This window comes from Brevundimonas sp. FV1ye29L (genome assembly GCF_058681095.1).
In genome coordinates this window covers 1,117,087-1,232,429 of sequence record NZ_CM178730.1, presented here as the reverse complement: position 1 = coordinate 1,232,429, position 115,343 = coordinate 1,117,087, and the positions used below count along the sequence as shown (strand labels likewise).

The following is a 115,343-nucleotide window of genomic DNA, read 5'->3' as shown; positions in this document are numbered from 1 at the left end:
CCAGACGTCATAGGTTCCGCTCTGCGGGCGGCGGAACACCACCTGGGCGTCGCCGTCGCCATAGCTGTCGTCGTCGCACGACCAGCTGCCGTCCGGGCCATTGATGATCAGTGTCGTGTCGGCGGATGACACGGTACGGAACACCAGCGGCAGCGAACCGGCCGTATAGGTGACCTCGAAATCAGGCGCACGGCTGATCATGCCTGTGCAGGCGCCCGGCAAGGCGCCGCCGTTGACGCTTCCGCCGGCGGTGATCGACACGGTGTAGGGGTCCGGCGTGAAACCGGCCCGCAATGAAATCTCGCCGTAGGTGGCGGTCAGGCTGGCGTCCTGGGCGGCGGCAGCGCCGGCGCCGGCCATCATCAGGGCGGCAAGGGAAACGGCGGCTAGGATCTTCATGGTCATTTTCCTCCCGGACGAGGGGCGAGAGGTCGCCGGTGTCCGTCTGCAGATCACCCTGCCCACGGCGACGCTTGCCAACCAGCACCATAGGTATGGTCCTCTCGCCTCCGCGTCGCGCCGTCTAGCCTGGCCCGACAGAAGCTTTGCAAGCTTGGCCATGTCCGCACATTCTGTGGCCAGGGTCCGCAGTGACTCGCGGGGGAGACACGACCAGCATGACGCAGCAAATCGCGATGGAGGGCGAGGCCGGGAGGCCGCGCGACCGGCTCGACGCCGCGCTGCAGTCGATCGCCCCCTTGCTGTCCGCCCGCTGGCGGCGCCTGCTGGCCTTCGTTCTGGTCATCATGGCGGTTCAGGCGGCCTACTGGGGCGTGATCCACCCCCTGTTCCTGTCCTCGCCCCCGACCGGCGAGATTGATCGGATCGCCTTCGTCAGCACGGATCTGGCCGAGCTGACATCCCCCACTCCCAAGGCCGCCGCCGGCGCCCGCTACCGCCCGGTGGAACTGCCCCACACCGAATGTTGCAAGCCCGTCTATCTGGCCCTGAAGCTCCGGTTTGATCTGCCGGCCATTCCCCCGGATGGCCTGGGACTGGTCACCTATCAGCAGGTCGACAACTTCACCCTGATGGTCAACGGCTCGACGGTGCTGTCGGACGGGGTGATGGAGTTCGGCCGCCAGACCTTCCATGGCCAGCAGCCGCGTCTTCTGCGCCTGCCGTCGGGTCTGCTGCGCGCCGGCCACAATGAGATCACCTTCATCACAGTGCGGCACGGCTTCCCCTATACGGACCTCGTCCCGCCGGTTCTGGGGCCATGGGAGCAGGTCGCCCCCTGGGCCGCCCGGCGGATGTGGCAGTTCACGGACCAGGCCCTGATCGCCGGCTGGACGACCTTCCTGCTCGGACTGGTCGCGGCCCTGATGCTATGGCGGGCGCAGGACCGTCGCTTCGCTTTCTGGCTGATGGCGCTGTGCTGGAGCTGGTCGGCGCTCGCAGCCTATGGACTGGTCTTCGCTCCACCCTTCGGCGGCATGGGACGGATGATCGCCTTCTTCGCGATCAACAGCCTGGTGTCGGCCACCCTCCTCGGCTTCATCGACGCCTGGACCGGCCGTCCTGTCAGGGGCCTTCAGGCCGCCACAGCAATCGGGTGGGTTGTCTTCTCGGGCGGAGCCGCCCTCTGGCTACGGACCCGCCCGATGCCGGAGGCGTTTGACATCCCGGCAACAGTCTGGACCTGGTTCACCCTCGCCCTCGGCGTCGCCGTCGTCGTCCGGCTGGTCTGGCATTTCATCCGGGTTGAGGAACCTCGCCGTCTGGAGGCCGCCCTCCTGTCGGTCTGCGCCGTCTGTGTAATCGTCGACGCCGCCGGTGAACAGTTCGGGCTGAACAGCGGCGGCTTCCTGCGAGAGGCCGCGCCGCTCCTGCTGGTCGCGCTCGTGGCGGCCTTCATCCAGCGCAACTTCACCCTGTTCCAGTCCGCTGTCGGGCTGAACGCCCATCTTTCGGAACGTCTGGCCATCCGCGAGGCCGAGCTGGCCGAGGCGCATGCCCGCGAGCGGGACCGAGTGCGGGACCAGGCCCACGATGACGAGCGCCGCCGCATCATGCGCGACATGCACGACGGCCTGGGCAGCCAGCTGATGGGGATGCTGCTCTCGGCGCGCCGGGGCGTGGCCGAGCCTGACAAGGTGGCCGAGGGCCTCCAGTCGGTCATCGACGAGATGCGGTTGATGATCGATTCCATGGACTCGGTCGGCGAGTCGCTCGGCTCGGCCCTCACCACCTTCCACGACCGTATCCGGCCCCGTGTCGAGGCCGCCGGCTTCACGCTCGACTGGTCCAATGCCGTCGACAACCCCCTGCCTGACTATCCACCCCGGGCGGTCCTCCAGATCTTCCGTGTCCTGCAGGAGGCCGTCACCAATGCGTTGAAACACTCGGGCGGCGACCGCATCACTGTCGACGTCGCGCCCGGCGAGGACGGCGCATTGATCCTCAGCGTGTCCGACAACGGCGGCGGCATCCAGCCCACAGGACAGGCGGGACGAGGTCTGAGCAACATGCGGACCCGGGCGGCCATGATCGGCGCAGTGCTGACGACCGACGCTGACGCCGCCGGGACGCGTGTCCGCCTGACCCTTCCGCCGAGCCTGACCACGCCATGACAGACCTCGCCCCGCGCCGGATCGCCATTCTTGAGGACGATCCCTTCATCCGCGAGCATTTCGTCGAGATTGTCGGCTCAACCCCGGATCTGCAGGTCTGCGCCGTCGCCTCGGCCATCGGCGAGATCCGGACCCTGATCGACGCCGGGCCCGATCTGCTTCTGGCCGATATCGGCCTGCCCGACGGCAGCGGCCTCGACATCCTGCCGATGATCAAGGCCGAAACCGGCTGCAAGGCCCTGATCATCACGGCCTTCGGGGACCGCGACACGGTCGTGTCCGCCCTGGGGGCCGGCGCCGACGGCTATCTGCTCAAGGACAGCGCCCCTGCCGTCATACTGGACGGCATCCGCGTGACCCTGGATGGCGGAGCCCCGATCAGCGCCTCTGCGGCTGTCTATCTGCTGGAGCGATTGCGTGGCGACCCCGTTCCTGCACGGGATGAGGCGACGGCCACGGAGCGCCTGACACAGCGCGAGACCGAGCTGCTCGCCGCCTTCGCCCGGGGCCTGAGCTACAAGGAGGCCGCCCGCCTTCTGGGCATCTCGCCCCTGACCGTCGGCAACCATGTGAAATCGATCTATCGCAAGCTGGCGGTGAACTCGCGCGGCGAGGCCGTCTATGAGGCTGTGCGGCAGGGCCGACTGGACCTCGGTCGCAGCTGACGTCGCGGCTTCGCCGGGCAGGGAGAATGTTCTCACATTGTTCTTGCTTAAATCCCGCGATTCATCCCCATATAACGCAGTCGCTCCGGACCCAGCCGGGGTCTCCCCGCGTTCCCGGATACGATGACCGAAAAGCACAACTTCATCCGCGTGCGCGGCGCGCGCGAGCACAATCTCAAGGGCGTGGACGTTGACATTCCCCGCGAGAAACTGGTGGTGCTGACAGGCCTGTCGGGCTCGGGCAAGTCCTCGCTGGCCTTTGACACCATCTATGCCGAAGGCCAGCGCCGCTATGTCGAAAGCCTCAGCGCCTATGCCCGCCAGTTCCTGGAGCTGATGGGCAAGCCGGACGTGGACCTGATCGAGGGCCTGTCACCTGCCATCTCGATCGAACAGAAGACCACGTCGAAGAACCCGCGCTCGACCGTCGGCACGGTGACGGAGATCCACGACTATATGCGCCTGCTCTGGGCCCGGGTCGGGGTGCCCTATTCGCCGGCTACCGGCCTGCCGATCGAGAGCCAGACCATCTCCATGATGGTCGACAAACTGACCGCCCTGCCCGACGGCGAGCGCATCCTGCTGCTGGCTCCCGTCGTTCGCGGCCGCAAGGGCGAATACAAAAAGGAGATGGCCGAGTGGCAGCGCTCGGGCTTCCAGAGGCTCAAGATCGACGGCGAATTCTACGCCATCGAGGACGCCCCGACGCTCGACAAGAAGTTCAAGCACGACATCGACATCGTCGTCGACCGGATCGTCACCAAGGACGGGCTGGAGGGTCGCTACGCCGACAGTCTCCAGACGGCGCTGGGCCTCGCCGACGGCATCGCCGTGGCGGAATGGGCCTCTGCGCCGGAAGGCGAAGACCCGCGCCGCATCACCTTTTCCGAGAAATTCGCCTGCCCCGTCTCGGGCTTCACCATCAGCGAGATCGAGCCCCGGCTGTTCTCATTCAACAACCCGTTCGGCGCCTGTCCGGTCTGCGACGGCCTGGGCGTCAAGCTGGCCTTCGACGCCGATCTGGTGATCCCCGACCGCGACAAGGCCCTGCACAAGGGTGCCGTGGCTCCCTGGTCGCGGGGGCCTTCGCCCCTCTACACCCAGACGCTCCAGGCCCTCTCGACCCACTACGGCTTCTCGATGGACAAACCATGGCGCGAACTGCCGCAGAAGGCCCAGGACGTGATCCTGCGCGGCTCGGGTTCGGACAAGATCAAGTTCGTCTATGACGACAACGCCCGCAAATACGAAACGACCAAGACCTTCGAAGGCGTCCTGCCCAATCTCGAACGCCGCTGGCGCGAGACCGACAGCGCCTGGGTGCGCGAGGAGCTGGGTCGCTACCAGTCCGAAACCCCCTGCGACGCCTGCGGCGGCAAACGCCTCAAGCCCGAGGCCCTGGCGGTCAAGGTCGACGGGTCCGACATCTCCGAGATCAACTTCCTGTCGATCTCAAAGGCCTATCTGTGGATCTCGACCCTCGAGGAGCGGTTGACCGCCAAACAGCTGGAGATCGGCCGCCGCATCCTCAAGGAGATCGGCGACCGGCTCCGGTTCCTGAATAATGTCGGCCTCGACTACCTCAGCCTGTCGCGCGCCTCGGGCACCCTGTCCGGCGGCGAGAGCCAGCGCATCCGGCTGGCGTCCCAGATCGGCTCGGGCCTGACCGGCGTCCTCTATGTGCTGGACGAGCCCTCCATCGGCCTGCACCAGCGCGACAACACCCGGCTGCTCGAAAGCCTGATGGGGCTGCGCGACCTCGGCAACTCCGTGCTGGTCGTCGAGCATGACGAGGAGGCGATCATGACGGCCGACTATGTCATCGACATGGGCCCGGCCGCCGGGGTCCACGGCGGGACCATCTGCGCCGAGGGCACGCCCGCCGAGGTCATGGCCAATCCGAACTCCCTGACCGGCAAATACCTGACCGGCGAGCGCGAGATCGAACTGCCGCCCGAGGGCCGTCGTCCGGTCAACCGCAAGAAGATGCTCAAGGTCTCGGGCGCCACCGGCAACAATCTGAAAAACGTCACCGGCGAGATTCCCGTCGGCCTGTTCACCTGCGTCACCGGCGTCTCCGGCGGCGGCAAGTCGACCTTCACCATCGAGACCCTGTACAAGGCCGCCGCCCGCCGGCTGAACAATGCCTCGGACGCCCCCGCCCCCTTCGACCGGATCGAGGGGCTGGAGCATTTCGACAAGGTCATCGACATCGACCAGTCGCCGATCGGCCGTACGCCGCGCTCGAACCCCGCCACCTACACCGGCGCCTTTGGCCCCATCCGCGACTGGTACGCCGGCCTGCCCGAGTCCAAGGCGCGCGGCTACGGCCCCGGCCGGTTCAGCTTCAACGTCAAGGGCGGCCGCTGCGAAGCCTGCCAGGGCGACGGCCTGATCAAGATCGAGATGCATTTCCTGCCCGACGTCTATGTCACCTGCGACGTCTGCAAGGGGAAACGCTACAACCGCGAAACTCTGGAAATCGTCTTCAAGGGCAAGAGCATATCCGACGTTCTGGATATGACGGTTGAAGAGGCGGCCCGCTTCTTCACCGCCGTCCCCCCGATCCGCGACAAGATGCTGACGCTGGAGCGGGTGGGCCTGGGCTACATCCAGGTCGGCCAGTCGGCGACCACCCTGTCGGGCGGCGAGGCCCAGCGGGTCAAGCTCAGCAAGGAACTGTCGAAACGGGCCACAGGCAAGACCCTCTACATCCTCGACGAGCCGACCACCGGCCTGCATTTCGAGGACACGAGGAAGCTGCTGGAGGTGCTTCAGGAACTGGTCGAGACCGGCAACACCATCGTGGTGATCGAGCACAACCTCGACGTCATCAAGGTCGCCGACTGGCTGCTGGACTTCGGCCCCGAGGGCGGCGATGGCGGCGGCGAGATCGTCGCGGTCGGCACCCCCGAACAGGTCGCGGCCAACACCGCCAGCTGGACCGGCAAATACCTCAAGGACGTGCTCGACCGGCACGAGACGCGCCGCAAGGCCCGGATCGCGGCCCTGACGTCGGACACCGGGGCCAAGCCGCGCAAGACCCGGTCGAAAGCCTCCGCCTGAGCCCGGCCTGACGCGGCCCCTGATCGCCTACGCCTCGATCCTCTGTCCCTTGATTGCCATATAGGCGGCGGTGAACGGCGCATAGGTGACCGCCAGCTGCAGGGCGGTCGTCACCGCATTGACCACCGCCAGACCCAGCAGCATCGGCCAGGCCAGGGTCAGGATGGTCATCGTATCCTGGCCCTCATAGGCCGCCAGCTTCTCCATGCCCCCAAGCGGGAGGGTCACCGGCAGGGCGACGATCGAGGCCAGAAGGCTGACCAGTACGCTCATGACGCCCGCCAGCAGGGCCATGCCCAGCAAGGGCCAGAACCGGCCCCTTGTCAGGGCGAACGAGGCGAAGGGCGCGATGCGCTTTTCGGCCATGGCGATCGGCGTCGCCAGCGACAGACGCACCGCCAGCCAGATGACCAGACAGACAGCGCCCAGTCCGCCCAACACCACGACCAGCCAGAGCCAGGACTGGCCTGTCGAAAAGGCCGCAAACCCCACCCCGCCCAGCACCATATAGAGCGCCATGGTCAGGGAGAACATCAACAGACCGACAATCAGGGTCGTGGCCAGAACCCGGAGCTCGTCGGCGCCGAGCCTCAGATAGCCCCAGGCCTTGTCAGCCGGTTGCAAGACGGCCCGGGCCACCGCCGCGTTCAGCACCGCCCCCATCACCAGCATGATCGGCATGGCGACACCGATCAGCCAGGCGAAGGAACGCCCCAGGGCCTCAAGCTCGGCAAAGCTCGGCTCGGCCGTTCCCATCGCCTCGCTGGACGCCATCAGGCTGGCCAGCGTGGACCCCACCACGGCGAAGGTCGCGCCGAAGGCGACAATATAGACCAGGCTCCAGAACAGAATGGTCAAGGGCGCCCGCCGGACGACCCGGAAACCCTCAAACGCCAGATCCGTGGCGGAAAAGTTCATGATGACCTCCCGGCGACTCGTGCGCCTGTCGATGTTGTCGCCTGATTAGCCTGAAGCGTTCAAGGCGTCTCGCCCTGTTCCGGAACGGTCAGGAACAGGATGGCGCGCCAGGATCACGCCGCCACCGGCGCCGATGTAGGCGCGCCGTCCGCCAACTGCCGCGCCGCGCTGGTCAGGGATCCCGCCACGAAGCTGATCGCCCATCCGGCGAACAGATGCAGGGGAACGAAGGCCAGCACGATCCAGGCGGTCATGGGTTTCAAGGCCGCCGCAATCTCTCCGGGAGTCCGGGGATCTTCCGGCCAGACGCAGCCGGAGGCGAAAAATCCACCGACCAGAATCCCCGCGGTGATCACGCCGACAACCACATAGGCCAACAGATGGATGAGCCAGATCGCCAGATTCAGGGCGACCAGACGCAGCGTCTGCCCACGGCCCGCCTTCCACGCCGCAACGAAGGCGAAGTCCCCCAGAATCACCGACATGGGCGCCAGCAGGGACAACCGCGACCAGACGATCAGGACGGCGATCAGCACCGCCAGCACGAAGACAAACACGCCGGCGACGACGACCATCTCCCCTGCCGCGTAAAGGGCGAAGCCCAGGGCAAGGCCGAACAGCGCGACAATGATGACGCCGAAATAGAGACCGAGAAGAATGGCGATCATCACGACCGCCACCCGCAGTTCATCCATGCCCAGCCGCATGAAAAACCATCGGTCGGCCCGACCGATCCTCAAGGCGGCGCGCGTGGCGGCGGTCCAGATCACCAGACTCAGCCCCATCTGCAGGAGGTTCAGTCCGTTCACCGCCATCTGGAACTGGAGGGAGGCATTCATGAAGGCGTCCGACGCGGCGCCCTCGTCGGCCCCGACGGGCAGGGTTTCAAAAATCGCCAGCACCACAGGCAGAACGACGGCCATGGCCACGGCGGTCAACAGCATCAATGCGCCGCTCCAGATGATCACCGCCATCGGATGCCGCATCGAAAGCCGCAGCCCGGCGGTCAGCGCCGCCCCGATCGAAAACCCCGCCCCCGTCATCGCCCTACCCCTCTTCCCGCCCCAGTCTGCGCCAGGCCGCCCCCAGAAATCCAGCCGTCACCGGCGTCTGCAGCAGAATCAGCAGGACGGCTGCCCCTGCCAACGCCCCTGTCCATCCCGCCGCCAGCGAGGTCACGGTCCACAAGGCGGTGGGGGCGACGCACAGCACCAGACCGGCCAGCAGGGGCGCCATCGCCCCATTGGTCACGCCCGTGGAGCCGAGCGACGCCATCCGCCCCCCGACCGCCGTCGCCTGGGCATAGAGGCAGAGCCGCACCATCAGGACCACCGGCGTGGTCAGAACGACCACACCCACCCCTGTCAGCAGGATGAGTTTCCAGATCGGTCCCACGCGGGCCCAGTCCCTCGCCTCGATCGCCTGTGCATCAAGACCCGAGGCTCCGAACAGGGCCAGAGCCGTCAGCCCCAGCAGCGACAGGATGATGCTCATGAAGAGGGTGATCAGCAGGGTCGCGCCCAGAAGCCGCAGCTCCAGCGGCCTCAGCTGGAACCCGCCGGCCCCCAGTCCCTTGGCCCGCGCCGCGTCCAGCCCCCACAGTCCGATCCGGGTGACCGCGCCGAAACCCGCCAGGGCTCCGAAGGCCGCGCCCGTTCCCGCCGCGAGGGCCAAGCCTCCCGTCAACAGGCTGGAACAGAGTGCCGACACGGCCGTCAGCGCCAGAACGGGCCCGGCGCCGCGCACCATGTCCGGCATGGCTCGAACGGCGTCGGAGAAGGTGTCTGCCAGCGGCAGCTGGCCCGACTTCCCGCCACCCTGTTGCGCCTGCATCGTCGCCTGCCTCATACATTCTCCGGTCATGGCTGCGGCTATAGCGCGCGATGGCTCAGCGTGTCGCCTGTCGGCGCGTAACGATGGCTGACGCCCGGCCTTCCACCCGCTAGAAGCCGCCCATGAACGATACGTCCAACGCCCCTACCCCCGTCCACATCATCGGCGGCGGCCTCGCCGGCTCCGAAGCGGCCTGGCAGGTCGCCCGCGCCGGCGTCCCCGTCATCCTGCACGAAATGCGCGGCGTGCCCGGCGTCCGGACCGACGCCCACCACACCGATGGGCTGGCCGAGCTGGTCTGCTCCAACTCCTTCCGGTCGGACGATTGGGAATACAACGCCGTCGGCCTGCTGCACGCCGAGATGCGGGCGCTGGACTCGATCATCATGGCCTGCGGCGACGTCAACCAGGTGCCGGCGGGCGGCGCCCTGGCGGTGGACCGCGACGCCTTCTCCGCCGCGGTGACGGCGAAACTGGCGGCCCACCCGCTGATCACCATCGTGCGCGAAGAGATCGCCGGCCTGCCGCCTGAGGACTGGGACAATGTCATCGTCGCCACCGGCCCCCTGACCTCGCCCGCCCTGGCCGAGGCCATCCTGAAGGCGACGGGCGAGGAAAGCCTCAGCTTCTTCGACGCCATCGCCCCCATCGTCCACGCCGACAGCATCGACTTCGACATCGCCTGGCGGCAGTCGCGCTATGACAAGGAAGGCCCGGGCGGAGACGCCGCCGCCTACGTCAACTGCCCGATGGACAAGCCCCAGTACGAGGCCTTCATCGACGCCCTGCTGAACGGCCCCAAGGCCGAGTTCAAGGACTGGGAGCACGTCCCCTATTTCGACGGCTGCCTGCCGATCGAGGTCATGGCCGAACGCGGCCGCGAGACCCTGCGCCACGGCCCGATGAAGCCGGTCGGCCTGACCAATCCGCGCGATCCCCTGGTCAAGGCCTACGCCATCGTCCAGCTGCGTCAGGACAACGCCCTGGGCACCCTGTTCAACATGGTCGGTTTCCAGACCAAGCTGAAGCACGGCGTTCAGGCCGAGGTCTTCCGCATGATCCCCGGCCTCCAGAACGCCCAGTTCGCGCGCCTGGGCGGCCTGCACCGCAACACCTATCTGAACAGTCCCCAGTTGCTGGACAAGCAGTTGCGGCTCAAGGCCATGCCCCGCCTGCGCTTCGCCGGCCAGGTGACCGGGGTCGAAGGCTATGTCGAAAGCGCGGCCATGGGCCTGCTGACCGGCCGCCTCGCCGCCGCGCAAGCTCTGGGCCGCGACCTGGCCCCGCCCCCGCCCGAGACCGCCATGGGCGCACTGGTCGAACACATCACCGGCGGTCACCTCGAGGGCTCGAAGTTCCAGCCGATGAACATCAACTACGGCCTGCTGCCGCCCCTGGAAGCGCCCAAGGTCGACGAGGACGGCAGGAAGATCCCCAACAAGGACCGCGGCCGCGCCAAGAAGCGGCTCATGAGCCTCCGGGGTCTGGCGGCGCTGAAGGCCTGGCGGGACGCGGCCTGACCGATGTCTGGACACCCGGTCAAACGCGCCATCCGGCAACGGATCAACGAGATCTTCAACGACTACGAGCGTGGCGAGCGCCCGGCGCTCCGTCGCGCCGACGCCCTGTTCCCGACCGACTCCGTCGCCTGGCGGGTCAATGGCGACATCGTCACCATGATGATCGGCGGCGTCTCGGGCCTGTTGCTGCAGATGCTCCATCCCGCGGTGCTGGCGGGCGTATGGGACCATTCCGACTTCCGCGCCGACATGCATGGCCGCCTGCGCCGCACGGCCAAGTTCATCGCCGTCACGACCTACGACCATGCTTCAGCCGGCGAGGCCGCCATCGCCCGCGTGCGGTCCATCCACGACAAGCTGGGCGGCACCCTGCCGGATGGAACTGCCTATCGTGTGAGCGACCCGGCCCTGCTGGCGTGGGTGCATGTGACCGAGATCACCAGCTTCCTCGACGCCTGGGTCCGCTATGGCGATCCGGCGATGAGCGCGGCGGATCAGGACGCCTATGTCGACGAGATGGCGCGTATCGGCCTGGCCCTCGGCGCCGATCCCGTGCCACGCGACCGGGCTTCGGCCGAGGCCCTGATCCAGTCGATGCGCCCGCAGCTCAGGGCAGACGCCCGCACCACCGAGGTCGCCGCCCTGGTCATGCGTCAGAAGGTCGGCGGCCTGGCCGAGGACTTCGCTGCCGGACTGGTCATGCAGGCGGGAGCCGATCTGTTGCCCGGATGGGCGCGCGAGATGCACGGCCTGGCGCCGGCCCCGTCCGTCGCCCGCACCGCCGCGCGCACAATGCAGCGGACGCTGGACTGGGTCTATCGGGGCTCGCCCAACCGCCGGGTCTGGCCCGACGAGATCACGGCCTGGCCGCAGACCTGATCGACGTCAGGCCTCCATGACGTCGGCGACCTTTTTCTTGCGCGCCGGGGTCTTGCGCACGGCCTTGGGCGGTTCCAGAGCCGCGCGCCGCGCCAGCTCGTCGGTGATCACCGGCAGGATGTCGCCGGCGGCGGTCTTCTGGGTCGGGGAGCCATGGTCTCTCAGCCGCTCCGCATTCAGGCGCAGGGCCCCCAGGTCGGCGGCGGTCATCGTCGGGATCATTTCGGCCAGCGGCTTCATGAGGCGCTCCTGTGCGTAGCGGTAAGAAAAAAGGCCGGCGCCTGTTCAGCGCCGGCCCCTGTGCAGGTCGTGCGGAGACGGACTATTCAGCCGCCTTCAGACGTCCGGCAGATTCCTTGCCCGAACGGGCGTCGCGTTCGACCTCGAACGAGATCTTCTGACCTTCGTTCAGCGAGCCCAGGTCCGAGGTTTCAACGGCCGAGGCGTGCACAAACACGTCCTTGCCGCCGTCATCGGGGGCGATGAAGCCATAGCCCTTGGTGGAGTTGTACCATTTCACAGTTCCGGTCGTCATGTTCGAGACCTCCATTGAGTAGGCGACGGGAGAATGCCCGGCCGCCGCGTCTGGTCTGAATGAGATCGGCTGTGGACCCCGGTGCAAAAGCGCGCAGCAAAGAACGTGGCGTTACGCAAAGAGATCGACAGAGGGGATATGGGCCCCCGTGGCCGTCTCCGCAATGGCGGACGTCAAACCCGCCCGGTCAGACTGGCCTGAAGAAATCGGATTGCGGGCTGCCATGTTGAGCGTATTCTTGTGACATTCGAAGGTGGGATCCCATGAACGATACGTCGGCGCCTACGCTCAAATCGACCCGTGAAGCCCTCAAACTGTTCGAGAAGAAGGTGACGGGCAATCCTGCGGCCGCCCGCGCGGCGCTGGTTAAGCTGGGGACCCACACCCGAACCGGTGCTGTAGCGCCTCGCTATAAGTCCTGACCCTTGCACAGGCTCAGCACCAATTTTGTGCTGGGTTTTCATGGCTGCCGCCGTTCCGTTGCCGATCAACTCATCGCCGGAGCAAATTTCTCACTCAGTCAGAACCCGTATGACTGGCTGGGAGAGGGCATCTATTTCTGGCTTAGCGATCCCGAACGGGCTGTCACGTTCGTTCGCGAGAAGTTCGAACGTGAAGGCACTACCGAGGAGGTCGCTGTCGTCGGCGCTGTGATCGACATGGGCCTGTGTCTGGACCTCACGACTGCATCCGGCGTTCAGATCGTCGCGGACGCGTATCGCAGCTATGTGCGAATGGTCAAAATCGCGGGCGATCGTCTCCCCGAGAATTCAGGCGGACGCGATCTCCTACGCAGAAATCTCGATTGCGCCGTCATCAACTATCTTCATCTTGCCCGGGCGGCGGCCACCGTCCCCGCCATCGATACGGTGCGCGGGATCTTTCAGGAAGGTCGATCAATCTATCCGAACGCTGGCATTCTGGAGAAGACCCACACCCAGATCGCTGTGCGAAATCCGGACTGCATCAAGGGAGTGTTCGCGCCCCGCTAAACCCGCCCGGTCAGACTGGCCCGCACCAGTCTGAGCCGCTTGCCGCCCTCGCCCCGCGACGGGTCCAGCAGGGCCGCATGCGCCACGGCCGGAAAGGCTGCGGTCGGCAGGCCCTTCAGCGCCCGGTTGGCCTCTCCCCTCAACGCCCGGGCCTCCTCGACCCGGCCGACCTGAGCCAGTCCGCGCATCCGACCGGCGGCTGTGATCCGCGCCTCATGTCCCGGACCGGTCAGCAGCCGGACAGCGGCCTGCATCGGCCCGACATAGAAGCCGTCCAGATCGTGGGGTTCGCCATGCACCCGGCCGATATGGGCCTCGATCAGCCCGTTGAGCGGCGCCCGGTCCAGACCATGACGCGAGACGACATCCGTCAGGGCCTCCAGCACCGGATGACCCTTGCGGGCAATGCCGGCGAAGACGCCGTCCAGCTGTTCGGACCACCAGACATAGCGCATCTCGGCCAGCATGGGCTGGGTGACCCGCGTCGGTATGGCCATCAACTCGGCCTCGAAGGCATAGAGGGCGATCAGGTCCGCGCGTGCCCGCTCATCGGCCACGAACCGGCTGGACAGCCAGCGATCAAGGTCGGCGGCGCGGACCTGGGCGTCGAGGTCGGGGCCGCTCATGCCCGGACGGCCGCCGCAGACAGCCTCCCTGTCGCCAGCGCCCAACCAAACGCCAGAAGGAAGACGGCCAGCGCCCCCTCCAGCCCCCGCTGCAACAGGCCGCCGAACTCGACGTCAGCGATAATCGCCCCGAAGCCGACGCTACAGACCACAACACAGACGGCGCTCAGGGGCGCCAGCCAGGGCGTCGCGCGAGATCGCGCCCAGAGGCCCATCAGGCCAAGACCGATGATTCCGGCCAGATATCCTGTCCCGCCATACAGATCGTGCATCATGGAGTTGGGGGTGACCACGTCGCGCGCGCACTCGAACTCACACGGATAGACGCCGGCCGCCGACAGGGTGATCGCGTACCAGCCCAGCAGCAGGCAGGCGATGATCGCCAGCACGCTCCGGCGCAGCAGCCAGGCCGCGATCAGGCAGAAGCCGGTCATCAGCAGGCCGCCCGGCACGAAGCCCCACCAGCTGACCGCCTGTCCCGTGACCGCGCCCGTCGCGCCGAGTTCGCTGATGTGCTGTCTCAGGGGATCATATCCCGGATAGACGGCGCCGCCCCACAGGATGGCGACCAGCTGGATCAGCTCGCCGAGGACCAGAAGTCCGAACGCGACCCAACCGAGGGCCTGGCCTCGCACGCGTCCGGACATCGTCGAGACCTACGGCCGGCTGGCCATGCCCAGCTTGATCGGCTTTGCATCGTCGTCGAGAGCCGCGCCGCGCTTGACGCCCCAAAGCAGGATGATCGGCGCCCCGACATAGATCGAGGAATAGGTGCCGATGATGATGCCGAACATCAGGGCGATAGAGAAGCCGAACAGGGCTTCGCCGCCGAACAGGGCGAGAGCGGCCAGCACCATGACGGCGGTGACGCCCGTGATGATTGTCCGCGACAGGGTCTCGTTCAGCGACAGGTCGATCACGTCGCGCAGCGGCATGGTCTTGTACTTTCGCAGGTTCTCACGAAGCCGGTCGAACACCACCACCGTGTCGTTCATCGAATAGCCGATGACGGTCAGGATGGCGGCCACCATGTTGAGGCTGAACTCCAGCCGGAACAGCACGATCAGGCCGAAGGTCAGGATGACGTCGTGCAGCAGGCCGATCACGGCCCCGAAGCCGAACTGGGGCTCGAACCGGAACCAGATGTAGAGGAACATCAGGGCCACGGCCACGCCCAGCGCCGTCAGACCCGAGCTGAACAGCTCGCCGGACACCTTTGACCCCACGACGCTGACGCCGGAATAGGTCACCTGACCCGTAGCGCGATCAATGGCGCTCTCGACCTGCCGGACGACCTGGGTCTGGTCCTGCCCCTCCGGAACCTGGAAGCGGACGATCAGGGTCGATCCGTCCTGCACATTGTTGTCGCGGCGGGCGATGCCCTGGACCCCGACATCGCCGAGGCCCAGACCGTTCACCGCGCCGCGCACGGCCTCCTGATCGATCCTTTGTCCGGCCGCCTTGGACACCTCCATCGAGGCGCCGCCCCGGAAGTCGATGCCCATGTTCAGGCCGGGGATGAAACAGCCGATAATCGAGGCCAGGCACAGCACCACCGACAGGGCGGCAGCGACGCGGGCGTATTTGACGAAGTGAAAATTCGTCTTCTGCGGCAGCAGTTTGATCAGGGGCCAACCATGCATCGTCATTACCCCTTGGCCGGTTGTCTGGCGGCCGATTTTCCGGCGGCGGGCGTATCCGCAATCGGCAGCACCCTGGGTTTGGCGACCTTCAGCCACCAGCCGAGCAGAACCTGGGCGACCAGCACCGAGGACAGCACCGAGGTGAACACCCCGATGGTCAGGGTCCAGGCAAAGCCGCGCACCGGTCCGGCGCCGAAGGCGAACATGATGCCCGCCGCCACCAGGGTGGTCAGGTTGGCGTCGATGATCGTGCCCATGGCCTTGTTGAAGCCGGCGTCCATCGAGGCGATCACGGATCGCCCGGCCCGCGCCTCGTCGCGCATCCGTTCATAGATCAGCACATTGGCGTCCACCGCCACAGCGAAGGTCAGCACCAGTCCGGCGATGCCGGGCAGGGTCAGGGCGGCGCCGGTCATTGACATGGCGGCGATGATCAGCAGGCCATTCAGCAACAGCCCGATCACCGACACCCCGCCGAACAGGAAGCCATAGGCCAGGATCATGAAGACCACGATGATCGCGAAGCCGATGGCCGTCGACAGGGCGCCTGCGGCCACAGCGTCGGCGCCCAGTTCGGCCGTCACCACCCGGCGTTCCTCGACCTTCAGCGGAGCCGGCAGGGCGCCGCCGTTCAGCAGATTGACCATCTCGGAGGCGCTCTGGATCGAGAAGCCGCCGGTGATCTGGCCCTGCCCGCTGGGAATGGTGCCGATGATGTTCGGCGCCGAGATCACCTTGCCGTCCAGGATAATGGCGAATCGTTTGCCGATGTTTTCGGCGGAGGTCGCCTCGGCGAAGCGGCGGGCGCCCAGGCCGTCGAAGCGGAAGCCGATGGCCGGACGGCCGTTCTCGTCGGAGTCGACCGTGGCGCGGGTCAGTTGTTCACCCGACACCAGCACCCGCTTCTTGATCAGCAGGGGTGTTGCGCCGTCGGCGTCCAGCATCAGTTCGGAATCGGGGGGGACGCTGCCCTGCAACGCCAGTTGCAGCAGCTGCGGATCGGACTCGACCATCTGGAAGGTCAGTTGGGCGGTCTGGCCGATCACCCGCTCCAGCTGGGCCGGATCGCTCTCGCCCGGCGCCTGGACCACGATCCGGTCGGCGCCCTGGCGGGTGATCGACGGTTCGCGCGTCCCCAGACTGTCGATACGGCGTCGAACAACCTCGATCGACTGATCCACCGCCGTCACGCCCATACTGTCCAGCGACGCCTGGGTGAAGCCAAAGCGCACCCGGTCATTGCCGACCCGCGAGGCCTGACGTTCCTGTACGCCCTGCTGGTTCGGACCCCCGGCCAGAAGCCTCAGCGCCTCGAACGCCGCGTCCTGACGCCCCGGTTCGGCCAGGGTGACGAGCACGCCGGTGGGTTCACGCTGCAAGCCGCTGGTGTTGATCCGGGCCTCGCGCAGGGTCACCCGCACGTCCTCGGTCAGATTGTCCAGCCGCTTGGCCCGCATGGCCGCCACATCGACTTCCAGCAGCAGATACGATCCGCCTTGCAGGTCGAGGCCCAGATTCAGCCCCGTGCTGGGCACCCAGCCGGGCAGCCGCGCGCGCGTCTCCTGCGAGAGCAGGTTCGGATAGGCGAACAGCAGCCCGAACACGAGCGACAGGGCCAGAACGACGATCTTCCAGCGCGACAGCTGAATCATGATGCAGGGTCCGTGACGACCGATCCCGTGAGGGGATCAGCCCTTGGAGTCGTTGGCGGCGATGGCGGTGCGGTTGCGCACCTCGGCGATGGTAGACTTGACGACCCGCACGTTCACGCTCGGGGCGATCTCGACGTTCACTTCCGCATCCTCGACCCGCGTCACCTTGCCGATCATGCCCGACGACAGGACGATGGTGTCGCCGCGCTTGACGCCGTCGATCAGGGCCCGGTGCGCCTTGGCGGCCTTCTGCTGGGGCCGGATCATCAGGAAGTAGAACAGGACGAAAATGGCGATGAAGGGCAGGAAGGTCGTGACCAGTCCCATGACGCCGCCGTCAGCAGATGCAGGCATAGTTCAGTATTCCAGGATGCGGGCGAGCCCCGTCAGGCGCCCTTTGAAAACAAGGCGCGGAACCTAGGGCCGGTCGTCCCGATTTGCAACGCGGCGAAAGCGCTATCGCGGCAACAGCGTCAGGGGATCGATCGCCGTCGGGGTGTCGCCCTGCATGCGGCGGGTCTCGAAATGGATCGACGGACGACCATCCCCGGCCGTCAGACCGACCGTGCCGATCTGCTGACCCGCCCGGACGTCATCGCCGTCATCCACCGTGGCCGAGCCCAGATGACCATAGACGGTCCGCCATCCGTCGCGGTGCATGATCAGGACCGTCAGCCCCTGTCCCGGCAGGGCATCTCCGACATAGGCGACCCGCCCGGTGGCCGAAGCCATGACGGGAGCGCCGCCTGCGGCGCCGATATTGATTCCGTTATTGCGTTCGCCCAGGCCGACCGGGCCGAAACGCCTCACCACCTCGCCCCGGACGGGCCACTGGAACCCGGGCGATCCGGCGATAGGCGCGGCAGGTGCGGGCGCAGGCGCAGGGGGCGTTGCGGGCCTTGGAGCCGGAGCCTGCGGCGCCGGAGCCGGCGGCAGGGTGCGAGGCTGCGGCGTCGGGGCGGGAACCGGCACAGGCGCCGTCGGTCGCGGCGGGGCCGGAGGCGGCGGCGGCGTCCCCGCCCCGCCGACCGTCACCCCGACCGGCGCCGGTCCTGTGGCATAGGGATCGGGCCCGACGTCGACGGCGGCGGCGGGCAGCAGGATCGACTGTCCCGCACGGATCGTCCCCTGGGGCCCCAGGGCGTTGAGGTCGATCAGGGTCTGCACGGACGTCCGGAACCGGCGTCCGACGCCCGAGATCGTATCTCCGGGCTGGATCACATAGGCGGCGCCGGCTGCGACCGGGGGTGTCGTCGGCCGGGGGACGGGCGCCGGTGCGGGGCCGGGCGCCGGGGCCGCCGGTCCGGGTGTGACGGGCGAGGTCAGGGCCCCGCCCTCGATGCTGCCGATCGGCGCGGTCAGGGGCGGCGGCGCCTCCACAGGCGGCGGAGGCGTGATCGGGGCCGGCGGCGGCGCCCAGGGCTGGGGCGATACCCCGTCGGCGCGGGTCGAATAGCGCGGCTCGGTCGGATAGGACGAACAGGCCGCCGCCATCAGGGCCGCGCCCGCAATCAGAAGGCCTCGAACTGCATATCCCGCCACGCGCATTCTCCTCTGCCCCGTTCGCCCCCCACGGGTCCGGTTTGCCCGCTCCGCCCGGCCAAGCCAACCCGAAATCCGGTTAACGACGGAGATGTCAGGGGGCGAGGCCGGCTCACGCCTCCCGGGCCGTGCCCTCGACCAGCGGCACGAAGCGGACCTCGCACAGGCTTTCACGGCGGAAACTGCCGTCCGGCTGGCCGGTGTAGCGGTGCAGCATCTGCACCGAGGTGCGGCCCACCGGGCAGACCAGAACCCCGCCCGGCTTCAGCTGCTTCAGCAGTTCGGTCGGTTCTCCGGGAGACGCGGCTGTGACCATGATCCGGTCGAACGGCGCCTGTTTCGGCCAGCCCAGCCCCCCATCGGAATGCTGGGTGATGACATTGTCGATCTCCAGCAGCCGCAGCCGGGCCTCGGCCTCGACCAGCAGGCTGCGATAGCGTTCGACCGAATAGACATAGCGGGCCAGCCGCGACAGCACCGCGCACTGGTATCCGCTGCCCGTGCCGATCTCCAGCACCCGGTGGCGCGGCTGGACGTCCAGGGCCTGGGTCATCAGGCCGACGATATAGGGCTGGCTGATGGTCTGGGCGCATTCGATCGGCAGGGCCTGATCCTCCCACGCCTGATCGAGGAACCGCTCGTGCACGAAGACCGCCCGGTCGATCGATTCCATCGCCGCCAGCACGCGCGGGTCCGTGACCCCCTGCTGTCGCAGCGACAGGATCAGCCGCCCGGCCCGGTCGTCGTGCAGGTTCACGTCAGAAATCCTCCCCCGTCGGAGGAGGGGACCACCAAGTGGTGCAGGGGGCCAACCGCAGACACGGTGCGCGAACAGCCCCCTCCACCGTCGTTCCGACGGTCCCCCTCCCCCCGCGCTTCGCTTGGGGGAGGAATGAAAGCATCGACCTCACGCCAACACCGCCTTCGGCGGCGCCCCGCCCAGCACCTTCTTCAGGTCATGGACGCTGGGCCGGTGGGTCAGGTCGATATGCAGGGGGGTGACCGAGATCTTGCCCTCGTCCATGGCGCGAAGGTCGGTTCCGGGCGCGTGGTCCTGTTTCTCGCCGCGGAACGACATCCAGTAATAGTCGCGCCCGCGCAGATCAGTGCGTTTCACCGCATGCATCTCGCCGATCTGGCGGAACCCCTGGACCGTCACCTCGACCTCGGTGACCGCTTCCGGCGGCCGGGCGGGGAAGTTCAGGTTCATCACCACCCCCGGCTCCCAGTCCTGGGTCAGAAGCCGGCTGATGATCGGCGGGGCATAGGTCTCGGCGGTCTCCCAGTGGACGGTCACATCATCGTGGAACCGCTCCAGCGACTGGCTCAGGGCGATCGATCGCACCCCGAAGGCCATCCCCTGCAATGCCCCCGCCACCGTCCCGGAATAGGAGCAGTCCTCGCCCACATTGTGCCCGCGATTGACCCCCGACAGCACCAGATCGGGCCGCCCGGGCATCAGGTCGCCGAACGCCAGCACCACACAGTCGGTCGGGGTCCCCGTCACCGCGAACCGCCGCTCGCCCAGACGGTTGACCCGCAGCGGCTCGGTCAGGGTGATCCCCCTGCCCTTGCCCGACTGCTCCACCGCCGGCGCCACGGTCCAGACGTCGTCCGACAGGGTCCGCGCGATCTTTTCCAGCGCGACCAGCCCCTCGGCGTCGATACCGTCGTCGTTCGTCAGGAGGATTCGCATGGACGGTCTTGTCCCCCAGCAGCGCCCACGGCTCAAGCGGTCAATGTGGATTCGCAACGCTTGTCCTCCCCGTTCGCTCTTCGCGAATGGGGAGGTGGCCCGTAGCGCAGCGGAGGGACGGAGGGGGCGAGGCGATATCAGACGCCTCCACGGTTTTGCCGACGGAGTCGCCCCCTCCGTCACGCCGCCAGGAGGCGTCGCGCCACCTCCCCATCGCGAAGCGACGGGGAGGACAAGGAGGTCAGCGCAACACCCGCACGGCCGACGCCGCGATTACATAGTCCGAGCGGCAGGCGTTGGTGATCAGACTGCCCTCGTGGTTGATCGTCGTGCGATCGCCCTTGTCGGCCCAGGCCAGGGCCCGGCCGGTGAACTGGACCTGGGATCCGTTCAGATCACGCGCGGCGTCCTGGGCGTTCTGCGGCAGGGCGCCGGAGACGCAGGGCCGGGCGAAGGCGTCGCGCAGCTGGCGCTGGTCGGCGAACAGCTGGAACTCCCCGCCCGTGACCCGCACCCAGCCGGTGAAGGTCGTGGCGGCCGGGTCGAAGCCGGGAACCGCCCGGGTGTCTGCGACGGTGGCGCAGCCGGCCATCAGGGCGGCGACAGCGGCGATAGTGGCGAAAGATCTCATCGTTCTGCTCCTTTGCGGGAGAGGACGAAGCCTCAGCCCACCCGTTCAACGCCGCCCATATAGGGCTTCAACGCCTCCGGCACCGCGATCGTGCCGTCGTCCTGCTGATAGTTCTCCATGATCGCGACAAGCGTGCGACCGACGGCCAGGCCCGAGCCGTTCAGGGTGTGGACGAACTGGGTCTTCTTCTCGCCCGCGCGCTTGAACCGGGCGTCCATGCGCCGGGCCTGGAAGTCGCCGCAGTTGGAGCAGGAGCTGATCTCGCGATACGTCCCCTGCGACGGCAGCCAGACCTCCAGGTCGTACGTCTTCGTCGCCGAGAACCCCATGTCGCCCTTGCACAGCAGCACCTTGCGATAGGGCAGCTCCAGCGCCTGCAGCACCGCCTCGGCGCAGCCGGTCATCCGCTCGTGCTCGGCGTCGCTGTCCTCCGGTCGGGTGATCGAGACCATCTCCACCTTGTGGAACTGGTGCTGACGGATCAGCCCGCGCGTATCCCGCCCCGCCGACCCCGCCTCGGCCCGGAAACAGGGCGTCAGGGCGGTATAGCGGATCGGCGTCGCCAGCTCGTCCTCGGGCAGGATCTGCTCGCGGACGAGGTTGGTAAGCGAGACCTCGGCGGTGGGGATGAGGTAGCGCAGGTCGCTCGACGCGTTGAGATGACTATGCCACTCAAAATACTTGTCGCTGAAGCTACCGCCGCCCTGCCCCGGCGCGCGCTCGAAGAAGGACATCATCGATTCACGGCCCACGGAACTGATGAAGTCGTGCAGTTCGTTCTCACTAGGAACGATACGGGTTGAGAACAGATCTTCCTCGAACTTCGGAAGCTGGCCCGTTCCAAACATTGTGTGATCGCGAACCAGCAGCGGCGGGTTCACCTCCAGATAGCCGTGCTTCTCGCTCGTCTGCATGTCCAGCATGAACTGGCCGACGGCGCGCTCCAGCCGGGCCAGCTGGCCCTTCAGCACCGCGAACCGCGCGCCCGACATCCGCGCCGCCGCCTCGAAGTCCAGCAGGCCCAGGGCCTCGCCGAGGTCGGCGTGATCCTTGGCCGGCCCCGTCGTGCGCGGCGTGCCCCACTTCAGGACCTCGACGTTTTCGGCCTCATCTGCGCCGTCCGGCACGTCGGCGGCGGCCAGGTTCTGCTGCTTGGCCAGCAAGCCCTGCGGTCCGAGCAGCTTGTCGTGCAGTTCGCGCTCTCGCTCTGCCTGCCGGGTAATCTCGACTTTGAAAGTTTCGACCTCCGCCTTTAGCCGTTCGGCCTCGGCCAAATCCTTGCGGCCCATGGCTGCGCCGATGAGCTTGGACGCAGCGTTGCGTTTGGCCAGTGCGTCTTGCCCAAGAGTTTGAGCGAGCCGCAGCGCAAGATCGAGTTCCCGGATTTCATTGACCAGTTCTGCCGCCCCCTCCACCCCGCGCGACGACCAGCCCGCCGCATAGACGTCGGGGTTCTCGCGAATGGCTTTGATGTCGTGCATGGCAGCGGTCTTCGTCAGGCGTGTCGGAAAGGCCGGAGCCTTAGCGTCCCGGACGGCATGGGGCAACGGACACCGCATCGTCCTCCCCATGCGGAGCATGGGGAGGTGGCGCGGCGCGTTCTTCAGCGCCGTGACGGAGGGGGCGACCCGGTCTCCGCCGATCGCACCTCCGCCGCGATCGCGTTCAGAACCTCCGGCAGGTGATCCCGCACCGAACGCGACTGAAACCGCAAGACACGTACGCCCCGCGTCTCCAGCCACGCGGTCCGCCGTCGGTCATGGGCGATGCGGTCAGGATCGTCGTGAACCTCGCCGTCCACTTCCACCGCCAGCTTCGCCTTCGCGCAGTAGAAGTCGAGGATATAGGGACCGACCGGATGCTGGCGTCTGAACCGGACGCCCAGCCCCTGACCTTTCAGGGCGACCCACAGCTTCAGCTCCGGCGGCGTCAACGCCGACCGCATGACGCGGGCGCGTTCATAGCTTCGGGCGTCGGCCATATCGTCACCGTGCCTCAGGTCTTCGCCGGAGTCTCCCCCTCCGTCTGCTCGCAAGCGCTCGCATCCACCTCCCCATCGCTGCGCGACAGGGAGGACGCGATCCCTGTCCTCCCCGTTCGCCCTTGCGAATGGGGAGGTGGCTCGGAGCGCAGCGGAGAGACGGAGGGGGCGAGGCGACGCCGGACGCATAGTCGCCGTTTCGCTGACAGAGTCTCCCCCTCCGTCTGCTCGCAAGCGCTCGCATCCACCTCCCCATCGCTACGCGACGGGGAGGACGAAGGTCACCCCCCGATCAGTCCGAAGTCCGCCACCCGACCCATCACGCTGCGCACCTGACCCAGTAGTTTCAGCCGGTTCTCCCGCTCGGCGGCCACATCGGAGTTGACCATCACCCCGGTGAAGAAGGCGTCGACCGGCGCCCGCAGTCCGGCCAGGGCCGTCATGGCGGCGGCGAAGTCCTCGGTCTCCAGCGCGGCGTCCACGGCGGTGGCGGCGGCGGCGGCGGCGAAGGCCAGTCCGGTCTCCTCGGCCGGCTGGTTCGGCAGGCCGGTCTCGACCATGCCGGTCGGCAGAGGCCCCTTCTTCTCCTCGGCCTTGAGGATGTTCGACGCCCGCTTGTAGCCCGCCAGCAGATTGGCCCCGTCGTCGGTAGCCAGAAACGCATCCAGCGCCTCTACCCGCCGCACGATCCGCACGAGGTCGTCATCGCCGAGCGCGAACACGGCGTCCACGAGGTCATGCCGCTTGCCCTGATCGCGGAGGAGAACCTTCAGGCGGTCGGCGAAGAAGGACACAAGCGAACTTGCGACGTCCATGGCAGACAGCAGCTCATGCTCGGTCGCATAAATCTGCTTCCGGGTTTCCACCTCTGCCCGTGCTTCGCCGAGCCTCTCCGGCTCAACGCCTAGTGCTTGAAGCTCGTCGAGCATATGGGACTGATTGGTAAGAAGCTCGGACTGCCGATCATCAAACACGTCAGTAGCTGCGGGTATGACTAGGTCGGCCAGCGAAAAGCGAACCTCATTCTCCAGCACCAACCGGATCACCCCCAGCGCCGCCCGCCGCAGGGCGAACGGGTCCTTCGACCCCGTGGGTTTCTCGTCGATGGCGAAGAAGCCGACCAAGGTGTCCAGCTTGTCGGCCAGGGCCACGGCCACCGTCAGGGGCGCGGTCGGCACGGTGTCGCCCGGTCCCTGCGGCTTGTAGTGGTCGCGCACGGCGTCGGCGATGCGATCCCGATAGCCCTCCCCTTGGAGGGGGGAGGGTTGGGTGGGGGTGGAGCCCGGGAGCTGGCCGGGGGTCGCGGTCACCCGGTCGTCTGTCGAAGCGCCGGAGTCTTGGGGGGACACGGGAGAGGCCGTGCCTCCACCCCATCCCAACCCTTCCCCCTCGAGGGGAAGGGCTCTTGCATAATACCCGCCCATCACCCCCTGCAGCTCCGGGAACTCCCCGACCATGCCCGACGCAAGGTCGGCCTTGGCCAGTTTGGCGGCGGCCTCGGCCTGATCCGGATCCGCCCCGACCAGAGGCGCGATCTCTCGCGCCAGGGCCGCGATCCGCTCGACCCGCTCGGCCAGGGTGCCCAGTTTGGCGTGGAAGGTGACGCCCTCCAGCTTCTTCGCCCAGACCTCGAACCCGGTCTTCAGGTCCTCGTCCCAGAAGAAGCGGGCGTCGTTCAGCCGGGCCGAGAGGACGCGGCTGTTGCCAGCGGCGAGCGCCACGCCGGCGTCCGACGCCTCGACATTGGCCACCACGATAAAGTTCGGCGCCAGGGTCCCCGTCGCCGGATCGCGCACCGCGAAATACTTCTGGTGCACCTTCATCGACAGTTTGATGACCTCGGGCGGCAGCGATAGGAACTGCGGGTCCATGTCGCCTAGGATCGGCGTCGGCCATTCGGCCAGGCCCGCCACCTCGTCCAGAAGGCCGTCGTCATCGACCAGCTCCAGCCCGCGCGCATGACAGGCCGCCCGCGCCGCCTCCAGAATCCGCAACTTGCGATCCGCCACGTCCAGCAGGACGAAATCCGCCTCCAGCTGGCGGCGATAATCGGCGAAGTCGCGGATCTTCAGCGGGCGTTTCGTGCCCATGAAGCGGTGACCCTCGGTCGTGTCGCCGCTCTCGATGCCCTGCACCCGGCCGCCAAGGTCCGGCGAACCGTCGGCGATCAGGAACGGCACGACCTGACCGTCGAACAGGCACAGGATCCGCTTGATCGGCCGCACCCAGCGCAGGGTCGCATCGGCCCAGCGCATCGACTTGGGCCAGGGGAAGGCGCGGATCACCGCGTCCACGGTTTCGGCGATCACCTCGGTCGTCGCCCGGCCCTGGCTGGACAGAACGGCGATCCAGACGCCGTCGCGTTCGGTCAGCTGGTCCTTCGTCAGGCCGGTCTTCCTCAGGAAGCCCTCGAGCGCCTGTTCCGGCGCCGAGGTCCGGGGTCCCTTGACCTCCTCATTGCGGTCCGGCGTCGAGACCGGCAGGCCCTCGATGACCAGCGTCAGCCGGCGCGGCCCGGCAAAGGTCGTCAGCGCCTCCCACGTCAGCCCGGCCGCCTTCAGCCGCTCGGACGCCATGCGTTCGAGGTCGCGCGCCGCGCCCTGCTGCATCCGCGCGGGGATTTCTTCGGAGAAAATTTCGAGGAGAAGTTGGGGCATCAGGGTTCGCTCGAAAAGCCCTCCCCCTGGAGGGGGGAGGGTTGGGAGGGGGTGGAGGCACTGCGGTCAGAGTGACGCGCGTTCACCCGGTTGTTGTTCTGGTCTGCGTAGGGGTCTCTCGGGGTCAGGGGCGCGGCCTTGCCTCCACCCCATCCCCCAACCCCTTCTCCCTCGAGGGGAAGGGGGGCGCGGACATGGCCGGTAGCCTGCCCGATTTCAGCGACCACCGCGTCGATGTCGTTCTCGACCCGCTTCGTCGAGAACCGAAGCACACGGTAGCCTTGGGCTTGCAGCCATTCGTCTCGCTGGAAATCGCGGACAGCGACATCGGTTCGTTCATGAACGCCGCCGTCCACCTCGACCACCAGCCGGGCGCGATGACAGGCGAAATCGACCACATACGGCCCGATCGGCGCCTGCCTGCGAAAACGGATATCAAATGTCCGCAAGTGTTTCCAAAGCGCCGCCTCGGTGCGGGTCGGCTCGGCCCTCAGCTTGCGCGCGCGTGTAATGCCGCCATCCCTGATCTTCGCCGTCCTGGCGAAACGGTCGATCAACGGAAAGCCCTCTCCCTGGAGGGGGGAGGGTTGGGAGGGGGTGGAGGCAATGGTCTCGGCGGGGGCCACGTTCACCCGGACGTCTTTCAACCGATTGTAGTCTCCGGGGGTCATCGGAGACGGGGTGCCTCCACCCCATCCCCCAACCCCTTCCCCCTCGAGGGGAAGGGGGGCTTTCACGCCTCTTCCCTTTCACGCTCGACGTAAGCCAGGGCGCACGCCTTGCACAGCTCCCGGATCCTGCCGATGTAGCTCTGGCGTTCGGCGACGGCGATGGCGCCCCGGGCGTCCATCAGGTTGAACAGGTGGGACGCCTTCAGCACCTGATCATAGGCGGGCAGGACCAGTTGCTGGCCCTGGGGTCCGGTCATGGCCAGCAGGCGCGACACCTCGGCCACCATGTCCTCGAACCGGCGCTTCAGCCCCTCGACGTCATAGCCGTGGAAATTGGCCTCGGACTGCTGGCGTTCGTTCTCGAGGAAGACCTCGCCATACGTAAGACCGGCTCGATTGAACTTCAGGTCATAGACGTTGTCGACGCCCTGCACGTACATGGCCAGACGCTCCAGCCCGTAGGTCAGCTCGCCCGAGACCACGTCGACCTCGATGCCGCCGACGCCCTGGAAATAGGTGAACTGGGTCACCTCCATGCCGTCGCACCAGACCTCCCAGCCCAGACCCCAGGCGCCGACGGTCGGGTTTTCCCAGTCGTCCTCGACGAAGCGGATGTCGTGCAGGCTGGGGTCGATGCCGATGGCGCGCAGCGAGCCGAGATACAGCTCCTGCAGATCGTCGGGGTTCGGCTTCAGGATGACCTGGAACTGGTAATAGTGCTGGAGACGATTGGGGTTTTCCCCGTAACGGCCGTCACCCGGGCGGCGGCTGGGCTGCACATAGGCGGCCTTCCACGGTTTCGGCCCCAGCGCCCGCAGCACCGTCGCCGGGTGCAGGGTCCCCGCCCCCACCTCGATGTCATAGGGCTGCAACAGGGCGCAGCCCTGATCGCCCCAGTATTTCTGGAGCGTCAGGATCAGGTCCTGGAAGGCGAGAGGTTCGGTCGGGACGTGGGGCACGGTCAGGGAGGCTCGGTGCAAACGAAAGGCGGCGGACCCTAGAGTCCGCCGCCTCCAAACTCAACCAGGCCTGTCGCAGACTACTGCGGCGTCGGCGTGGTCACCGGGGTTTCCGGCATGTCGGCGGTCGGCTCGACAGCCGGATCGGTCGGGGCGACCGGCGGCGTCGGAGTGGGCGCCGAGGCGTTCGGAGCCGGAGTGGCGACCGGATCGGGGCTCGCGGTCGGGGCCGGTGTCGCCGGATCGGGCGTCGTCATCGGCGCGGCGTCCATCCCCTCCTCGGCGTCCCCGGACGCCACCTCGGACGCGGCCGGGTCCAGCACCTTGTCGATGATGAAGACGGCCCCGTTGGAGGCGTCGATGTCCGCCGTGGTGATGGTGGCGTCATCGACCTTGATCGAGCCGCCGGTGCCGTCCAGCTGGACCTGGCTGCGGGCGGCGGTCTCGACCCCACCCCTCGTGCCCTTGATCTGGTCCGAGTTCACGTCCGCGACGACCACATGGTACAGCAGCAGCTGACGCAGTTCATTGACGTTGGCCGGGTCCATTAACCGGGTCCGCTCGGCTTCCGGCAAGGCCGCAAAGGCCGCGTCCGTCGGGGCGAAGATCGATACCGCCGGCTGGCTGTTCAGCGTTTCCGTCAACTGGGCGGCCTCCAGCGCCGTCAGCAGGGTGGTGAACTGGCCCTGACTCTTCAGGGTATCGATGACGGTGGATCCGGCAGCGGGCGCAGGGGTCTCGGCCGCCTGCGACGCCGCCGGGGTCGTCACGCCGGTGTCGAGGGTCGCCGGGGGGATCGGCGCCGCCTCGGTCGGCAGGGAGGTCACCGCCTCCTGGCCGGCGGGGGAAGCGGTCTGGGCGAGAGCGGGCGACGCCAGAAGGGTGATGGCGGCGGCGGCGGTCACAAGACGAGCGCGAAGCATGATAGCATCCTTTCGGTTGATCTCTGGAAGCCAGCCGCGAAATGTCACGGCCCTTTACCAATCGTTGCGAGATACAGAAAGGTCGGCGCCGCTCAGGGGTTCCCGATAAGCCGAATATTCGCGCATTCGGCCAGACTTGGCGGCGATACTTGGACAATACCGTGTTGAGCGCCGCGAAAACACCCTGAATTCGCCGCGCTACAGCTCAGCTGACAGATCGTCACCCAGAATAGTCTGACGCACCCACCAGCGGCCATGGTCGCGGGTAAGCCGCGCCGCCGCCTCGACGGCCGCCTCGGGGTTTGCATAGAGGCCAAACACCGTCGCGCCCGAGCCGGACATCCGGGTCAGCCCCACACCCGTCGTCCTCGCCACGGCGTCCAGCACCGGGCCGATCGCGGGCTGCAGGCCCAGAGCCGGCGCCTCCAGATCGTTCCTTTGCCGCCCCAGCCAGTCGATGACCCCGCCCGCTGACCAGTTCGCCGGGGGCGGCGGTCGATCCGCCCCCCCGATCGGCCCCCGGTCATAGGCCTGGTAGACGGCGCCGGTGGACGAGGGCTCGCGTGGATTGACCAGCACGGCGTGCAGCGGCGGCAGGCGCGGCTCCGGCTCCAGCCGCTCGCCCCGTCCCTCGGCCCACACCGTCCGTGGGTGCAGACACATCGGCCCGTCCGCCCCGACCTCGGCGGCGGCGGCGGCCAGGTGCGCCGCGTCGATCTCGCCCCCCGCCAGCCGCGCCGCCAGCCGCAGCACCGCACCGGCGTCCGACGACCCGCCGCCCAGTCCCGCCGCCACGGGCAGAACCTTGTCCAGGGTGACGGCCAAGGCCGGCTCCCCCTCGCCTGTCCGGCGTCCGAGGGCTCTCAGGGCGCGCAGCACCAGATTGTCGCCCGGACCGCCCAGCCCTCCGGCGAAACCGCCCTGGATCTTCAGGGACAGCCGGTCCGACAGGCCGGCGGTCACCCGGTCCCCCACATCGGCGAAGGCGATCAGACTGGCGATCGGATGATAGCCTGCGGCGTCCACCGGACCGACATGGAGGCACAGATTGACCTTGGCGGGGGCCAGGGCCGGGAGCGTCGTCATATCGCGTCCGCGGCGGAGACGGGGCCGGACGAAGCGACGACCGGGGCGGGCTCCGGCAACCCCTCGCCCAGCTTCTTCTCCACCTCGGCCCGGCGTTCGGCGTCCGGGTCCAGAGTCAGGACGCGGCTCCACTGGAAACCGGCCTCGCGCCGCCGCCCGACCCGCCAGTAGGCGTCGCCAAGGTGGTCGTTGATCTCGGCGTTTGCTGGCTCCTTGGCCACCGCCGCCTCCAGCGCCTCGACTGCCTCGTCATAGCGCCCCTGCCGGTACTGGGCCCAGCCCAGCGAGTCCTGGATATTGCCGTCGGTCGGCTGGGCGGAGAAGGCCCGCGAGATCAGGGCGGCGCCCTCATCGACCCGGGTTCCGCTATCCACCCACAGGTAGCCGAGGAAGTTCAGATACATGGCATTGTCGGGCTGGGCCTCGACCGCTGCCTGAAGTTCCGCCTCGGCTTCGGTTGCCCGGCCCAGCCCCTCATAGGCGGCGCCGCGCAGGAAGTTCACGAACCCTGCCTGACCGACGGACGACAGCAGCGGGGCCTCCAGCAGGGTCAGGGCCTCGGCGTTGCGTTTCATCGACACCAGCTGGCTGGCCAGGGCCAGGCTTGCCGCCGCCGAGTCCGGAGACGCCGCCACGGCCCGGCGATAGGCGGCCACCGCTTCTTCCTCGCGCCCCGCCCGCGCCAGACTATCGGCCAGCTGGGCCTGGGCGCTGGTGTAGATCAGGGGCTGTTCGGGGCTGACCGAAGCCAGGACCTCGCGCGCCTGCGCTTCCAGCCGCGCCCGGGCCAGCATGTCCGCATAGTAGAGCCGGTGCTCGTCATCCGGCGACAGTTCCAGCGACAGGCGGCTGTAGACCGCAGCAAACTGGGCGGCCCGGCTTTCCCGGGCGATGGACGAGGCCAGCAACAGGGCGCGAGAGGCGCCCTCCCGATCATTGGGCAACCGCGGCGGCCGGCCGCCGGCGGCCGCACGCGCACTCGCGGCGACAAGGCCGGGGCTGGCGCTGTCCCCAGCCGGGGCGGCGGCATAGAGGGCGACCGCCTCATCGCGACGCCGCCGGCGTTCCAGAAACTCGCCATAGGCCGTCCTGAAGACCGGCTGGCTGTCCGGCCCCTCGACCAGCAACTTGTATTCCGCCTCGGCCTCGTCATGGCGTCGGCGACGCTCAAGGATCTGCGCCCGCTGCAGCCGGATGATCCGGATCACCGGATTGTCGCCGGCGGGGGGCGTCGCGAGGGCGAAGTCCCAGTCCCGCGCGGCCGCCGCGATCCAAGGCTGGACCAGCAGGGCCGCATTGGCGTGCGGCGGATCAATCGGCTGCGACTTCAACAGCCGCGCCGCCCGACGCGCCTGTCCGCGCTCCAGGTCCACCACCGCCTGGACCAGACGCCCGGCTCCGCTCAGCGTCGGCGATACGCCCTCGCCCTGCGGCAGGCTGCGCAGGGCGGCGTCCAGATCTCCGGCCAGAAGCGCGGCGACAAAGGCCTGTTCGGCCACCGTCGGCTGTTCCGGCGTCAGGGCCAGGGCCTCGACCAGGGCCCCGGCGCCCTCCAGGGCCTCGCCCTCGACCTCCGGGCCGCGCCCGACCAGATAGCGTCCGCCCAGATAGAGGCCATAGGCCGATCGCCCGTCCTCAGTGCGCGGCACAGGCGCCCAGACGGCGGGGATGGGCGCGACCTCCGGCTCGGGCGGCGGCGCGTCGGTGTCGACCACCATGCCCGGTCCCTCCCCGTCCTCGCCCTCATCCAGCGCAGGCGCCAGAGGAGGCGCGGCTGGGGGCGAGGCCGGGGGGGGCGCGATCAGGGGCGGCAGCGGCGACTGCGGCTGTGTTGGAGGCGCAAGAGGCCGGATGACCGGCGGCGAGCCCTGCGTCGGCTCCTGCGCCAGGACGGGCGCTCCGACAGCGCAGGCCAGGGCCAGGACGGAAACGGCGGACAGGCGGCGGCGGAAAGCGATCATGACACGAACCTCACCGGTTTATACGGCGGCCGCAAGGCCTCCCTCCCCCGTCCTTCCGCAGGGGCTGCGTCACATGTTCGGATAGTTCGGTCCGCCTCCGCCCTCGGGCGTGGTCCAGACGATGTTCTGCGACGGATCCTTGATGTCGCAGGTTTTGCAATGGACGCAGTTCTGGGCGTTGATCTGGAAGCGCGGATTGCTGGTTCCGTCCTCGTCGTACAGCACCTCATAGACCCCTGCGGGGCAGTACAGCCGCGCCGGCTCGCCGTATTCCGGAAGGTTGACGCGGATCGGGATTGAGGGATCCAGCAGCTTCAGATGGGCCGGCTGTTCCTCGGCGTGATTGGTGTTGGAGATGAAGACCGAGCTCAGCTTGTCGAACGACAGCCTGCCGTCCGGCTTCGGATACCGGATCGCCTTGTGTTTCGCTGCGGGCTCGGTCGAGGCCGCATCGGTCTTGCCGTGTTTCAGCGTCCAGGGGACGTTGATCCGGGTCAGGGACGAGACCCACATGTCCATCAGCCCCAGGGCTCCGCCGATCGTGGTGCCGAATTTCGACAGATAGGGCTTGGCGTTCCGGACCTGTTTCAGCTCGCGATAGACCCAGCTTCTCTCATAGGCGGACTGGTATTCGACCAGCAGGTCGCCAGCCCGGCCGGCCTGCACCGCGACATAGGCGGCGTCGGCGGCCAGCATGCCGGTCTTCATGGCGTTGTGGCTGCCCTTGATGCGCGGCACGTTCACGAAGCCGGCGGAACAACCGATCAGGACGCCGCCCGGGAAGCTGAGCTTCGGCACGGACTGGAACCCGCCCTCGGTGATCGCCCGCGCGCCATAGGAGATCCGCGTGCCGCCCTCCAGATGTTCGGCGATGGCGGGGTGATGCTTGAAGCGCTGGAATTCGTCGAACGGCGACAGGAAGGGATTCCTGTAGTTCAGGTGCACCACATAGCCGATGGCCACATAGCGATCGCCGAAATGGTACATGAAGCTGCCGCCGCCGGTGTGCTCGTCCAGCGGCCAGCCGGTGGTGTGCTGGGCCAGACCCGGCTGGTGCTTTTCAGCCGGCACCTGCCACAGCTCCTTCAGCCCGATGCCGTATTTCTGCGGCGACCGGCCCTCGGCCAGTTTGTGGCGGGCGATGATGGTCTTGGCCAGGGAGCCGCGCACGCCCTCGGCGATGAAGACGTATTTGCCGTGCAGCTCGATGCCCGGCTGGAAGTCGTCCGTGGGCTGGCCGTGTTTGTCGATGCCGAACACGCCGGCGACGACGCCCTTCACCCTCCCGGTGGGCTCATCCCAGACCACATGACTGGCGGCCATGCCCGGATAGACTTCCACGCCCAGGGCCTCGGCCTGTTCCCCCAGCCAGCGCGTCACATTGCCGAGGGAGGCGATGTAGCATCCGTCATTGTGCATCACCGGCGGCAACAGCGGCATGGGGATGGACGCCTGACCTGCGGGACCGAGCAGCAGGAACCGGTCCTTTGTCACCGGGGTTTCCAGCGGCGCGCCGCGTTCCTTCCAGTCGGGGAACAGTTCGTTCAGCGCCTTCGGGTCGATGACCGCGCCCGACAGGATATGGCCGCCGACCTCGGCCGACTTTTCCAGCACGGCGACGCTGATCTCGGTTCCGTCCGCCTCGGCGCGCTGTTTCAGACGGATCGCCGCCGACAGACCGGCGGGGCCGCCGCCGACGATGACGACGTCATATTCCATGACCTCGCGCTCGACGCCCTGCAGCGCCTCCAGCGGCGGCAGATTGTCCAGAATGGCTTCCTGACGGGGGCTCGTCGCCCCGCCCTCGATCGCTTCCTCGGCCATTCGGCTCAGATCCCTGTTGGTCGTGCGGTAAGGCCGTTTATCGGGACGTGACGCGAGGGAGGTCAAGGCGTATCTACCTGCGGGTAGAGATGAACGCCGCCCCGCTCGACATCGCCGCGACCGAAAGCCTGCTCGCCTTCTGGCGCGATGCCGGGGTCGAGGCCTGCTATGACGACGCCCCGGTCGACCGGACGTACGTCGCCCCGCCGGCCCTCAAGGCCGTCGCCAAGGCCACCGCCTCGGTCGCCGCCCCGATCACCCCGGCCGTCTCCGCCGACGCCCTGTCCGAAGCGCGGCGAATGGCTGCCGGGGCCGACACCCTTGAGGCCCTGGCTGAGGCTATCGCCGCCTTCGACGGCTGTCCGCTCCGATCGATGGGCGCCCGTCAGGCTGTCTTCTGTCGCGGCAATTTTGGAGGCGACCTGCTCGTCATCGGCGAAGGCCCGGGCGCCGAGGAGGACGCGCGCGGCGAACCCTTCGTCGGCAAGGCCGGTCAACTGCTGGACCGGATGCTGACCGCCGGCGGCCTTTACGATCGCGCCTTCATCACCAACACCGTCTTCTGGCGTCCCCCCGGCAACCGCACCCCGACCCCGGAAGAACAGGCCGTCTGCGCCCCGTTCGTGGAACGCGCCTTCGCCCTGCTGCGCCCGAAAGCCGTGCTTCTGCTCGGCGCCGCAGCCTCGAAAAGCGTCCTGCGCACCGATGTCGGCATCATGAAACTGCGCGGCCAGTGGCAGGACTGGAGACTGACCGAGGGGGATGTCTCGGCGCCGGCCATCCCGACGCTCCACCCCGCCTTCCTGCTGCGCCAGCCCCAGGCCAAACGTCAGGTCTGGGCCGATCTGTTGTCGCTGGCCGAACGGCTGGAGGCGGCGGAGGCGTAGCCGGACTTCGCCCTCCCCTCGTCACCCTGGTCCTGTCATCCTCGGGCCTGTCATCCTCGGCTTGCCCCGAGGAGTCGTGCTCCCGGTCCGCGGGATTTCGCGCGGTGCGTCGGTCGCTGACGCATCGGGACCCGGCCCAGACCACAGCGTTTCTGGGTCCTCGGCACGAGGGCGAGGATGACGGAGAAGATGGTCACAGAGACCAGACCCCATGCCACCGATTAACCTCTCTTCCCCATTCCCGACCCATTCATGGATCAGGGTGAACTTGAGCCGCTCGCTGCATTGCGGCATAGTGAAGCTGACGACCGATCGAGAACCAGCGCGCCAATCCTGAATCGAGACGGGAGACGCGTGGCCGAGGGGGCCGCCGCCTGATGTATGATTTTCGCCGCGCGCTGATCGCGCCGACGCTTTCAGTTCTGATCGCCGCCCTCGCGACGGCCTCTTTCGCGCGCGAGGGCGGCGTCGGTCCGGCGGAGTTCGCCTCCGCCGGGGCCGGCTATGACGCCCGCGAGGATGAAGGGCCTGTCGCCCTCAGCCCGGCCGACCGCCTGACCTACACCACCGCCTTCGACGCCCTGCGGCGCGGCGATCTGGAGCTGGCCCGCGCCTCGGCCCGCCGCGCCAACGACCGGGTCCTGCTGGGTCAGGTCGAGTTTGAACGCCTGTTCCACCCTGACCATGTCGCCACCTATGAGGAACTCGCGGCCTGGCTGGAGGAATATTCCGACCTCCAGTCCGCCGAGCGCGTATATACCCTGGCCCTGCGCCGTCGCCCGGATGGCGCCGCGGAGCCTCGAAACCCGCGCAGCCTCGGCGCCCGCACCTGGAGCGCCGTCATGTCGGCGGGCGGCGGCTCGACCGAACACGACCCGGCCAAGGCCGCCCGTGTCGCCTTCAACAACGAGGATCACGCCACCGCCTATACCCTGGGCGTCCAGATCGGCGACTGGTGGACGGCCGGTCTGGCGGCGTACCGTCTGAACGACTTCGCCCGTTCGCTCGAGGCGTTCGAGCGGGTCGCCACCGACCCGACCGAGGACCCCTGGGTCCGCGCCGGGGCCGGGGTCTGGGCCTCAAAGGCCGCCCTCGGCGCGGGTCGTCGCGACCAGGTCGCCGAATTCCTGCGCCTGTCGGCCGCCTGGCCCGCCACCTTCTACGGTCAGGTGGCCCTGCGCCAGCTGGGCGAGGACGCCGTGGTCGAGGGGGCCGGCCCGCGTCCCTATGCTCCGGCGTTGCAGACGGTGGCCTACCAGCCAGGCCTTGCGGGCGTTTCGAACCGCGAGCTTAACGCCTTCATCCGGTCCGATGATCGCGCCCGTCGCGCCGTGGCCCTGATGGAGATCGGCCGCCGCAACGAGGCCGAGACCGAGCTCAAGGCCGGGCTACGCACGGCCGGCGATGCGGCGCACAGGATGTGGGTCGGTCTGGCCGGGGCCATCGCCCCGCGGATGCAGCGCGGCGCCGAGGATGCCGCCCGCGTCGACGCGACCCGCTACCCCACCCCGGTCCTGACCCCCGACGGCGGCTTCACCATCGAACCCGCCCTTGTCTATGCCCTGGCGCGCAAGGAGACGGGCTTCAACGCCTCGGCCCGCTCCAGCGTCGGCGCCTATGGCATGATGCAGGTCATGCCGACCACGGCGGCCGAAATGACCGGCGACCGGGGTCTGGTCTCCTCACCCAACCGGTTGCTTGAACCCAGCCTCAACCTGCGTCTGGGCCAGACCTATATCAACCGCATGCTGGCCCGGCCCGAGTTCCAGGGCGACATCCTGCGCGCCGTCGCCTCCTACAACGCCGGCCCCGGCCCGATGCTTTCGGCCCTGAAGAAACTCGGCCCCGACCCCGACCCCCTGCTGCTGATCGAGACCATCGACGTCCCCCAGGCCCGCGACTATGTCGAAAAGGTCATGGCCGCCTACTGGATCTACCAGCGCATGTTCGGCGGCAAGCTGAACACCCTGGACGCCGTCGCCGCCGGCCAGCCGAACATCTCTATCATGCTGGACTACGTCCCCCCGGCGCCCGCCCCGGCCGCCCCGGTGGAGATGGCATCAGCCCCGGTCGCCGCCGGCGGGCAGTAACCCCGCCTGACCGCTGCGCGGTCTGTCCTGCGCGCATGGAGAGGTTAACATCTACCCTCACCTGTCCACCGGCCAAGGGCGGTGGGGAGGACAGACGCCGAACCCGCCGGGGTTCTGCACCGGCCTATACTGCCGCCGTTGAGGGTGCGGCTCCGTCGCTCGGGCGGTCTTTGACACTCTACACAGCGATCGCCTCCGTGCAGGAGCGGCCAGAAAACATGCAGCCGAGCCGAGCGCCCGGTTCGGCGACGTTAAACACCGGGCGACGTCAGCGGGCCATCGGCGCGAGAACGGGCCGTTTAGATGTCGGCTGCGGGTGGGAAGCGGAAGCAATGACCGACGCTGTCATCCCGACTGATTCGCGCAAGAATCGAACACTCGTTGAAGTTCTAACGGCCGACATTCGCTCACTGCTCGGAACGTCTGCTCCTGATGTCGTTGTCCGACACCAAGCAAACTCCAACGTCGTCCAGTTGGCCATCCAAAAGCGCCGTCCAATACAGACAAACCTCGCGCTACTCGTCGAAGGCACGGGCAACCAGTGTTGGGTGGCCAGCCGCCGACGCCAAGATCGCACTGGCATGCGACCACCTCTCACCCTTTCAGAACGCATGGATGGCCGGAATCGCGACTTTGCTCTGAGTAGCGCCCTCACGGTCTTGTGGAGCCCGAAATTGCATGAGAGCTTAACCATAATCAACTGGAGCACTCTGTGATCGATCCCGCAGTTGCTAAGGATTTCGTCGTAGCGACCTTCAGCGCAGTCGCGGCGACGGGGCTGACTAGCGTGGTCAAGCGTTTCCGGGAACGTCCTCTGGTGCTGATCGCGGTCGCTCTAGGAGTTGGGGTGGCGACCTATCTTCTGATGCCCCAGCTGGGAGGAGCGAGAACTGACCCGGTCAACCCCCCCGTGCCTAACGATGAGGCACCTCGGCCTGGTGAATCCAAGTATTTGCCGCCGCCCGCAGTGTCCCCCTCCGGCAGCGCTGAATCCTCGCCGGCTGCTCCAATCGCGGACGGGTCGCCACCCGCCTCAATGCCAACGCTCGACCCCACGCCACTGCGCACCGGTCCTTCGCCGGTGCAGTCTATCCTCGGCCGTTGGGCCCAAGGCGACTGCCGATACGCTATGGAGGTGAAGCTGAACGGCGGCAGGCTATCGGTAATCTCTGGCGGAGACGAGCAGACCTACAGAATTTCGCAAACCGTTGACCGCATCCGTGCGACTTACGATGGCGGCGCGACGACCTTCTGGATCGCCAACGGTCGACTAATGAATGAGGGGGAGGTTTATTCACGATGCCCATGATGATGGCCGGACTCGCATTGCTCCTTTCAATAGCCGGACCAACGCCTCCGCAGACGAATTCGCCTGCACAATGCGGCTCTTGGGGAATGCGATGGGACGATACGCCGGGCAGCCAGCGGACGGGGGCCGCCGAAGTTCTGATGCCCCTAATTCCCGTCGGTTGCAGCGATCTCCGCGCAGAAGTGAACGCATTTCGAAGCGTGCCCGAGGCCTTGGTCGGCGAATCAATGTGGACGAGAATTGCGGACTTTGAAGTCGAGATGCGCCCCTGCACCTACCGTCGCGGGTACGTGGAATGTGAGGCCTTCGTAAAGCCGGATCGTGACGCGACTTGGCATTTTAACGACGAGTCCGCCTTGATCGATGTAAACGGCGGTCAGATTCCCGCCAATGTAATGACGATCGGCACCAGCAGTCTCGATGTCTCGCGCATGGGCTACCGGGTCCAGTTCATGCGCATTCCCCAAGGCATCCGTACCCGAATCCTCTATCGGTTTGATGCTCGGGTCAGCCCGCGCGACCTGCAAGGGCTGGCGATCGTCGGCCCGTTCCGACGGCGCGTAGTTCGTAGCCCCTTGCAATGGCAATAGAATGTCCCTGTCGAGTCTGCCTCGGCCATCAGAGCTTAATCGGGTCAAATTCCGCAGTGAGGTCTAATTATATCCTTGGCACCCCGTCCGAGCGCCGACATGGGAAGGGGGTCGCGATGAACGAAACACCCGCTTCCGAATACTCTCGATACCTTTTTCCCGGCCCGCGCTCTTAGTCAGCCCCGCATCCCCGCCAGCGCCTCCGCCTCCCACTCCAGGAAATGCGGATCATTCAGCAGGGTCGCCGTATAGGCCGCCGCCGCGCCGTCATCGCCCAGTTCGGCCAGATCGATCTGATAGTGCCTCAGCCGCGTCGCCACAGGGGTGAAGAAGGCGTCGGCGATCGACCAGTCGCCGAACAGATACGGCCCCGCCCCTGCTCCAGCGCCTTGGCCGAACCGGCCGCGCAGCTCGCTCCACAACCCAATCAGCCGCCGGATGTCCTGCATCGCTGCGGCATGGTTGGGTGTCTCCGACCGGCTGTCGCCAACCATCAGATGCCCCCCGTTCATGGTCAGGGCGGTGCGCAGGTTCTGGAACCCGCCGTGCATTTCACAGACCGCCGACCGGGCCAGCCAGCGGGCCTTTGCATCGGCCGGCCATAGCTTCGCCTGCGGATACTGCTCCGCCGCCCAGACGGAGATCGACAGACTGTCCCAGATCGTCTCGCCCTCGACCTGCAGCACGGGCACCAGACCGCTCGGCGACAGGCGCATCATCTCGGCATGACCTTCCGGCGTGCCGAAATCGATCTCATGGGTCTCGAAGTCCGCGCCACAGCGTTTCAGCACCAGCCAGGGCCTCAGCGACCAGGTCGAATAGCGGCGGGGTCCGATGATCAGCTTCATGACGATCTCCTGTGCGGGTTGGCGATCTTTTGCTCCGACTCGACCGTCTGCACCACAGCCGCACGCTCAAGTTTACCCGCGTCAGACACAAGCGCCGCTTGACTCAGAAGGGGGTTCCACCGACATCCCGCGCCCATGATCATCCGCTATTCCCGCCCCGAAGCCGTCGCCCTGTGGTCGCAGGAGACCAAGTATTCGATCTGGTTCGAGATTGAGGCCCATGCCGCCACCAAGATGGCCGAGCTCGGCGTCATTCCAACCGAGGCCGCCGAGGCCATCTGGGCCAAGGGCAAGGACGTCGTCTGGGACGCCGACCGCATCGACGAGATCGAGCGCACGACCAAACACGACGTCATCGCCTTCCTGACCCACGTCTCCGAGACGGTGGGCGAAGAGGCCCGCTTCCTGCATCAGGGCATGACCTCATCGGATGTGCTGGACACCTGTTTCGCCGTCCAGCTGGCCCGGGCCTCGGACCTGCTGATCGGCGGCGTCGACCGGGTTCTGGCCACGCTGGAGACCCGGGCGAAGGAGCATAAATACACCCCGACCGTCGGCCGTTCGCACGGCATCCACGCCGAGCCCGTGACCTTCGGGCTCAAACTGGCCGGCTATCACGCCGAGTTCCAGCGGGCGAAACGCCGCCTGCTGACCGCGAAGGAAGAGATCGCCACCTGCGCCATCTCCGGCGCCGTCGGCACCTTCGCCAATGTCGATCCGGCGGTTGAGCAATATGTCGCCGACAGGATGGGCCTTCAGGTCGAGCCGGTCTCGACCCAGGTCATCCCCCGCGACCGCCACGCCGCCTTCTTCGCCGCCCTCGGCATCGTCGCCTCCTCGATCGAGCGTCTGGCGACGGAAATCCGTCACCTGCAACGCACCGAGGTGCTGGAGGCCGAGGAATTCTTCGACAAGGGCCAGAAGGGCTCGTCGGCCATGCCGCACAAGCGCAATCCGATCCTCACCGAGAACCTGACCGGCCTGGCCCGTCTGGTCCGCTCGGCCGTCGTGCCGGCCATGGAGAACGTCGCCCTCTGGCACGAGCGCGACATCAGCCACTCGTCGGTCGAGCGGGGCATCGGCCCGGACGCCACCATCCACCTGGATTTCGCCCTGCACCGTCTGGCGGGCGTGATCGAGCGGCTGAACGTCTATCCCGAGAACATGCAGAAGAACATCGACCGGCTCGGCGGTCTGGTTCACTCCCAGCGCGTCATGCTGGCCCTGACCCAGGCCGGCATCAGCCGCGAGGACGCCTATGCGGCGGTGCAGGAGAACGCCATGAAGGTCTGGCGCGGCGAGGGCGTCTTCCTCGACTTCCTCAAGGCCGACCCCCGCGTCACCCTGCCCCACGACCAGCTCGAGACCCTGTTCGACCTCGACTATCATACGAAAAACGTGGACGTGGTCTTCCAGCGGGTGTTCGGCGGCTGAGCGGCTCGCCTGAACGGAAGCGCGCCTTTGCGCCCGTCGTCGATGCCGGGACGCGCCTGCTGATCCTCGGCAGCCTGCCCGGCGAGGCCTCTCTCGCAGCGACCCAATACTACGCCCACCCCCGGAACGCCTTCTGGCGGCTGACGGGCGGCGCGATCGGGATCGATCTGGCCGCCCTGCCCTATGAGGCCCGGCTGGAGGCGCTGAAGACGGCGGGTGTCGGCCTGTGGGACGTCATCGCCTCAGCCGAGCGCGCCGGCAGTCTCGACGCCGCGATCCGCCAGCCGGAACAGGCTGATCTGAAGGCCCTGATCGCCAGCCTGCCGCAACTGCGCGCCATCGCCTTCAACGGCAAGACAGCCGCCCGGCTGGGGCGTGGGGCACTGGGTGAAATGCCCGGCCTGACCCTGATCCACCTGCCGTCCTCCAGCCCCGCCTTCACCCTGTCATTGTCGCTAAAGGCCGAAAGCTGGGCCATACTGGCGGCCTTCCTCCCCCCGGCCGCCTCTGCCTCATCATGATCCTGACCCTCTCCTGCCCCGACCGGCACGGCATCGTCGCCGCCGTGTCGGCCTTCCTGTTCGACCGGGACGCCAACATCTCGGACGCCCAGCAGTTCGGCGACGCCTCCAGCGCGACGTTCTTCATGCGCGTGGTGTTTGAACCGGCCGCCGGCGATCCGGAGGCGACGATCCGCGACGCCTTCACGCCCCTGGCCGAGCGGTTCGGCATGGACTGGACCCTGCTCGGACCGGAGCCGCGCCGGGTGATGATCCTGACGTCCAAATTCGATCACTGTCTCGCCGACCTGCTGTACCGCTGGCGAATCGACGAGCTGCCGATGCAGGTGACGGCGATCGTTTCGAACCACCCGCGCGACCAGATCGGTCACGTGGACCTGGGGGACCTGCCGTTCCACCACCTGCCGGTCAGCGCTTCGGCCAGGGCCGATCAGGAGGCGATGCTCCTGAACCTGATCCGGGACACGGGGACCGAACTGGTCGTGCTCGCGCGCTACATGCAGATCCTGTCTGACGACCTGGCCAAGGCTCTCGAGGGCCGCTGCATCAACATCCACCACTCGTTCCTGCCCGGCTTCAAGGGCGCCCGGCCCTATCATCAGGCCCACGCGCGAGGCGTGAAGGTCATCGGCGCCACCGCCCACTATGTGACGGCGGATCTGGACGAGGGCCCGATCATCGATCAGGACGTCGAACGCATCAGCCACAGGGACACGCCTGACGACCTGATCCGCAAGGGCCGCGACATCGAGCGTCGGGTGCTGGCCCGGGCGGTCCGCTATCACCTAGAGGACCGAATTCTACGACACGGCGGCAAGACGGTGGTCTTCGGCGATTAGGCCCCAGGACGCCGAACAGCGTTGAACGCAAGGTCGCAGTCCGGCTTGATCGGCTTGATGCCGTTCGAGCGTGGAGGCGCCCCCCGGCCCGGGCCAAGCGCTGTTCTGTCGCAGGGTATTCACGACGGAAGGCGCCCCGGCCGCGCATCCAATGGCGGGCTCGTTCGTAACCCTCACAGCCGCCATCAGATGCGGTGTTGTGTGGAGAACTCCCAGTGATCACCAAGATGACCCTCATCGCCGCCGTATCCGCGACCGCCCTGCTTGGCCTTTCGGCGTGCAATCCGGCTTCCGAGACGACGACTGCCCCGGCTGACGCGACCGCCATGGCTCCCGCTGCGGCCACTGCCGATCCGATGGTGGGCGGCGCGTCCATGAGCCCCAACGACACGATCGTCACCAATGCGTCCAAGGCATCGAACCTGTCGACCCTGGTCAGTGCGGTTCAGGCCGCCGGCCTGGTGGAGACCCTGAGCGGCCCCGGCCCCTTCACGGTCTTCGCGCCTGACAATGCCGCGTTCGAGAAAATCCCGGCCGCCACGCGTGAAGCCCTGATGACGCCGGCGATGAAGGCCGATCTGACCAAGGTCCTGACCTACCATGTCGTGTCGGGCCGGCTGACGGCCGCTGATCTGGCTTCGCAGGCCCAGGCCAACGGCGGCAAGGTCGAGCTGGACACCGTTCAGGGCGGCAAGCTGACGGTCAACGTCAACGCCGACGGCTCCGTCACATTGACGGACGCGGCGGGCGGAACTTCGCGCGTCACCCAGGCCGATGTGCTGCAATCGAACGGGGTCGTGCATGTCATTGATACCGTCGTGATGCCGGGCTGACGATTTTGGTGAACCGCTTGCGCGTCCGGGCATTGTAGAGACGCGCAAGTCGCAGCGTCGGGTGAGGTCTCCCCCCGGACCCCCGATAAAGAAGGGCCGCGCTTCCCCCCGGGCGCGGCCCTTCGGCATTTCATCCAGGGTTTGGTCTCCAACCCGATGGGCAGCCACTACGACGTCCGACCCCTTTTGGATGATCCGCGTTCCGTGATTTTTTCTTAATCAAACCAACATCATCCGGCGGAAACAGGGTGCGTATTCCATCTACCGTCCATGAGGGACGGAAGAGGAGACAGACCGATGAAGACCCGGACATGCCTGTTCGCCGCCGCCCTGTGCGGTCTCGCCGTCACCGCCGCTGCGCCCGCCCTGGCCCACGATCACAAGCCCCGGGCAGCGAGCCACATGCGCACGGCCCCCACGCTGGTGGACGTCGCCTCCACCAACCCCGATGTGTCGACTCTCGTGACGGCCGTCAGCGCAGCGGGACTGGTCGGAACGTTGAACGGAACGGGTCCCTTCACGGTATTCGCGCCCACCAATGCCGCCTTTGACGATCTGCCGGACGGGGCCGTGGCCAGCCTGCTGCGCCCTGCCCGTCGGGGCGATCTGAGCCGAATTCTGACCTACCACGTTGTTGCTGGTCGGATCACTGCGGCGGATCTGGCCGTCGCCATCCGCGTCGGCGGCGGATCCGCGACCGTCACGACGGTTGAAGGGGGCGCGTTGCGTGTTACCCGACGACAGGGCGGACTACGGCTTACGGACGCAGCCGGAGCCCATATCGACATCCTGACCGCCGACGTGGCCGCGGCCAATGGCGTCATCCATGTCATCGACGGTGTTTTGACGCCGCCCTGAGAAGCCTGCAGCTCGTGGGGCCGCGCGCTGTGCGGCCCTGCGGCTGCGCCCGGCCTAGTCGCCTGCGCGGACCTGGTCGCGTGACACCGAGGCGAGCTCGTCCATCTTGGAGCGGATTTCGCCTTCCGAAACGCTGATCCCGGCGCCCTTGAAGTCTCCGGCCACCTTGCGGAACACGTCTTCGTCGCCGGGCTGCTCAAAGTCGGCGCGCACGACAGCCTTGGCATAGTCCTCGGCGCTCTCGGGCGACAGGCCCATCTTCTCGGCCGCCCACAGGCCCAGTTGCTTGTTCCTGCGCGCAATGGCGCGGAATTCCTGATCCTGATCAAGGACAAACTTGGCCTCGAAGGCGTTCTCCCGATCATCGAAAGTCGTCATTAGCCGTCCACACGCTCCGTATGCGCCCGGTACCCGAGGCGCTGACCTCAGGTCTATAGCCCGCCCGTCGGCCAACGCAATATGGAACACTTGCCCGACGGGCCGCCCGCCGTGACGGGCCCTGCCGGGATCGAGGGGCCCGCGACGTTTGTATCGGGCGCCTCGTTCCGCTAAGGTCCGGCCGACTGATTTTCCGTCCGCCCGATTCCGGATCGCGCCGCCCAGACCGTCGTCTGGCTGCGCGTTTTTTGTTTCAGCCAGGGCGCACAACCTCCCCACCGGGACGACCGCCGATGAACAGCAAGCGCAAAAAGATCTACGAGGGCAAGGCCAAGATCCTCTACGAAGGCCCCGAGCCCGGCACCCTGATCCAGTATTTCAAGGACGACGCCACCGCCTTCAACGCCCAGAAGAAAGCCACGCTGGAGGGCAAGGGCGTCATCAACAACCGCATCAGCGAGTTTGTGATGACCCGCCTCAATGGCATCGGCGTCACCAACCATTTCATCAAGCGGCTGAACCTGCGCGAGCAACTCATCCGCGAAGTCGAGATCATCCCGCTGGAGGTGGTCTGCCGCAACATCGTCGCCGGATCGCTGGCCACGCGGCTGGGCCAGGAAGAGGGCACGCCCCTGCCCCGCTCCATCATCGAATTCTACTACAAGAAGGACGAGCTCAACGACCCGATGGTGACCGAGGAGCATATTACGGCGTTCAACTGGGCCTCGACCCAGGAGATCGACGACATCCTGGCCACGACCGTGCGGGTCAACGACTATCTGTGCGGCATGTTCGGCGCGGTCGGCATCACCCTGGTCGACTTCAAAATCGAGTTCGGCCGTATCTGGGAAAATGACTTCAGCCGCGTCATCCTTGCCGACGAGATCAGCCCCGACTCCTGCCGCCTGTGGGACACAGCCACCGGCGAAAAGCTGGACAAGGACCGGTTCCGCCGCGACATGGGCAATGTGATCGAATCCTATGCGGAGGTGGCCCGCCGCCTCGGCATCATGAAGGACATGCCGACCGTGATTCAGGGGGGACTGCACTGATGGCGAAAATCAAGGCTCATGTCTTTCTCAAGCCCGGTGTGCTTGACGTGCAGGGCAAGGCTGTCGAAGGCGCCCTGCAGGGTCTCGGCTGGACGGGGGTGTCCGGAGCCCGGGTCGGCAAGCTGATCGAGTTCGATCTGGACGGCGTCGACGATCCTGCCGGAGAGGCGAAAAAGATGTGCGAACAGCTGCTCGCCAATACGGTGATCGAAAGCTACCGCATCGACGTCGCCTGACGGCGCCACGGATCGCCTGTTCAGGCATTCAGATTTCGGCGCGTACGGAGACCTTCATGACCTTCACCCTTACCTCGAGTGATTTCGTTGACGGCGGGGTCCTGCCTGACGCCCATGTGAAAGCGTTGGGCGATGCCTCGCCGCATCTGGCCTGGTCCGGCGCGCCCCAGGGCACGAAGAGCTATGCGGTCACCTGTTTTGATCCGGATGCGCCGACCGGATCGGGTTTCTGGCACTGGACCGTTGCCAACATCCCCGCCGACGTGGCGGAACTCGCGACCGGCGCCTCGCCTGATGGCCTTCCCCGCGGGTCTGTCGAGGGCCGTACTGATTTTGGCGCTTCCGGCTTCGGCGGCGCCGCCCCGCCGCCCGGCCACGGACCGCACCGCTATATCTTCACGGTCTTCGCTGTGGACGTGGACAGACTGGACGTCACACCCAATGACTCCGGGGCGGTGTTCGGCTTCAACCTGCACTTCCACACCCTGGCGAAGGCCTCGATCACGGCGACCTACGAAGTCAGGGGCTGAGTCCTCGTCGGCCTGAACACTTATTTGAGCGTCCAGATGACCCTCAGGCCCACGATCAACAATGGGTCGCGGTCGCGCTCGCCGCCGGGATGGTGAATCCACTGCACGTCGGGCTGGATCGTGAAAGGCCCCACAGTATCCGAGAAGGTCAATTCGACCCCGCTCTCCTCCCCGGCGAACGCCACCCCCGTATCGGCGGCGTTTGCGCGCGCCTTGTCGGACAGAAAACCCTGATGAAAGCCTATAGAGGCCGCGCTGTCCGGCCGTCCCGGGACCACCGAGTCCAGCCTCAACCCGGCCTGCCACCCGCCCTTGAAGTCGGTGGTGTCGCCATCAGATACGCCCAGCCGCGTGAAGGCGGCCAGGGTCGGGCCGTCGGGAACGCTCAGAATGACGCCCTCTGCAAGCAGATAGGCCCCCTGGGCGCGACTGCCCAAAGGCTGGCCCACGGCCGAGGTCTCGCGGATGTCTTCCTGCCGGTCGCCGTAGCGCCAGACGCCGGCGGCGATGCGCATGGGTCCCGACCAGCCGGTCTCGGCCAGATACAGGACGCCATGATCCAGCGTCGTATCGACGCCGCCGTCATCCCCGATCGTTCCGGCGCGGGCATTGACGGCTGCGACCTGAACATAGGCGTCATCCGGCGTCCCGATGCGGACGCGCACCGCGAGTGACGTCGACGGGAAGATGGCTGGACCGTTGGGCCCCGTCGCGGCCAGTTCCGAACCGATGCCAAACGGCGGCGCCAGCAGAAGATCAGAGGCGCCGGTCGCATAGAATTCACTATTGACGTCATAGAGGCCGGCCAGCACGGAGGCCCGGCCTCCGGCAACCTCCTGCTCCACCCAGGCCTCATAGAGCCTGACGCCCTGGGCGGCGACCTCGATATTGTCGTACCCCTGCAAGGTGCCGGCAATCGTATTCGGCTCACCCCCGTGATTGGCAAGCAGGCTGATATGCGCACGGGCGCCGGTCCAGCCGAACTGTCGATCCAGGTCTCCGTCCACGGCGATCGCAAGGTTGTCGAGGAACCGTCCCGCCCTGGGATCGATCCCCTCCACCACGCCGATCACATCCGCCGTATAGGCGGCCCCCCAACTCCAGGCGGACCCCGGTTCGACTTGCTGCTTTTCTGTCTGACTTGCGGCCGAAGCGGCCGACATCAAAAATGCGGCCGCCGGGAAGACCGCCAGCGCCCATCGTTTCGCGACATCAAGCTCCAACATGCTGTCTCTTCCCCATTCTTATCAGTATTCACTTAGATAGATGGGACCCATCGTCTGCCTAGAAACTGAATACTTGATCAACGCACCGAAAGTAGAAATATCGATTTCTCATCATCTATTTATTAACCCATTTTTTAGGTGTCTGATCCTTAATAACCGGAAATGGGGGCGTCCTATGCTGTCGACTATCCGTTCCAAAGTCAGGTTCGCCGGCCTTCTAATGGTAATGCTGTGCGCCCTTGGGCCCGGCGCGGGCCTTCTGGTCGCCGGAGCCCTGAGCCGCGCCATGGCGGACTCCGCAAACAGCGCGTCCGTCATGCGAAACCACATGGAAGCCGACATGATGCACGACGCTCTCCGAAGCGACGTGCTGGCGGCCTTGCTCGCCGCCGAACAGGGCCGGAGCGACCAGATGCCCGAGATTCAGGCGTCCCTTGAGGAACATTCGGAGAATTTTCGGGCCGCGATCACGCGGAACCGGACGATGGCCACCGAGCCGAAAACCGTTCGCGCCCTTCAAACCGTCAATGAGCCGCTGGAGCAGTATATCGTCTCGGCGGAGGAAATCGTCGCTCTCGCCGCGGTCGAGGGCGCGTCAGCGACCGCAGCCCTGCCCGCGTTCACAACTCGCTTTGCGGAGCTTGAGGGCCGGATGGCGGACATTTCCACCCAGATCGAGTCCGCAGTCGCGACGACCAAGGCCCGCGCCGATTTCCTGGCTATGGCTGGTATGGTCGCCATGGCGGTGATCATCCTGCTTGGAGCCGGACTCAGCCTGCTGGTGATGCGCGTCTCGACGCGGACAGTGACCGGCCCGATCGGCGTTCTGAACAAGGAGATGGCGGCGCTGGCCCAGGGCCGGACTGACGTCGTGCTGACCAGCGCCGACAGGGCGGACGAGATCGGCGGCGTTGGCCGGTCGGTCGTGGCCCTGCAAGCGCTCATGGTTGAACGGTCTCGGGCGGAGGCCGAGACGCAGGAACAGGCTCGCTCCATCGAGGCGGCCGCCCGGTCGGCTGCCACAGAGCGCGAGCAGGCGGAGGCGGAACAACAGGATCGGGCCCGTCAGGCTCAGCTGGAGGCGGCGCAGCAACAGGCAGTGGTCGTCGCCGCCATGGCCGAAGGCATGGAGCATCTGATGCGGGGCGACCTGACGCACCGTATCTCCAGCGAATTCCCCGAAGGCTATGAGAAGCTGAAGGACGACTTCAATGCCGCGTTGAACAGTCTCGAACAGACGCTGTCATCGGTCGATGCCAATGCCGTGGCGATCCGCAGCGGCGCCGGCGAGGTTGCCCAGGCGGCCGATGATCTGTCGCGTCGCACCGAGCAGCAGGCGGCCACCCTGGAGCAAACGGCCGCCGCGCTGGAAGAAATCACCGCGACTGTGCATCGGTCGGCTGAGGGCGCGCGCGCGGCGGCCGACGCCGTCGGCGAAACCTGCAAGGAGACCGACGCCAGCGGCCTGGTCGTCGCAGAGGCGGTGTCGGCGATGGACGCGATCCACTCCGGATCGACCCAGATGAGCCAGATTATCGGCGTCATCGACGAGATCGCGTTCCAGACCAATCTGCTGGCGCTGAACGCGGGGGTCGAGGCTGCGCGTGCAGGCGACGCCGGGCGAGGCTTCGCGGTGGTGGCCTCCGAGGTCCGGGCCCTGGCCCAGCGGTCGGCCGAGGCTGCCAAGGAGATCAACGCCCTGATTTCGGACTCCGGTCGGCAGGTGACGCTGGGCGTCGACCTGGTGCGTCAGGCAGGTGCGACCCTCGACCGGATCGCGAAGCGGGTGGTCGGGGTCGGTGAACTGATCACAGAAATGGCGGCGGCCAGCGAGCAGCAGTCCACAGCGCTCCGCGAGGTCAACACGGCCGTCGGACATATGGACCAGGTGACCCAGCAGAACGCGGCCATGGTCGAGCAGACGACGGCGGCCAGCCACGCCCTGGCCCAGGAAACTGACGCTCTGAGCCAGTCCATCGGCAGGTTCCAGGTGTCGAACCGTGAAGAGAACCGGTCCGTGCGGTCGCATCGGGGAACATCTCGGATCGCGGCCTGATCCGGTTCGCCGGGTCGCGCAGTTGTTGCAGCAAACCGGCAGTCGGTCCTGACATTCGGGCCGGAGCCTGCTACACGCCGCCTCATGAGCGCAGCCGTTATTGTCTTCCCGGGTTCCAACTGTGACCGCGACTGCAAGGTCGCCATCGAACGCTCGACCGGCGAGCGGGTCGAGATGGTCTGGCATCAGGACACCGAACTGCCCGCTGGCCTCGATCTGATCGTCCTGCCCGGCGGCTTTTCCTATGGCGACTATCTGCGCTGCGGCGCCATGGCGGCCCAGGCGCCGATCATGCAGGCCGTGAAGAAGGCCGCCGACAACGGCGTCGCCGTGGTCGGGATCTGCAACGGCTTCCAGATTCTGTGCGAGGCCGGAATGCTGCCAGGCGCCCTGCTGCGCAACAGCGGTCTGAAATATGTCTGCAAGCCGATCGCCCTGACCGTGGCCAATGGCCAGACCCGGTTTACCGCCGGCTATCAGGGCCAGCGGGAAGTCGTCATGACCCAGGGCAATGGTGACGGAAACTTCTTTGCCGACGCAGAGACTCTGGCGCGGCTGGAAGGCGAGGGCCAGGTCGTGTTCCGCTATGTCGACAACCCCAACGGCTCGGTGGCCGACATCGCCGGCATCCAGAATGCACGCGGCAATGTGCTGGGTATGATGCCCCACCCCGACCGCGCCTTCGAGGCCGAGTTGGGTTCGGCGGATGGAGCCGTCCTGTTCCAGAGCATCATGGCGGCGGCCTGATCGGCCTCTAGGCCCCTCGTTTCGCACCTGCTAACAACGCGGCCCAGGCGGGGAGGAAATGCCATGCGCATCGGACTTTATCCGGGCACCTTCGATCCGGTGACGAACGGTCATCTGGACATCATCGGCCGCGCCATGAAGCTGGTTGACCGCCTTGTCGTCGGGGTAGCCCAGAATGACGACAAGGGGCCCCTGTTCACCACAGCCGAGCGGGTGGAGATGGTCAGCGCCGAGGTCGCCCGGTTCGACGCCGATATCGTCGTCCAGCCCTTTTCCAGCTTGCTGATGCATTTCGCCGAGCAACTGGACGCCAATGTCATCGTGCGCGGCCTGCGCGCCGTCGCGGACTTCGAGTACGAGTTCCAGATGACTGCCATGAACCAGCGCCTCAATCAGGACATCGAGACCGTGTTCCTGATGGCCGATCCGCGCCACCAGGCCATCGCCTCGCGTCTTGTCAAGGAGATCGCCCGGCTGGACGGTAACATCGACAGTTTCGTACCCCCCGCCGTGGCGGCGGCGGTGCGCCAGAAGGTCAAGCCTCACTCATGATCCGCGTCTCTGCGGCGGTCACGTCCGCCCTCGTCCTTGCCCTGGGGGCCGCCTCCGCATCCGCCCAGTCCCGTCCGGCTCCCGGCCCGGCCGCCACTCCCGGCCCGGCCGCTCTTCTCGGCGCCGACCAATGGCGGTCCATCGCGCCCGAAGATCTCCTGGTCATCGAGACCACAAGGGGCCGGATCCTCGTCGAGCTGGACCCTGTGATTGCGCCCGCCCACGTTGATCGCATCCGGACCCTGACCCGTCGCGGCTTCTATGATGGACTGAAATTTCACCGGGTCCTGACCGGTTTCATGGCCCAGACGGGCGATCCCCAGGGTACGGGCGAGGGCGGCAGCGACCTGCCGGATCTGAAGGGCGAGTTCACGTTCCGGCGCGGTCGGGGAGCCTTTCAGCCCGTGACCGGCGGCGGCGAAGGCTATCGCGGCTATTTCAATGGCCTGCCCGTCCAGACCCAGCCCGACGCCCAGATGTTCGTGACGGCGGACATGAAGGTCGGCGCCCATGCCCTGTTCTGCCCCTCCGTCGCCGGCATGGCGCGGGCCGGGTCGCCCGACAGCGCCAACAGCCAGTTCTATCTCATGACGGGCCGTTCGGATCTGCTGAACGGCCAGTATACCGCCTTCGGCCGTGTGGTCGCCGGCATGGATGTGCTCAAGGCCCTGAACGCCGGTACCGAGAGCAACAACGGGGCGGTGGGCGCCGGCGCAGACGTCATGACCCGCGTTCGGCTGGCCGACGCCATTCCGGAGGGCGAACGCCCGGCGGCCCGGGTCATGGACCCGCGTAGCCCCTCTTTCGTCGCTCGCGTCGAGGCCGCCCGCGCCACGGCCGGATTGACGTTCAACGTCTGTGATGTCGAAGTCCCCGCCGAGGTGACGGGCGGCTGAGGCCCGATCGCACTGATTCGGGAGCGACGACCATGAGGAAGACAGCGGCCTTCACGGCGGCAGCGGCCCTGGCCTTCAGCCTGGCCGGAGCGGCCTTCGGCCAGACGGAGGCGCCGGCTCCCGCCCCGACATCAGGCCCTGCCGCCACAACCCCGGCCCCGGAGTGGCGTACGGTCGCGGCCGAGAACCTGATGGTCATCGATACGACCAAAGGCCGGGTCCTGGTCGAACTCATGCCCCGGATTGCGCCGCTCCACGTCGAGCGCATGCGGCTGCTGGCCCGGGCGGCCTTCCTTGACGGGCTGAAGTGGCATCGGGTGATCGACTATTTCATGGCCCAGACCGGCGACCCGCTGGGCACTGGCGACGGCCAGAGCGCCTGGCCGGACCTCAAGGCCGAGTTCACCTTCCGGCGGGGCTCCGACCTGCCCTTCACCCCGGTCGCGACCCCGGCCGGCGCCGTCCTGGGTTTCGTCCACGCCCTGCCGGTCCAGACCCAGCCGGACGCCCTGATGGCGCAGACGGCGGACCAGAAGGTGCATGGATGGGGCCTGTACTGCCCCGGCGTGGCGGGCATGGCGCGGGACGACAATCCTGATTCAGCCAACAGCCAGTTCTTCATCATGCGCCAGGCCTATCCGTCGCTGGACAAGCGCTATTCAATCTGGGGCGTGACGGTGGCGGGGCTGGATGTGGTGCGGGCGCTGAATGCCGGAACCGACGCCAGCGGCATCGTGGCCCAGCCCGATCTGATGACCCGCGTCCGCATCGCCGCCGACCTGCCAGAAGCGGATCGCCCCGTCGTACAGGTTCTGGACACCGAATCAGCGCGGTTCCGGGAACTGGCCGGTCAGGTGAGGACGGCGCGCGGCGCGGATTTTTCCATTTGCGATGTGACCCTTCCGGTTCAGGTCTCCGGCGCTGCCGCCCCGGCCGTCTGAACCCCGCCCGGTCCCCGCCCCCGACGGCGGCGGCGCGGCGGTGTGCGGTCGGCGCGTATTCTCTCCAGAATCAGGCCTTCCCGCAGGCCGCGATCCGCAACCCTGACCCGTTCGCAGGGCCAGGCCCGTTGCACGGCCTCCAGAATGGCGGCCCCCGCCAGCACCAGGTCGGCGCGATTGGGCCCGATACAGGCCTCGGCCGATCGTCCCGCAGCCCCGAGCGAACGCAATCGTCGTGTTGCCGCGTCGCACTGGTCGCGGGTCATCCACAGCCCGTCGACAAGGTCGCGCTGATAGCGGCGCAGGTTCAGATGGACCCCGGCCAGACTGGTAATGGCGCCCGACGTCCCGACCAGATGGCTGCGGCCGGACGTCCGTAACGCCTCCAGCGCCGGATCGAAGGCGCAACCCGCCGCCAGGGCCGTGGACATGTCGCTGACCATGGCCTCGTACCAGCGATCGTCCTCGGCGGGGATCGAGGCCGTGGGTTCCGGGTGGCGCTCGGCCAGGGTGACGACGCCCAGCGGCGCGGACATCCAGGCCACGGTCTTCATCTCGCGTCCGGCGCGACTGAGCCAGGACAGTTCCGTCGAACCGCCGCCGACATCGATCACCAGAACCGCATCGGCCATGGGATCGAACAGGTTCAGACAGCCCTGAACGGACAGCCGGGCCTCCTCGGCCGGGTCGATGATACGCAGGGCCAGACCGGTGCCGCGGCGGACGCGATCCACGAAGGCCTGACCGTTCTCGGCGGCGCGACAGGCCTGGGTGGCCACGGCTGTCAGGCGGGAGGCCTCCAGACCCCTGCGCCCGATTCGTTCGGCGCAGTGGGCCAGGGCGTCATAGGTGCGGTCCATCGCCGCCTCGTCCAGTCGACCGGTCAGGGACAGGCCCTCGCCCAGCCGGACAATGCGGCTGAAGCTGTCGACGACGCGAAAGCCGTCGCGGGTCGGCCGCGCGATCAGCAGCCGACAATTGTTGGTCCCGAGGTCCAGGGCCCCGTACAGCGGGGCGCCTGGACCCGAGGCGCCGGAACCCGATCCGCCCGAGGAGGCGCGACGACCGGGTCGGCGGCGCGGGGACCGTTCGTCGCGCCCGACAGGCGCGGCGTCTGGTTCCGGCATGGGCCGAACTTTCCTGGGGGGCGCGCCGAAGAGGCGCCCGTCGGCGCCAGACTAGACCCGTCCGTATGCTGACGCCAAGCGAATGTGACACCGGTGAAACATGACCCGGACATGAACAGCCTGCTCCGGTCCGGCTCAGGTTCACCCGCCTAGACATCAAGGATGACACAGCACCGGATCGCCCAGTTCGCCCTCGGCCAGATCGTTCGCCATCGTGACCACGCCTTCCGGGGACTGGTGGTGGATGTCGACGCCGCCTATGCGGGCGCGCCGGAAGCGCCGGGGCCGGACGAGCCTGACCAGCCCTTCTATCGCGTCATGGCGCTCGGCGAGGATGCCGGCTTCACCGTCTATGCCGCCGAAGACGTGCTGGAGCCTGATCCCGAACTGCCGCCGCTGTCCCGCAACGACGCCGCCCGCTGGTTCACCATCGACGCCGATGGCCACCACGCCCCGCGCCATTCGCCGATCCACTAGATCGCCGGGGCCGGCGGGCCTAGATTGAGGGCCAGCAGGAGTATCCGCATGTCCGATTTCGAGCATGTTTTCGACACGCCGCCACCGGGCGCGGCGGCCGACTGGACCATCAGCCAGAACTGGCGCGCCTACTCCGAGGAAGAGCACGCGACCTGGGACATCCTGTATGCGCGTCAGATGCAGATCCTGCCCGGGCGGGCGTGTGACGCCTTTCTGAAGGGGACCCGGGCGCTGGATCTGGGCGGCGGCGGCATTCCCGACCTGGCCCTGCTCAATCCGAAACTGAGGGCCCTGACCGGCTGGGAGGTGGTCTGCGTGCCGGGTCTGGTGCCTGACGACGTCTTCTTCGATCATCTGGCCAACCGGCGGTTCGTGTCGGGCCAGTTCATCCGCCGGCGCGACCAGCTGGACTATCTGCAGGAGCCGGACATCTTCCACGACGTCTTCGGCCATGTGCCGATGCTGACCGATCCGGATTTCGCCGACTATATGCAGGCCTACGGCCAGGGCGGGCAGAGGGCGGCCTCTCTGGGCATGCTGCCCAATCTGGCCCGACTCTACTGGTACACGGTCGAGTTCGGCCTGATCGAGGAGGCCGGCGCCCTGAGGCTGTTCGGCGCCGGGATCGTGTCGTCGGCGACCGAGAGCGTCTTTGCGCTGGAGGACGCCTCGCCCAACCGTCTCGGGTTCGAGCTGGAGCGGGTGATGCGGACCCTGTACCGGATCGACGACTTCCAGCAGACCTATTTCGTCATCCCCTCGGTCGAGGCCCTGAAGACCGTGACCCTGCAGGATTTCGAACCGGTCTATGCGGCCCTGAAGGGGGCGAAGGACCTGCCGGTCGAGACGATTCTGCCGACCGATCGGGTGTTCTCCAAAGGGACCCAGACCTATGCCGCGCGAGGGGGCCGGTTCGCGGCCTAAGCTCTTTTTCCTCCCTGTTCGCCGCCTGGCGAATGGGGAGGGGGACCGCGAAGTGGTGGAGGGGTTCTTGAAGCGGGACGGGCGTGAGTGAAGCAGAAAGAACCCCTCCGTCACGGCGCAGGCGCGCCGCGCCACCTCCCCATCGCTGCGCGACAGGGAGGAGACACTAATCATGCACGATCAGGCTCTTCGCCTTGGTGTCTCGCATGAAAACGTAGGTGATCAGGGACACGCCGATCATCACGGTCACGTACCAGAAATAGCGGCTTTCATGGCCGTCCAGCTTGAAGGCCAGGGCGACGTATTCGGCCGTGCCGCCGAACACCGCATTGGCGACGGCATAGGGCAGCGCCACGCCCAGGGCCCGGATATGGGCGGGGAACAGCTCGGCCTTCACCACCGCATTGATGGCCGTATAGCCGGACACGATGACCAGGGCCGCCAGCGACAGGCCGAAGGCGGCGACCGGATTGGTGGTCACGGCCAGGGTCGACATGATCGGCACGGTGCAGAGCACGCCCAGCACCCCGAAGGCGATCATCACCGGCTTGCGCCCCACCCGGTCCGACAGGGCGCCCACGGCCGGCTGGATCAGCATGAAGACCAGCAGGGCCGCCGCGCTGATCTCGGTCGCCGTCGCCTTGGAGAAGCCCGAGGTGTTGGTCAGGAATTTCTGCAGATAGGTGGTGTAGGTATAGAAGGCGAGCGTGCCGCCGGCCGTCAGCCCCAGCACCAGCAGGGCCTCCTTCGGGTGTTTCAGCACCAGCAGAAGGGCGCTGGACTTCGGCGCCGCCTGCGTGTCCTCGGCGACGAAGGCCCGGGTCTCGTCCAGCCGGCGGCGAAGCCAGAAGACGATCACCGCCAGCCCCGCCCCGACGAAGAAGGGGATGCGCCAGCCCCAGGACGACAGGGCCGCCTCGCTGAGCGTGTTCTGCAGGACGATCAGCAGGGCCAGGGCCAGCAACTGACCCGAGATCAGGGTGACGTACTGGAAGCTGGACCAGAAGCCGCGATGCTTCGCCGTGGCCATCTCCGACAGATAGGTGGCCGATGAGCCGTATTCCCCGCCGACGCTGAGCCCCTGAAGCATCCGCGCCACCAGCAGCAGGGCCGGCGCGGCCAGTCCGATGGTCGCATAGGTCGGCAGACAGGCGATGATGAGGGAGCCGGTGCACATCAGGGTCACCGACAGGCTCAGCCCGGCCTTGCGCCCCTTGCGATCGGCATAGACCCCCATGACCCAGGCCCCGACCGGCCGCATCAGGAAGCCGACGGCGAACACCGCAGCGGCCTGCAGCAATTCCGCCGTGTCGTTGGCGGAGGGGAAGAACAGAGGGGCGAAATACAGGGTGAAGGCCGCATAGGCGTACCAGTCGAACCATTCGACCAGATTGCCGGCCGATCCGCCGATGATGTTGCGAAGCCGACGGCCGGGGGTCATGGGTTCGGGACTCGGGGCGGCGGCGTCGGTCAACGGGCGTCTCCTGTTTACCGCACCATAGCGGGCCGATGGCGTTCGGACAGCCGTCTTCGCCGCCTCGTTTCGGAGGGGTGACGGGGAAGCGGCGGAGCCTGGGCCTCGACCCGGAACCGATGTGGTCCCCTGCTTTCGCGTTACGGGGACCGGTGAGAATTTTCGGCCTCCGCCGCAGGCTCCGCCACGACCGGTTCACACGAGCGCGCCGGGGAGGGCATCGGACGGTCCGCCGGGTGGATTCAGCACCCTGCGCTTCACCGTTTAGGCCCGGCCGACATTAAGCCCGCGACGGGCGGAGAGGTTCAGGGCTCTCCGGGCTCCGGGGATTTCACCCCCCGGACAGTCCCGCACCGCCACCGGCGTCGTGTGTCCATCGCCCCAGGTCTCCGCCGGGGCGCGGTCCGTGACCGGATTATACGATGCAGTTTCCCGCTCGATCGCCCCCGCCGCACGTCCGGGTCCTGGGCCCAGGACGCCTTCCCCTCGCAGCGGGACGGGGAGGATTATGGACCGGACTCGAGGTCAGGCGGGTTCGCGGCGGCGAGATTGGGGAAAGCGGTTGGAAATCAACAGGGGAAGGGGCTGATGTGTGATGGATCAGCTTTTCGATCTGTTCCCTCTCCCGGCGGGAGAGGGCAAAACGTCAGGATTCCCGCTGGAACGGATAGAAACCGCCGCCCAGGCCCAGCAGGCCGGTCAGGTCGTCCAGGGCCGCGCGGGTCTCGGTCAGGAGGGCGGGGTCGGACAGGTCGGACGCGGTGAGGCGGTCGCGGTACCAGCGGTTCGCCCACTGCGACAGGCGGACGTGGAGGTCGTCGGTCAGACGCATGGCCGCGTTGGTCGCCGCCAGTTCCGCCTCGGTCAGCACGACCCTAAGCCTCAGACAGGCCGGGCCGCCGCCGTTGCGCATCGATTGGCGCACATCGACATAGCGGACCGCGCCGATCGGACCGTTGGACGCCGCGAGGCCCTGTGCGACCGCATGGCTGCGCGGGTTGTCGCGGGTCTCGGTCGGGCAGATCAGGATCAGACGGTCCTCGCCGGGGATCTGCACCAGCATGGAGTTGAAGAGGTAGCTGGAGATGGCGTCGGCCAGAGACAGGTCGGCCCCGGCGATCTCGACGAAGACCGGCTCGAACAGGCCGTCGGCGGCGGCGCGGATGGTCGCCTTTGTCCCCGTGGTGTCCTCGAAGGCCTGTTCATGGAAGAAGAGGGTGTCCAGGGCCCCGACGCAGACGACGTCATTGTGGAAGGTCCCGCCGGCGATGGCGGCGCGCGACTGTTGCGGCAGGACCGGGCGCCCTGCCCCGCCCGCGCTCATGCCGTGACGACGGGCGATGGCCTCGGAGGCCTGTCGGGTCTGCCGGGCGGGCCAGGCGCCGTCCCAGGGTTCGAAGGCGTCGCGGCCCCAGACCAGAAGATTGACGCCCGGGTCGCCATGGTCGGCGCACAGGCGGACGTGGTTGGCGGCGCCCTCGTCGGCCAGATGGGCGACGGCCGGCAGGGCCTCATGGACGGCGAAATGCGACGGGTCAGGGAAGAGGGCGTCGAGCGACCGCCGGGTCTGGGCGTGCTCCAGCGACCGGTGCAGGTTGGTGTGCAGGTTGGCGGGGGTGAAGTGAACCCGGCCGTCGCCGGAGTCCGCCGAGGGCGTCACCGTGGCGGCGTTGGCGGCCCACATGGCCGAGGCGGAACAGGCGGCGGCGGCAAAGGACGGCGCGTCTTTCCACGCCTGTTCAAGCACGGCGGCGTCCGGGCCGGTGAAGCCGAGGCGGCGCAGGAAGGGGATGTCGGGGCGTTCGTGCGGCGGCAGGACGAACTGGGGCAGGCCCAGATCGGCCAGGGCCTTCATCTTCTCCAGGCCTTGCAGGACAGCGGCGCGAGGATTGGACGCCTCGCCCTTGTTCAGGCTGGAGGCGAGGTTGCCGGGGCTGAGCCCGGCATAGGAATGGGTCGGGCCGATCAGGCCGTCGGCGTTGGCTTCGAGGGCTTTCACAGAGCCCTCTCCCGGAGGGAGAGGGCTTGAGGCTCGCAGAGCGCAGCGATGCGCCAGCCGAAAGGGTGAGGGGTTACGGTGTCTGATCGTCGAGACCGTAACCCCTCACCCGACCGCGCCAGAACGACGCCCCGGATCAAGTCCGGGGCGCCGTGCGCGGTCTCCCTCTCCCTCCGGGAGAGGGTCATGGTCTCAGCCCCTTGATCTCACCCTCGATATTCCTCACCGCCCCGGCCTCGAAACTCGCCACCGGCCAGGCGCAGTAGTCGGCGGCGTAGTACGCACTCGGCCGGTGGTTGCCGCTGTCGCCGAGGCCGCCGAAGGGCATGTCGCCGGCGGCGCCGGTCGTCGGGCGGTTGAAGTTGACCACACCGGCGCGGATGCGGCGGATAAAGCGGTCCCAGTTGTTCGGGTCGTCGCTGACGAGGCCGGCGGACAGGCCATAGCGGGTGGCGTTGGCAGCCTCGATCGCCGCCTCGAAGGTCGGGACGCGAACAACCGACAGGAAGGGGGCGAACATCTCCTCGTCCAGCACGTTCAGGCCGGTCACGTCGATGATGGCGGGCCGCACGAAGGCGCCCGGCAGATTGTCGACCGGCCCCGAGGCGCGGATCACCTTCGCCCCGAGGTCGATGCGTTGTTGCAGGGCCTGGAGCGCGCCCTGAGCCGCATTCACCGAGATCAACGGCCCGGCGTAGGGTTCGGGCGTGGAATCCCACGGGGCGAAGTTGAGCCGGTCGGCCATGGCCGCGACGGCCTCGATGACCGCATCCCCGGCCGGGCCCTCGGGCAGGATCAGGCGCCGCGCGCAGGAGCAGCGCTGGCCGGTGGTGACGAAGGCCGACTGGACCACGATCCCGGCCACGGCCCCGGCGTCGGCGGCGTCCCAGACGACGAGCGGATTGTTGCCGCCCAGTTCGAGGGCGAGGATGACGTGCGGATTGTCGGCGAACTTGCGCCGGAAATAGGCCCCCGCCGCGCCGGAGCCGGTGAACATCAGGGCGTCGATGGGCTGGTCCAGCAGGGCGGCGCCGATGTCGCGGCCGCCCTGAACGAGGTTGAACACCCCGTCCGGAAGGTCGGCCTCGGCCAGGCATTCGGCCATCAGGGCGCCGGTCCAGGGCGTCTCCTCCGACGGCTTGAACACGACGGTGTCGCCGGCCAGAAGCGCCGGCACGATATGGCCGTTGGGCAGGTGGCCGGGGAAGTTGAACGGGCCCAGCACCGCCGCCACCCCGTGCGGGCGATGGCGCAGGACGGCCTGGCCGAAGGCGGTCTCGGCGGTGCGCTCGCCGGTGCGTTCGTCATAGGCGCGGATGGAGATATCGACCTTGCCGGCCATGGAGCCGAGTTCGGCGGTGGTCTCCCACAGGGCCTTGCCGGTCTCGCGGCTGATCGCCCCGGCCATCTCGGGCGCCCGGCGTTTCAGCACGGCCTGATAGCGCTTCACGGCGTCGATCCGGTCCTGACGCGGGCGGTCGGCCCAGTCGGGGAAGGCGGCGCGGGCGCGGGCGACGGCGGCGGCGACCTCGGCCGGGGTCGAAGCCGCGCCTTCCCAGACGGTCTGGCCGGTGGCCGGGTCGACGGAGGTCAGATGGGTCATGATTTCACTCGCACGATGTCGCCCGCCGTCACCTTAAGGGCCGCAGCGGTTTCGGCCGAGATCACCGCCGTGTCGCCGTCGATGGCCACCTTCTGGCGGACGGCGCGGAAGGCGGAGACGCTGTCGGTCGAGATCAGGCCGGGCAGTTCGGCCTCCACCTCGGCGGCGATGCGCACCGTCAGGGCGCGGGCGTCGCGGACGGTGCGGATGTTGTCGCGGCCGCAGGTCACGGTCGGGCCGGCGTCGAAGATGTCGACCAGACCGTTAGGCCGAAAGCCTTCGCTCTCCAGCAGGGCCATGGCGGGCACGCCCTGGGGATGGACCTTGCCGATCACCGCCCGTGCGGGCTCGGGCAGAAGATTGACATAGATCGGATGGCGCGGCGCCAGGTCGAGGATGAACTGCTTGTCGGTCGAGCCGGTCATGTGGTCGGCCTGATCGAACTCCATGGGGAAGAATTTGTGCGCCACATGGTCCCAGAACGGGCAGGCGCCGTCGGGGGTGAAGACCCCGCGCAGCTCGGCCAGCACGGTCTCGGCGAACAGTTCCGGCTGGGCGCCGATCAGCATGTAGCGCGACTGGCTGAGCAACCGCCCTGCCCCGCCCTTGCGCCGGTCGGCCTTGAGGAACAGGGAGCCGACCTCGGTCCAGCCGCTGCATTCATTGACCAGCACCAGGGTCTGGTGCTCCAGCTTGATGTCCAGAGACGGCGACGACTGGGCGTTGCTCATGACGCGGAAGCTGAAGAAGGGCCGTTTCAGCCCGACCGAGGCCTTGACCGAACCGACGCCGTCGATGTCGCCGGTGTCGCTCTCCTCCAGCATCAGGGTGTACCAGCGCTCGGCCGGCGGCAGGGCGCCGTCGAAACTGGCGCGGCTGAGCTCCAGACGATCGGACAGGACGTCCGGATCCTCGGGCAGGCTGGTGAAGCCCGGTCCCGAGAGGATGGCCAGCTCCAGCAGATGGTCGAGGTCGGCCGGGCCGGCGGGACGAACGATCAGCATACAGGGTCTTTCATACGCAGGGCCTTCAGACCCGGCCCGTCAATCTCGCCGGTCGCGAGTTTGCACAGGATCAGGGCCGAGAGTTGCGCGCGTTCGACGAAACTGTCGGGCCAGGCGAATTCCTGATCCGAGTGGATGTCCCCACCGCGCACGCCGAGGGTGTCGATATTGGGCAGGCCGGCCGCATGCAGGTTGTTGCCCTCGCAGACCCCGCCCGAGGGCTTCCAGGCGAGGGGCTGGCCCAGCAGGGCGCCGGCCTCGCGCACGGCCTCGAACAGGGCGGTCTGGGCGGCGTCCATCGGCTTGGGCGCGCGGGTCATGCCGCCGTGCAGGTCCAGCGTCAGCCCCTCGAACGGCGGGGTCGCGGCCAGCCGTTCGATCTCGCCCGTGATCCAGTCGGCGGCCGCGGCGTCGGGCACGCGGACGTTGAACCGCACCACGGCGTTGTCGGCGACGACGTTCAACGGCCCGCCGCCCGCGATCCGGGCCACATTGACCGTCACGCCGGGGCGCTGGCCGTTCAACCCGTGCAGGGCAGCGGCGATCAGGGCGGCGCCGGCGACGGCGTTGCGGCCTTCCTCGAAGGCGCGGCCGGCGTGGGCGGCGCGGCCGGTGACGATCAGGTGGAAGTTGCCGCTGCCCTTCCTCGCCCCCGCCAGGGTCCCGTCGGCCAGGGCCGGTTCATAGGTCAGGCCGACATGACCCGCCGCGCCGAGTGCGGCCAGCAGGGGCGCCGAGGCGGGCGAACCGATCTCCTCGTCCGGGCTGAGCAGGACGGTCCAGCCGACGGCGTCCCGTCCCGGGCGGGTCTCGAACGCTTCCAGCGCGCCCATCAGGACCGAAATCCCGCCCTTCATATCGGCCACGCCGGGCCCGTTCAGGGCGCCGTCCGGGCGGGCCGTCACGGTCTGGAAGCTGCTGTCTGAGGCAAAGACCGTGTCATAGTGGCCGGTCAGCACGACCTGCACCGGGGCCTGCGGGCGCAGGGTGATCTTCAGGGCGTCGGCATGGGCCTCGGCCCTGACCGACCCGTCGTCGGTCACGGTGGTCGAGCCCCGGGTCGGGACGCGTTCAATCGTCGCGCCGGACAGGGTCCGCGCCTCGGCCTCCAGCAGGCTCAGGACGGCGTTGAGGCCCTCGGCGTTGCGGCTGCCCGAGTTCACATTGGCCCATGCGACCGTGCGATCGATCAGGGCCGGACCGCGCGCCGCGACATGGTCGAGCACGGCCTGGTCCTCTGGTAGAATGCGCATGACGCCAGCCTAGCGACCCGGACGGCAAAGGTGAAGGCGCGCCATATTCGGCCCCGGTGAACCCGGATCAGCGCCGGGTCGGGAACGTCGGCGCCCCGGCAGCGGCTGTCGCCCGGAGAATCGTGTCTACAGCCGGATCGGCCCGGACGCCGCCTGGCGCTCGCTGTAGCGGTCCACCAGAGGGCCGGCGATTTCCCGGGTCAGCAGGGTGAAGCGATAAAGCTCCTCCATCACGTCGACGAGCCGCTCATACCAGGCCGAAGGCTTCATCCGACCCGCCTCGTCGAACTCGTCATAGACACGGGCCACAGACGACTGGTTGGGGATGGTCAGCATCCGCATCCAGCGACCCAGAACCCTGAGCTGGTTGACCGTGTTGAACGACTGCGATCCGGCATTGACCTGCATCACCGCCAGGGTCCGGCCCTGGGTCGGGCGAACGCCGCCGGACTCCAGCGGCAGCCAGTCGATCTGGCTCTTGAAGATGCCGGTCATGGCCCCGTGCCGTTCCGGACTGCACCAGACCTGGCCCTCGGACCACAGCGACAGGGCGCGCAGCTCGGCCACCTTGGGATGATCCGCAGGCGCGTCATCCGGCTGGGGCAGGCCACGGGGATCAAAGATGCGGGTCTCGCCCCCCATGCGGCGCAGCAGCCGGTCGGCCTCCTCGATCATCAGCCGGCTGTAGGACCGCTCCCGCAGCGAGCCGTAGAGCAGCAGGAAGCGCGGCGGGTGGTCGAACCGCACGGGCGCCGCCAGATCGGCGGGGCCGGGAAGGCGAAACCGGCTCTCGTCCAGGGCGGGGAAGGTCTCGGGCAGGCTGTCGTCCCGCGATTGATCAAGAGTCATGTTTCCATTATTCGGGAATGATGGAAATGAATCAAGCCATCGAGCGGCTGTCGGCCCTCGCCTCCCCGTCCCGGCTGTCGGTCTTCCGGCTGCTGGTCCAGGCCGGGCCCGAGGGGTTGCGCGCCGGTGAGGTGGCCGGGGCCATTGCGGCGCCCGCCAACACCACGTCCAACCACCTGGCTGTGCTGAGCCGCGCCGGCCTGATCGGGTCTCACCGCGCGGGCCGCACCATCGTCTATCAGGCGGACTATGCCGCCATTGGCTCGCTGATCGGCTATCTGCTCGAGGACTGCTGTTCCGGGCGTCCGGAAATTTGCGCGCCCGTGGCCGACGCCGCCCGCCGGGCCTGTTGCGTCGAGGCGGCGGCATGAGCCTGTTCGAGCGCTGGCTGACGGTCTGGGTCGGGCTGTGCATCGTCGTCGGCGTCGGCCTGGGCTGGGCCGCCCCGGGGGCTTTCGCCGCCCTGTCGCGGCTGGAATACGCCGAGGTCAACCTGCCGGTCGCGGGCCTGATCTGGCTGATGATCATTCCCATGCTGCTGAGGATCGACTTCGCCGCCCTGTCCGGCGTGGCGCGACACTGGCGCGGCATCGGCGTGACCCTGTTCGTCAACTGGGCGGTCAAGCCGTTCTCCATGGCCCTGCTGGCCTGGTTCTTCATCGCCGGCCTGTTCCGGCCGTGGCTGCCGGAGGCGCAGATCGACAGCTATGTCGCGGGCCTGATCATCCTGGCCGCCGCGCCCTGTACCGCGATGGTCTTCGTCTGGAGCCGGCTGACCGGCGGCGAGCCGAATTTCACCCTCAGCCAGGTGGCGCTGAACGACGCCATCATGGTCATCGCCTTCGCCCCCATCGTCGCCCTTTTGCTGGGGCTGGCGGCCATCACCGTGCCCTGGGACACCCTGCTGCTGTCGGTCGGCCTGTATATCGTGATCCCGGTCATCGCTGCGCAGCTGATCCGCCGACGGGTCCTGTCGCGGGGCGGAGAGCCGCTGCTGGACCGGATGCTGGCCCGGCTGGGGCCGGTCTCGATCGCCGCCCTGCTGGTCACCCTGATCCTGCTGTTCGGCTTTCAGGGGCGACAGATCGTCGAACAGCCTCTGGTCATCGCCCTGCTGGCCGTGCCGATCCTGATCCAGGTCTATTTCAACGCCGGCCTGTCGTATGGTCTGAACCGCCTGACCGGGGAGGCCCACTGCGTGGCCGGCCCCTCGGCCCTGATCGGGGCCTCCAACTTCTTTGAACTGGCCGTCGCCGCCGCCATCAGCCTGTTCGGACTGGGGTCCGGCGCCGCGCTGGCGACCGTGGTGGGGGTGCTGATCGAGGTGCCGGTGATGCTGTCGGTCGTCGCCCTCGTGAACCGTTCAAAGGGCTGGTACGAGCAGGGCCCGGCGGTCCGGAGACACGCGGCAGACAGGAGCCAACCATGACGATCACCCTCTGGCACAACCCCAAATGCGGCACCTCGCGCAATGTGCTGGAGATGATCCGCGCCTCGGGCGTCGAGCCCACCGTGGTGGAGTATCTGAAGACCGGCTGGGATCGCTCGACGCTGGAACGACTGGCCGCCGCCACCGGCGAGGGCGTGCGCGGCCTGTTGCGGATCAAGGGAACGCCGGCCGAGGACCTCGGTCTGACGCAGGCCGATGCGACCGACGCCGCCATCCTGGACGCCATGCTCGTCGAGCCCGTCCTGGTGAACCGGCCGATCGTCGAGACGCCGAAGGGCGCGAGACTGTGCCGTCCCTCGGAGCGGGTGTTCGACCTGCTGGACAATCCGCCGGGCCGTTTCACCAAGGAAGACGGCGAGGTCGTCGGCGGCTGACCCCGCCCCTACTCCCGGCTGGCGTTCGGCCGGTTGTCGGCGTTTCGCGCCCCAGGAGGTCGTGAGGCCCGGCGCCACCGGATCGACAGGGTGGCGTCGCCCGTCCCGCCGAATTTGGAGCTGATCGACAGATTGCGGCGCACCTGCCATTCGACATTGACGGCAGCCCCGCCCTCGCCTCCGCCGATGATCTCCAGATAGACGTCGTCGGTGAGATAGCGCCCGCCGGCCACGGTCAGGGCCGAGGCCTCGCCGCCGAACGACAGCCGGTCCAGTCCGGCCAGTTCACGCAGATTGCCGATCACGTCGAAGCCGCCGCCGCCCGCGAGCGACGCGACCCCGGCCGCCAGCTGGGCGGTCTCGAAACCGGACAGTTGCGACGCCGACCGGCCGAACAGCACCTGCGACAGGATTTCGTCCTGCGGCAGGGAGGGACTGGAGGTCAGTTCGATCTTCGGCGAGGCCGCCGTTCCGGTCACCCGGATCGTGGCCGTCAGGGCGGGGTCCTCACGCACCGCTGTCAGATCCAGCCGGATCAGGCCCGGATCGGTCGACAGGGCCACGGTCCCGCGCGGATCGAACACGAACCGCTTGCCGGCGAACTCATAGTCGCCGCGCACGACCCGCGCCGTCCCGCTCAGGGTCGGCTGGGCGATGGTGCCCGTGACCTGGGCGTTCAGGTTGAGCTCGACGTTGAGGCCGCGCCCGACGACGCGCACATCCCCGCCCGGCGACCGCAGCTGGATGTTCAGGCCGAACTGGGGGCCCCGCTGGGCGGTCTGTTCCTCTTCCGGGAGATCTCCGCCGGGCTTGTTGATCTCCACCACATCCATACGGACCACGCCGTTCGAACCCGGGGGATTGGCCTCGATCCGGGCCTCGTCGACGTCGATCCGCCCGGTCAACTGGATATTGCCGTCCGTGCCGCGCACGACGGTGATGGGTCCGGACGCCCGCGCCTCGGCGATATCATTGTCGATAATGCGGAACCGGCGCAGGCTCAGTTCGAAGCTGGAGGCCGAGCCTTCGCGCAGCCCGATGCGGCCGTCACCGGTCACCGTGCCGCCGGATCCGTCATTGGCGGTGAAGCTCTCGACCTGGGCCGTGGCGCCGTCGAACCGGCCCGTCAGATTGAGGGCGTTGAGCCTCAGCCCTGTGGCGTTGTCGCGGAAGGCCCCGTCCCTGACCGTCAGGGCGCCGTCGATACGCGGCTCCGCGAGCGTTCCGGCGAGGGTTGCGTTGCCGTCCACCTGTCCCGCCAGCGATCGTTCACCGCCCATGAAAAGATCCCAGATCGGCTGGATCTGGCCCCGGACGGAGACCTGGCCCGACATGGCGCGCGTCCGGGCGATGGCCAGTCTGAGGGGGGCGGCCGAGGCCTCGACCGGCAGGGCCACATCGACCGAGGCCCGCACCTGGTCATTGTCGCTGGCCTGGGCCTGGATGCGCAGGGTAGAGCCGTCCAGAGTGGCGTTCACGACGCCGTCGACCGCCAGACCCCGCGGCGCATCCACGCTGCGTACCTGACGCATCGCGACATTGGCCGTGCCGCTGAGGGACGATCCCTGGCCCTGCAGCGCCACCTTGCCGGTCACCTGTCCCCTGAGGTCCGGTGCGATCGACCCCAGTTCCACAGCGGTCAATTCCGCATTGATGGAGGCGCCGGACGCATCCTGACGCAGTTCGCCGGTCAGGACGCCGCCCCCCACCGTCAGATTGACCCGGGCGACAGCCCCGTCGCCGGCCAGGGCGATCACCGCCGGGCCGCGCGTGGTGAAGGCGACCTCTCGCACCCGGCCGCCGCCGGTCAGGGCAAGGCCGTGGTTGTCGCCCGTCCGCGTATAGACCGCCGTGCCGTTGAACTGGACCGGATTGGCCCCGCCGACGTCCACGGCAAGGGTCATGGGCAATCGCGACAGCGTGCCCCGTCCGTCAAGGTCCAGACTGCGGATCACCCAGGTCGAACCCGTCAGGCGCAGGTTGCGGGCGGTCACGTCCACAACCGCCGTCTCCGGCCCGCCGCCCTCGGTCAGCCTGACCCGGCCCTCGGCGCTGCCCGAGGCGATGAAGGCGCCGGGCCGGGCGCTGAAGGTCAGGTCGGCGCTGGAGGGAATACGGTCCGAGAGGGCGACAGCCCCCTGGGCCTTGACCCCGCCCGCGTCCAGATCGACATCCGACAGCCGGATCGCCGGCCCGCCCAGATAGAAATTGCCTGAAGCGCGCGCTGGCCCGTAGTTCGAGCCGCTGGTCAGGACCACCCGGCCATCCGAGGCGTCGGCGCCCTTTCTGAAGCTCAGCACCAGATTGGCATTGGTCAGGGTCAGGGGCCCGGCCGCCACCTTGTCAAAGGCGGCGGTCAGGTCGGCGCGCGGCTGGGCCAGGGCGCCGGTCAGGGCCCCCTCGCCGGTCATGGTGCCGTCGATGGCGACCGGGCCGACGCCGAACGGACCGCGCGCATTCCAGTCCAGGGCCAGCCGCAGGCGTCCGTCGCCCTCGATCAGCCCCTTGGCATTGGCCTGTCCGGCCGCGCCGGTCAGTTCGCCGCGATCGATCTCGATCCGGCCGCCGTTCAGCAGGCCTTCGGCCTGAAGCCGCGGCGTCGGCCCCAGCAGCCGGTCGATCTCGGCCATGCCGGTGGCGAGGCCGGCGCCGCGACCGTCAAAGGCGATCTTCCATGGCGCGCCGGACCGGGCCGACGACGCCGAGACGGGGCCGCCGAAGGCGCCGCTGGCGCCGGGGCGGATGCGGCCGACATCGGTGATTTGCGCCTGCCCCCGGAACGACAGGCCGCCCAGCAGATTGCGACCGCCCGCGCCGGTCAGGGTCAGGGCCTGACCCCGGGCGTCGATGCGGTTGAGCACAATCGCCCCGTCCTTTTCCCGCGCCGCCTGGAACTGGACCCGGGGCGCCGCGCCCAGCAGGGCGCCGACAATGCCCTCGCTGCGACCGCCGACTCCGCGGACGTCGCCGTCGAGGGTCAGCTTGCCGCCCTTCCAGGCGGCGTTCAGCGGACCCGCGAGTCGCGTCGCCTGATAGCTGGCCAGGGAGGCGTTCAGCAGGCTGGCCTGGCCCTTCAGATTGAAATCGTCAGGGCTGCCGGTGAAGACGCCGCTCCAGGCCGTCGCCCCGCCGACCGGCGTTCCGGCCAGCCGTGACAGGGACGCGGTCGAGACCTCGAGCCGGAGCCCGTCGGGCGCCGACCGGTCGGATATCTTGACCATTCCGACCGCATGCGACTCAAGATTCTCGGCCGACAGCCGCCAGGCCACGCCCTGGAAGCCCTCGCGCCGGGCGTCCGGGACGGCGGCGAACCCGAAGCGGACGGTGCGGCCGATCCGGTCGACGAACGGCCTGAACAGGTCCGAACCGCTGAAATCGGCATAGCCCGCGACCCGGGCGCCGGTCTTGCCATAGCGGCCCTGCACCGACAGGGGGGTAAAGCCGCCGGTGCGAACCACCGCATTGATCACCTCGCCATCCACCAGGGCGATGGCCGAGAACGGCCGGTCCGGCGAATAGCCCATGGCCCCGGCCAGGGGTCCGCCCCGGGCCTCACGGGCGCGCAGGTCCACGCGCAGGTCCTCCATCCTGCCGCCGAAGGTCGCGGCCAGTTTGAGGAAGTCTCCGGGCCGGTTCAGGCTGCGCGCATCGACGGTCGCCGTCTTGTCGCCGGTTCGCGGAATATGGGCGTCGCCGCTGAGGTCCCACCGGCCGTATTCCTGTGAGAAACCCTCCAGAAGCTCGATGCGGGCGGAAACTCTGTCGATATCGACCCCGATCGCCTGCGGGCTGGGCGGCCGGCCGTCCGGGGGGTCGACCTCGGGCCTGCGGATCACGCGGATGACCTCGGCCTCGATGCTGTCAGCGTGAAACCGTCGGCCCAGCAGCGGCAGATAGGACCAGTCGACCCGGACGTTCCTCGCCTCCAGCCAGACGCCCTTTTGATCGGTGATCGTCACACGGCGCAGGGTGAAGTCGTCGAACAGGTCGCCGCTCAGACCCTCGACATTGATCCGTCCATAGCGGCTGATCTTCTTGCCCTGGATGAAGCTGGAGACCAGGTCGCGACCCGGCCCCGTCAGCAGGTACATGCGCCCGCCGACCACCGCGACAACAGCGAGGCCGACGAGGGCCGCCGCCACAATGCTGGTGATGAACAGGGCCCACTGCAGGCGGGTGCGGCGGCGCTTTTCGGCCTTTGCCGGAGTATCGGGAACCGGCGTTTCGGGGGCCGGGGGCGCTGCGGCGGGGTCGGGGGTCAGGTCGTCGGTCAAAACGCCTGGCCTATGCTGATATAGATCTGGAAGCTGGCGTCGCCCTCGCGCTTGTTCAGCGGCATGGCGATGTCGGCCCGCACCGGGCCGAACGGCAGGCGGTAGCGCCCGCCCACCCCTACGGAATAACGCATGTTGTTCAGGTCGGGCGTCTCCTGGAAGCCCACCGATCCGGCGTCGACAAAGGCCACAGCGCCGAAGCTCGCGCCGATGTCGCGCCGGATCTCGAGAGAGGTCTCGAACAGCGACAGGCCGCCGCGCGGCGTGCCGTCCGGAAGGCGCGGCGAGACGGCCTGATATTCATAGCCCCGCACCGATCCGCCGCCGCCCGAATAGAACAGGCGGTCGGACGGTACGCTCAACTCGCCTCCGCCGATGATGGAGCCCAGCCGCAACCGGCCCGCGAACAGGGTCTTCGCCCCTGGCTGCAACGGCAGATAGAGGGTGGCCTGGGCCTCCGTCCTGAGGAACAGGATCGTGTCCTCGCCGGTCACTGCTGTCGGCTGGACATTGACCGTCAGTCGATGGCCCCGACGCGGGTCGAGGGGATCGTCTGACCGGTCCAGATAGGCGCCCGCCCTGCCGGTGACGATGGCGAGGTCGCGATCAAAGGTCAGGGGCATGGCGGTCACCGGATCGAAGCGCGACTCGGCATAGCGGCCGGCGTCGAACCCGATCCCGTAGCTGAAATACGACGTCCGGCCGATCCGTTGCTGCAGGTCCGCTGCGGCTGTGAAGGCGGTGCGGACATAGGCGTCTGTGTCTTCATTGACGATGGCGGTCGACAGCTTCAGCGTCCGTCCCGGCCGACGCCAGTGCGGCAGCGACAGGTCCACCCCCAGCCGGCTGTCGATGTCGGCCAGCCGCGCCTCGAACGCCAGGGTGTCCGCCCGGCCAAACCGGTTGCGCCAGGTCCAGATGGCGTCGATGCCGATGCCCTCGGCGGTCGAATAGCCGGCCCCGACCTCAATCAACCGCCGCGACCGGTCGGCCAGGGTGACGATGACAGGTCGGTTGCCGTCCGGCCGGGTCTGGTCCGTCGCCGCCAGCGCGACGCCGACGGTGTCGTAGATGCCGGTCTCGGTCAGACGGCGTTCCAGTTCGGCCACCTGCTCCGGGTCGAAGACATCCCCCTCGGCCCAGGGCGCCAGACCGGCGACCCAGTCGGGGTTGGTCGGCCCGGCCGTCTCCAGCCTGACGCCATCCAGCGTCACCAGCCGGCCCGAGGCGATGCGATAGGTCGGCGCGACCGTATAGGCCGCATGGTCCACCACCACGCGCCGGGGCTGGGCCGCCGCATCCGCATATCCCCGGCGCGTCAGGCCGGCGATGATGCGACCTTCCGCTGCGATCACGTCGACGGCCCGCCCCGGATCGCCGGCCCGGATCCCCGCCTCGGCCGCCGCCGCCGTCGCGGCGGCGGCGGCGGGCTCGGGCGCAATCCACTGGATCGCCGGCTCGACGAGCAGGAAACGGGGGCCGGGCATGACGTCGATGATGGCCAGGGGCGTCTCCTCGCCCTCCACGACGTCCTCCACCGACGGCTGATAGAAGCCCTCGGACCTGAGCAGCGCCGTGGCGGCCTCGACGGCGCTTCTGGCGCGACGACGGGCGTCGAAACGGTTGGACGGGGCCCCGTCCGCTTCTCCGACGGCGCGCAGAAGCTGGGCGCGCAATTCGCCTGACACCTCGCCGCGAACCTGGGCCCTGGGTTCGGCATGGACGGGCCCGGCGACCAGACAGACCCCGAAAAGGGCCGCAGTTCCGCCCGCCAGGCCGGACCGGGGCCAGGCCGTCGATCCGGCGCGTTCGGGTCGCTGCGGACGCCTGAAAATCAAACCTGTTCCTTTATAACCGCTGACGCCTGCCCCCGCCCGCAGACATCACCGTCTTCAAATTGTTCACGAATGCGCCAGGCTCCGGTGGCGCGGATCAAGGCCGGCTCAGTAGAAGAGCGTCTCACTCTCGGGTCTGACCGTCTCCTCGGAGGGTCGGGCGTCAGGCGGCAGGGCGGACGGGTCGACCGGTGTCGTCTCGGACCCTGCCTTCTCCTCGACGGGAGGGGGTTCCGAGACCACAGGCGCCGCATCCACAGGCGGCTGCGCAATCTCGACCTGGGCTGGAGCCGGGTCTTCACAGCCGCCCAGCAGGGCGACGGAGCCCAATACGGCAGCCAGAACCAGTCGTTTCATCTCGAATCTCCCCGAACCCGGCTGGAAACGCTTCGCGGTCGGCCCCCGTTCCATAACGCCCGACAGCGCCGAGGTCACCCCCGCAACCCCGTATTCAACCGGGTATGGAAACCTCTTGTTCGCGTTTAGCGCGTACGGTGAAGCTGCATGGAACCTCTGGACATGACCGCCAGCAACTACGCCGTCGTCGCACAGGTCCGCCTGAAGGAACTCAAGGGCCGTCTCGCCCTTGCCGTCTTCATCGGCCTGGTGGCCTGGGTTTTCGCCCCCTCGATCTGGCCTGTCGCCTGGCTGGGGGCTGTCGCGGCGACCCAGGCCCTGGACTGGCTGGTCTGTCGTCCGCTGCGGCTTCGTCCGGACGCGGCGCCGGTCCTGGGCCTGAAGATCGCCTGCTGCGTCGTGACCGCCGTCAGCGTGATCGTCTATTCCGGCATCGGCGGCTATGTCTGGTTCGAGGGCGGGGTCACCGGGCGTGTCTTCGCCATGATCCTCAGCGCCGGCGGGCTGCTTCACGTCAGCCTGCATATGCACCAGTCGAGAGCGTTGCTGCTGTCAGCCGTGGTCCCCCACGCCGGCTATTTTCTGGGCCTGCCCATCCTGACCTCGGTCCTCGAGCGCAACCCGTCCGGCCTGCTGGTGGCCGCAGGGTGCCTGCTCTACATGACCCATCTGATTGTGGCCGTCAGGCAGAGCTCCCTGACCACCCAGGTGTTGCGCGACGCCAACCGGATCGCCGGTGAGGAACGCCGCAAGGCCGAGATCGCCAGCGCCGCCAAGTCCGACTTCCTGGCCGTCGTCAGCCACGAAATTCGCACGCCGATGAATGCCGTCATATCCGCCGCCAACCTGCTGCGCCGGACCCGGCTGAACGGAGAGCAGCGCGAACACGTCGCCATGCTGCTGGATGCCGGCGATGTGCTCCTCGGCCTGCTCAACGACGTCCTCGACTTCTCCAAGATCGAGGCCGGCAAGATGGAGCTCGAGATCGCGCCGATGAATGTGCGGGACAAGCTCGGCGCCCTGCAGCGCCTGTGGCAGCCCCGGGCCTCCGCCTCAGGCGTGCGGTTGAAGCTGTCGGTGTCGGACGAGACGCCGGCCTGGGTGGCCACGGACGCCCTGCGGCTGCAGCAAATCCTGTTCAACCTGATGTCCAATGCGGTGAAGTTCACGACCGAAGGCGAAATCGTTGTCGTCGCCGGATGGCAGGCGGCGACCGGCGCAATGGTCATCGAGGTTCGCGACAGCGGCTGCGGCATTGCTCCGGAACAGCTGGACCACATCTTCAACAGCTTCGAGCAGGCGGAAATCGGAACCACCCGGCGCTACGGCGGCACCGGCCTGGGCCTGACCATCAGCCGTCGCCTCGCCGAACTGATGGGCGGCAGCCTGACCGTCACCAGCCGCAAGGATGTCGGATCGACCTTTACCCTGACCATGCCGGTCCAGGTGATGGAGGACGCCGGCAAGCCGGATGTGGCCACCGCGCTCGACACCGACCGCGTCGGCCTTGCCGGCCTCGACCTGCTGGTGGCCGACGACCACGCGGTCAATCGCCGGATCCTCAGCCTGCTTCTGGAACCGCACGGCTGTCGGCTGACCCTTGTGGAAAATGGCCTGGAGGCGGTCGAGGCGGCAGAGGGGCAGCCGTTCGACGCGATCCTCATGGACATGCAGATGCCCGTGATGGACGGGCTTGAGGCCTCGCGCCGCATTCGCGCGTCCGGGGCCAACCGCAAGACGCCCCTGATCGCGCTGACGGCCAACGCCATGGAGGTCCATCGCGCCGCCTGGAAGGAGGTCGGCGCCAACGCCTTCCTGACCAAGCCGATCGACCCTGTGTTGCTGGCCCGCACCGTCGCGGAACTGGTCGCGGACGCGGAATATGAGAAACAATCCGCCATCGGCTGATCCGACGGGCTTGACCCGCCCGGCCCGATGCAACAGAAGGCGGTCGCCCGACGGCGCGTCCTTAGCTCAGTTGGTTAGAGCATCTGACTTTTAATCAGAGGGTCCTCGGTTCGAGCCCGAGAGGACGTACCATCGGTTTGCGTTGTACATCAACGCGTTACGGGCTACCGCACAGACCCGTCTGACCGCTGATTTCTAGCGGGGGAACAGCGTGGGGATCAGCCAGCAGGGGACAGAATCGTCCTGCCCGGCGCGTTTCACCCGTTGCCGGCCGCCTCACGCCACGCCCTGCCCCGCGATCCGAACCAATTTCACGCGCACACAGCCGAACGAATCGCAGCCGGGAGGCCAGCGCGCGGCCGAGCGGGGCATGGAAAGGCGTGGACGTCATGCGGGCGGTGTCCGGGTCTGGCGGCGGACACGACTCCTAGTGACCTTTGGCGAGCCATGGGCGCGGCTTGCCGCTGATCGCCTTCAAAAGACGCTGCATGCGACCGAAGGTCATCTCCTCGCTGCGCCACACATTTCCGATGGCCTTCCAAAGGAAGGCCGGGGTCATTCTGGGGGCTTCGAAGTCCGACGGCACCGGCGGCCCCCATTGATACAGGCCGCCGGTCGTCAGCGGCGTCACATCCGCGGGGTGATCGGCCGTGAACATGTCGCTGTCCGCGAAATGCTCGACCTTGTCGCCCCAGGGGTCGCGCCAGTAGTCGAAAATCTGGCTGCCCAGCAGATGGCGCCCGACGCCCCAGGCATGGTCCCAGCCCTTCGACAGGAGGTGCTCCTGACCCATGGCGATGTCGTCGAGGTCGACGCATTCAAAAGCGGCGTGGCTGTACTGATTGACGACGTTCTGGACGAGCACGAAGGTGTGGTGGTCGGCCGGGGTGTCGCCCCGATCGCAGCGCATGAAGACCAGGGCCGGCTCTCCGTCGCCGATCGTCTGGATGTCCGAGGGCAGCAGACCGAAGGTGTCCATGTACCAGCGGACGGACTTGAAGAAGTCGACGACGGAGATCACCGCATGGCCGAGGCGAAGCACATTGGCCGCGCCAAGCGGCGGGCGCTGCATCGCGTTCACCCGTGTCCGCGGCTGTTCGAGATTCTGGACCAGAGACCGGCGCGAGGCCTGCCCCTCGCGGTGCGGTCCCTGAACGACCCGCAGCGGGAAACCGGCCGGATCGGTCAGCCTGACCTGCTTCCCCTCGGGCCAGCCGATCGCCGGTTCGATGGCGGACGCGCCAGGCAGGCCGGCGACCCTCTCCAGTTCCTCCAGCGTCCGGACCACCAGACCGACGCCCCGAAAGCAGGGCCTGTCGGTCTTTTTCAGGATGTAGCAGGGTCCGTAGCCGGAGCGTCCGCTCAGGAGCGCAGAGCTCTCGTCGTGATGGTCGACCGCCAGGCCAAAGTCGCTGAGGAAGGCCAGCGCCCTGTCGAGATCGGGCCGACCGAACTCGACACTGGCGATGTCCCACACCTTGACCAGCGGCGCGGCGGCGGCGCGCATCATGGGATCGAGCGCCGGGACTCCGGCGTCTTTGAAGACAAGGTCGGGCATGGGTCTAGAACCGCGCCTTGAGGGTGACGCCGTACTCGCGCGGACGGCCGATGTCGTACCGCTGCAGACCGACCAGGCTGGTGAGGTCGACACCACCGGTGACGTAGATTTCGTTCGTCAGGTTGGTCGCGAAGGCGGCCACTGTGTAGCGCCCGCCCGGGCTGTGGAACTCGGCGCGGGCGTTGACCAGACCCTGACCCGGGATGAGCAGGTCGTCGGTGTTTTGCGCCGAGCTCGTGTACTTCGTGCGGTCGCTGTAATCGAGGTTGAAGACCGCCTCGGACCCGTTGTCGAACGATGTCGTGTACTGGGCGCCGATCGAGTAGGCGAACCTCGACGTGTAGGCGAAGGGCGTATCCAGATTGATGCCGACGACGCCGGGCAGCAGGGTGTCGTACTCGGGGTCCAGGTAGGATGCCGAGGCAGTGAGCCGCAGGGCCGGGGTCACGACAAAGGTGGTTTCCAGCTCGACGCCGAAGACGTGGGCGGTTCCCGCGTTCTCGAGAATCGGCGTGGTGCCGACGATACGCTGGACCTGGATGTCGCTGTAGTCGGTGTAGAAAACCGTCGGGTTGATCCGCAGGCGGCGATCGAGGAACTGGGCCCGCGTGCCGACCTCGTAGGACCAGACCGTTTCCGGATCGAAGGGGACGATTCCGGCGTTCGGCAACGCCGGGTTCGGCGCCACGCTGAAGCCGCCGCCGCGCAGTCCCTTGCCCGCTGACGCATAGATCATGACATCCGGCGACCACTGGTACTGAAGGCGCGCCAGAGGGAGCACGACATCGTATTCCTGATCATTCGCCGCCCGTACACCGGTGCCCGTGACGGCCTCGGTATCCACCGACTCCCGCCCGACCCGCAGGCCGCCGGTCAGGGTCAGATGATCGGTCAGGTCGAGGTTCACATTGGTGTAGGCTGAGACCGACTTGCGCTGGCGCTCCTGGGTGACGCTTGAGATGCCGAGGAACAGGGTCTGGCCGGAAAAGGCGTCGAAGGTCTCGTCGTAGTAGTAGAGCCCGGCCACGTAGCGGATGCGCGGGCCGAACGCGCCGAGGAACTGGAGTTCCTCCGAATGGGCCTCGGAACGCGTGATCGAGTATTGTTCACCGACGAGGAGCGGCGAGGCGTCGATGTCGTTGAAGAAATTGTCCTTGCTCAGGCTGTAGCCGCTGAGCAGTTTGATCTGCAGGCTGTCGCTGACGCGGTAGTCGATCACGGCGTGGACGTTGCGCGCTGACGCCTTGTCCGAACTGTCTCGAGGCAGGCTGCCGTAGGCGCAGAGGATGCAGGTCGACAGGAAGGCGGTGTCGTATTTCACTGCATGGGTCAGGTTGTAGATCCTCGACAGCTGACCCGTTCCCACGATGACCGGCACATAGGTCGGCGAGCCGTCCAGCTCGCTCTCCGTCTGGTCGTAGCTCAGGTCGATCGTCAACTTGCCGTTCGGCCGGTACCGCGCCTGGATCCGGCCGATGAGATCCCGGTTGGCGCCGACCGTTCCCGGGCTGGTCTGCTTTTTCTGGATGCCGTCGGTGTCGAAGGAGGCCCCGCTCAAACGGACCGCGAAGGTGTCGCCGAGCGGGATGTTGACGCCCCCCAAGACGTCGCGACGATCGAAATTGCCGATCGTCGCCTCGGCGAAGGCGCCGAACTCCGGGGCCGGCTTGCGCGTCTGGTAGCGGATGGCGCCCCCGACCGCATTGCGTCCGAACAGCGTCCCCTGCGGTCCGCGCAGGACTTCGACCTGTTCGAGATCGAGCGCTCTCAAGGCATTGCCCGAGGCGGCGGGCTGGTAGAAGTCATCCACATAGAGCGCCACCGCCGGTTCAGAGCCGCTGGTGCCTCCGCGGCCGCCAAGGCCCCGCAGATAGAAGGTCGCCCCGCTGGCGCCGCCCTGGTTCGTCTGCTGCGCCACCGACAGGCTGGGAACCAGGTTCTGAAGATCGAAGATGTTGCGGACGCCCCGATCCTCGAGCTGTTCGGCGCTCAGCGCCGTCACGGCCAGGGGGGTGGTTTGAAGATTGCGCGCCTGACGCTCGGCGGTGACCACCACCTCGTCGAGTTGATCGGCGCTCTGGGCCGAACCGCCGGCCCCCGGCGCCTCTTGCGCCTGCGCAGCGCTCCAGGCCCCGAGCGTCAAGGCGGCGACGCCAGCCATCAATGCCATACGCGTGGTCATAGTCTTCCTCCCCATGTTTCCCGCCAGTTCCGACCCCGCGGCCGGCTGGCTGTCTTGGAATACGGACGGTCGTTCGATGATCGCCCGGGAGGGATTTAAAACGCCTGGCCGATCTTGAACCGATGGCCCTTCATGCTCGCCGATAGAATAAGGGTATCGCCCACCTCAGGTCGCCCTCTTCGCTATGCGGGCGGCGTAGTGACCGCCGGCGCGGCGGATCATATCGCAGAGATACTCGGCCATCGGGGTCAACGGCATGTCGTGACGACGAACAATTGAGACCCCCACCGGCGGAAAGCGCTCGACGAGATCCAGCGCCACCAGCGAGTCCGCCGTCGGGGGCATCTCCACGCAGGGCTGCGGGATGATGGTCAAAAGATCGGAGTTCGCCAGGGTGACCACGGTGATGAGGGTCGAATGCGCATGCATGACGATGTTCGGCGGGTCCAGGCCCAGATCCGGGAACATGCTGACGAAGTCCGCTTCCGTGCTTCGCATCGAGGACGTCGGTCGAACCCACCGCGCGTCGGTCAGTTCGCGCAGGCTCCTGGCCTTGGCCAGGGGGTGACCCTTGCGCGCCGCCACCACCCGTTCGATGTCGAACAGCTTTTCGACGTGCAACTGGGTGGTCGACACGTTCGGATCGATCGGCCCGACGTAGAAGTCGATCGTTCCATCCAGCACCTCCGGTTCGACGGCCTGGAACATGGCTTCGGAGATTTTCAGAAGGCCGTCCGCATAGCGTTTGCGGAAATTGGCGACCGCCGACGGCATGAGCGCCAGGCTCGACGCGCTGGACATCGCGACCGAGACCTGTCCGGTCGCCAGCCCCTTCATCTGTTCGATCTCTTCTGCGGCCCGTCGCAGGTCGCTCTCGATCGATTTCGCGCGACGGAGAAAGGCGCGGCCCATGGCGGTGGGTCGCACCCCCCGGGCGTAGCGTTCGAACAGGGAGACGCCAAGTTCCTGTTCGATCTCGTGGATGCTGCGGGTGATCGCCGGTTGGGCGATGTTGAGATGCCGACCTGCCGCGCGAAGGCTGCCGCATTCCGCCACCGCGATGACATCGCGCAGATGGATCAGTTTCATCGCGGGCTCCGTCGTCCTGCGAACCCAAACAGGTCCGGTTCACCGGCTTACGATACCAAATGGTGATCAGAGCCGTCGAGCCGCCATCGCCCCATTGCCCCGACCCCGCCGTAGAAGCGGCTGTCCCATCGCGGCGGTCGGTGGGTGAACCGCTCTCGTCAGAAGCGCGGACAGTGTGTTGGGGAGTGAGACACAATGGAAATCGACACGGACGTCCTGATCGTCGGCGCGGGTCCTGTCGGGCTGTCGCTCGCCATCGAACTGGGCATGCGCGGCGTGCGGGCGACGCTCGTGGAGCGCAATGCCCGGACCGGCTCAGCCCCGCGCGCCAAGACGACCAATGTCCGCACCCGCACCCATCTGCGTCGTTGGGGCATCGCCGACAAGCTGGCCGAGGCGTCACCGTTCGGCATCGACTATCCCAACGACATGGTGTTCGTCACGCGTCTGACAGGCGATCGCCTGGCGAGCTTTTCCAATGCCTTCAACGCATCGCCGGAAACGTCCGACGACTACCCCGAACACGCCCAGTGGATCCCCCAGTACACCCTGGAAAAAGTGCTGCTCGAACACGCGTCCTCGCTGCCGACGGTGGACCTGAGGTTTGGAGTGAGTTTGGCGACAGCCGTTCAGGACGCCGGGGGTGTGACGGCGACGATCGAGGTTGATGGGGCCGGGACCCGCTCGATTCGCGCCCGCTACCTGATCGGCGCGGACGGCGCGCGAAGCCTCGTGCGCGATCTCATCGGCGCGACGATGGTGGGGACCTATGGGCTCTCGCGGCACTCCAACATCATCTTCCGCGCGCCGGGCCTGGCCCAGGCCCACACGCATGGTCCCGCCGTCGTCTACTGGCAGGTCGGCGTCAACGGGGTCAGCGCTGTCGGGCCGATGGACAAGGACGACGTCTGGTTCTTCGGCTCCGGTCTGGCGGAAGGCCAGACGCTGTCGCCGGCGGAGGCCGCCGCCCTGATTGTTCAACGTACGGGCGTCGACCTGCCCTACGAAATCCTGAGCGCCGACGCCTGGGTGGCCAGCGAACTGCTGGCGGACGCCTATCGCGACGGGAGGATCTTCCTCGCGGGGGACGCCGCCCACCTTCATCCGCCCTTCGGCGGCTATGGCATGAACATGGGCGTCGGCGACGCGGTCGATCTTGGCTGGAAGATCGCCGCCGTTCTTCAGGGCTGGGGCGGACCCGAGTTGCTCGACAGCTATGAGGCCGAGCGACGCCCCGTCCACAAGGCGGTTCTGGCGGAAGCCATGGCCAACCATGCGATCGTCGCCGCCGAATTCCCTTCGGGTCTGGAGGACGCGACGCCGCAAGGCCAGGCCATCCGCTCCAGGGTCGGCGCCATGATCCAGGCGACGAAGGGCCGTGAGTTTTACACCCTGGGCGCCGTCCTGGGTCTTGGCTACGAGACCTCGCCGATTATCGTCGAGGACGGAACGCCCCGGCCGGTTCGCGATGGGGAGACCTATCACCCTTCGGCGCGACCGGGACAGCTGGCCCCGCACGCCTGGATGGAAGACGGTCGCTCGCTCTATGACGCCTTCGGCTCCGGGTTCACGCTCATCGCCAGCGACCTCGCGGCGGACGCGGATATCTGGAAGGCGCAGGATGATGCGACGGCCCTCGGCGTGCCTCTGACGGTGGTTCGTCCCGCCGGCGTGCCGATCAAGACCCTGTACGGCGCGGACCTCGCTCTCGTCCGTCCCGACCAGCACGTCGCATGGCGCGGCGACGTCTGGACATCCGTCCTTGGGCGGGTGACGGCGCTCGATCAGAAGCGGGCGGCCGCATGAGCGCCGCCATATCGCCGGAAGAGCTGCGGAGCCGGATTGACGAGGCCCCGATGAGTCAGGTCCAGGTGGGCGCGATCGCCATCACGGTCGCCCTGTCGGCGCTGGATGGATATGACGTGCTGTCGGCGACCTTCGCGGCCCCGGCGATCTCGGCCGCCTGGGGCGTCGGCAAGGGCGCGCTGGGGATCGTGCTCGCCAGCGGACTGGCGGGGATGGCGCTCGGCGCCTTCTGTCTCGCGCCTCTGGCCGATCTGTTTGGTCGCCGCAAGCTGATCCTTCTGGCGGTGGGCCTGATGGGCCTGGGCTCTCTGCTGACCGCGTTCGCCGGGACCGTGCCGGAGATGGCGGCATGGCGGGTCCTGACCGGTCTGGGCATCGGCGCCTGCGTCGCCGTCATCAACCCGATCGCGGCCGAGTTCGCCAACGCCCGCCGGCGTCCTCTGGCCATGTCCCTGATGGCCATGGGCTACCCCGTCGGCGGGGTGATCGGCGCCGTGCTCGCGGCGATCGTCCTCAAGGCGTCCGCCTGGCCGACGATCTTTCTGATCGGCGCGGGGGCGGCCGCGATCCTCTTTCCCCTCGTCGCCTTGCTGCTGCCCGAGTCGCCCGCCTTCCTCGCCGCCAGCCGCAAAACCGACGCGCTGCAGACGTTGAACCGTCTCCTTGGCCGGCTCCGGCAAACGGCCCTCGACCACTTGCCGCTTCGGCCGGAGGCTGCGCGTCGCGGCTATGCGCTCATCCTCTCCGGCCAGCCGCGCGCGATCACGATCCAGCTCTCCCTGGCCGGTTTCCTCTATTCGGCGGTCGCCTACTACACCCTGAGCTGGCTGCCGCAGATGGTGGCGGACGCCGGGTTCGATCCCTCCAGAGCCAGTGTCGCGGCGCTTGCAGCGAACCTCGTCGGCGTCGCCGGCGGGGTCGTTTTCGGCCTGCTGGGCGGAGCGCTGGGCGTGCGCCGGCTGACGGTGATCATGATGTCGGGTCTGGGCGTCGCCATCGCGGCCTTCGGCTTCGCCCCGGCCCAGTTCGGCGTTCTGGTCGCCGTGGCGGCGGCCTGCGGCTTCTTCCTGTTCGCCGGAACAGCGGGGCTCTACGCCACGCTCGCCATCAGCTTTTCTGACGAGGGGCGGGCGTCCGGCAGCGGCTTCATCAGCGGGGTTGGACGGATCTCCAGCGCCATCGCCCCGGCGCTCGCCGGCGCCCTGTTCGGGGCGGGGTGGGGCCGGGCCGAAGTCTCGGCGGCCTTCGCCGTCTGCGCCCTTCTCGCCGCCGTCGTGCTCGCACGCCGCGTGCAGACCCTGCCGTCCTGAGCCGCAGGGAGCCAGCCGATGCCAATCACCTCAGCGATAGACGAATACACCGCCTGGCTTGAACGCGAGTCCGGTCTGGCTTTCGCGGATTTTGAAAGCCTGCACCGCTGGTCGGTGGAGCAGGCGTCGGAGTTCTGGACCAGTCTCTGGAGGTTCGACGCCATCCAGTCGCCCGAACCGCCGACGGTCGCGCTCGCCGAGGACGCCATGCCCGGCGCGGTCTGGTTTCCGGGGACACGGGTGAACTATGCCCGTCAGGTGCTTCGGCACGTCGCCGGGGCGCATGCGGCGGGTCAGTCCGCCATCATCGCCGAGGACGAACGGGGTGCGGCGGGCACGCTGGACTGGCCGACGCTGGAACGGCAGGTCGCCTCCCTGGCCCTGTGCCTGCGCCGTCTGGGCGTGGTCTCCGGCGACCGTGTCTGCGCCTATCTGCCGAACCGGCCGGAGGCCATCGTCGCCTTCCTCGCCACCGCCTCCATCGGCGCGGTGTGGAGTGTCTGCGCGCCCGATATGGGCGCGCCCGCCATCCTCGACCGCTTCCAGCAGATCGAACCCAGGGTCCTGATCGCGACAGACGCGGTCTACTACGCAGGAAAGGTGCTGGATCGACGCGAGACCGTCGCCCAGCTGCGGAGATCACTCCCGACTGTCGAGCATCTCATCGTTATCGGGTCGGGGCTCGTCGATGGCGCGATCGCCGGGACGCTGTCCTTCGCAGACCTGACAACCGTGGACGATCCGGCCGTCGCCGCGTTCGAACCCGACTGGGTCCCCTTCGACCACCCGCTCTGGATCCTCTACTCCAGCGGCACTACCGGAAAGCCCAAGGCCCTGGTCCACGGACACGGCGGCATCCTGCTGACTGCGGCCGCCGGGCGTCTGCACATGGACATAGGCCCAAGCTACGCCGGGCGCACCTTCGGCGAACGGTTTCACTGGTTCAGCTCGACCGGCTGGATGATGTGGAACGCCCAGATCGCGGGGCTCCTGGGCGGGACGACGATCTGCATCTTCGACGGCAGCCCGACCGGCCCGCGCGACGCGCCCGACTGGGGGCAGCTCTGGCGGTTCGCGGCCCGCAACAAGGTGACCTTCTTCGGCTCCGGCGCCCAGTTCTATACCCTTTGCCTCAAGTCGGGCGTCGACTTCCGGGATGTGGGCGACCTTGCCGCACTCCGGGCCCTGGGCAGCACGGCCTCGCCGCTGTCGGCGGACGTTCAGACCGGCATGTCGGAGGCTCTGGGTCGTCCTGAACTCTGGTGGTTCAACAGTTCGGGCGGGACCGACATCTGCGGCGCCTTCTGCACCGGCAATCCGAACCTGACGCCCGCCCCCGGCAAGCTGCAATGCCGCCAGCTGGGGGCCGCCGTCGAAGCCTGGGACGAAGACGGTCGCGCCGTGATCGACAAGGTCGGCGAACTGGTCTGCACCCGCCCCCTCCCCTCCATGCCGCTCTATCTCGTGGGCGACACGGACGGCTCCCGCTACCGCGACTCCTATTTCGACAAATTCCCCGGCGTCTGGCGCCACGGGGACTGGATCCGGCTGGAGGCCGACGGCACGTGCGAAATCTTCGGGCGCAGCGACGCCACGATCAATCGTGGCGGACACCGGATGGGGACGAGCGAAATCTACTCCGCTGTCGAGCGGCTGGATGAGGTGGCGGACGCGATGGTGATCGACGTTCGCGTCCGTGACGGCGACAGTCAGCTCCTGCTCTTCCTGGTACCGGCAGCCGGCGTCGCCATGTCCACCGAGCTGGAGGCGACAGTCCGCAAGGCGATCCGCGACGCCTTGTCCCCCCGCTTTGTGCCGGACCGGATCATCGCGGTCCCGGCGATTCCGCGCACCCTGTCATCCAAGAAGCAGGAGCTGCCGATCAAACGCCTGTTCGAGGGCGCCGAGGTCGAAAAGGTTCTCGACGTCTCCGCCATGACGAACCCCGAATGTCTGGCCGCCTATCAGGCGATGGCGGCGGACTTCATCCAGAAACACGGCCGGTCAGTCTGAGCCGGCGCCCGCCAACCGGCAGTTGATGCCGCGCAAGGAAGACGTCCAATGAAGTTGCTGCGATTTGAAGAGGCCGGAGTCTCCCGGCTTGGCGTGCTCCGCGATGACGCCTTCGTTCCGCTGGACGCCCTGGGGGACCGGTTTCCGACGATGATGTCGATCATCGCCGGCGGCGCCGATGCGCTCGCGATCGTGGCCAGCCACGTGAGCGCGGCGACCGGGACCATCCCTCTGGAAGGCGTCCGGTTGCTCGCGCCCGTCGAACACCCCGGGAAATACCTCGCGATCGGCATGAACTACCGCAAGCACATCGTCGAGGCCGAACGGTTGGGCGTCGCCGAACCCAGGCAGCAGTTCTGGTTCAACAAACAGACCAGTTGCATCGCCGGCCCCTATGACGACACCGATCCGGGTGTGACCGGGAAGCTGGACTACGAGGTGGAGCTCTGCGTCGTCATCGGCCGGCCCGCCAAGTCCGTCAGCGAGACCGACGCCCGGAGCCATGTGTTCGGCTATATGGTCGCCAACGACATCTCTGCCCGCGACTGGCAGATGCATTCGCCGACCTTCATGATCGGCAAGTCGTTCGACACCCACGGACCGATCGGACCCTGGATCGTGACGGCCGATGAAATCGCCGATCCGCATGCCTTGAAGCTGCGCTGCATCGTCAACGGCGAGATCCGGCAATCGAGCGACACGGGTCAGATGGTCAACTCCATCTGGGCCCAGATCGCCTATCTCTCCACGGCCATGACCCTCGAATCCGGCGATCTCCTCTGCACCGGCACCCCGGAAGGCGTCGGCGCGGGCATGCAGCCGCCCGTCTTCCTCCAGCCGGGCGATGTGGTCCGCTGTGAGATCGACGGCATCGGCGCCATCGAAAACAGAGTCGTCGCCCGCGGCTAGCCGACGGCTGCGAAAGACCGGACCGGGAAAGGGAGCGGAAGATCATGGCAGGCAGGCACACTGTGAGACAGCGCCGCACGGCGCGAGCGGGGGCGATTTTCACGACCCTGGGCCTGATCGCCGGGCTGCTGGGCTGCGCGGCGCAACAGCCTGCGGTCACGCCCTTGCCCGTCGCGGGCAAGCTGTCCCTCGACGGCGTGACGGTGGTCAGCACCGAGACCGGCGACCTCACCCCGAACATGAGCGTGCTGATGGACGGAGGGCGGATCGTCGGCGTCGCCCCGACATCGAGCCCGTCGTCGGATCCCGCAGTCGTTCACATCGACGCCACGGGAAAGTTCGTCGTTCCCGGCTACAACAATATGCACCACCACGCCCTGGGACCGGAAAATCCGGCCGGCGAGCTGGCGCTCATGCTGACAGAGGGCGTGACCGGCTTTCGTCAGATGTCGGGCTCGGCCGAGTTGCTCCGGGCGCGGCGCGAGGGCCGGCTTCCGATCGGCCAGGAGGCCCCCGCCCTGTTGACGATGCCGAGCGACGTGATCACGCCGTTCAATGCGCGATCCCCGGACGCGGTCCGCGCCCTCGTCCGCCGGCAGGCGGCGGACGGCGCCGACTTCATCAAGATGGCGATCGCGACGCCCGCGATCTTCTTCGCCGCGATCGACGAGGCGGAGAAGGTCGGCCTGCCCATCGTCGGCCACCTTCAGGAAGGAGTCGATCCCCGGCAGGCCGCCGACGCGGGTTTCCACGCTGTCGAACATCTCGGCCCCGGCGACACGATCTGGATCGGCTGCTCGACCGAAGCGCCGGCGCTGCTCGCCGAAGCCGCCGCCCGCCCCCTCATCAAGGCGCCGCCCTTCCAGCTTCCGGGCTTCGTTCAGCGGTTCATCATGAAGCGGCTCATGACGCGGCTGGTCAATCCGGCGGCCTTCGCCGACCCGGTCGACGTCGCGCGTCTGCAGCGCGCCTTCGACACCTACAGCGAGGACAGGTGCAAGGCCCTGGCGGCGCGCTTCGCCGCTGACGGCACATGGCAGACGCCCACCCTGGTCCGGCTCCGGACCCAGTATCTGGCTGACGACCCGGCCTATCAGACGGACCCGGCGCTGGCCTTCATGCCGGAGGACCATATCAAGACCTGGAGGGCCGCGACGGATACGTTTCGCGCGCTTCCGGCCGAGACCCTTGCGACCTATCACTCGGCCTACGGCCGCCAGCTGGCGTTGACCAGGCTGTTCCACGACGCTGGCGTGCCCATGATGGCGGGCACCGACGGCGGCGACGCCGCAGTGCCGGGCCAGTCGATGCAGCAGGAGTTCGAGGAACTCGCCAGAGCCGGCATCCCGCCGCTCGGCATCCTGCAGATGACGACCCTCAATGCGGCGCGCTTCCTCGGCCGGACGAGCACCATGGGGACCGTGACGCCGGGCCGGAACGCCGACCTCGTGATCCTCGACGCCAACCCGGTCGAGGACGCGCGGAATCTCAGGCGTATTTCCGGAGTCGTGCGGGCCGGTTTCTACTATTCGGCCGGCGACCTGGCGGCGCTCAAGGCGCGCGTGGAGGCGGCGCGGGGCGACCTGCGCTAGGCGGCGAGCCTGACGCCTTGTCCCTTCCCCATCGGCCCCACCTCGCCTCTTGCTCCGGTCATCCTCCAAAGGTTCGCTCCATGTCCAGGATCCATCTGGTCGTCACCTTCACCTCCGTCGCGGTGTTGACGGTCGCGAGCCTGACCTCTGTCGCGCATGCGGGGGCGCAGATCTCCACCCGGGCTATTCCCGTGCTGACCCTGAACGGCGAGCGGTTCCGGGATCTCGATCGGAGCGGCGCCCTGGAGCCTTACGAAGACTGGCGGCTGACGCCGGAACAGAGGACGGAAGACCTGCTGTCGCGGATGACGCTGGAGGAAAAAGCCGGCGCGATGTTGCATGCGACGCTGCCGAGCACCGCGCCCGCGCCGTTCGGCCGCTACGGCCTGCCGTCGCCCTCCTATGATTTCGAGGCCGCCGCCGACCTCATCGTGACGCGCAAGATCACCAGCCTCCTGACCCGACAGTCCCTGCCGCCGCGCCTTTTCGCCGAGCAGAACAATGAGGCCCAGGCCCTGGCCGAGACCGGTCGCCTGGGCATTCCGCTGCTGATCAGCACCGACCCGCGAAGCCATTTCCAGTATGTGGTCGGCGCCACGTCGGCCCCTGACGGCTTCTCCCGGTGGCCGGACGCCCTGGGGTTCGGCGCGCTGGGCGACCCCGACATCGTCCGCGCCTTCGCCGACGCGGCGCGGCAGGAGTATCGGGCGGTCGGCATCCATGCCGGCATGCCCCAGGCGGACCTCGCGACGGAACCGCTCTGGCCTCGCCAGACCGGGACGTTCGGCTCGAACGCAGAGACGGTCAGCGCCCTCATCCAGGCCTACGTCGAAGGCTTCCAGCACGGAGCCGACGGGCTTGAGCCGGATGGCGTGATGGCCATCGTGAAACACTGGGTCGGGTATGGAGCCGAACCGGGCGGGTTCGATGGCCACAACTACTACGGCCGGATCTCGCGTCTGGACAACGACACCTTCGCCGAGCATGTCGCGGCCTTTCGGGGAGCCTTCGCCGTCAAGGCCGGGGCGGTAATGCCCTCCTACACGATCATCGAAGGCGTCACGATCGACGGCCAGGCGCTTGAGCCGGTCGGCGTCGGCTTCAGTCGGCAGATCACGCACGATCTTCTGCGCGACACGCATGGATTCCAGGGTCTGGTGATCTCGGACTGGGACATCACCAATGACTGCAACGATGAATGCCGGGCGCCGAGCCGTCAGCAGACACCCCGCGAGATCGGCATGCCGTGGGGACTCGAGGACAAGACCGTCGGCGAACGGTTCGAAGCGGGCCTTGCCGCCGGGATCGATCAGTTCGGCGGCACGGATGAGCCGCAGCATCTGATCGCCGCCGTTCGCGGGGGACGCGTGCCCGAGTCACGGCTGGACGAGTCGGTTCGGCGGGTGTTGCTGGTCAAGTTCCGTCTGGGGCTCTTTGACAATCCGTTCGTCGACCCGATCAATGCCGGGCAGGTGGCCGGCAATTCGCGCTTCGTCGCCGCGGCCGACGCCGTTCAGCGCCGGGCCCAGGTGCTGCTCGAAAACCGCGGCCTTCTTCCGCTCCGCCCCGGATTGAAGGTCTTCATTCACGGACTGTCCGCAGAGGCGGTGCAGGCGAGCGGATTCACTGTCGTTGATCGGCTGGAGGAGGCGGATGTCGCGCTGATGCGGATGTCCACGCCGCACGAGACGCTTCATCCTTTCCACGTCTTTGGCAGCCGCCAGAACGAAGGCCGGATCGACTTCCGCGACGGGGACGAGGACTACGAGGCCCTGAAGCGGGCCGCCGCCGCCGGCGTGCCGGTCGTGGCGAGCATCTATATGGACCGGCCCGCCATCCTCACCAATGTGCGCGACAAGGTCGCCGCCCTGCTCGTGAACTTCGGGGCCAGCGACGCTGCTCTGCTCGACGTCTTCACCGGGCGGTCGGTCGCCGAGGGGCGGTTGCCGTTCGAACTGCCCTCGTCCATGGCGGCCGTGGAGGCGCAGGATCCCGCCGCAGCGGATGACAGCCTTGACCCGCTCTATCCTGTGGGCGCGGGCATTGCGCTGGCGCGACAAGGCCAACCCGGTCTCTCTGGCCTGCCGGGACGCGCGCCAGGGTTAAACTTCCAGTTCCAGCAGCGGCGCGAACTGTTGTCCGCCATGCATGTCGCGTTCGCTTACACCGCCCTGCGGGAATCGCCGGGGATAGGCGAACTTGATCACGGCCAGATCGGGGACGTCGATCCGCCTGGCTGTGCCCGGCTCGAGCGACAGGCAGGTCTCGACGGCGGCGGTGGTCAGGCCGTCGGCGTCACGGTGCGCGTCGAACGCCTCGCGCGAGGGGAAGAAGACATCGACCGTAATCCAGAAGGGGCCTGCGGCCTTGGAGCGCACATAGCGGGCGGCGTTGCGGAGCTTGGTCATGTCAGGCGACTTCCCCGTTCAGATCCACCCATCGACGCCGGACCAACTCCTGTCCGTCCGTCGTCTCAACGACGTGGTTGAGGACGAACTCATAGGTCCGGCCGCGCTCGACTTCCGCAGGAGAGAAGGGAAAGCCGTAGCTGGGCAACTCCTTCTCGCGACGCACCGGGAAGTGGAAAAAGTAGGGATTGCAGGTCCGGGCGATGCGGGTCGCCAGATCCTGGGTGTCGGCCGTCGCCACGAACATCAGGCCGATCTCGCGCGGCGCCGCCGTCCCTTGCGGCGCAGGCAGGCCCGACACCGCGTTCCAGCCATAGGGCCGCAGCGAGATGTCGAAGGCGTCGCGAGACAGACCCATGACCCGCTCGACCCGGCCGACGAGCGCGGCGTGCAGAGCCCGGACGAACATATCCACGTTCTCAAGCACGTCCGGATCGGCGATCCCGACCCACATCAGGGTCTGGTAGGGACCGAGCGCGGCGCCCTCCAGCTTCATCGTATAGGGCTTGAGATCGAACACCGAGCCCTCGACGCGCACCCGGCGCGCATCGAGGGCCTCGTACCGCGCCGCCGAGACGTCCAGGACGCCGCCCGGCTCGGTCAGCCGGAAGGGGTCGGTGTTCTCGTAAAGCATATGCGACGAGACGCTGTAGACATCGCATCGATTGCGCTCGCTCATCGGCCAGATCTCGAACGCATCGGCGCCGACGCTCACCACCACGCCGCCATCCGTGGGGTCCACGGTGCAGAGCCCCCCGCATTCGGACACCTTGCCCGCATGCCAGGCGGCGCCCGCGCCCGCGCCGCGCATCAGGGGCACGGCGGCGATGACCGCCGTATCCGTGGTGCGCCCGCCCAGCACGATGTCGGCGCCGGCCTCCAGCGCCGCGATATAGGGTTCCGGCCCCATCAGACCGACGATATGGGCGCACCGGTCGACCGTCGCCTCGTCCAGCGGACCCAGGGGCGGGAGGGGGCGCACCCTGCCCTGCCGCATCCGCTCCTTGATCGTCGCTCCGGGAATTTCGGAGTAGAGGGCGGCGATGCGGGGCCTGAGGCCCAGTTCGGCGGCGATCTCGATGGCGATCCCGCAGGTCCAGTCGACGCCGTCGTCGCCGCCGGCGGTGCCGCAGCTGCCGATCAGGAGCGGGACGCCGTATCTGGCCTGGGCCGCCATCAGCAGCGCAAGGTCGCTCCTGACCGCCTCACGACTGTATTTGGAGATCCCGGTGGCCAGGCAGGAGGGACCGCTGTCGGTCGACCCGGCGTCCAGGGCGATGGCGTGGGCGCCAGGCGCCAGACCCGCCTCCAGATGAGCGGGGTCGATGCCCGCCCCCAGGGCCCCGACGGGCACGACGACGACGGTGTCGGAAGAGGCGGTCATGGAGCACTCGAGGAAACAATGGCGGGCGAAGCCGCGGACGAGACGGCCCGTCCGGCGAGAGGCACGGCCCCGAAGGCGACCGCAGCCACGATCATCAACAGCATGAGGCCGACCGCCCATTTCAGGCCGAACCGCTGCATGGCCCCGATGTCGACGTTCAGCAGACCGGCCACGAGGTAGACGGCGGCGACGAGCGGGCTGAGCACATGGACGGTCTGGCCCAGCAGCGCGGCGCGGGCGATCTCCTCGGGCGCCAGGCCATAGGCCTGACCGGCCTCGGCAAGGGTCGGAACAATGCCGAAGAAGAAGGCGTCATTGGACAGGAAGAAGGTCATCGGACCGCTGGCCACAGCGGTGACGACGCCCAGGTGCGGGCCCCAGGACGGCGGCAGCACATGGAGGAAGCCCTCGCCCATCGCCGCGACCATGCCGGCGCCCTCAAGGACGCCGGTGAAACTGGCTGCGGCGAGGATCAGGACGACTATGCCCATCACGGCCGGGGCGTGGGCGGCCAGCCGCTCGCGCTGGTCGGACAGCCGCGGGTAGTTGATGGTCATCGCCAGGGCCAGACCGGCCATGAAGACGACCGGCAGGGGCGCAAGGCGCAGAATGGCGGCGGTCAGGACGGCCAATGTCAGGATCAGGTTCACCCACCACAGGCGCGGACGCGCGATCGCGGCGGCGTCCCTGTCCGCCAGATGGGCGGTGGCGTCGATGGCCTGTACGCCCAGACGGCGCCGCTCGAGCGTCCCCAGATGCCAGGCCATACCCGCGACACCCAGCAGCCCCACGATCATGACCGGGATCAGGGGCAGGAAGATCGCATTGGGATCCACCTGAAGCACGGCCGCCAGACGCGCCAGCGGCCCTCCCCAGGGCACCATGTTGATGATCGCGTTCGACGATCCGAGAAGCACCGCCAGGATCAGCGGGTTCATGCCGAGTTGGCGATAGATCGGCAAGAACGCGGTGATGGTCACCAGAGCCGTGGTCGCCCCGTCGCCGTCGAGCGACACCATGGCCGCCACCGCCGCCGTGCCCAGGGCGACCTTGCGGGGATCACCCCCGACCAGGGACAGGACGCGTCGCACCAGGGGGGCGAACAGGCCCGCGTCGATCATGATGCCGAAATAGAAGACGGCGAACATCAGGACCGCCGCCGTCGGCGCCACGGTGATGATCCCCTCGACGATCATCCCCCCGACCCCCATGCCGAAGCCGCAAAGAAGCGCAACGACGATGGGGACCAGAATCAGGGCGACGATGGCCGAGAGTCGCCTGGTCATGATCAGCGCCATGAAGACGGCGACCATGCCGAACCCGGCGAAGGCGAGAAGCGAAGGGTTCACCACGGGCTCTCTTCAGTAGCGCCAGCGCAGGGTCGCGCCGTAGGTCTTCGGTGGTCCGTAGTAGGCGAACTGCCCTCCGGCCAGGATGTACTGGTGGGTGATGGTGATCTCGTCGGTCAGGTTCTTGCCCCAGCCGATCAGCTCCCACCGCCCGTCGGCGCTGCGATAGCCCAGGCGCGCGTCGACCAGGGTGCGTTCCGGCCGGACGTTGATCGTGTTGTTGTCGATGTCGTCGAAGATGAAGCTCTCGTAGTTCAGATCGACCGCGCCGAAGACGCTCGCCCCCGAGCCCATCCTGTGTTCGTAGGCCGGCGACAGCGACAGCTTGTGACGCGGGTTGCGGTTCAGCCGGTTGCCCGAGAGGTCCGCCCCGCCCGTGACCAGATCGACGAAGCGCGCATCGGTGTAGGCATAGGCCCCGCCGATCGAGACGCCGCCTTCAGGGGCCCACAACACCGTCAGCTCGGCCCCGCGGATCCGCGCGGACCCGGCGTTGGTCGTGATGGTGTCGAAGCCGACCGTCCGCCGGACCTGCAGGTCGTCGTAGTCGATCCAGAACAGGCTGGGATTGAAGGTCAGGGTGCGGTCGAACCACCGGGCTTTCAGCCCGATCTCGTAGTTGGTGGCGATCTCGGCGTCGAACGGCGTGGCGGCCGAGGTCGGGGTCGAGGGCGTATCCTGGAAGCCGCCGCTTTTGAATCCCGTCGAGACCAGGCCATAGGCCATCACGTCGTCGGACAGGTCATAGTCCGCGCCCAGACGCCAGGTCGTCTGGTTCCAGGAATCCGGGGCGTTGATCGCATAGCGGCTGGTCGACCGTACCAGGACGGTGCTGGCCCGGGTCGAGACGGCGTAGTCCTTCTCGTCCTGCGAATAGCGCAGGCCGCCGAAGACGTTCAGCCGGTCTGTCACGGCATAGGTCACGTCGGCGAACACGGCCGCGCTGTCGGTCTCGTTGGCCTGATCGTACTGGTCGCGGGCGAGGAACGCACCCGACGGCGCCGGCGGGCTGTCCAGCACCAGAAGGTCGGTCCGCGTGGTGTCGGCGTGATAGAGGTAAAGCCCTGTGACCCAGCCCAGACGGCGTCCGGCCGGCGAGGTCAGCCGCAACTCCTGGCTCCAGAACTTCGTCTCCTCGAACTGGCCGCCCTGGATGTTGATGCGGTTGGTTGCGGGATTGCCCCCGTCGCCGTCGCCGTAGGAATCGTAGTCCAGCCAGCGGTAGCTGCCGACATAGGACAGGATGGCGCCGCCGAAGTCATAGTCGAGGTTCAGCCGCATGCCGTAGGTGTCGCGGTCGTCATAGCCGTTCGTCTCCATCCGGGTGACATCGCGGTTCCGGTCGATGCCGGGCCGCCAGACCGCCGCGCTCGAACTGCCCGGATCCACGCCGATGGTGTGACGCGCGCCCAGGGTCTGCCGGTTCCGCGTACCGTCGGCGGACGCCAGGATCGTCAGGCGATCATTGGGCTCGAACAGCAGCTGGGCGCGCAGGCTCCGGGTATCCTCGTCCTCGACCCGATTGTTGAGGAAGAGGTTGCGGACATAGCCGTCGTGCTGGCGCGAACTGACGCTGACCCGCGCCGCCAGGGTCTCGTGCAGCGGCAGGTTCACATAGGCCGCGACCTCACGCCGGTCGTAGTCGCCGAGGGTCGCCGACACGCTGGCGTCGAAGCCGTTCACGCTCGGGCGGCGGTTGACGACGTGCAGGGCGCCGCCGACGACGTTCTTGCCCCACAGCGTGCCCTGGGGCCCCTTGAGCACCTCGATGCGCTCCACGTCGAAGGCGTCGAAGGCGACGGCCGCCGGCCGACCCATGTAGATTTCGTCGACGAAGACGGCGGTGGACGGGTCGCCCGCCGCGCCGCGGTCGGACGAACCGATGCCGCGCACGGCCGGGCGCGGCTGGCTGGCCGGGAAGGCGTCGAAATTCAGACCCACCGTGCGATTGGCGACGTCGCTGACCTCGACGATCCGGGCCTGCTCCACCTGTTCGGCGCCGAAGACGTTCATCGTGATCGGCACGTCCTGGACGTTCTGGGCGCGCCGCTGCGCCGTCACCACCACGTCGTCGACCGACGGGGCCGCCTGGTCGGCGGGCCCGGGCCCTGACTGGACCTGCGCCGACGCGGCCGAGGCCGCCAGTAGCACCGCACCCAGCGGCGCGGCGAAGATCGCCTTCTCCATGACATCTCTCCCTGTGTGGTGCGGCTCTTCGACCGCCTGATCGGGAGAACACATCCTTGATCAATGTTCGTCAATCTTGACGAATGGCGTCAATGTTCGGAGAAGGGCTCATGGAGAACGATCTTTACATGGAGGCGTCCGAGGCGGCCGATACGCTGGGCGTCTCGATCGCGACCCTCTATTCCTACGTCAGCCGCAAGGGGTTGCGCTCCTTCCCCACGCCGGGGACGCGTCGCCGTCGCTACTGGCGCGCCGACATCCTGGGTCTGCTCGACCCGTCCGGGACCGAGGTGCAGGCGCGTTCGCCCACGACCCGCATCACCCTGCTGACGGAGACCGGCACCTATTATCGAGGCCAAGACGTCGTGGCCTTGGCGGACACCGCCTCGGTCGAGGAGGTGGCGGCCCTGTTGTGGCAGGCGTCGGCGAACGACATCTTCACCACCCGCCTTCCCAACACGCCTGCGGGATTCGCGGCCATCACCAAAGCCCTGCGCGCCTCCCCCCCGCAGGATCGGACCATGGCGCTCCTGCCGTTGATCGAGCGCGCCAACCCCCGCGCCTTCGACCTCTCGCCGTCCGGGTTCGCAGCCGCCGGAGCCGATGCCCTGCGCTGGATGACCGCCCTCACCCTGGGCATGGACGGCCCGGTGTCCGATCCGATCGACCAGACCATCACCCGGGCGGCGGGCGCCCCGCCCGAACTGGCCGACCTGGTCCGCCGCGCCCTGGTCCTGATCGCCGACCACGAGTTCGCGGCGACCACCTATGCGGTCCGCGCGGCGGCCTGTACGGGCCTGACCCCCTATGCCGCCGTTCTGGTCGGGCTGGTCGCCGGCAGCGGTCAGAGGGAGAAGATCCAGCGGTACGAGGCCGTGCGACGCCTGGTCTTCGAAATCCTGACGGCCGAAGATCCGGCCGAACCGGTCATTTCACGTTTTCGCACGGCTGAACCCCTGCCTGGATTTGAAACCCTGGCAATCCACGCCTCAGGCGACAGCCGCGCCCGCACTCTCATGGCGGCCTGCCGGACGGTGCTCGGCAACGATCCCCGGTTCGAACGCCTGGTGAAGGCGACGGAGGTCGTCTACGACCTGACCCGGGGCGAGCCCGGTATCATCGTGCTCCTCACCTTCCTGGGACAGCGGCTCGGCCTTGCCGGCAACGAGCTGGCGCTGGGCACCATCGGGCGGACCATCGGCTGGATCGCCCATGCGCAGGAAGCGATGCTCCAGCCCGCCGCCGCCCGGACCCTCAAGACCGCCTATGTGGGACCTTTGCCGGCGTAGGGACTCCGGCTTCGTCCGGGCTCGTCACGGAGGGTTGCACACGCCGCTGCCGCCAGGGCCCCGGCTGGCGATCGCGAGGCGGACCGCCAGCCGACGCCTGAAGCCGTCAGGCTCTGAGGAATGCAAGAATGTCCGCAGAAAGCTGGCTCTTGTGCGTGTCCGTAATGCCATGCGGCGCCCCGGCGTAGATCTTGAGTTCGGCGTGGGGGACAAGCGTTTTGGCGGCATGGGCGGCGGCGCCGATCGGCACGATCTGATCGTCATCCCCATGCACGATGAGCGTGGGCCGATCGAACCTCTTCAGGTCTTCGGTGAAGTCCGTCTCCGAGAAGGCCTTGATCGAGTCATAGGTGTTCTTGTGCCCCCCGGTCATTCCCTGCAGCCAGAAGGCGTCGACCACCCCCTGGGACGCGGTCGCCCCGGGTCGGTTGAAGCCGAAGAACGGGCCGGAGGCGATGTCCTGGTACAGCCTCGACCGATCCGTCAGGCTGCCGGCCCGGATTCCGTCGAACACCGCGACGGGGAGGCCGCCCGGATTGGCCGGGGTCTGCACCATGAGCGGCGTCACGGCCGATATCAGGCCAAGGCGCGACACGCGGGACGTTCCGTGACGGCCGACATAGCGGGCGATCTCTCCGCCGCCGGTGGAGAAGCCGAAAAGCGACACATCGCGCAGGTCAAGCGCCTCGATCAGCTGCGCCAGATCATCGGCATAGTGATCCATGTCGTTGCCGTCCCACGGCTGGCTGGAACGGCCGTGCCCCCGACGGTCATGGGTTATGACCCGGTAGCCTTCCGTGGCCAGGGCGAAGGCCTGGTTCTCCCAACTGTCGGAGTTGAGCGGCCAGCCGTGGCTGAGGACAATGACGGGACCGGTCTTCGGACCCCAGTCCTTGTAGTAGATTTCGACGTGATCGCGTGTGGTGATGGTTGTCATGGTCTTGCTCCTGCGCCACCAGGTGGCGTGAGTTGAGCCGGGACGTTCGTGTCCGGCGGGGAAGAAGAGGGGCCTATTGCGCCGCTGTGGGCGCGGTCGCGGCGCCCCTTGCAGCCTGTTCGATCACGTCGGCGACGGCCCGGGGCTGCGTCAGGAAGACGACGTGGCTGGCCCGCACCTCGGTCGTCGCCGCGCCGATCCGACGGGCCGTGCTGCGCAGCAGTTCGGGTGCAATGGCCCCGTCCTCGGTCGCGACGACATACCAGCTGGGCTTCAGACGCCAGGCTGCGGTCGTGACCTTCGCTTCAAGAGCGCGCATCGCGATCGGCACCTGGGAGTCGCGCAGGAAGGCGGCGTCGTCGCCGGCGTCGGCGGCGAACCCGGCGATGAAGGTGTCCGTCTTCAGATAGGCGAAGCCATCGGTCTGGACGTCAGGCTGGAAGCTCGGCGGAGCCGGCATTTCGGCGTACTGGTCGAGCGACGACTGGCCGATTTCCGGAGCAAAGGCGGCGACGTAGACCAGACCGGCCACGCTGGCATCGGAACCCGCCTCCGTGATGACCGTGCCGCCGTAGGAATGCCCCACCAGAATCGAGGGGCCGTCCTGACGCGCCAGCACCCGGCGGGTCGCGGCGACGTCGTCCTCGAAAGAGGTGAGCGGGTTTTGAACGATGCTGACGCGATAGCCGCGCGAGGTCAGTTCGTCATAGACGCCGCGCCAGCCAGAGCCGTCGGCGAAGGCGCCGTGGACCAGAACGATATTGCGCACCGGTCCGGCGGGCGCTGCGGAGACCGGGGCGGCCCCGGTCGCCAGGGCGACGGCGGCGGTAAGGGCGGAAATGGTCTTGATCATCGCGAAAATTCCTTATGCTGGGGCGTCATCGCCATTTTGTTATTGCGATAATGATTATCGCAATAGTGTTCTGCGCCCGGCGATCCGGCCTGTCCAGCAAAAATGTTTATCGCGCGATCTTTTATCGGCGAAGGCGCACGACCAGGGTCTGTTCAGGAGGTCCCCCGTGACAAAATCCCCTACCCGCCCCCTGGAGAAACAGCTCTGCTTCTCCGTGTATTCCGCCGCCCTAGCGATCGGCCGGACGTACAAGCCGCTGCTCGACGACCTGCAGCTGACCTATCCGCAGTACCTCGTGCTCAGTGTTTTGTGGGAGAGCGGCCTCCAGCCGATCGGTGCGATCGCCGATCGCCTGTCTCTGGAGACCAGCACCCTGACGCCTCTTCTGAAGAGGCTTGAGGTCGGGGGCCTGGTGACGCGCACCCGCAATCCGGAGGATGAGCGCCAGGTCCTGATCGACCTGACGCCGGCTGGTCGCGACATGGAAGCCAGGTCGAGATGCCTCAACGAGAAGCTGCTTGAGAATTCTGCCATGACCGTTGGGGACATCGGGGCTCTGAACGACGCCGTGCGTCAGCTCACAGAGGCCCTTGGCGGCGCCAAGGCGAAGTCGGCCGACCGCTGACGGCCGACAATTCCTGTGCTCGGGTGTACCGGTGCGAAACCCCAACCCTGGCCGCGCGATCAGGAGCGCGCCAAAGTCAATAGCCGCCCGAACGCCGTCGCCGTTCGGAAACAGGTGGATCCCGGCCGGTCATGGAAGCGGGAGAGCTGCATATGGACCAGGTCGCCCCGGGCAGGTTTGACAGGGTGAACGCTATCGTGCGGCGCCCGACGAACGGGCGGCGGTCGCCAGACAGGCGGAGCAGGCAGCGGAAAGCCGCTGCTTGTCCGCATCATTGAGAAACCGGGCCTGCCCCTCGGCGTCGGCGATCCGGGCGTGCCGACGAAGCGCCTCCAGCCGCTCCGGAACGGTCTCGACCCCGGCCACCTCGGTCAGGACCTTCACCATGTGGATCAGGACCGAGGGCGAACCGCCCGCGCTCTCACGGATCATCCCGAACATCACGTTGGTCAGGTCCGGGTAGGCGAGTGGCGGAACCCGCACCCGGACCACCCCGTCTCTTTCGTGCGCGCCGTCGTCAAGAGACCGGCGCGACAGGCTGGTCAGCGCGGCTCCAAGGCGATCCAGCACACTGATGGCCGTGCGGGGATCGTTGACCCCCGGCGAGAGGGCGCGCACCGCCACCTCCACCAGCTGGGCGACGGGAAAGGTGAGGTCGCCGGGCGATCCGCCCTGCCGGCTGAGCGCGATGCCGTTGCGGATCGCGTCTTCGGCGCCTTCGACGGGTCTGGAAATGCGGGCGATCGGCGTGTGCGGGAAGACGAACTCGCCTGGCCGTCTCAGAAGGCGGATGACGCAGTCATTGTCTGCGGCCCATTCGCCGAGTGAGTCGGTGTCGATCTGCTGCAGATAGCCGTCGGCCGCGATCGAGACCTCGCGGCCCTGCCGCCAGTTGATCGCGTCCGGCCGGGCTGGCGGATCCTGATCGAGGGTCAGTCGCGCCATGCCCTTCAGGACGTCGTCGTGGACGAGGTCGATAACGGTGTCGACGTTGATGCGGCTGGCGACGTGGTGAATGAAGTAGATCAGCAGGGCGATGCACGCGCCGGCAAGGAGCAGACCGACCGTCACGCCCAGCGAAGGAACAAACGGTGAGCTCTCCCCTCCCCGAACGGAGCGAAGGACGATCAGGGCATAGCCGAACGTGCCGAGGAAGACGCCCAGGGTCACCTGATTGCCCCGATCACGCATGAAGTTGCGCAGCAGGCGCGGCCCCATCTGGCTGGAGGCCAGGGTCAGGGCGGCGATCGTGATGGAGAACAGCGTGCCGGCCACGCCGATCGTCGAAGAGGCGATCGCGCCGAGGAGGGTCCGGGCTCCGGTGTCTCCGCCGCCATAGACCCATCCTTCAGGAATCCAGGACGGCAGGGCGTCCATCGCCTGGACATCGACGGCCAGGACCGCGAGGCCGCACAACAACAGGACGATGACCGCCGGCAGCGTCCAGAAAGCGTCGGTAAGCTCCAGGACCATCTTGCGAAGGTGCGCCTTCATCTCATGCTCCGGACTTCCGCGGAATGGATGCCTATCGCTGAGGCAGGGCCCAGGCGATCACATGGTCGCCGACGGGCGTCTCCATGAAGTGGTGTCCGCCCGCCATCAGGACGAGATACTGCCGCCCGTCCTGCTCATAGACCATCGGACCGGCCTGACCCCCGGCCGGAAGGACGTCGGACCACACCGTCTCTCCGGTCTCGATATCGATGGCCCGGATCAGGTCATCCGTTGTGGCGGCGATGAAGATCAGTCCGCCGGCGGTAACCACCGAACCTCCGTTGTTGGGCGTGCCGATGTCGAGCGGGAGCATTGACGGAATGCCGAACGGACCATTCTTACGGGCGGTGCCCAGAGGCCGGTCCCAGACCGTCTGGCCGCTGCGGATGTCGATGGCGCGGATGCCGCCGTAGGGGGGCTGTTTGCACAGCATGCCGGTCGACCCCATCCGCCAGCCGGCGTTGACGTCGATGGCATAGGGGACGCCGACCTGTGGATCGCCGGCGCCCTCTGCCCCGCCTTTCCGGGCTCGCGGATCGCCGTGCGGAAGCCAACCTTTCTCATTGGCCTCAGCGCGCGGAACCAGCCGGTTATAGTTGGGCATGTCGTTGTAGTTGGCGATGATCCAGCCGCGTTGGGGGTCAACCGCCACCCCGCCCCAGTCGGAGCCGCCATTGTAGCCCGGATACTGGATCCAGCGCCGGTCGCTGGTCGGCGGCGTATAGATGCCGTCATAGGCGGCCTGGCGGAAGCCGATGCGGCAGATCATCTGGTCGATCGGCGACATGCCCCACATGTCGCGCTCGGTCAGGTCGCGTTTGGCCAGGGTGTGGAAGCGCGAGAACGGCTGGGTCGCGGTGCGCTCCTGCGGCTCGACGCCGCCCCGGGGGGCCGGGCGCTCCTCGACAGGCGTCAGGGGCCGACCGGTGCGACGGTCCAGAATATAGAGGTCGCCCTGTTTGCTGGGCAGGACAAGAGCCGGGATCACCCCCGCCGCCGTCGGATAGTCGATCAGGGTCGCCTGGGAGCCGAGGTCATAGTCCCAGACGTCCTTGCGCACGGTCTGGAACGACCAGGCCGGACGCCCGGTATTCACGTCCAGCGCCACCAGGGCCGTGGCGAAGCGGTTCTCGGCCTCCGACCGGTCGCCGCTGTAGTAGTCGGCGGCGGAGTTGCCCATCGGCAGATAGACCAGGCCCAGCTGTTCATCGCCCGAGGCGGTCGTCCACATATTGGGGGTGCCGCGCGTGTACTGGTCGCCCGCAGCGGGACGGCCGGTCAGGTCGGGACGGGTCATGTCCCAGGCCCAGCGCAGTTCGCCGGTGACGGCGTCGAAGCCCTGGATCACGCCCGACGGGGCGGACCTGTACTGGCCGTCCAGCACCTGGTGGCCGGTGACGATCACGCCCTGGACGATGGTCGGGGCCGAGGTGATCGACACCATGCCGGGGATGACGTCGCCCATGCCCGCCTTGATGTCGACCGCGCCATTGGTTCCGAAGCCGGCGCAGGGCCGGCCGGTCCGGGCGTCGACGGCGATCAGCCGGCCGTCCAGAGTGCCCTCGATGATGCGGGTGGCGCATGCGGCGCCCGCGGCGGGCGACGCCGGCACGGCCGGCGACGGGGCGCCGGGCGTTCCCGCCGACGCGGACGCCTCCACGTCGTACCAGGCCACGCCGCGGCAGGCGGCGGTGTAGGGTATCCAGTCATCCGAGACCTGGGGATCATGGCGCCAGCGCTGTTTGCCGGTGCGGGCGTCGAGGGCAATCAGGATGTTACGCGCCGAACAGAGGTAGATGGTGTCTCCGACCTTCAGGGGCGTCGTCTCCGCCCCCCATTTTTCGTCCGGCGTGTCGCCGGTGCGGAAGGTCCAGGCGCGCTCCAGCTGGCCGACATTCGCGCGGTTGATCTGGGTCAGTGGCGAAAAGCGTCGCGAGGCCTCCGTGCCGCCATAGGCCGGCCAGTCCGCCCCGGCGGCGCGGAGCGAGGGATCGGACATGGCGGAGAGCCCCGACGCCTGGACGTCGGCGGGCTGCATGGGCCGGTTGGCCCGGGCGACCACCACACCAAAGACCAGGGCGCCGACGACCAGAACGGTCGCCCCTCCCATAGCCAGTCGCCCTCCACGACGCGTGTCCAGCCTGGGAAGCGCGGCGATCACGAAGACCAGAAGGACGCCGGGAGCGACCACGCGAGGGACCAGCGCCCAGCCGTTCAGGCCGACTTCCCACAACGCCCACAGCACGGTCAGAATGAAAACGCCGACATAGATCCAGGCGCCCAGCAGCCTGAGGCGCCACAGCATGACGGCCGAGGCGATCAGGCCCGCCCCGGCCAGCAGGTAGTAGAAGGACCCGCCCAGCGACGCCAGCCAGGCCCCGCCGACCGTCAGGGCCACCCCGATCAGGGCCAACACGCCCGCAAGGACGCGCACCGCCATCGCGCTCCATGCGCCCTTCCCGTCGAATCGAGTCATTCGCCACTCCTGTCCCGGCCCGGTGCCCCAGACAGGAACCTGCGGTTCCGTCGGGAGGTTCCACATTTCGCCACAGGCGCCCGGGGGCATGTCGTCGCATGCCTGTGGCGCAGGTGGTGAAGTCGCCCCTCCGGAACGGCCAGACGGCCGGTCGCAGGCGCGTTGCCGCCGTCGTCAGCGACGATCGGGGATCACTCGGCAGGACGCCCTGCGTGGTCAGGGCTCAGAGGCAATAGGTCGTGGTCATCGCCGGAAGCAGGCTCCAGACGGCGGCGACCAGTCCAATCCAACCCGTCGCGCGGCTCAACGACTGTACAAACGGCGAAGACGCGCCAAACCGCTCGCTATGGAGGCCCCATACCAGAACCAGTTGAACGAGGACCGCCAGCCCGTAGGCGGACACCATCAGGGCTCGCGGAAGCGACAAACCCCCGAAGATCGCGCCATCGATCCCGTGCCCGCAAATGAGCCCGTGCAAACCATAGACCGCGCTGAAACTGGCCAGCCAGACAAGCGGCGCGATGAGGATGCGGACGATGTCCCTCACGTCAGCATCCCGGGGAGGTGGGCAAGGACGAGAGTCAGGACCGAGCTTGCGGCGAGATAGTCGATCCAGAGGGTGACGACCGGAAACTCCGCCAGGCGTCGCGGCGAGGTAAAGCCCTTCACGCGCCGGGCCGCCAGGAAGGCCACCATCATGCCGGCCAGACCGGCGTGGAACAGAACATAGCCGCCGAGCACCAGCAGAGTGGCGCCGTAGGCGTGATCGGCGGGCGTGGGCGCCCGCAGCACAACCCCAAGCGCCGCGACGGATACAAACAGCGCCCCCACAAAGGCGAGACCCAGGCCCACGCCGACCGCCCCGCCCCGCGCGTTGGCCCTGGCGGCCCACCGGATAGACGCTGCGCCCAGACCGGCTCCGGTGACGCCGAGGATCAGCTCAGGCAGCGACGCGCCGAACCATGCGGATGGCGGCCAGGCCGGAGCCACCGTCCAGAGGAAGGCGAAGCCGAACAGCAGCGAGCCGAAGAAGGTGGCGTCGGCCGTCAGCAGGAAGACCGAGCCCCACCAGCTGGGTGATCGTTCGACCTGGGTGGCGTGAGGCAGCATCAGTCCCCGGCCAATCGCGCGTAGCGGCAGATCCGAGGTGCGGCCGAGCGACCATGCCCAGCGCCACGCCAGTATCGCCACCCCGACCACCGCGAGTGGAACGGTCCAGTAGAACTTCAGCAGAAGCGAGACGAAAAACACGCCCGTGACCGCCGCCATCAGGATCGGCAGCCGGCTGTTCGTCGGATAGATGACGTGGAAATCCGGCGTTCCGCTCGCGGTCTCGACCGTAAGCGCCTCGCGCCAGTCGTCCCGGGGCTCGGAAAGATAGCCCTCCCCCCGGGCCAGGCGGATCGCCAGGTCGGGATCGTCGGCGAGCGGCTGACGGCTGTCGACATGGGGCAGGCTGGCGAAATTATACGCCGGCGGCGGCGTCATCATCGCCCACTCCAGGGTCCCGGCCTGCCACGGGTCGCGACGGCTGCGGCGCGCGGTAAAGGCGTGCAGGACCAGGTCGACGATCACCATGGCGATGCCGATGGCCAGCACGAAACTGCCGATCGAGGAGATCAGGTTGACGGTCGTCCAGCCGTCCTCCGGCAGATAGGTCGAGATCCGCCGCCGCTGGCCCAGCAGACCGACCCAGTGCATGGCCAGGAAGGTGACGTGGAAGCCGAGGAAGACCAGGGCGAAGGCCAGCTCGCCCAGTCGGAAGAACCGCCTGCGCCCACTGACGTGCGGCATCCAGTAGTAGAGGCCGGCCAGGATCGGAAAGACGAAGCCGCCGAACAGGACGTAGTGCAGATGGGCCGTGACGAAGGCCGTGTCATGCGCCTGCCAGTCGAACGGCACCATCGCGACCATGACCCCGGTCAGCCCGCCAATCACGAAGGTGAAGAAGAAGCCGAGCAGATGAAGCATCGGCATGCGCAGGCTGGGCCGGCCCTTCCACATGGTGCCGATCCAGGCGAACAGCTGGACCCCCGTCGGCACCGCCACCAGGGTCGAGGCCGCCGAGAAGAAGGCCAGACCCATGTGCGGAATGCCCGTGGTGAACATGTGGTGGACCCACAGGCCGAACGACAGGAAGGCCAGCCCCGTGGCCGAGGCGACGATCCAGCCATAGCCGAGGAGGGTCGTCCGACACATGACCGGCAGGATGGTCGAGATGACCCCCGCCGCCGGCAGGAAGATGATGTAGACCTCCGGGTGGCCGAACAGCCAGAAAAGGTGCTGCCACAACAGGCTGTCGCCGCCGAACTCGGCCTGGAAGAAGGGCAGTCCGAAGGCCCGTTCCAGCTCCAGCAGGATTGACCCCAGGATCAGCGGCGGAAAGCCGGTCAGGATCATCAGGGCGGTGACCAGGGCGTACCAGGCGAAGATCGGCATCTTGTCCAGCGACATGCCGGGGGCGCGGTATTTGAGGATCGAGACGGTGATCTCGACCGCCGCCGCGATGGCCGAGATTTCAACGAAGGTGATGCCGATCAGCCAGAAGTCGGTGTTGATCCCGGGCGAATGGATGGCGCTGGTCAGGGGCGGATACATGAACCAGCCGCCGTCCGGCGCGATGCCCAGCACCATCGACGCCAGCAGCATCGTCCCGCCGAAGACATAGCACCAGAAGCCGTAGGCCGAGAGCCGTGGGAAGGCGAGGTCGCGGGCGCCCAGCATTTTCGGAAGCAGATACATCGCCAGCCCCTCAAACGTGGGGATCGCGAACAGGAACATCATGATGGTCCCGTGCATGGTGAAGATCTGGTTGTAGATCTCCGGCCCGGCGAAGGCCGATTGGGGCGTGGCCAACTGGGCCCGGATCAGCATGGCGAGGACGCCGCCGATCAGGAAAAAGAAGAAGGATACCGCCAGGAACATGCGGCCCAGGTCGGTGTGGTTGACGGTCGAGAACAGGCCGCGAGCACCGGGCTCGGACGACCAGATTTCGGTCAGGCGGCGATGGCGCTGGAGCGTGTTCATGGCGTGCCGCTTCGGACGAAGCGCTCCCAGGAGGCGGGGTCGTGGGCGACCACGGTGAAGGCGAAATCGTCGTAGCCAACGCCGCTGAACTCGGCGCTGCGGCCGGCATAGGTCCCCGGCGCGTCAGCCTCGATACGCAGGACGTTCACATGGCCTGGAATGGCGTCGATCTTGCCGGCCAGGCGCGGCGCCCAGAAGCTGTGGATCACGTCGGTCGAGGTGATGGCGACATCGACCGGACGCCGGGCGGGAATATGAAGGACGTTCTCGGTCCTCAACCCGGGCCGGTCGCCGTAACCGAAGGTCCAGGACGACCGACGGGCTTCGGCAGTGACGCTGACGACATCGGGCCCTTGACGCGGAAGAAGCCGTTCACCGACGACGAGACCATAGGCCAGGAGCGAGAGCAGCACGACCGTCGGGAAGACGATGCCGAGTTTGATGATCCATAGCCGCGTCTGATGGGTCTCATCGCCTCTATCCGGGCGGGCGCGGACAAAGGCGAGCGCGACGAGCGCCATGACAAGGAGGAAGATGGCGCCCGCGCCGGCCAGCATCACCCACCACAACTGTGCGATGGCGCGCGAGGCCGGACCCGCTGGATCCACCGTCGACAAGGGCCCTTCGCAACCCGCCAGCATCAGCGTCGTTGTCAACACAAGCACCAGAAACCGCGAGGATGCGCCGTGACCGAAGACATCGAGGCCGAAGCCGACGCTTTGATCGACCCGATCGCCGCTGCTCCCGGCTTCTCTGTCACAGAGTCGCGTGTCGCGGTGTTCGGTCATCCGATCCACGCGATGAGCGTGGCCTTTCCCGTCGCACTCACCTTCTGCACCTTCGGGGCCGACGCCCTGTACTGGTGGACGGGCGACGGCTTCTGGGCCCGCGTCGCGCTTTGGTCCGCCGGCACGGGCTTTCTGTTCGGTATGCTGGCCGGCTTCTCCGGCACGGCGGAGTTGCTGATGGTGTCCGGTATCCGCGCGCGGGCGCCGGCCTGGACCCACTTCATTATCGCCGTGACCCTGCTGGCGCTGCTCGGGGCCAACTGGGGACATCGACTGTCCGGGTATGAGGAGGCGGTTCTGCCCTATGGCATCCTGTTGTCGGCGCTGTGTGTCGGGGTGGTGGCGGTAACGGGCTGGCATGGCGGCAAACTCGTCTTCGACTATCGACTGGGTGTGTCGAACAGGAGCTGACCGCTCCGAGGCTCAGTCAGCCACTCCGGGAAGGCGACCCGGTCCAGAACCGGCTTGGCCAGCACCAGCGTCAGGATGACCAGCATGGGCGCCAGCGCCAGGCCGATGGGCAGCCAGGCCGGGGGCGGCCTGTGCTCGCCGGGTTCCTCGCCGATCCCGGCGACGATATGCCCGATCCACGCATGGGTCATAACGAGCATCGCGACGAACGCCAGCTTGGCGAACAGCCAGGGCACGTGAACATCGCGTAGAAAGATCAGCCACGTTCCCGCGACTACGGTGGTCACGGCGGCGGGGGTCACGCACATCGTATAGGTCAGGTGTGAGGCCGTCCTGATCGTCCGGTAGTCCAGGACCGAGATGTTCGGGTCATGGCGCGTCAACATCAACGGCAGGGCCAGAAGCCCGCCGCACCAGATCACCAGACCGATGATATGCGCCGCCTTGAAAAGGGGGACGGCGGGCGCCAGCCAGTCAATCATGCGCCGACCGCCCTGAGCCGACTCCACCCCCGGCGCGCGATCCAGACGACCGCGATCGCATAGGGTACGCCCGCCGGCACCCACATGATTACGCCGCCCAGCGCCTGGTCCTGCAACGGGGTCAGCCCCCAGGCCAGGGGCGCGAAAGCATGAGCGGCGTACAGCGGTGCGGGCGCGAAAGTGAGCAGCGCGCCCAGCATCCCCATCTGGGCGAACGCCGCCACGACGAAGCCGATCCGGTCCACAGGAGAACGGTCGTCAGCCAGAACAGCCCTCCAGAACAGGAGGGCGGCGCCCAGCAGGGACAGCTGCATCACCCAGTAGAGCGCCACGTTCGCCAGGGCTGCGTCATAGGCCGCAGGCAGGTGCCAGATCCAAAGCACGGCCGTAGACGCCGCAAACGGCGCCGCAATACCCCTGGAGGCGCGGGCGGGGAGCGCCACCGCGAGCAGGGGAGCCGCCACGGCGACAAGCAGGACATGATGGACGACCCGCGCGGAGAACAGGGCGGATGACAGGGCGCACAGGGGGGACACGAAGGCGAGAGCCAGAACCCCGACCGCGACGAGGCCCGCCCTGCGCTTCCGCAACGCCACGGCCATGACGATCAGTGCGATCCAGACCGCGGGATCAGGATTGATACTGCTCACCAGCGTGGCCGGCGTTGGCGGCGGTCCGCAATAGGCAATGGGTATGGCCACGCCTACCGCCCCGGATCGGGAGCTGCCGGTACTGACGCCTCGCGCACGGCGCGCGGCCGCCCGGACGCCGAAGCCCGGAGGTTGGCTATGCTGACACTCACAAGTCCCTCCTGGTTCACCGGCCGCCAGAGAGGGCAACCATCAGCTTGACCATTGGTTCAGCGCGTTTCGCGATTTTATCCCGGGCGGGTCGGCGGTTCTGCTGCGCCTCGCCCTGCGCATAGCTTCGCCTGGCCGACGGTCGACCATCCTGGCGACTGCAGCGTCGAGCTTTCAACCCGGGCCGCGGCGGAGGGCTCGTCCCCGACGAGGGGGCATCCGCCAGCCGGCCAAAGTGGGGCCGTAGACGGCGGAGGCAACCTTGGCCGGAGCACCACGCTATAGGCCGATGGCCAGAACCAACATGAACCCGCGCGTCTTCCGGGGCGCAAGCCTGATCGTGGGCGCATTGCCGGCTGCGGTGGTCGTCGCACCGGGCGAACCCGAGCCCGGCGGAGTCGGTCGATGCTGAGCGGGGCGCACGGCTTCATTGAACCATTCGCCGTCGTTCTGGAGCTCCTTGGCGCCGGCATCATCATTGGCGGCGTGGCGCTTTCGACCTGCCTGTTCATTCTGAACGGCGCCCGGGATCGGGACTGGCGCAGCGCCTACAGGAACTACAGGGCCAACCTGGGGCGCGGCATTCTGCTCGGTCTGGAACTTCTCGTCGGGGCGGACATCATCAGCACGATAACGGCGCCGCTGACGCTGCAGACCGTCGGGCTGCTCGGTCTCGTGATTCTGATCCGCACATTCCTCAGCTTCTCGCTCGAGACGGAGATCGAGGGGTGCTGGCCGTGGCGTCGCGCCGACCGACGGGAAGAGAGTGGACCCGCACGACGTTAGCCCGGGATGTGGCGAGCTCACGCGCGGGTCTTTGCCGCCGTTCCGGTCCGGTTCCAGCAGAGCCACATCCGCACGGGCCCGGTGAAAATCCCACCGCCCCCTATCGCGGCGCCGGCGCCGTTGCCCGGCTGGACCACCGCTTGACCAGCGCGCCGATGGTCCCGCCCTGCGCAAGGACGGAGAAGAGCACGACGACATAGGTCGCCGCGAGGAGGACGTCCTTCATCGGGCCTGACGGAAGGGACAGGGCGAGGGCGATGGAAATCCCGCCGCGTAGGCCGCCCCAGGTCATGACCGGAAACGCCAGCCTGAAGGGCAGGAGATTGCGCCAGAACAACAGCGGCGTCCCTACCGAGACGGCGCGCGCGATCAGCACCAGAGGGATGGTCAGAACGCCGAGCCCCAGAAGCCCCAGACGATCCGCCAGCACCACCGCCTCGAGACCGATCAGCAGGAACAGGACGGCGTTCAGAACCTCGTCGACCAAGGCCCAGAACTTCAACAGGTAGTCCTTGGTATTGGCGCTCATGGCGTAGCTGACCCCGTGGTTGCCGACGATCAGGCCGGCGACAGCCATGGCGACCGGCCCGCTGATATGGAGCGCAGAGGCCAGGGCATAGCCGCCCATGACCGTGGCCAGGGTGATCATTACCTCGACCGAATAGTCGTCGATGGCCTTCATGGCGCGATAGGCGATCCATCCGATCACCCCTCCCAGTAGCGCGCCGCCCAACGCCTCGACGAGGAACAGCTCTCCCGCATGGACGAGGGAAAAGGCTTCGCCGCCCACGGCGCTGGCGAGGAGGATCGAGAACACGACCACGCCCACGCCGTCGTTGAACAGGCTCTCGCCGGCGATCGTCGCCTGCAGAGTCGGCGGCACGCTGGAGGTTTTCAGCACGCCCATCACCGCAACAGGGTCGGTCGGGCTGACGATGGCGCCGAAGACGAAGCACCAGATCAGCGGGACCTCTATCCCGATCAGCCGGCTGAGCGCCCACAGCCCTGCGCCGACGATCAGGGTCGAGACGACCACCCCGATGGTGCTGAGGATGGCGATCTGCCAACGCCCCTTTCGCAGGTGCTCGATATCGACATGGAGGGCGCCGGCGAAGAGCAGGAAGGACAGCATCCCGTTCATCAGGGTCTCGTGGAAGTCGATGTCTTCCAGAAGCCTGCTGACGGTCCCGGACACTTGGCTGGCCGGCAGAACTGCGTCGGTGGCGATCACGGCCAGTGACGCAACCGCCCCCATGAGGGTCATGGCGACCGTACCGGGCAGCTTGAAAAAGCGATGGTTGAACCAGCCGAGCGTTGCGCTGAGCACAATGAGAATCGCTGCGGCCTGGAAAGGCGAAAGCTCGACGTCGCTTATCATGCGTCACAGGTCCCCGAGACTCAGACGCTCATCGTAGAGACTTTTCCAGCATCACACACCTGATCAGCAGGCCGGCCGATACGTCCGGTGAGCGCCTGTGCCAAGGGCCCGGACGTCAGCCCTCCGGCCTCGGAGTGCAGACGGCGTCGTCCCAGTCGCACCGAAGGCGTCGAGGACGGACCGGTGCGGGGCAGGCGCCGGGACAGAGCCTCGTTCAACAGCCCGTTGCGCCGTGTGTCGACGGGATACGCTCCTGGCCACCGGCGTGACGGGAGCGGAGGAGAGTCCGCACCGGCGTTCAACGGGTTATGATGGTGATGTCGCCGTTCCGCTCCAGAGACAGGGTCTTGACCTCATCAAGGCCCTGATGGCCTTCGGCGCGCAGCGCCATTCTCAGGTCGCCCTCCCCGATGCCGGCGCGCCGCATGCGGTCCCGATTGATGACGCCGTCCTCCACGAGGACCACCGACCGGCCTTTGGTCAGAGCGCTGATCCACGACCATCTCGCCGACACCCTGGCCAGGACGCCATGCAGGGCGACCAGGACGACCGTGGCTGCGAGGGTGGGGACGAACGGCGCGCTGCCAGTCATCGCCCGGCCGAGGTTGGACCCGACCACCACGGCGAAGATGATGTCCAGCGCGCTCCATTTGCCGAACGCCCGCGTGGCGGCGAAGCGGACGATGATCACGCCAAGCAGGAAGATCAGGACCGCCCGCAGCGCCATCTGACCGGCGCTGATGTCCTGGCCCTGCGTCCCGATCAGGCTGTGAAGCGTCTCCATCAGCTGGACCGAAGGATGCCCGTCAGCGACCCGTCTGTTTCAAGAATGACCGCCTCCGCCTCACTGAGCCTCCTGCCACCGGCCTGGCGCACGGCGGCTTCCAGCTCGTCTTCGGTGATCCGTTCCCGCTTCATCGCCGCGACAAGCGGCTCGCCGTTGCGCAGCAGAAGGGTCGGTTCGGCCGTCACGGCTCTGTGGAACCCCTGCCAGCGGACGGAGGTCGCCGTGACCAGAAACTGCAGACCCACGAGCAGGGCGAGCGCGGCGATCCCCTCCACGAGGGAGAGAGATCGAGTGGTCACGATCGAAGCCAGGGTCGAACCGATTGCGATGGTGACGATGAAGTCGAAGGCATTGAGTTTGGACAGGGTTCGCTTGCCCGATAGACGCAGGATGATCACCAGCGCCCCATAGGCTGCGGGAGCGACCAGCAGCATCCGCACTACCCCCTGCCAGCCACTGAAGATGAAGTCCGGCACGGCTTTCTCCTTCACACGCCAACGGCTTCGCGGCGGAGACGTTGCCCGGGAGGCTTCGCGAACGTCAGCCCGGCCGCCGCGTTCGAAGGCGCCCGGCTGCGAGTACGCGCGAAACAGGCTGAACAGAGCCCGACCCGCGCTGCGGCTCGACCCGGCAAGGGCCGCGCTCCGCCGGGGACCATCGGCTTCAGGTCCCCGATGCCCTCGCTCCGGCAAGGTCGATCAAGGGCTGGTGGGTGAAGCCGCGCAGCCCCCCGACCGCATGGGCGTCCCGACCGATTTCGACATCGCTCCCGGCGTAGGCCACCAGCAGACGGGCGACATCGACGAGTGCGCTCTGGTGGATCCGCTCATAGCCGTGGCTGGCGTCGATGCCGAAGGCGACCAGGGCCGTGCGGATATCGGCTCCGCTTTCCAGCGCCGAGGCGGAATCCGAACGGTAGTAGCGGAACACGTCCTTCTGGTGCGGAATGCCGTGATCGCGCGCCAGCTGAACCAGCTTGCGCGACAGGTGCCAGTCGAACGGGCCGGTCTGGTCGGCCATGGCGATGGTGACGCCGAACTCCGACGAATTCTGCCCCGGGGCGGTCGTGCCGTTGTCGACCGTGACCATGGCCGCGACGTCGGGGATCAGCACCGACGAGGCGCCCAGGCCGACTTCCTCGGCGATGGTGAACAGCCACCAGGTGTCGACCGTCGGCGTCCGCCCCTCGCGGATCATGCATTCCAGGGCGGCCAGCAGCGTCGCCACCCCCGCCTTGTCGTCCAGATGGCGCGAAACGATGAAGCCGGAATCCATGAACTCGGGTTGGGGGTCGATGGCCACGATGTCGCCGACGTCCACGCCAAGCGCCAGGGTGTCGTCACGCCCGTGGGTGACGGCGTCGATGCGCAACTCCACCTGACGCCAGCTGACCGGCTGGGTGTCCACCTCTTCGTTGAAGGTGTGGCCCGAGGCCTTCAGCGGCAGGATGGTGCCGCGCAGCACACCCCCTTCGGAGAAGATCGTGGCCCGGGCCCCCTCGGCGAACCGGGACGACCAGTGGCCGATGGCCACCAGTTCCAGCCGGCCGTTGTCCTTCACCTGTTTGACCTGGGCCCCCAGGGTGTCGACATGGGCGACGATGGCGCGCGCAGGCTTGGCATCCCTCCCGGGGAGGCGGGCGCGGATGGCGCCCCGCCGGGTCAACTCGTATTCGACCCCAAGTCGGCCCAGTTCGCGGCACAGCATCCAGACCGCCTCGTCGGTATAGCCGGTCGGGCTGGGGGTGTTCAGCAGGTCGGCCAGACGGGCCTTCAGATAGTCGAGGTCGATCTCGGGGGGGGCCAAGCGGTCTCCTTCAGGCATCGGATCTTTGCACCGCACGCACGGAGGCGGGGGCGGACAGGGGGAACAGCAGGTCGACGAACCGCTCGGCCGTCGGCTGGGGTTCGTGGTTGGCGAGGCCCGGGCGTTCATTGGCCTCGATGAAGGCGTAGTCGGGCGCGCGCGGCGACCTCACCATCAGGTCGATGCCGGTCACCGGGATGTCGATGGCGCGGGCCGCGGCGATCGCGGCCCGGATCAAGGCGGGGTGAACCTCGTCTGTCACGTCATGGATAGTGCCGCCGAGGTGCAGGTTGGCGGCCTTGCGGACCATGACCTCCACCCCTTCGGGTGCGACCCCGTCCAGACCAAACCCCGCCTCCGCCAGGGTGCGTTCGGTCTCGGCGTCGACGGGAATGGTCGATTCCCCGCCGGTGGCGGCGGCCCGACGGCGGCTCTGGTGCTCGATCAGGGCGCGCAGGGTGGACCGTCCATCGCCGACCACGCGCGGCGGGCGACGCAGGGCGCAGGCCACGACCTTGTAGTCGATCACCACCAGGCGCAGGTCCTCGCCCTGCACCTGCTCCTCGATCAGCACCTCGGAACAGATCCGGCGCGCCCGCATCAGCGCCCCCTGCACCTCGGTCATGGTCTTCAGGCCGACCGCGACGCCCTGCCCCTGCTCGCCGCGCGCCGGCTTGACCACCAGGGCCCCGAACCGCTCCAGGGCCTCGTCGATGGCGGACGGGTCGCCGGGGTCGATCCGCTCGGGCACGCGCACCCCGGCCGCCTCGACGATGCGCCGGGTCATCCGCTTGTCGTCGCAGATGCTCAGCGCCACCGCCGAGGTCAGTTCCGACAGGCTCTCGCGGCACCGCACCGTCCGCCCGCCCCAGTTCAGGCGGAACAGCCCGCCCTCGGCGTCGACGATCTCGGTGTGGATGCCCCGCCGCCGCGCCTCGTTGACGATGATCCGGGCATAGGGGTTCAGGTCGTGATCGTCCGTCGGTCCGACGAACAGCGCCTCGTTGATCGGATTCTTGCGCTTGACCCCGAAGAAGGACACGCGGCGAAATCCCAGCTTCTCATACAGGGCGATGGCCTGGTCGTTGTCGTGCATGACCGACAGGTCCATGTGCGCCAGGCCCTGGGTCTTGAAATGCTCGGCTAGGCGCCGGACCAGCGCCTCCCCGACGCCCGGCTGGGTCGCCTGGGGATCGACGGCCAGACACCACAACGACGAACCGCATTCGGGATCGTCGAAGGCGCGGGCGTGATTGACCCCGGTCACCGTGCCGATCACCGCCCCGGTCGTCGTATCCTCGGCGACGAAATAGGTCAGGGTCCGGTCGTCCCGGTGCGACCAGAAGAAGTCCGGCGGGACCGGCACCATCTTGCGCTTGGCGTAGATGTCGTTGACCGCCTGGGCGTCCATTTCCGACGTCATGCGGCGGACGGTGAACCCCCGCGGCTGACGAGGGCTGGCGCGATAGGTGGCCAGTTCCAGCCGATAGGTGTGCGACGGGTCCAGGAACAGTTCCTGCGGCGCCTGGGCCAGCAGGACGTGGGGATTGCGGACATAGAAGGCGATGTCGCGCCGATCCGGTCCCTCGGCGCGCAAGGCCTCGACCAGGGGTTCCGCCGAGGCGAAGGTCTGGGCGAACAGCAGACGGCCCCAGCCGCAGTCCAGCACGGCATCCGGCGTCGGCCCCTCGCCCGCCTGCACCGGCGGCTTCAGTCCCTCGTGCCGCAGCCGCTTCAGGCGGTGGGCCTTGGGGCGCGTCGGGCGAGTGTCAGACCCCATGCTGTTGCATCCACATCTCGAGCACGGCGACTTGCCATAGCTCGGATCCACGCAGCGGCGTGATATGTTCGGTCGGATTGGCGAACAGGGTGTCCAGATAGCCCCTGTCGAACAGGCCGCGATCGCGCGCCGCCGAATTGGTCAGGGCTTCGCGCACCATCTCCAGATACGGGCCCTGGATGTATTTCAGCGCGGGGACGGGGAAATACCCCTTCTTACGGTCGATCACCTCGGACGGGATTACCAGACGCGCCGCCTCCTTCAGCACCCCCTTCCCGCCCTGGGCCAGCTTGTGCTCCGGCGGGATCCGGCCGGCCAGCTCGACCAGTTCGTGGTCGAGGAAGGGCACGCGCGCCTCCAGACCCCAGGCCATGGTCATGTTGTCGACCCGCTTCACCGGGTCGTCGACCAGCATCACCTGGCTGTCCAGACGCAGCGCCTGGTCCACCGGCGTCGCCGCCCGCCCTTGCGCGAAATGGGCCTCGACCAGGGCGCGGCTGACGTCGGTGTCGGCCATGTATGCGCCGTTCAACTGGGTCTTCAGCGTCGCATGGCTGCGGTCGAAGAAGGCCTTGGCGTAGGTCTCGACCGGGTCGGTCGCCTCCAGCATCGGCGGGTACCAGTGATAGCCGGCGAACACCTCGTCCGCCCCCTGGCCCGACTGCACCACCTTGATATGTTTCGAGACTTCCTGGCTCAGCAGATAGAAGCCGACATTGTCGTAAGACACCATCGGCTCCGACATGGCCCCGATGGTCCCCGGCAGGGCCTCCATCAGCCGCTGGTGCGGCACGAAGATCTGATGGTGTTTGGTCCCATAGTGTCTGGCGATCAGGTCGGAATAGACAAACTCGTCGCCCTTCTCGCCATTGGCCTCTTCGAAGCCGACGGAGAAGGTCATCAGATCCTTCTGCCCCAGTTCGGCCAGCAGGCCGACGATCAGGCTGGAATCCACCCCGCCCGACAGCAGCACGCCCACCGGCACGTCCGCGACCATGCGGCGCTTCACCGCCTCGCGCAGACTGTCCAGCACCCGGTCGCGCCAGTCCTCGGCCGTCAGGTCGGCGTCCTCGGCATGGCGGGTCATGTCCGGCTGCCAGTACAGCCGGTCCTTGGCCGTCCCGTCCGCCTCGATCACCCGGATGGTCGCCGGCGGAAACTTCTTCACGCCCTTCAGGATGGTGTGCGGCGGCGGCACCACGGCGTGGAAGGTCATGTAGTGGTGCAGGCCGACCGGATCGATGGTCTTGTCCACGTCGCCCGCCGCCAGCAGAGCCGGCAGGGTCGAGGCGAACCTCAGCCGTTTGCCCTGTTCGGCCAGATACAGCGGCTTGATGCCGAACCTGTCGCGGGCGATCACGGTGCGGCCCGTGTCCCGCTCATGCAGGACGAAGGCGAACATGCCCTTGAACCGGTCGACGCAGGCCTCGCCCCAGGCCTTCCAGGCCTTGATGATGACCTCGGTGTCGCCGTGCGAGAAGAAGCGGAAGCCCAGCCCCTGAAGTTCTTCCCGCAATTCCGGGTAGTTATAGATGCAGCCGTTGAAGGCCAGGGTCACGCCCAGGTCGGCGTCGACCATCGGCTGCTGCGCCGCCTCGGACAGGTCAATGATCTTCAGCCGGCGGTGCCCCAGCCCCACCGGGCCGCGCATCACTATGCCGGACCCGTCCGGTCCACGGGGCGAGAGCGCATCCGTCATGCGTTGGACAGCGCCGGCGTCGGCCGGCCGTCCATCGAAATTGATCTCGCCGCTCAGACCGCACATGGGTCCTCCTTGAATTGTGGAAGCAGCGTGTAAAAATGCCTGGGGCGCGAAAGAGTTCAACCCGATGACGGACCTCTGTCCCGACCCATGAAGCAGAAACCAAGGGTCGGCGAAGCGACATCCTGAAACCGGTCGCACTGATATCGGCTTCATCGCCCTTCGGATCGGAACGGCCCCTGATCAACTTCGGGTGCTATTCGATGGCCATCGTCAGGCCTGGCCGGTTTGCGTGATGGCGCAGTCCCGGGGCTGTTGACCAGCGGTTGCTCCGCCTGGCGCGGTCGCCCCGAGAGCCTGCGGTCTGTCGCCAACCGCGTGCTGGCCGAGGACCTCCGGCCGATCCAGCCAGAGAGAACGGCTGCTTCCGCTGACCGCGTGTCCGCGCCACCCTGAACAGGCGGGGCCGTGGGGTCGGTCAAGCTGGTCTGGAGCAGCCGGCCCGTCGACCATTTTCGCTGTCCCGGCCTCCATCCAGTCACACAGGCGTCCGGAACCTGCGGTCAGAACAATCATGGCGTCACCTGCTATTGCGAACCGTTAGCAGGTTTGCGCATCAGGGCGAGTCTCGCAAGCTGCTATTCAGGCCGCCGGCTCGAACCCGTTACGGCCGGACGCAGCTCAGCGCGGATCGACCGACTGGGCGATCTGCTCGGCCAGGGCGGCGTCGGCTCCCTCAAGGCTGGAGACCCAGACATGGATCTCACGGGGGGCGTCCGGACGCTGGAACAGATGCTCCATTGCATGTCTCTGGCCGTTCTCGGTGACCACCACCGAGGACCGGCCGGCGGCCTGGACGGTGTCACCGATATAGATCGGGAACTGGGACGACGGTCCTGTGTAGATCATGACGAAGGACGTCTCGCCGCGCCGGATCGCATAGACGTCAAAGCCCGCCCCCGGCCGACCCCTGGTGATGCTGAAACCCTGCGGAAGATCGACCGAGAATGGCAGGGCGGCCACGGCTGACGGCGCCATGGCCCCTGAGGCGGAGGGGGCCGGGCTGATCGGAGCGGGGCGGGTGGGGGCTGGCGCGGTGGCGACCGGCGCGGTGGCGACCGGCGTCGTAGTGGCGGGCGCAGAGGCAGCGGGCCCGCCCGAGACCGGGAGCCGGGGCGGCGAATACATCGGGGCCGTCGGAGCGGCCGCCGGTGTCGTGGCCGGCGAGGGACGCGGGGCTGGCGCGGACGTGACGGTCGCCGGAGCGGATCGGGCCGGGGACGAAGGGACCGCGGATGAAGCGTTTCGGGCCGGACCGGAGGACGCGGGCGTCGACCGGTCCGAAGCCGGCGTCCGCAGGGACGCGGTCGCAGGACTGGACGGGGCCAGCGCCGGCGGCGACACCGTCCCGGGACGGGCGACCGGGGCGGCGGGCGTGTCGACCACGGGGGGCGTAGAGCCGGGCGGTGCGGGGGCGGGCGGTGCGAACGGCAGGGCGGCGACCGGCGGGCTGCTGTTCAGGTTGCGGGTCAACGACCGCCCGGCCTCAGCGGCCGGAACGGCGGTCTGCG

General features: G+C 67.7%; 99 protein-coding genes, 1 tRNA gene and 1 pseudogene (2 of these 101 only partly in view). 41 read left to right on the top strand and 60 right to left on the bottom strand.

Annotated features, from left to right (window positions below; genetic code table 11):
- A protein-coding gene (locus ACW17W_RS06065) for a peptidase S1 (protein ID WP_492079845.1) crosses the window boundary here: on the bottom strand, positions 1-399 show its 5' portion. It extends 60 nt beyond the left edge of the window; 399 of the gene's 459 nt are visible here — the first part of the coding sequence; the start codon lies at positions 397-399; its stop codon lies beyond the left edge, outside the window.
- A 218-nt stretch (positions 400-617) separates the two neighbouring features.
- Here ACW17W_RS06065 and ACW17W_RS06060 point away from each other — a divergent pair, with 218 nt between their 5' ends.
- From ACW17W_RS06060 to uvrA, 3 genes are all read left to right on the top strand, one after another.
- Positions 618-2,573, top strand: a complete 1,956-nt coding sequence (locus ACW17W_RS06060) for a sensor histidine kinase (RefSeq protein WP_492079844.1) — start codon at positions 618-620, stop codon at positions 2,571-2,573.
- Complete coding sequence (locus ACW17W_RS06055) at positions 2,570-3,238, top strand: response regulator (protein WP_492079843.1); 669 nt, start codon at positions 2,570-2,572, stop codon at positions 3,236-3,238. Before ACW17W_RS06060 ends, ACW17W_RS06055 begins: the two co-directional genes overlap by 4 nt.
- Before the next feature lie 123 nt (positions 3,239-3,361).
- Entirely contained in the window at positions 3,362-6,304 is a 2,943-nt protein-coding gene (uvrA, locus tag ACW17W_RS06050; RefSeq protein ID WP_492079842.1) for an excinuclease ABC subunit UvrA, read from the top strand.
- Positions 6,305-6,331: 27 nt separating this feature from the next.
- Here uvrA and ACW17W_RS06045 read toward each other — a convergent pair whose 3' ends face one another.
- The 3 genes from ACW17W_RS06045 to ACW17W_RS06035 form a co-directional block, all read right to left on the bottom strand.
- Positions 6,332-7,222 carry a hypothetical protein gene (locus ACW17W_RS06045; protein WP_492079841.1) on the bottom strand — a complete coding sequence of 297 codons (891 nt, stop codon included), beginning with the start codon at positions 7,220-7,222 and terminating at the stop codon, positions 6,332-6,334.
- A 113-nt stretch (positions 7,223-7,335) separates the two neighbouring features.
- Positions 7,336-8,265: a hypothetical protein gene (locus tag ACW17W_RS06040; protein WP_492079840.1), complete on the bottom strand. Its 930-nt coding sequence runs from the start codon at positions 8,263-8,265 to the stop codon at positions 7,336-7,338.
- Between the two features lie 4 nt (positions 8,266-8,269).
- Complete coding sequence (locus tag ACW17W_RS06035) at positions 8,270-9,070, bottom strand: hypothetical protein (RefSeq protein ID WP_492079839.1); 801 nt, start codon at positions 9,068-9,070, stop codon at positions 8,270-8,272.
- 107 nt (positions 9,071-9,177) lie between these two features.
- Here ACW17W_RS06035 and trmFO point away from each other — a divergent pair, with 107 nt between their 5' ends.
- Positions 9,178-10,575 (top strand): methylenetetrahydrofolate--tRNA-(uracil(54)-C(5))-methyltransferase (FADH(2)-oxidizing) TrmFO, encoded by a 1,398-nt coding sequence (trmFO, locus tag ACW17W_RS06030; protein WP_492079838.1) that lies wholly within the window; start codon positions 9,178-9,180, stop codon positions 10,573-10,575.
- Positions 10,576-10,578: 3 nt separating this feature from the next.
- Positions 10,579-11,454 (top strand): oxygenase MpaB family protein, encoded by an 876-nt coding sequence (locus ACW17W_RS06025; protein ID WP_492079837.1) that lies wholly within the window; start codon positions 10,579-10,581, stop codon positions 11,452-11,454.
- A 6-nt stretch (positions 11,455-11,460) separates the two neighbouring features.
- Here ACW17W_RS06025 and ACW17W_RS06020 read toward each other — a convergent pair whose 3' ends face one another.
- Complete coding sequence (locus ACW17W_RS06020; protein ID WP_492079836.1) at positions 11,461-11,694, bottom strand: hypothetical protein; 234 nt, start codon at positions 11,692-11,694, stop codon at positions 11,461-11,463.
- 82 nt (positions 11,695-11,776) lie between these two features.
- Positions 11,777-11,989, bottom strand: a complete 213-nt coding sequence (locus ACW17W_RS06015; protein WP_492079835.1) for a cold-shock protein — start codon at positions 11,987-11,989, stop codon at positions 11,777-11,779.
- A 263-nt stretch (positions 11,990-12,252) separates the two neighbouring features.
- Between ACW17W_RS06015 and ACW17W_RS06010 the strand changes: the two genes are divergently transcribed.
- Positions 12,253-12,411 (top strand): hypothetical protein, encoded by a 159-nt coding sequence (locus ACW17W_RS06010; RefSeq protein WP_492079834.1) that lies wholly within the window; start codon positions 12,253-12,255, stop codon positions 12,409-12,411.
- A 3-nt stretch (positions 12,412-12,414) separates the two neighbouring features.
- Entirely contained in the window at positions 12,415-12,981 is a 567-nt protein-coding gene (locus ACW17W_RS06005; protein ID WP_492079833.1) for a hypothetical protein, read from the top strand.
- Here ACW17W_RS06005 and ACW17W_RS06000 read toward each other — a convergent pair.
- The 18 genes from ACW17W_RS06000 to ACW17W_RS05915 form a co-directional block, all read right to left on the bottom strand.
- Positions 12,978-13,607: a squalene/phytoene synthase family protein gene (locus tag ACW17W_RS06000; RefSeq protein WP_492079832.1), complete on the bottom strand. Its 630-nt coding sequence runs from the start codon at positions 13,605-13,607 to the stop codon at positions 12,978-12,980. The two genes, ACW17W_RS06005 and ACW17W_RS06000, sit on opposite strands and share 4 nt — an antisense overlap.
- Positions 13,604-14,254, bottom strand: a complete 651-nt coding sequence (locus ACW17W_RS05995) for a DUF998 domain-containing protein (RefSeq protein ID WP_492079831.1) — start codon at positions 14,252-14,254, stop codon at positions 13,604-13,606. Before ACW17W_RS05995 ends, ACW17W_RS06000 begins: the two co-directional genes overlap by 4 nt.
- A 9-nt stretch (positions 14,255-14,263) precedes the next feature.
- Positions 14,264-15,256, bottom strand: a complete 993-nt coding sequence (secF, locus tag ACW17W_RS05990; RefSeq protein WP_492079830.1) for a protein translocase subunit SecF — start codon at positions 15,254-15,256, stop codon at positions 14,264-14,266.
- Positions 15,256-16,902: a protein translocase subunit SecD gene (gene secD / locus ACW17W_RS05985; protein ID WP_492079829.1), complete on the bottom strand. Its 1,647-nt coding sequence runs from the start codon at positions 16,900-16,902 to the stop codon at positions 15,256-15,258. Before secD ends, secF begins: the two co-directional genes overlap by 1 nt.
- Before the next feature lie 36 nt (positions 16,903-16,938).
- The gene (yajC, locus tag ACW17W_RS05980) at positions 16,939-17,256 is read right to left on the bottom strand and encodes a preprotein translocase subunit YajC (protein WP_492079827.1); all 318 of its coding nucleotides are present in this window, start codon (positions 17,254-17,256) and stop codon (positions 16,939-16,941) included.
- 102 nt (positions 17,257-17,358) lie between these two features.
- On the bottom strand, positions 17,359-18,450 hold the full coding sequence (locus tag ACW17W_RS05975) for a peptidoglycan DD-metalloendopeptidase family protein (protein WP_492079826.1): 1,092 nt from the start codon (positions 18,448-18,450) through the stop codon (positions 17,359-17,361).
- Positions 18,451-18,556: 106 nt separating this feature from the next.
- Entirely contained in the window at positions 18,557-19,201 is a 645-nt protein-coding gene (locus ACW17W_RS05970; RefSeq protein ID WP_492079825.1) for a protein-L-isoaspartate(D-aspartate) O-methyltransferase, read from the bottom strand.
- A 150-nt stretch (positions 19,202-19,351) separates the two neighbouring features.
- A complete protein-coding gene (gene surE, locus ACW17W_RS05965; RefSeq protein WP_492079824.1) occupies positions 19,352-20,140 on the bottom strand; it encodes a 5'/3'-nucleotidase SurE in 789 nt (262 codons plus the stop codon).
- A 241-nt stretch (positions 20,141-20,381) separates the two neighbouring features.
- Positions 20,382-20,771 (bottom strand): hypothetical protein, encoded by a 390-nt coding sequence (locus ACW17W_RS05960; protein WP_492079823.1) that lies wholly within the window; start codon positions 20,769-20,771, stop codon positions 20,382-20,384.
- Positions 20,772-20,803: 32 nt separating this feature from the next.
- Positions 20,804-22,252, bottom strand: a complete 1,449-nt coding sequence (gene serS, locus ACW17W_RS05955) for a serine--tRNA ligase (protein WP_492079821.1) — start codon at positions 22,250-22,252, stop codon at positions 20,804-20,806.
- Between the two features lie 122 nt (positions 22,253-22,374).
- Complete coding sequence (locus ACW17W_RS05950) at positions 22,375-22,752, bottom strand: endonuclease domain-containing protein (protein ID WP_492079820.1); 378 nt, start codon at positions 22,750-22,752, stop codon at positions 22,375-22,377.
- A 281-nt stretch (positions 22,753-23,033) separates the two neighbouring features.
- On the bottom strand, positions 23,034-25,409 hold the full coding sequence (glyS, locus tag ACW17W_RS05945; protein ID WP_492079819.1) for a glycine--tRNA ligase subunit beta: 2,376 nt from the start codon (positions 25,407-25,409) through the stop codon (positions 23,034-23,036).
- A complete protein-coding gene (locus tag ACW17W_RS05940; protein ID WP_492079818.1) occupies positions 25,409-25,966 on the bottom strand; it encodes an endonuclease domain-containing protein in 558 nt (185 codons plus the stop codon). Before ACW17W_RS05940 ends, glyS begins: the two co-directional genes overlap by 1 nt.
- Positions 25,967-26,142: 176 nt before the next feature.
- Positions 26,143-27,039 (bottom strand): glycine--tRNA ligase subunit alpha, encoded by an 897-nt coding sequence (locus ACW17W_RS05935; RefSeq protein WP_492079817.1) that lies wholly within the window; start codon positions 27,037-27,039, stop codon positions 26,143-26,145.
- Between the two features lie 80 nt (positions 27,040-27,119).
- Entirely contained in the window at positions 27,120-27,962 is an 843-nt protein-coding gene (locus ACW17W_RS05930) for a fasciclin domain-containing protein (RefSeq protein WP_492079816.1), read from the bottom strand.
- 198 nt (positions 27,963-28,160) lie between these two features.
- Positions 28,161-29,048, bottom strand: a complete 888-nt coding sequence (locus ACW17W_RS05925; RefSeq protein WP_492079815.1) for a 4-(cytidine 5'-diphospho)-2-C-methyl-D-erythritol kinase — start codon at positions 29,046-29,048, stop codon at positions 28,161-28,163.
- A complete protein-coding gene (locus ACW17W_RS05920) occupies positions 29,045-31,009 on the bottom strand; it encodes a tetratricopeptide repeat protein (RefSeq protein WP_492079814.1) in 1,965 nt (654 codons plus the stop codon). The genes ACW17W_RS05925 and ACW17W_RS05920 overlap by 4 nt, the downstream gene beginning before the upstream one ends.
- Positions 31,010-31,078: 69 nt before the next feature.
- Positions 31,079-32,728 carry an electron transfer flavoprotein-ubiquinone oxidoreductase gene (locus tag ACW17W_RS05915; protein ID WP_492080271.1) on the bottom strand — a complete coding sequence of 550 codons (1,650 nt, stop codon included), beginning with the start codon at positions 32,726-32,728 and terminating at the stop codon, positions 31,079-31,081.
- A gap of 194 nt (positions 32,729-32,922) precedes the next feature.
- On the opposite strand from ACW17W_RS05915, the gene ACW17W_RS05910 reads away from it, so the two are divergent.
- The 3 genes from ACW17W_RS05910 (at position 32,923) to ACW17W_RS05900 (ending at position 37,709) form a co-directional block, all read left to right on the top strand.
- Positions 32,923-33,720 (top strand): uracil-DNA glycosylase, encoded by a 798-nt coding sequence (locus ACW17W_RS05910; protein WP_492079813.1) that lies wholly within the window; start codon positions 32,923-32,925, stop codon positions 33,718-33,720.
- Between the two features lie 377 nt (positions 33,721-34,097).
- Positions 34,098-35,810 (top strand): lytic transglycosylase domain-containing protein, encoded by a 1,713-nt coding sequence (locus ACW17W_RS05905; RefSeq protein ID WP_492079812.1) that lies wholly within the window; start codon positions 34,098-34,100, stop codon positions 35,808-35,810.
- A 1,395-nt stretch (positions 35,811-37,205) separates the two neighbouring features.
- Positions 37,206-37,709 carry a hypothetical protein gene (locus ACW17W_RS05900; protein ID WP_492079811.1) on the top strand — a complete coding sequence of 168 codons (504 nt, stop codon included), beginning with the start codon at positions 37,206-37,208 and terminating at the stop codon, positions 37,707-37,709.
- A 176-nt stretch (positions 37,710-37,885) separates the two neighbouring features.
- On the opposite strand, the gene ACW17W_RS05895 is transcribed toward ACW17W_RS05900, so the two are convergent.
- On the bottom strand, positions 37,886-38,557 hold the full coding sequence (locus ACW17W_RS05895; RefSeq protein ID WP_492079809.1) for a glutathione S-transferase family protein: 672 nt from the start codon (positions 38,555-38,557) through the stop codon (positions 37,886-37,888).
- A 135-nt stretch (positions 38,558-38,692) separates the two neighbouring features.
- On the opposite strand from ACW17W_RS05895, the gene purB reads away from it, so the two are divergent.
- From purB to ACW17W_RS05870, 5 genes are all read left to right on the top strand, one after another.
- On the top strand, positions 38,693-39,991 hold the full coding sequence (gene purB / locus ACW17W_RS05890; protein ID WP_492079808.1) for an adenylosuccinate lyase: 1,299 nt from the start codon (positions 38,693-38,695) through the stop codon (positions 39,989-39,991).
- On the top strand, positions 39,988-40,512 hold the full coding sequence (locus ACW17W_RS05885; RefSeq protein WP_492080270.1) for a DNA-deoxyinosine glycosylase: 525 nt from the start codon (positions 39,988-39,990) through the stop codon (positions 40,510-40,512). The genes purB and ACW17W_RS05885 overlap by 4 nt, the downstream gene beginning before the upstream one ends.
- On the top strand, positions 40,509-41,351 hold the full coding sequence (gene purU / locus ACW17W_RS05880; RefSeq protein ID WP_492079807.1) for a formyltetrahydrofolate deformylase: 843 nt from the start codon (positions 40,509-40,511) through the stop codon (positions 41,349-41,351). The genes ACW17W_RS05885 and purU overlap by 4 nt, the downstream gene beginning before the upstream one ends.
- A gap of 227 nt (positions 41,352-41,578) precedes the next feature.
- Entirely contained in the window at positions 41,579-42,184 is a 606-nt protein-coding gene (locus ACW17W_RS05875) for a fasciclin domain-containing protein (protein ID WP_492080269.1), read from the top strand.
- A gap of 297 nt (positions 42,185-42,481) precedes the next feature.
- On the top strand, positions 42,482-43,042 hold the full coding sequence (locus tag ACW17W_RS05870) for a fasciclin domain-containing protein (protein WP_492079806.1): 561 nt from the start codon (positions 42,482-42,484) through the stop codon (positions 43,040-43,042).
- 54 nt (positions 43,043-43,096) lie between these two features.
- Here the strand turns inward: ACW17W_RS05870 and ACW17W_RS05865 are convergent, their stop codons facing one another.
- Positions 43,097-43,420 (bottom strand): DUF1476 domain-containing protein, encoded by a 324-nt coding sequence (locus ACW17W_RS05865; RefSeq protein ID WP_492079805.1) that lies wholly within the window; start codon positions 43,418-43,420, stop codon positions 43,097-43,099.
- 293 nt (positions 43,421-43,713) lie between these two features.
- Here ACW17W_RS05865 and purC point away from each other — a divergent pair, with 293 nt between their 5' ends.
- From purC to ACW17W_RS05850, 3 genes are read left to right on the top strand one after another with little or no spacing between them, the layout of a single operon-like run.
- Complete coding sequence (gene purC, locus ACW17W_RS05860; RefSeq protein WP_492079804.1) at positions 43,714-44,472, top strand: phosphoribosylaminoimidazolesuccinocarboxamide synthase; 759 nt, start codon at positions 43,714-43,716, stop codon at positions 44,470-44,472.
- A complete protein-coding gene (gene purS / locus ACW17W_RS05855; RefSeq protein ID WP_492079803.1) occupies positions 44,472-44,708 on the top strand; it encodes a phosphoribosylformylglycinamidine synthase subunit PurS in 237 nt (78 codons plus the stop codon). Before purC ends, purS begins: the two co-directional genes overlap by 1 nt.
- Before the next feature lie 56 nt (positions 44,709-44,764).
- Positions 44,765-45,238: a YbhB/YbcL family Raf kinase inhibitor-like protein gene (locus ACW17W_RS05850; protein ID WP_492079802.1), complete on the top strand. Its 474-nt coding sequence runs from the start codon at positions 44,765-44,767 to the stop codon at positions 45,236-45,238.
- Between the two features lie 20 nt (positions 45,239-45,258).
- On the opposite strand, the gene ACW17W_RS05845 is transcribed toward ACW17W_RS05850, so the two are convergent.
- Positions 45,259-46,464: a carbohydrate porin gene (locus ACW17W_RS05845; protein ID WP_492079801.1), complete on the bottom strand. Its 1,206-nt coding sequence runs from the start codon at positions 46,462-46,464 to the stop codon at positions 45,259-45,261.
- A gap of 286 nt (positions 46,465-46,750) precedes the next feature.
- Here ACW17W_RS05845 and ACW17W_RS05840 point away from each other — a divergent pair, with 286 nt between their 5' ends.
- The 5 genes from ACW17W_RS05840 to ACW17W_RS05820 all read left to right on the top strand — a co-directional run bounded on the left by ACW17W_RS05840 (position 46,751) and on the right by ACW17W_RS05820 (position 51,656).
- Complete coding sequence (locus tag ACW17W_RS05840) at positions 46,751-48,520, top strand: methyl-accepting chemotaxis protein (protein ID WP_492079800.1); 1,770 nt, start codon at positions 46,751-46,753, stop codon at positions 48,518-48,520.
- 84 nt (positions 48,521-48,604) lie between these two features.
- Positions 48,605-49,267 carry a phosphoribosylformylglycinamidine synthase subunit PurQ gene (purQ, locus tag ACW17W_RS05835; RefSeq protein ID WP_492079799.1) on the top strand — a complete coding sequence of 221 codons (663 nt, stop codon included), beginning with the start codon at positions 48,605-48,607 and terminating at the stop codon, positions 49,265-49,267.
- A gap of 63 nt (positions 49,268-49,330) precedes the next feature.
- Positions 49,331-49,819: a pantetheine-phosphate adenylyltransferase gene (coaD, locus tag ACW17W_RS05830; RefSeq protein ID WP_492079798.1), complete on the top strand. Its 489-nt coding sequence runs from the start codon at positions 49,331-49,333 to the stop codon at positions 49,817-49,819.
- On the top strand, positions 49,816-50,715 hold the full coding sequence (locus tag ACW17W_RS05825) for a peptidylprolyl isomerase (protein ID WP_492079797.1): 900 nt from the start codon (positions 49,816-49,818) through the stop codon (positions 50,713-50,715). The genes coaD and ACW17W_RS05825 overlap by 4 nt, the downstream gene beginning before the upstream one ends.
- Before the next feature lie 32 nt (positions 50,716-50,747).
- Complete coding sequence (locus ACW17W_RS05820) at positions 50,748-51,656, top strand: peptidylprolyl isomerase (protein WP_492079796.1); 909 nt, start codon at positions 50,748-50,750, stop codon at positions 51,654-51,656.
- Here the strand turns inward: ACW17W_RS05820 and ACW17W_RS05815 are convergent.
- The gene (locus ACW17W_RS05815) at positions 51,623-52,783 is read right to left on the bottom strand and encodes a Ppx/GppA phosphatase family protein (RefSeq protein WP_492079795.1); all 1,161 of its coding nucleotides are present in this window, start codon (positions 52,781-52,783) and stop codon (positions 51,623-51,625) included. The two genes, ACW17W_RS05820 and ACW17W_RS05815, sit on opposite strands and share 34 nt — an antisense overlap.
- A gap of 162 nt (positions 52,784-52,945) precedes the next feature.
- Between ACW17W_RS05815 and hspQ the strand changes: the two genes are divergently transcribed.
- Both hspQ and phhA read left to right on the top strand, forming a co-directional pair.
- The gene (gene hspQ, locus ACW17W_RS05810; protein ID WP_492079794.1) at positions 52,946-53,260 is read left to right on the top strand and encodes a heat shock protein HspQ; all 315 of its coding nucleotides are present in this window, start codon (positions 52,946-52,948) and stop codon (positions 53,258-53,260) included.
- A gap of 48 nt (positions 53,261-53,308) precedes the next feature.
- Positions 53,309-54,184, top strand: coding sequence for a phenylalanine 4-monooxygenase (gene phhA / locus ACW17W_RS05805; protein WP_492079793.1), 876 nt, complete (start codon positions 53,309-53,311; stop codon positions 54,182-54,184).
- Between the two features lie 166 nt (positions 54,185-54,350).
- Here the strand turns inward: phhA and ACW17W_RS05800 are convergent, their stop codons facing one another.
- The 6 genes from ACW17W_RS05800 to arsH form a co-directional block, all read right to left on the bottom strand.
- Positions 54,351-55,625, bottom strand: coding sequence for an MFS transporter (locus ACW17W_RS05800; RefSeq protein WP_492080268.1), 1,275 nt, complete (start codon positions 55,623-55,625; stop codon positions 54,351-54,353).
- 679 nt (positions 55,626-56,304) lie between these two features.
- Positions 56,305-57,657: an N-succinylarginine dihydrolase gene (gene astB, locus ACW17W_RS05795; protein ID WP_492079792.1), complete on the bottom strand. Its 1,353-nt coding sequence runs from the start codon at positions 57,655-57,657 to the stop codon at positions 56,305-56,307.
- A 184-nt stretch (positions 57,658-57,841) separates the two neighbouring features.
- Entirely contained in the window at positions 57,842-59,260 is a 1,419-nt protein-coding gene (astD, locus tag ACW17W_RS05790) for a succinylglutamate-semialdehyde dehydrogenase (RefSeq protein WP_492079791.1), read from the bottom strand.
- Entirely contained in the window at positions 59,257-60,264 is a 1,008-nt protein-coding gene (locus tag ACW17W_RS05785; protein ID WP_492079790.1) for an arginine N-succinyltransferase, read from the bottom strand. The genes astD and ACW17W_RS05785 overlap by 4 nt, the downstream gene beginning before the upstream one ends.
- Complete coding sequence (locus ACW17W_RS05780; RefSeq protein ID WP_492079789.1) at positions 60,258-61,517, bottom strand: hydrolase; 1,260 nt, start codon at positions 61,515-61,517, stop codon at positions 60,258-60,260. Before ACW17W_RS05780 ends, ACW17W_RS05785 begins: the two co-directional genes overlap by 7 nt.
- A 126-nt stretch (positions 61,518-61,643) precedes the next feature.
- The gene (gene arsH, locus ACW17W_RS05775) at positions 61,644-62,366 is read right to left on the bottom strand and encodes an arsenical resistance protein ArsH (protein WP_492079788.1); all 723 of its coding nucleotides are present in this window, start codon (positions 62,364-62,366) and stop codon (positions 61,644-61,646) included.
- Positions 62,367-62,392: 26 nt separating this feature from the next.
- On the opposite strand from arsH, the gene ACW17W_RS05770 reads away from it, so the two are divergent.
- Genes ACW17W_RS05770 through arsC form a run of 3 tightly spaced genes read left to right on the top strand, consistent with a single transcriptional unit; the run spans position 62,393 to position 64,190 of the window.
- A complete protein-coding gene (locus tag ACW17W_RS05770) occupies positions 62,393-62,737 on the top strand; it encodes an ArsR/SmtB family transcription factor (protein WP_492079787.1) in 345 nt (114 codons plus the stop codon).
- A complete protein-coding gene (gene arsB / locus ACW17W_RS05765) occupies positions 62,734-63,795 on the top strand; it encodes an ACR3 family arsenite efflux transporter (protein ID WP_492079785.1) in 1,062 nt (353 codons plus the stop codon). The genes ACW17W_RS05770 and arsB overlap by 4 nt, the downstream gene beginning before the upstream one ends.
- Positions 63,792-64,190, top strand: coding sequence for an arsenate reductase (glutaredoxin) (arsC, locus tag ACW17W_RS05760; protein ID WP_492079784.1), 399 nt, complete (start codon positions 63,792-63,794; stop codon positions 64,188-64,190). Before arsB ends, arsC begins: the two co-directional genes overlap by 4 nt.
- An 8-nt stretch (positions 64,191-64,198) precedes the next feature.
- Here arsC and ACW17W_RS05755 read toward each other — a convergent pair whose 3' ends face one another.
- The 3 genes from ACW17W_RS05755 to ACW17W_RS05745 form a co-directional block, all read right to left on the bottom strand.
- Entirely contained in the window at positions 64,199-68,464 is a 4,266-nt protein-coding gene (locus tag ACW17W_RS05755) for a translocation/assembly module TamB domain-containing protein (protein ID WP_492079783.1), read from the bottom strand.
- Positions 68,461-70,302 (bottom strand): autotransporter assembly complex protein TamA, encoded by a 1,842-nt coding sequence (locus ACW17W_RS05750; protein ID WP_492079782.1) that lies wholly within the window; start codon positions 70,300-70,302, stop codon positions 68,461-68,463. Before ACW17W_RS05750 ends, ACW17W_RS05755 begins: the two co-directional genes overlap by 4 nt.
- A 105-nt stretch (positions 70,303-70,407) precedes the next feature.
- A complete protein-coding gene (locus tag ACW17W_RS05745) occupies positions 70,408-70,656 on the bottom strand; it encodes a hypothetical protein (protein ID WP_492079781.1) in 249 nt (82 codons plus the stop codon).
- A gap of 162 nt (positions 70,657-70,818) precedes the next feature.
- Between ACW17W_RS05745 and ACW17W_RS05740 the strand changes: the two genes are divergently transcribed.
- Together ACW17W_RS05740 and ACW17W_RS05735 are read left to right on the top strand one after the other, a co-directional pair.
- Positions 70,819-72,564, top strand: coding sequence for an ATP-binding protein (locus tag ACW17W_RS05740; RefSeq protein WP_492079780.1), 1,746 nt, complete (start codon positions 70,819-70,821; stop codon positions 72,562-72,564).
- Between the two features lie 55 nt (positions 72,565-72,619).
- A tRNA-Lys gene (locus tag ACW17W_RS05735) sits at positions 72,620-72,696 on the top strand.
- Positions 72,697-72,991: 295 nt separating this feature from the next.
- Here ACW17W_RS05735 and ACW17W_RS05730 read toward each other — a convergent pair.
- The 3 genes from ACW17W_RS05730 to ACW17W_RS05720 all read right to left on the bottom strand — a co-directional run bounded on the left by ACW17W_RS05730 (position 72,992) and on the right by ACW17W_RS05720 (position 77,393).
- Positions 72,992-74,122, bottom strand: a complete 1,131-nt coding sequence (locus ACW17W_RS05730) for a VOC family protein (RefSeq protein ID WP_492079779.1) — start codon at positions 74,120-74,122, stop codon at positions 72,992-72,994.
- A gap of 4 nt (positions 74,123-74,126) precedes the next feature.
- Positions 74,127-76,304, bottom strand: coding sequence for a TonB-dependent receptor (locus ACW17W_RS05725; RefSeq protein WP_492079778.1), 2,178 nt, complete (start codon positions 76,302-76,304; stop codon positions 74,127-74,129).
- A 165-nt stretch (positions 76,305-76,469) separates the two neighbouring features.
- A complete protein-coding gene (locus ACW17W_RS05720) occupies positions 76,470-77,393 on the bottom strand; it encodes a LysR substrate-binding domain-containing protein (RefSeq protein WP_492079777.1) in 924 nt (307 codons plus the stop codon).
- A 195-nt stretch (positions 77,394-77,588) separates the two neighbouring features.
- On the opposite strand from ACW17W_RS05720, the gene ACW17W_RS05715 reads away from it, so the two are divergent.
- The 6 genes and pseudogenes from ACW17W_RS05715 to ACW17W_RS05690 all read left to right on the top strand — a co-directional run.
- The gene (locus tag ACW17W_RS05715) at positions 77,589-79,199 is read left to right on the top strand and encodes an FAD-dependent monooxygenase (protein WP_492079776.1); all 1,611 of its coding nucleotides are present in this window, start codon (positions 77,589-77,591) and stop codon (positions 79,197-79,199) included.
- Positions 79,196-80,509, top strand: a complete 1,314-nt coding sequence (locus tag ACW17W_RS05710; RefSeq protein WP_492079774.1) for an MFS transporter — start codon at positions 79,196-79,198, stop codon at positions 80,507-80,509. Before ACW17W_RS05715 ends, ACW17W_RS05710 begins: the two co-directional genes overlap by 4 nt.
- 18 nt (positions 80,510-80,527) lie before the next feature.
- The gene (locus ACW17W_RS05705) at positions 80,528-82,522 is read left to right on the top strand and encodes an acetoacetate--CoA ligase (RefSeq protein ID WP_492079773.1); all 1,995 of its coding nucleotides are present in this window, start codon (positions 80,528-80,530) and stop codon (positions 82,520-82,522) included.
- A gap of 48 nt (positions 82,523-82,570) precedes the next feature.
- Positions 82,571-83,431: a fumarylacetoacetate hydrolase family protein gene (locus ACW17W_RS05700; RefSeq protein WP_492079772.1), complete on the top strand. Its 861-nt coding sequence runs from the start codon at positions 82,571-82,573 to the stop codon at positions 83,429-83,431.
- Positions 83,432-83,493: 62 nt separating this feature from the next.
- Positions 83,494-85,023 carry an amidohydrolase family protein gene (locus tag ACW17W_RS05695; protein ID WP_492079771.1) on the top strand — a complete coding sequence of 510 codons (1,530 nt, stop codon included), beginning with the start codon at positions 83,494-83,496 and terminating at the stop codon, positions 85,021-85,023.
- A gap of 80 nt (positions 85,024-85,103) precedes the next feature.
- A pseudogene (locus ACW17W_RS05690) lies at positions 85,104-87,008 on the top strand (glycoside hydrolase family 3 protein); the annotation flags it as partial.
- A gap of 117 nt (positions 87,009-87,125) precedes the next feature.
- On the opposite strand, the gene ACW17W_RS05685 reads toward ACW17W_RS05690, so the two are convergent.
- From ACW17W_RS05685 to ACW17W_RS05670, 4 genes are read right to left on the bottom strand one after another with little or no spacing between them, the layout of a single operon-like run.
- A complete protein-coding gene (locus ACW17W_RS05685; RefSeq protein WP_492080267.1) occupies positions 87,126-87,431 on the bottom strand; it encodes a DUF4387 family protein in 306 nt (101 codons plus the stop codon).
- Position 87,432: 1 nt separating this feature from the next.
- On the bottom strand, positions 87,433-88,815 hold the full coding sequence (locus tag ACW17W_RS05680) for an acyclic terpene utilization AtuA family protein (RefSeq protein ID WP_492079770.1): 1,383 nt from the start codon (positions 88,813-88,815) through the stop codon (positions 87,433-87,435).
- On the bottom strand, positions 88,812-90,164 hold the full coding sequence (locus tag ACW17W_RS05675) for a CitMHS family transporter (protein ID WP_492079769.1): 1,353 nt from the start codon (positions 90,162-90,164) through the stop codon (positions 88,812-88,814). Before ACW17W_RS05675 ends, ACW17W_RS05680 begins: the two co-directional genes overlap by 4 nt.
- A gap of 12 nt (positions 90,165-90,176) precedes the next feature.
- On the bottom strand, positions 90,177-92,351 hold the full coding sequence (locus tag ACW17W_RS05670) for a TonB-dependent receptor (RefSeq protein ID WP_492079768.1): 2,175 nt from the start codon (positions 92,349-92,351) through the stop codon (positions 90,177-90,179).
- Between the two features lie 110 nt (positions 92,352-92,461).
- Between ACW17W_RS05670 and ACW17W_RS05665 the strand changes: the two genes are divergently transcribed.
- On the top strand, positions 92,462-93,640 hold the full coding sequence (locus tag ACW17W_RS05665; RefSeq protein WP_492079767.1) for a citrate/2-methylcitrate synthase: 1,179 nt from the start codon (positions 92,462-92,464) through the stop codon (positions 93,638-93,640).
- Between the two features lie 106 nt (positions 93,641-93,746).
- Here the strand turns inward: ACW17W_RS05665 and ACW17W_RS05660 are convergent, their stop codons facing one another.
- Together ACW17W_RS05660 and ACW17W_RS05655 are read right to left on the bottom strand one after the other, a co-directional pair.
- On the bottom strand, positions 93,747-94,577 hold the full coding sequence (locus ACW17W_RS05660; RefSeq protein WP_492079766.1) for an alpha/beta fold hydrolase: 831 nt from the start codon (positions 94,575-94,577) through the stop codon (positions 93,747-93,749).
- Between the two features lie 73 nt (positions 94,578-94,650).
- Positions 94,651-95,430, bottom strand: a complete 780-nt coding sequence (locus ACW17W_RS05655) for an alpha/beta fold hydrolase (RefSeq protein WP_492079765.1) — start codon at positions 95,428-95,430, stop codon at positions 94,651-94,653.
- Between the two features lie 166 nt (positions 95,431-95,596).
- Between ACW17W_RS05655 and ACW17W_RS05650 the strand changes: the two genes are divergently transcribed.
- Positions 95,597-96,055 (top strand): MarR family winged helix-turn-helix transcriptional regulator, encoded by a 459-nt coding sequence (locus tag ACW17W_RS05650; protein ID WP_492079764.1) that lies wholly within the window; start codon positions 95,597-95,599, stop codon positions 96,053-96,055.
- A 192-nt stretch (positions 96,056-96,247) separates the two neighbouring features.
- Here ACW17W_RS05650 and ACW17W_RS05645 read toward each other — a convergent pair whose 3' ends face one another.
- The 5 genes from ACW17W_RS05645 to ACW17W_RS05625 form a co-directional block, all read right to left on the bottom strand.
- A complete protein-coding gene (locus tag ACW17W_RS05645; RefSeq protein ID WP_492079763.1) occupies positions 96,248-97,549 on the bottom strand; it encodes a DUF2254 domain-containing protein in 1,302 nt (433 codons plus the stop codon).
- A 31-nt stretch (positions 97,550-97,580) separates the two neighbouring features.
- A complete protein-coding gene (locus ACW17W_RS05640) occupies positions 97,581-100,025 on the bottom strand; it encodes a membrane-bound PQQ-dependent dehydrogenase, glucose/quinate/shikimate family (RefSeq protein WP_492079762.1) in 2,445 nt (814 codons plus the stop codon).
- Positions 100,026-100,248: 223 nt separating this feature from the next.
- Positions 100,249-100,572 (bottom strand): hypothetical protein, encoded by a 324-nt coding sequence (locus ACW17W_RS05635; RefSeq protein WP_492079761.1) that lies wholly within the window; start codon positions 100,570-100,572, stop codon positions 100,249-100,251.
- A complete protein-coding gene (gene ctaD, locus ACW17W_RS05630; protein ID WP_492079760.1) occupies positions 100,569-103,052 on the bottom strand; it encodes a cytochrome c oxidase subunit I in 2,484 nt (827 codons plus the stop codon). The genes ACW17W_RS05635 and ctaD overlap by 4 nt, the downstream gene beginning before the upstream one ends.
- Positions 103,049-103,711, bottom strand: coding sequence for a cytochrome c oxidase subunit II (locus ACW17W_RS05625; RefSeq protein WP_492080266.1), 663 nt, complete (start codon positions 103,709-103,711; stop codon positions 103,049-103,051). Before ACW17W_RS05625 ends, ctaD begins: the two co-directional genes overlap by 4 nt.
- A gap of 27 nt (positions 103,712-103,738) precedes the next feature.
- Between ACW17W_RS05625 and ACW17W_RS05620 the strand changes: the two genes are divergently transcribed.
- Positions 103,739-104,251 carry a DUF2231 domain-containing protein gene (locus ACW17W_RS05620; RefSeq protein WP_492079759.1) on the top strand — a complete coding sequence of 171 codons (513 nt, stop codon included), beginning with the start codon at positions 103,739-103,741 and terminating at the stop codon, positions 104,249-104,251.
- Here the strand turns inward: ACW17W_RS05620 and ACW17W_RS05615 are convergent.
- Together ACW17W_RS05615 and ACW17W_RS05610 are read right to left on the bottom strand one after the other, a co-directional pair.
- Positions 104,221-104,733 carry a CopD family protein gene (locus ACW17W_RS05615; protein ID WP_492079758.1) on the bottom strand — a complete coding sequence of 171 codons (513 nt, stop codon included), beginning with the start codon at positions 104,731-104,733 and terminating at the stop codon, positions 104,221-104,223. The two genes, ACW17W_RS05620 and ACW17W_RS05615, sit on opposite strands and share 31 nt — an antisense overlap.
- Positions 104,730-105,383, bottom strand: a complete 654-nt coding sequence (locus tag ACW17W_RS05610; RefSeq protein ID WP_492079757.1) for a cytochrome c oxidase assembly protein — start codon at positions 105,381-105,383, stop codon at positions 104,730-104,732. Before ACW17W_RS05610 ends, ACW17W_RS05615 begins: the two co-directional genes overlap by 4 nt.
- A 555-nt stretch (positions 105,384-105,938) precedes the next feature.
- Here ACW17W_RS05610 and ACW17W_RS05605 point away from each other — a divergent pair.
- On the top strand, positions 105,939-106,319 hold the full coding sequence (locus tag ACW17W_RS05605; protein ID WP_492079756.1) for a DUF1622 domain-containing protein: 381 nt from the start codon (positions 105,939-105,941) through the stop codon (positions 106,317-106,319).
- Between the two features lie 100 nt (positions 106,320-106,419).
- Here the strand turns inward: ACW17W_RS05605 and ACW17W_RS05600 are convergent, their stop codons facing one another.
- The 7 genes from ACW17W_RS05600 to ACW17W_RS05570 form a co-directional block, all read right to left on the bottom strand.
- Positions 106,420-107,697, bottom strand: coding sequence for a cation:proton antiporter (locus ACW17W_RS05600; RefSeq protein WP_492079755.1), 1,278 nt, complete (start codon positions 107,695-107,697; stop codon positions 106,420-106,422).
- A 298-nt stretch (positions 107,698-107,995) separates the two neighbouring features.
- On the bottom strand, positions 107,996-108,481 hold the full coding sequence (locus ACW17W_RS05595) for a DUF421 domain-containing protein (RefSeq protein WP_492079754.1): 486 nt from the start codon (positions 108,479-108,481) through the stop codon (positions 107,996-107,998).
- A complete protein-coding gene (locus ACW17W_RS05590) occupies positions 108,481-108,960 on the bottom strand; it encodes a DUF421 domain-containing protein (RefSeq protein WP_492079753.1) in 480 nt (159 codons plus the stop codon). Before ACW17W_RS05590 ends, ACW17W_RS05595 begins: the two co-directional genes overlap by 1 nt.
- Before the next feature lie 187 nt (positions 108,961-109,147).
- On the bottom strand, positions 109,148-110,290 hold the full coding sequence (locus ACW17W_RS05585) for an osmoprotectant NAGGN system M42 family peptidase (protein ID WP_492079752.1): 1,143 nt from the start codon (positions 110,288-110,290) through the stop codon (positions 109,148-109,150).
- A gap of 10 nt (positions 110,291-110,300) precedes the next feature.
- Positions 110,301-112,070, bottom strand: a complete 1,770-nt coding sequence (gene ngg, locus ACW17W_RS05580) for an N-acetylglutaminylglutamine synthetase (protein WP_492079751.1) — start codon at positions 112,068-112,070, stop codon at positions 110,301-110,303.
- The gene (locus ACW17W_RS05575) at positions 112,060-113,835 is read right to left on the bottom strand and encodes an N-acetylglutaminylglutamine amidotransferase (protein ID WP_492079750.1); all 1,776 of its coding nucleotides are present in this window, start codon (positions 113,833-113,835) and stop codon (positions 112,060-112,062) included. Before ACW17W_RS05575 ends, ngg begins: the two co-directional genes overlap by 11 nt.
- A 618-nt stretch (positions 113,836-114,453) precedes the next feature.
- Positions 114,454-114,810 carry a hypothetical protein gene (locus ACW17W_RS05570; protein WP_492079748.1) on the bottom strand — a complete coding sequence of 119 codons (357 nt, stop codon included), beginning with the start codon at positions 114,808-114,810 and terminating at the stop codon, positions 114,454-114,456.
- Here ACW17W_RS05570 and ACW17W_RS05565 point away from each other — a divergent pair.
- Positions 114,809-115,343, top strand: partial view of a hypothetical protein gene (locus ACW17W_RS05565; RefSeq protein WP_492079747.1) — the 5' portion only. It continues 86 nt past the right edge of the window; only the first 535 of its 621 coding nucleotides appear in the window; its start codon is at positions 114,809-114,811; its stop codon lies off the right edge, out of view. The genes ACW17W_RS05570 and ACW17W_RS05565 overlap by 2 nt on opposite strands.

Bases quoted from the DNA above. Each gene is read 5' to 3' on its own strand.
- arsH (WP_492079788.1), bottom strand. From the start codon at position 62,366: ATGACTCTTGATCAATCGCGGGACGACAGCCTGCCCGAGACCTTCCCC.
- trmFO (WP_492079838.1), top strand. From the start codon at position 9,178: ATGAACGATACGTCCAACGCCCCTACCCCCGTCCACATCATCGGCGGC.
- astD (WP_492079791.1), bottom strand. From the start codon at position 59,260: ATGACCCATCTGACCTCCGTCGACCCGGCCACCGGCCAGACCGTCTGG.
- ACW17W_RS05700 (WP_492079772.1), top strand. From the start codon at position 82,571: ATGAAGTTGCTGCGATTTGAAGAGGCCGGAGTCTCCCGGCTTGGCGTG.
- ACW17W_RS05995 (WP_492079831.1), bottom strand. From the start codon at position 14,254: ATGTCCGGACGCGTGCGAGGCCAGGCCCTCGGTTGGGTCGCGTTCGGA.
- ACW17W_RS05900 (WP_492079811.1), top strand. From the start codon at position 37,206: ATGCGATGGGACGATACGCCGGGCAGCCAGCGGACGGGGGCCGCCGAA.
- purC (WP_492079804.1), top strand. From the start codon at position 43,714: ATGAACAGCAAGCGCAAAAAGATCTACGAGGGCAAGGCCAAGATCCTC.
- ACW17W_RS05920 (WP_492079814.1), bottom strand. From the start codon at position 31,009: ATGATCGCTTTCCGCCGCCGCCTGTCCGCCGTTTCCGTCCTGGCCCTG.
- ACW17W_RS05645 (WP_492079763.1), bottom strand. From the start codon at position 97,549: ATGAAGGCGCACCTTCGCAAGATGGTCCTGGAGCTTACCGACGCTTTC.
- surE (WP_492079824.1), bottom strand. From the start codon at position 20,140: ATGCGAATCCTCCTGACGAACGACGACGGTATCGACGCCGAGGGGCTG.
- purU (WP_492079807.1), top strand. From the start codon at position 40,509: ATGATCCTGACCCTCTCCTGCCCCGACCGGCACGGCATCGTCGCCGCC.
- secF (WP_492079830.1), bottom strand. From the start codon at position 15,256: ATGACGATGCATGGTTGGCCCCTGATCAAACTGCTGCCGCAGAAGACG.
- ACW17W_RS06055 (WP_492079843.1), top strand. From the start codon at position 2,570: ATGACAGACCTCGCCCCGCGCCGGATCGCCATTCTTGAGGACGATCCC.
- ACW17W_RS05600 (WP_492079755.1), bottom strand. From the start codon at position 107,697: ATGATAAGCGACGTCGAGCTTTCGCCTTTCCAGGCCGCAGCGATTCTC.
- ACW17W_RS05960 (WP_492079823.1), bottom strand. From the start codon at position 20,771: ATGAGATCTTTCGCCACTATCGCCGCTGTCGCCGCCCTGATGGCCGGC.
- ACW17W_RS05730 (WP_492079779.1), bottom strand. From the start codon at position 74,122: ATGCCCGACCTTGTCTTCAAAGACGCCGGAGTCCCGGCGCTCGATCCC.
- ACW17W_RS05800 (WP_492080268.1), bottom strand. From the start codon at position 55,625: ATGACCCCCGGCCGTCGGCTTCGCAACATCATCGGCGGATCGGCCGGC.
- phhA (WP_492079793.1), top strand. From the start codon at position 53,309: ATGTCCGATTTCGAGCATGTTTTCGACACGCCGCCACCGGGCGCGGCG.
- ACW17W_RS05780 (WP_492079789.1), bottom strand. From the start codon at position 61,517: ATGCGCATTCTACCAGAGGACCAGGCCGTGCTCGACCATGTCGCGGCG.
- ACW17W_RS05870 (WP_492079806.1), top strand. From the start codon at position 42,482: ATGAAGACCCGGACATGCCTGTTCGCCGCCGCCCTGTGCGGTCTCGCC.
- arsB (WP_492079785.1), top strand. From the start codon at position 62,734: ATGAGCCTGTTCGAGCGCTGGCTGACGGTCTGGGTCGGGCTGTGCATC.
- ACW17W_RS05895 (WP_492079809.1), bottom strand. From the start codon at position 38,557: ATGAAGCTGATCATCGGACCCCGCCGCTATTCGACCTGGTCGCTGAGG.
- ACW17W_RS05715 (WP_492079776.1), top strand. From the start codon at position 77,589: ATGGAAATCGACACGGACGTCCTGATCGTCGGCGCGGGTCCTGTCGGG.
- ACW17W_RS05685 (WP_492080267.1), bottom strand. From the start codon at position 87,431: ATGACCAAGCTCCGCAACGCCGCCCGCTATGTGCGCTCCAAGGCCGCA.
- ACW17W_RS05605 (WP_492079756.1), top strand. From the start codon at position 105,939: ATGCTGAGCGGGGCGCACGGCTTCATTGAACCATTCGCCGTCGTTCTG.
- purQ (WP_492079799.1), top strand. From the start codon at position 48,605: ATGAGCGCAGCCGTTATTGTCTTCCCGGGTTCCAACTGTGACCGCGAC.
- ACW17W_RS05840 (WP_492079800.1), top strand. From the start codon at position 46,751: ATGGCGGACTCCGCAAACAGCGCGTCCGTCATGCGAAACCACATGGAA.
- ACW17W_RS05785 (WP_492079790.1), bottom strand. From the start codon at position 60,264: ATGCTGATCGTTCGTCCCGCCGGCCCGGCCGACCTCGACCATCTGCTG.
- ACW17W_RS05825 (WP_492079797.1), top strand. From the start codon at position 49,816: ATGATCCGCGTCTCTGCGGCGGTCACGTCCGCCCTCGTCCTTGCCCTG.
- ACW17W_RS05705 (WP_492079773.1), top strand. From the start codon at position 80,528: ATGCCAATCACCTCAGCGATAGACGAATACACCGCCTGGCTTGAACGC.
- secD (WP_492079829.1), bottom strand. From the start codon at position 16,902: ATGATTCAGCTGTCGCGCTGGAAGATCGTCGTTCTGGCCCTGTCGCTC.
- ACW17W_RS05925 (WP_492079815.1), bottom strand. From the start codon at position 29,048: ATGACGACGCTCCCGGCCCTGGCCCCCGCCAAGGTCAATCTGTGCCTC.
- ACW17W_RS06015 (WP_492079835.1), bottom strand. From the start codon at position 11,989: ATGACGACCGGAACTGTGAAATGGTACAACTCCACCAAGGGCTATGGC.
- ACW17W_RS06045 (WP_492079841.1), bottom strand. From the start codon at position 7,222: ATGAACTTTTCCGCCACGGATCTGGCGTTTGAGGGTTTCCGGGTCGTC.
- yajC (WP_492079827.1), bottom strand. From the start codon at position 17,256: ATGCCTGCATCTGCTGACGGCGGCGTCATGGGACTGGTCACGACCTTC.
- ACW17W_RS05710 (WP_492079774.1), top strand. From the start codon at position 79,196: ATGAGCGCCGCCATATCGCCGGAAGAGCTGCGGAGCCGGATTGACGAG.
- ACW17W_RS05950 (WP_492079820.1), bottom strand. From the start codon at position 22,752: ATGGCCGACGCCCGAAGCTATGAACGCGCCCGCGTCATGCGGTCGGCG.
- ACW17W_RS05770 (WP_492079787.1), top strand. From the start codon at position 62,393: ATGAATCAAGCCATCGAGCGGCTGTCGGCCCTCGCCTCCCCGTCCCGG.
- ACW17W_RS05655 (WP_492079765.1), bottom strand. From the start codon at position 95,430: ATGATCAAGACCATTTCCGCCCTTACCGCCGCCGTCGCCCTGGCGACC.
- ACW17W_RS06035 (WP_492079839.1), bottom strand. From the start codon at position 9,070: ATGAGGCAGGCGACGATGCAGGCGCAACAGGGTGGCGGGAAGTCGGGC.
- ctaD (WP_492079760.1), bottom strand. From the start codon at position 103,052: ATGAACACGCTCCAGCGCCATCGCCGCCTGACCGAAATCTGGTCGTCC.
- purS (WP_492079803.1), top strand. From the start codon at position 44,472: ATGGCGAAAATCAAGGCTCATGTCTTTCTCAAGCCCGGTGTGCTTGAC.
- ACW17W_RS05845 (WP_492079801.1), bottom strand. From the start codon at position 46,464: ATGTTGGAGCTTGATGTCGCGAAACGATGGGCGCTGGCGGTCTTCCCG.
- ACW17W_RS05660 (WP_492079766.1), bottom strand. From the start codon at position 94,577: ATGACAACCATCACCACACGCGATCACGTCGAAATCTACTACAAGGAC.
- ACW17W_RS05875 (WP_492080269.1), top strand. From the start codon at position 41,579: ATGACCCTCATCGCCGCCGTATCCGCGACCGCCCTGCTTGGCCTTTCG.
- ACW17W_RS06010 (WP_492079834.1), top strand. From the start codon at position 12,253: ATGAACGATACGTCGGCGCCTACGCTCAAATCGACCCGTGAAGCCCTC.
- purB (WP_492079808.1), top strand. From the start codon at position 38,693: ATGATCATCCGCTATTCCCGCCCCGAAGCCGTCGCCCTGTGGTCGCAG.
- ACW17W_RS05930 (WP_492079816.1), bottom strand. From the start codon at position 27,962: ATGCTTCGCGCTCGTCTTGTGACCGCCGCCGCCGCCATCACCCTTCTG.
- ACW17W_RS05820 (WP_492079796.1), top strand. From the start codon at position 50,748: ATGAGGAAGACAGCGGCCTTCACGGCGGCAGCGGCCCTGGCCTTCAGC.
- ACW17W_RS05865 (WP_492079805.1), bottom strand. From the start codon at position 43,420: ATGACGACTTTCGATGATCGGGAGAACGCCTTCGAGGCCAAGTTTGTC.
- coaD (WP_492079798.1), top strand. From the start codon at position 49,331: ATGCGCATCGGACTTTATCCGGGCACCTTCGATCCGGTGACGAACGGT.
- ACW17W_RS05595 (WP_492079754.1), bottom strand. From the start codon at position 108,481: ATGGAGACGCTTCACAGCCTGATCGGGACGCAGGGCCAGGACATCAGC.
- ACW17W_RS05815 (WP_492079795.1), bottom strand. From the start codon at position 52,783: ATGCCGGAACCAGACGCCGCGCCTGTCGGGCGCGACGAACGGTCCCCG.
- ACW17W_RS05570 (WP_492079748.1), bottom strand. From the start codon at position 114,810: ATGGCGCCGTCAGCCGTGGCCGCCCTGCCATTCTCGGTCGATCTTCCG.
- ACW17W_RS06025 (WP_492079837.1), top strand. From the start codon at position 10,579: ATGTCTGGACACCCGGTCAAACGCGCCATCCGGCAACGGATCAACGAG.
- ACW17W_RS05975 (WP_492079826.1), bottom strand. From the start codon at position 18,450: ATGCGCGTGGCGGGATATGCAGTTCGAGGCCTTCTGATTGCGGGCGCG.
- ACW17W_RS05745 (WP_492079781.1), bottom strand. From the start codon at position 70,656: ATGAAACGACTGGTTCTGGCTGCCGTATTGGGCTCCGTCGCCCTGCTG.
- ACW17W_RS05615 (WP_492079758.1), bottom strand. From the start codon at position 104,733: ATGATTGACTGGCTGGCGCCCGCCGTCCCCCTTTTCAAGGCGGCGCAT.
- ACW17W_RS06040 (WP_492079840.1), bottom strand. From the start codon at position 8,265: ATGACGGGGGCGGGGTTTTCGATCGGGGCGGCGCTGACCGCCGGGCTG.
- hspQ (WP_492079794.1), top strand. From the start codon at position 52,946: ATGACACAGCACCGGATCGCCCAGTTCGCCCTCGGCCAGATCGTTCGC.
- ngg (WP_492079751.1), bottom strand. From the start codon at position 112,070: ATGGGGTCTGACACTCGCCCGACGCGCCCCAAGGCCCACCGCCTGAAG.
- ACW17W_RS06060 (WP_492079844.1), top strand. From the start codon at position 618: ATGACGCAGCAAATCGCGATGGAGGGCGAGGCCGGGAGGCCGCGCGAC.
- ACW17W_RS05905 (WP_492079812.1), top strand. From the start codon at position 34,098: ATGTATGATTTTCGCCGCGCGCTGATCGCGCCGACGCTTTCAGTTCTG.
- ACW17W_RS05670 (WP_492079768.1), bottom strand. From the start codon at position 92,351: ATGGAGAAGGCGATCTTCGCCGCGCCGCTGGGTGCGGTGCTACTGGCG.
- ACW17W_RS05575 (WP_492079750.1), bottom strand. From the start codon at position 113,835: ATGTGCGGTCTGAGCGGCGAGATCAATTTCGATGGACGGCCGGCCGAC.
- glyS (WP_492079819.1), bottom strand. From the start codon at position 25,409: ATGCCCCAACTTCTCCTCGAAATTTTCTCCGAAGAAATCCCCGCGCGG.
- ACW17W_RS05725 (WP_492079778.1), bottom strand. From the start codon at position 76,304: ATGACCACGCGTATGGCATTGATGGCTGGCGTCGCCGCCTTGACGCTC.
- ACW17W_RS05740 (WP_492079780.1), top strand. From the start codon at position 70,819: ATGACCGCCAGCAACTACGCCGTCGTCGCACAGGTCCGCCTGAAGGAA.
- ACW17W_RS05680 (WP_492079770.1), bottom strand. From the start codon at position 88,815: ATGACCGCCTCTTCCGACACCGTCGTCGTCGTGCCCGTCGGGGCCCTG.
- arsC (WP_492079784.1), top strand. From the start codon at position 63,792: ATGACGATCACCCTCTGGCACAACCCCAAATGCGGCACCTCGCGCAAT.
- ACW17W_RS06020 (WP_492079836.1), bottom strand. From the start codon at position 11,694: ATGAAGCCGCTGGCCGAAATGATCCCGACGATGACCGCCGCCGACCTG.
- ACW17W_RS05850 (WP_492079802.1), top strand. From the start codon at position 44,765: ATGACCTTCACCCTTACCTCGAGTGATTTCGTTGACGGCGGGGTCCTG.
- ACW17W_RS05640 (WP_492079762.1), bottom strand. From the start codon at position 100,025: ATGACTCGATTCGACGGGAAGGGCGCATGGAGCGCGATGGCGGTGCGC.
- serS (WP_492079821.1), bottom strand. From the start codon at position 22,252: ATGCACGACATCAAAGCCATTCGCGAGAACCCCGACGTCTATGCGGCG.
- ACW17W_RS06000 (WP_492079832.1), bottom strand. From the start codon at position 13,607: ATGAGCGGCCCCGACCTCGACGCCCAGGTCCGCGCCGCCGACCTTGAT.
- ACW17W_RS05915 (WP_492080271.1), bottom strand. From the start codon at position 32,728: ATGGAATATGACGTCGTCATCGTCGGCGGCGGCCCCGCCGGTCTGTCG.
- ACW17W_RS05665 (WP_492079767.1), top strand. From the start codon at position 92,462: ATGGAGAACGATCTTTACATGGAGGCGTCCGAGGCGGCCGATACGCTG.
- ACW17W_RS05910 (WP_492079813.1), top strand. From the start codon at position 32,923: ATGAACGCCGCCCCGCTCGACATCGCCGCGACCGAAAGCCTGCTCGCC.
- ACW17W_RS05720 (WP_492079777.1), bottom strand. From the start codon at position 77,393: ATGAAACTGATCCATCTGCGCGATGTCATCGCGGTGGCGGAATGCGGC.
- uvrA (WP_492079842.1), top strand. From the start codon at position 3,362: ATGACCGAAAAGCACAACTTCATCCGCGTGCGCGGCGCGCGCGAGCAC.